114 protein-coding genes and 1 pseudogene (2 of these 115 running past the window's edge) are annotated in these 112,441 nt (G+C 57.5%); 69 read left to right on the top strand and 46 right to left on the bottom strand.

The genetic code is table 11. The annotated features are described in order from the left end of the window. On the top strand, positions 1–151 hold the end of the coding sequence (locus L861_RS25315) for a pyocin-S2/colicin E7-DNase domain-containing protein (protein ID WP_016416172.1). Its footprint begins 392 nt before the window's first position; only the last 151 of its 543 coding nucleotides appear in the window; its start codon lies beyond the left edge, outside the window; it ends in the stop codon at positions 149–151. A 4-nt stretch (positions 152–155) separates the two neighbouring features. Beyond that, positions 156–476 (top strand): bacteriocin immunity protein, encoded by a 321-nt coding sequence (locus tag L861_RS11665; protein WP_016416171.1) that lies wholly within the window; start codon positions 156–158, stop codon positions 474–476. 237 nt (positions 477–713) lie between these two features. On the opposite strand, the gene L861_RS11660 is transcribed toward L861_RS11665, so the two are convergent. After that, positions 714–974, bottom strand: coding sequence for a hypothetical protein (locus tag L861_RS11660; protein ID WP_016416170.1), 261 nt, complete (start codon positions 972–974; stop codon positions 714–716). 396 nt (positions 975–1,370) lie between these two features. Between L861_RS11660 and L861_RS11655 the strand changes: the two genes are divergently transcribed. The 10 genes from L861_RS11655 to L861_RS11610 all read left to right on the top strand — a co-directional run bounded on the left by L861_RS11655 (position 1,371) and on the right by L861_RS11610 (position 13,461). Next, positions 1,371–2,411 carry an ABC transporter substrate-binding protein gene (locus L861_RS11655; protein ID WP_016416169.1) on the top strand — a complete coding sequence of 347 codons (1,041 nt, stop codon included), beginning with the start codon at positions 1,371–1,373 and terminating at the stop codon, positions 2,409–2,411. 112 nt (positions 2,412–2,523) lie between these two features. Beyond that, positions 2,524–3,993: an IMP dehydrogenase gene (gene guaB, locus L861_RS11650; protein ID WP_016416168.1), complete on the top strand. Its 1,470-nt coding sequence runs from the start codon at positions 2,524–2,526 to the stop codon at positions 3,991–3,993. A gap of 206 nt (positions 3,994–4,199) precedes the next feature. Beyond that, positions 4,200–5,777 (top strand): glutamine-hydrolyzing GMP synthase, encoded by a 1,578-nt coding sequence (guaA, locus tag L861_RS11645; RefSeq protein WP_016416167.1) that lies wholly within the window; start codon positions 4,200–4,202, stop codon positions 5,775–5,777. A gap of 516 nt (positions 5,778–6,293) precedes the next feature. After that, complete coding sequence (locus L861_RS24525; protein WP_144063018.1) at positions 6,294–6,785, top strand: lysozyme family protein; 492 nt, start codon at positions 6,294–6,296, stop codon at positions 6,783–6,785. Positions 6,786–6,859: 74 nt separating this feature from the next. Then, positions 6,860–8,037, top strand: a protein-coding gene (locus tag L861_RS24185; protein ID WP_144063017.1) for an IS3 family transposase whose coding sequence is annotated in 2 segments (ribosomal slippage) — positions 6,860–7,153 and positions 7,156–8,037 — 1,176 coding nt in all. Because the reading frame shifts where the segments join, the coding sequence is not laid out codon by codon here. A gap of 9 nt (positions 8,038–8,046) precedes the next feature. Further along, positions 8,047–9,339, top strand: coding sequence for a hypothetical protein (locus L861_RS11630; RefSeq protein ID WP_144063016.1), 1,293 nt, complete (start codon positions 8,047–8,049; stop codon positions 9,337–9,339). A gap of 86 nt (positions 9,340–9,425) precedes the next feature. After that, positions 9,426–9,878: a hypothetical protein gene (locus L861_RS11625; RefSeq protein WP_016416164.1), complete on the top strand. Its 453-nt coding sequence runs from the start codon at positions 9,426–9,428 to the stop codon at positions 9,876–9,878. Between the two features lie 359 nt (positions 9,879–10,237). Then, positions 10,238–10,672, top strand: a complete 435-nt coding sequence (locus L861_RS11620) for a TIGR02391 family protein (RefSeq protein ID WP_016416162.1) — start codon at positions 10,238–10,240, stop codon at positions 10,670–10,672. 271 nt (positions 10,673–10,943) lie between these two features. Then, positions 10,944–13,049, top strand: a complete 2,106-nt coding sequence (locus tag L861_RS11615; protein ID WP_016416161.1) for a GNAT family N-acetyltransferase — start codon at positions 10,944–10,946, stop codon at positions 13,047–13,049. After that, positions 13,042–13,461: an ASCH domain-containing protein gene (locus L861_RS11610; RefSeq protein ID WP_144063015.1), complete on the top strand. Its 420-nt coding sequence runs from the start codon at positions 13,042–13,044 to the stop codon at positions 13,459–13,461. Before L861_RS11615 ends, L861_RS11610 begins: the two co-directional genes overlap by 8 nt. Before the next feature lie 336 nt (positions 13,462–13,797). Here the strand turns inward: L861_RS11610 and L861_RS11605 are convergent, their stop codons facing one another. The 6 genes from L861_RS11605 to L861_RS11585 form a co-directional block, all read right to left on the bottom strand. Next, the gene (locus L861_RS11605) at positions 13,798–15,039 is read right to left on the bottom strand and encodes an NAD(P)/FAD-dependent oxidoreductase (protein ID WP_016416159.1); all 1,242 of its coding nucleotides are present in this window, start codon (positions 15,037–15,039) and stop codon (positions 13,798–13,800) included. A 291-nt stretch (positions 15,040–15,330) separates the two neighbouring features. Further along, positions 15,331–16,593, bottom strand: coding sequence for a type II toxin-antitoxin system HipA family toxin (locus L861_RS11600; protein ID WP_016416158.1), 1,263 nt, complete (start codon positions 16,591–16,593; stop codon positions 15,331–15,333). Beyond that, complete coding sequence (locus L861_RS11595; protein WP_016416157.1) at positions 16,583–16,846, bottom strand: helix-turn-helix transcriptional regulator; 264 nt, start codon at positions 16,844–16,846, stop codon at positions 16,583–16,585. The genes L861_RS11600 and L861_RS11595 overlap by 11 nt, the downstream gene beginning before the upstream one ends. Before the next feature lie 185 nt (positions 16,847–17,031). Next, entirely contained in the window at positions 17,032–17,574 is a 543-nt protein-coding gene (locus tag L861_RS11590) for an HD domain-containing protein (RefSeq protein WP_016416156.1), read from the bottom strand. Between the two features lie 34 nt (positions 17,575–17,608). Beyond that, positions 17,609–17,782: a DUF1289 domain-containing protein gene (locus tag L861_RS24175; RefSeq protein WP_016416155.1), complete on the bottom strand. Its 174-nt coding sequence runs from the start codon at positions 17,780–17,782 to the stop codon at positions 17,609–17,611. Positions 17,783–17,875: 93 nt separating this feature from the next. Then, the gene (locus L861_RS11585; protein WP_016416154.1) at positions 17,876–18,148 is read right to left on the bottom strand and encodes a hypothetical protein; all 273 of its coding nucleotides are present in this window, start codon (positions 18,146–18,148) and stop codon (positions 17,876–17,878) included. A 482-nt stretch (positions 18,149–18,630) separates the two neighbouring features. On the opposite strand from L861_RS11585, the gene L861_RS11580 reads away from it, so the two are divergent. From L861_RS11580 to L861_RS11565, 6 genes are all read left to right on the top strand, one after another. Continuing rightward, on the top strand, positions 18,631–18,777 hold the full coding sequence (locus tag L861_RS11580) for a hypothetical protein (RefSeq protein WP_154658839.1): 147 nt from the start codon (positions 18,631–18,633) through the stop codon (positions 18,775–18,777). Between the two features lie 61 nt (positions 18,778–18,838). Then, positions 18,839–19,681 (top strand): McbB family protein, encoded by an 843-nt coding sequence (locus L861_RS24170; protein WP_081645828.1) that lies wholly within the window; start codon positions 18,839–18,841, stop codon positions 19,679–19,681. Continuing rightward, positions 19,682–20,467 carry a SagB/ThcOx family dehydrogenase gene (locus L861_RS24165; RefSeq protein ID WP_081645827.1) on the top strand — a complete coding sequence of 262 codons (786 nt, stop codon included), beginning with the start codon at positions 19,682–19,684 and terminating at the stop codon, positions 20,465–20,467. It abuts the gene before it with no gap. 2 nt (positions 20,468–20,469) lie between these two features. Next, positions 20,470–21,651 carry a YcaO-like family protein gene (locus tag L861_RS11575; protein ID WP_144063014.1) on the top strand — a complete coding sequence of 394 codons (1,182 nt, stop codon included), beginning with the start codon at positions 20,470–20,472 and terminating at the stop codon, positions 21,649–21,651. 18 nt (positions 21,652–21,669) lie between these two features. After that, positions 21,670–22,401: an ABC transporter permease gene (locus L861_RS11570; RefSeq protein ID WP_144063013.1), complete on the top strand. Its 732-nt coding sequence runs from the start codon at positions 21,670–21,672 to the stop codon at positions 22,399–22,401. Continuing rightward, positions 22,401–23,132, top strand: a complete 732-nt coding sequence (locus tag L861_RS11565) for an AAA family ATPase (protein ID WP_016416149.1) — start codon at positions 22,401–22,403, stop codon at positions 23,130–23,132. The genes L861_RS11570 and L861_RS11565 overlap by 1 nt, the downstream gene beginning before the upstream one ends. 271 nt (positions 23,133–23,403) lie before the next feature. Here L861_RS11565 and L861_RS11560 read toward each other — a convergent pair whose 3' ends face one another. Further along, entirely contained in the window at positions 23,404–24,333 is a 930-nt protein-coding gene (locus L861_RS11560) for an AraC family transcriptional regulator (RefSeq protein ID WP_016416148.1), read from the bottom strand. Between the two features lie 130 nt (positions 24,334–24,463). Next, positions 24,464–25,474 carry an MBL fold metallo-hydrolase gene (locus L861_RS11555; protein WP_081645826.1) on the bottom strand — a complete coding sequence of 337 codons (1,011 nt, stop codon included), beginning with the start codon at positions 25,472–25,474 and terminating at the stop codon, positions 24,464–24,466. A gap of 172 nt (positions 25,475–25,646) precedes the next feature. On the opposite strand from L861_RS11555, the gene L861_RS11545 reads away from it, so the two are divergent. The 8 genes from L861_RS11545 (at position 25,647) to L861_RS11510 (ending at position 34,017) form a co-directional block, all read left to right on the top strand. Beyond that, positions 25,647–26,555, top strand: coding sequence for a LysR family transcriptional regulator (locus L861_RS11545; RefSeq protein WP_016416145.1), 909 nt, complete (start codon positions 25,647–25,649; stop codon positions 26,553–26,555). A gap of 223 nt (positions 26,556–26,778) precedes the next feature. Next, positions 26,779–27,228 (top strand): (2Fe-2S)-binding protein, encoded by a 450-nt coding sequence (locus L861_RS11540; RefSeq protein ID WP_016416144.1) that lies wholly within the window; start codon positions 26,779–26,781, stop codon positions 27,226–27,228. A gap of 59 nt (positions 27,229–27,287) precedes the next feature. After that, a complete protein-coding gene (locus L861_RS11535; protein WP_016416143.1) occupies positions 27,288–29,468 on the top strand; it encodes a xanthine dehydrogenase family protein molybdopterin-binding subunit in 2,181 nt (726 codons plus the stop codon). Positions 29,469–29,531: 63 nt separating this feature from the next. Next, positions 29,532–30,353, top strand: coding sequence for a MipA/OmpV family protein (locus L861_RS11530; protein WP_016416142.1), 822 nt, complete (start codon positions 29,532–29,534; stop codon positions 30,351–30,353). Beyond that, entirely contained in the window at positions 30,353–31,039 is a 687-nt protein-coding gene (locus L861_RS11525) for a response regulator transcription factor (protein ID WP_016416141.1), read from the top strand. Before L861_RS11530 ends, L861_RS11525 begins: the two co-directional genes overlap by 1 nt. Then, a complete protein-coding gene (locus tag L861_RS11520) occupies positions 31,023–32,411 on the top strand; it encodes a sensor histidine kinase (protein ID WP_236617155.1) in 1,389 nt (462 codons plus the stop codon). Before L861_RS11525 ends, L861_RS11520 begins: the two co-directional genes overlap by 17 nt. Next, entirely contained in the window at positions 32,404–32,829 is a 426-nt protein-coding gene (locus L861_RS11515) for a Rid family hydrolase (RefSeq protein WP_016416139.1), read from the top strand. Before L861_RS11520 ends, L861_RS11515 begins: the two co-directional genes overlap by 8 nt. A gap of 33 nt (positions 32,830–32,862) precedes the next feature. Further along, positions 32,863–34,017: an alpha/beta hydrolase gene (locus L861_RS11510; RefSeq protein ID WP_016416138.1), complete on the top strand. Its 1,155-nt coding sequence runs from the start codon at positions 32,863–32,865 to the stop codon at positions 34,015–34,017. Between the two features lie 128 nt (positions 34,018–34,145). Here L861_RS11510 and L861_RS11505 read toward each other — a convergent pair whose 3' ends face one another. Together L861_RS11505 and L861_RS11500 are read right to left on the bottom strand one after the other, a co-directional pair. Next, positions 34,146–34,706, bottom strand: a complete 561-nt coding sequence (locus tag L861_RS11505) for a sugar O-acetyltransferase (RefSeq protein WP_016416137.1) — start codon at positions 34,704–34,706, stop codon at positions 34,146–34,148. A gap of 118 nt (positions 34,707–34,824) precedes the next feature. Then, the gene (locus L861_RS11500; protein WP_016416136.1) at positions 34,825–35,832 is read right to left on the bottom strand and encodes a saccharopine dehydrogenase; all 1,008 of its coding nucleotides are present in this window, start codon (positions 35,830–35,832) and stop codon (positions 34,825–34,827) included. A 95-nt stretch (positions 35,833–35,927) separates the two neighbouring features. Between L861_RS11500 and L861_RS11495 the strand changes: the two genes are divergently transcribed. Both L861_RS11495 and L861_RS11490 read left to right on the top strand, forming a co-directional pair. Continuing rightward, entirely contained in the window at positions 35,928–36,545 is a 618-nt protein-coding gene (locus L861_RS11495) for a TetR/AcrR family transcriptional regulator (protein ID WP_016416135.1), read from the top strand. A gap of 59 nt (positions 36,546–36,604) precedes the next feature. Further along, a pseudogene (locus L861_RS11490) lies at positions 36,605–36,887 on the top strand (GMP synthase (glutamine-hydrolyzing)); the annotation flags it as partial. Positions 36,888–36,953: 66 nt separating this feature from the next. Here L861_RS11490 and L861_RS24160 read toward each other — a convergent pair. Continuing rightward, a protein-coding gene (locus L861_RS24160) for an IS3 family transposase (RefSeq protein ID WP_371827890.1) occupies positions 36,954–38,317 on the bottom strand; the annotation gives its coding sequence in 2 pieces (ribosomal slippage) (positions 36,954–37,861 and positions 37,861–38,317; 1,365 coding nt in all). Positions 38,318–38,457: 140 nt separating this feature from the next. Here L861_RS24160 and L861_RS11475 point away from each other — a divergent pair. From L861_RS11475 to L861_RS23630, 5 genes are all read left to right on the top strand, one after another. Further along, positions 38,458–39,477: an IS110 family RNA-guided transposase gene (locus L861_RS11475; protein WP_016416133.1), complete on the top strand. Its 1,020-nt coding sequence runs from the start codon at positions 38,458–38,460 to the stop codon at positions 39,475–39,477. A 341-nt stretch (positions 39,478–39,818) separates the two neighbouring features. Beyond that, positions 39,819–41,006: a hypothetical protein gene (locus tag L861_RS24520; RefSeq protein ID WP_144063012.1), complete on the top strand. Its 1,188-nt coding sequence runs from the start codon at positions 39,819–39,821 to the stop codon at positions 41,004–41,006. Then, positions 40,993–42,312 (top strand): HD domain-containing protein, encoded by a 1,320-nt coding sequence (locus L861_RS11470; protein WP_144063011.1) that lies wholly within the window; start codon positions 40,993–40,995, stop codon positions 42,310–42,312. The genes L861_RS24520 and L861_RS11470 overlap by 14 nt, the downstream gene beginning before the upstream one ends. After that, on the top strand, positions 42,309–43,577 hold the full coding sequence (locus L861_RS25175; RefSeq protein WP_269078959.1) for a DNA methyltransferase: 1,269 nt from the start codon (positions 42,309–42,311) through the stop codon (positions 43,575–43,577). The genes L861_RS11470 and L861_RS25175 overlap by 4 nt, the downstream gene beginning before the upstream one ends. Positions 43,578–43,583: 6 nt before the next feature. Continuing rightward, on the top strand, positions 43,584–44,933 hold the full coding sequence (locus L861_RS23630) for a dCTP deaminase domain-containing protein (protein ID WP_016416129.1): 1,350 nt from the start codon (positions 43,584–43,586) through the stop codon (positions 44,931–44,933). 703 nt (positions 44,934–45,636) lie between these two features. Here the strand turns inward: L861_RS23630 and L861_RS11450 are convergent. Together L861_RS11450 and L861_RS11445 are read right to left on the bottom strand one after the other, a co-directional pair. After that, positions 45,637–46,755, bottom strand: a complete 1,119-nt coding sequence (locus L861_RS11450) for an HNH endonuclease domain-containing protein (protein WP_016416127.1) — start codon at positions 46,753–46,755, stop codon at positions 45,637–45,639. Then, entirely contained in the window at positions 46,752–47,144 is a 393-nt protein-coding gene (locus L861_RS11445) for an HIT family protein (protein WP_016416126.1), read from the bottom strand. Before L861_RS11445 ends, L861_RS11450 begins: the two co-directional genes overlap by 4 nt. A 549-nt stretch (positions 47,145–47,693) precedes the next feature. Between L861_RS11445 and L861_RS24515 the strand changes: the two genes are divergently transcribed. Then, the gene (locus tag L861_RS24515) at positions 47,694–48,302 is read left to right on the top strand and encodes a hypothetical protein (RefSeq protein ID WP_027948034.1); all 609 of its coding nucleotides are present in this window, start codon (positions 47,694–47,696) and stop codon (positions 48,300–48,302) included. Here L861_RS24515 and L861_RS11440 read toward each other — a convergent pair. The 4 genes from L861_RS11440 to L861_RS11425 form a co-directional block, all read right to left on the bottom strand. Beyond that, a complete protein-coding gene (locus L861_RS11440; protein WP_016416125.1) occupies positions 48,249–49,247 on the bottom strand; it encodes an IS481 family transposase in 999 nt (332 codons plus the stop codon). The genes L861_RS24515 and L861_RS11440 overlap by 54 nt on opposite strands. 639 nt (positions 49,248–49,886) lie before the next feature. Continuing rightward, entirely contained in the window at positions 49,887–50,495 is a 609-nt protein-coding gene (locus L861_RS11435) for a tetratricopeptide repeat protein (protein ID WP_016416124.1), read from the bottom strand. Between the two features lies 1 nt (position 50,496). Further along, complete coding sequence (locus L861_RS24155; protein WP_016416123.1) at positions 50,497–51,318, bottom strand: PAAR domain-containing protein; 822 nt, start codon at positions 51,316–51,318, stop codon at positions 50,497–50,499. Positions 51,319–51,482: 164 nt separating this feature from the next. Then, entirely contained in the window at positions 51,483–52,385 is a 903-nt protein-coding gene (locus L861_RS11425; RefSeq protein ID WP_016416122.1) for a LysR family transcriptional regulator, read from the bottom strand. A gap of 81 nt (positions 52,386–52,466) precedes the next feature. On the opposite strand from L861_RS11425, the gene L861_RS11420 reads away from it, so the two are divergent. Both L861_RS11420 and L861_RS11415 read left to right on the top strand, forming a co-directional pair. After that, the gene (locus tag L861_RS11420; protein ID WP_016416121.1) at positions 52,467–53,393 is read left to right on the top strand and encodes a DMT family transporter; all 927 of its coding nucleotides are present in this window, start codon (positions 52,467–52,469) and stop codon (positions 53,391–53,393) included. An 84-nt stretch (positions 53,394–53,477) separates the two neighbouring features. Further along, entirely contained in the window at positions 53,478–54,419 is a 942-nt protein-coding gene (locus tag L861_RS11415; RefSeq protein ID WP_035568122.1) for a DMT family transporter, read from the top strand. Positions 54,420–54,433: 14 nt separating this feature from the next. On the opposite strand, the gene L861_RS11410 is transcribed toward L861_RS11415, so the two are convergent. Then, positions 54,434–55,345 carry a LysR family transcriptional regulator gene (locus L861_RS11410; protein WP_016416119.1) on the bottom strand — a complete coding sequence of 304 codons (912 nt, stop codon included), beginning with the start codon at positions 55,343–55,345 and terminating at the stop codon, positions 54,434–54,436. A gap of 118 nt (positions 55,346–55,463) precedes the next feature. Between L861_RS11410 and L861_RS11405 the strand changes: the two genes are divergently transcribed. Beyond that, positions 55,464–56,204, top strand: coding sequence for an SDR family oxidoreductase (locus L861_RS11405; protein WP_016416118.1), 741 nt, complete (start codon positions 55,464–55,466; stop codon positions 56,202–56,204). A 98-nt stretch (positions 56,205–56,302) separates the two neighbouring features. Here the strand turns inward: L861_RS11405 and L861_RS11400 are convergent, their stop codons facing one another. Both L861_RS11400 and L861_RS24150 read right to left on the bottom strand, forming a co-directional pair. Beyond that, positions 56,303–56,506 carry a cold-shock protein gene (locus tag L861_RS11400; RefSeq protein WP_016416117.1) on the bottom strand — a complete coding sequence of 68 codons (204 nt, stop codon included), beginning with the start codon at positions 56,504–56,506 and terminating at the stop codon, positions 56,303–56,305. Between the two features lie 190 nt (positions 56,507–56,696). Next, complete coding sequence (locus L861_RS24150) at positions 56,697–56,852, bottom strand: hypothetical protein (RefSeq protein WP_016416116.1); 156 nt, start codon at positions 56,850–56,852, stop codon at positions 56,697–56,699. A 289-nt stretch (positions 56,853–57,141) separates the two neighbouring features. Here L861_RS24150 and L861_RS11395 point away from each other — a divergent pair, with 289 nt between their 5' ends. Next, positions 57,142–58,860 carry a cation:proton antiporter gene (locus L861_RS11395; RefSeq protein ID WP_016416115.1) on the top strand — a complete coding sequence of 573 codons (1,719 nt, stop codon included), beginning with the start codon at positions 57,142–57,144 and terminating at the stop codon, positions 58,858–58,860. Between the two features lie 254 nt (positions 58,861–59,114). After that, positions 59,115–59,894, top strand: a complete 780-nt coding sequence (locus L861_RS11390; RefSeq protein WP_016416113.1) for a DUF899 domain-containing protein — start codon at positions 59,115–59,117, stop codon at positions 59,892–59,894. A 102-nt stretch (positions 59,895–59,996) separates the two neighbouring features. On the opposite strand, the gene L861_RS11385 is transcribed toward L861_RS11390, so the two are convergent. Both L861_RS11385 and L861_RS11380 read right to left on the bottom strand, forming a co-directional pair. After that, complete coding sequence (locus L861_RS11385) at positions 59,997–60,815, bottom strand: metal ABC transporter permease (protein ID WP_016416112.1); 819 nt, start codon at positions 60,813–60,815, stop codon at positions 59,997–59,999. Continuing rightward, on the bottom strand, positions 60,812–61,540 hold the full coding sequence (locus L861_RS11380) for an ATP-binding cassette domain-containing protein (protein ID WP_016416111.1): 729 nt from the start codon (positions 61,538–61,540) through the stop codon (positions 60,812–60,814). Before L861_RS11380 ends, L861_RS11385 begins: the two co-directional genes overlap by 4 nt. A gap of 116 nt (positions 61,541–61,656) precedes the next feature. On the opposite strand from L861_RS11380, the gene L861_RS11375 reads away from it, so the two are divergent. The 5 genes from L861_RS11375 to L861_RS11355 all read left to right on the top strand — a co-directional run bounded on the left by L861_RS11375 (position 61,657) and on the right by L861_RS11355 (position 67,208). Then, on the top strand, positions 61,657–62,634 hold the full coding sequence (locus L861_RS11375; RefSeq protein ID WP_016416110.1) for a zinc ABC transporter substrate-binding protein: 978 nt from the start codon (positions 61,657–61,659) through the stop codon (positions 62,632–62,634). Positions 62,635–62,735: 101 nt separating this feature from the next. After that, a complete protein-coding gene (locus tag L861_RS11370; RefSeq protein WP_016416109.1) occupies positions 62,736–63,947 on the top strand; it encodes a DNA glycosylase AlkZ-like family protein in 1,212 nt (403 codons plus the stop codon). Between the two features lie 369 nt (positions 63,948–64,316). Next, complete coding sequence (locus L861_RS11365; RefSeq protein WP_016416108.1) at positions 64,317–64,895, top strand: hypothetical protein; 579 nt, start codon at positions 64,317–64,319, stop codon at positions 64,893–64,895. 185 nt (positions 64,896–65,080) lie between these two features. Further along, the gene (gene yghU, locus L861_RS11360; RefSeq protein ID WP_016416107.1) at positions 65,081–65,956 is read left to right on the top strand and encodes a glutathione-dependent disulfide-bond oxidoreductase; all 876 of its coding nucleotides are present in this window, start codon (positions 65,081–65,083) and stop codon (positions 65,954–65,956) included. A 250-nt stretch (positions 65,957–66,206) separates the two neighbouring features. After that, on the top strand, positions 66,207–67,208 hold the full coding sequence (locus tag L861_RS11355; protein ID WP_016416106.1) for a virulence RhuM family protein/type II toxin-antitoxin system death-on-curing family toxin: 1,002 nt from the start codon (positions 66,207–66,209) through the stop codon (positions 67,206–67,208). Positions 67,209–67,357: 149 nt separating this feature from the next. Here the strand turns inward: L861_RS11355 and L861_RS11350 are convergent, their stop codons facing one another. The 5 genes from L861_RS11350 to L861_RS11330 all read right to left on the bottom strand — a co-directional run bounded on the left by L861_RS11350 (position 67,358) and on the right by L861_RS11330 (position 72,381). Further along, positions 67,358–68,374, bottom strand: coding sequence for a proline racemase family protein (locus L861_RS11350; protein WP_016416105.1), 1,017 nt, complete (start codon positions 68,372–68,374; stop codon positions 67,358–67,360). 54 nt (positions 68,375–68,428) lie between these two features. Then, on the bottom strand, positions 68,429–69,709 hold the full coding sequence (locus L861_RS11345; protein ID WP_016416104.1) for a TRAP transporter large permease: 1,281 nt from the start codon (positions 69,707–69,709) through the stop codon (positions 68,429–68,431). After that, positions 69,706–70,203: a TRAP transporter small permease gene (locus tag L861_RS11340; RefSeq protein ID WP_016416103.1), complete on the bottom strand. Its 498-nt coding sequence runs from the start codon at positions 70,201–70,203 to the stop codon at positions 69,706–69,708. The genes L861_RS11345 and L861_RS11340 overlap by 4 nt, the downstream gene beginning before the upstream one ends. Positions 70,204–70,262: 59 nt before the next feature. Beyond that, a complete protein-coding gene (locus tag L861_RS11335; RefSeq protein WP_016416102.1) occupies positions 70,263–71,249 on the bottom strand; it encodes a TRAP transporter substrate-binding protein in 987 nt (328 codons plus the stop codon). Between the two features lie 130 nt (positions 71,250–71,379). Further along, positions 71,380–72,381, bottom strand: coding sequence for a GlxA family transcriptional regulator (locus L861_RS11330; protein ID WP_016416101.1), 1,002 nt, complete (start codon positions 72,379–72,381; stop codon positions 71,380–71,382). Between the two features lie 199 nt (positions 72,382–72,580). On the opposite strand from L861_RS11330, the gene L861_RS11325 reads away from it, so the two are divergent. Then, positions 72,581–72,934 carry a GFA family protein gene (locus L861_RS11325; protein ID WP_016416100.1) on the top strand — a complete coding sequence of 118 codons (354 nt, stop codon included), beginning with the start codon at positions 72,581–72,583 and terminating at the stop codon, positions 72,932–72,934. Between the two features lie 31 nt (positions 72,935–72,965). After that, positions 72,966–73,541, top strand: coding sequence for a GNAT family N-acetyltransferase (locus L861_RS11320; RefSeq protein ID WP_016416099.1), 576 nt, complete (start codon positions 72,966–72,968; stop codon positions 73,539–73,541). 79 nt (positions 73,542–73,620) lie between these two features. Here L861_RS11320 and L861_RS11315 read toward each other — a convergent pair whose 3' ends face one another. Then, positions 73,621–73,998 (bottom strand): septal ring lytic transglycosylase RlpA family protein, encoded by a 378-nt coding sequence (locus tag L861_RS11315; RefSeq protein ID WP_016416098.1) that lies wholly within the window; start codon positions 73,996–73,998, stop codon positions 73,621–73,623. 364 nt (positions 73,999–74,362) lie between these two features. On the opposite strand from L861_RS11315, the gene L861_RS11310 reads away from it, so the two are divergent. Together L861_RS11310 and L861_RS11305 are read left to right on the top strand one after the other, a co-directional pair. Next, a complete protein-coding gene (locus tag L861_RS11310; RefSeq protein WP_016416097.1) occupies positions 74,363–74,821 on the top strand; it encodes a GNAT family N-acetyltransferase in 459 nt (152 codons plus the stop codon). A gap of 56 nt (positions 74,822–74,877) precedes the next feature. Continuing rightward, positions 74,878–75,849, top strand: a complete 972-nt coding sequence (locus tag L861_RS11305; RefSeq protein WP_016416096.1) for a DUF2157 domain-containing protein — start codon at positions 74,878–74,880, stop codon at positions 75,847–75,849. Positions 75,850–75,974: 125 nt separating this feature from the next. On the opposite strand, the gene L861_RS11300 is transcribed toward L861_RS11305, so the two are convergent. Together L861_RS11300 and L861_RS11295 are read right to left on the bottom strand one after the other, a co-directional pair. Further along, entirely contained in the window at positions 75,975–76,643 is a 669-nt protein-coding gene (locus L861_RS11300) for a DsbA family protein (RefSeq protein ID WP_016416095.1), read from the bottom strand. 2 nt (positions 76,644–76,645) lie between these two features. After that, entirely contained in the window at positions 76,646–77,548 is a 903-nt protein-coding gene (locus L861_RS11295; RefSeq protein ID WP_016416094.1) for an MBL fold metallo-hydrolase, read from the bottom strand. A gap of 115 nt (positions 77,549–77,663) precedes the next feature. On the opposite strand from L861_RS11295, the gene L861_RS11290 reads away from it, so the two are divergent. Genes L861_RS11290 through L861_RS11280 form a run of 3 tightly spaced genes read left to right on the top strand, consistent with a single transcriptional unit; the run spans position 77,664 to position 80,174 of the window. Beyond that, positions 77,664–78,566: a LysR family transcriptional regulator gene (locus L861_RS11290; RefSeq protein ID WP_016416093.1), complete on the top strand. Its 903-nt coding sequence runs from the start codon at positions 77,664–77,666 to the stop codon at positions 78,564–78,566. Positions 78,567–78,589: 23 nt separating this feature from the next. Next, positions 78,590–79,663, top strand: coding sequence for a DUF4401 domain-containing protein (locus tag L861_RS11285; RefSeq protein ID WP_016416092.1), 1,074 nt, complete (start codon positions 78,590–78,592; stop codon positions 79,661–79,663). Continuing rightward, positions 79,656–80,174, top strand: a complete 519-nt coding sequence (locus tag L861_RS11280; RefSeq protein ID WP_016416091.1) for a GDYXXLXY domain-containing protein — start codon at positions 79,656–79,658, stop codon at positions 80,172–80,174. The genes L861_RS11285 and L861_RS11280 overlap by 8 nt, the downstream gene beginning before the upstream one ends. A gap of 29 nt (positions 80,175–80,203) precedes the next feature. On the opposite strand, the gene L861_RS11275 is transcribed toward L861_RS11280, so the two are convergent. Next, a complete protein-coding gene (locus L861_RS11275; protein ID WP_144063010.1) occupies positions 80,204–80,455 on the bottom strand; it encodes a hypothetical protein in 252 nt (83 codons plus the stop codon). A 305-nt stretch (positions 80,456–80,760) separates the two neighbouring features. Between L861_RS11275 and L861_RS11270 the strand changes: the two genes are divergently transcribed. Then, the gene (locus L861_RS11270; RefSeq protein WP_016416089.1) at positions 80,761–81,153 is read left to right on the top strand and encodes an HIT family protein; all 393 of its coding nucleotides are present in this window, start codon (positions 80,761–80,763) and stop codon (positions 81,151–81,153) included. A gap of 92 nt (positions 81,154–81,245) precedes the next feature. Here L861_RS11270 and L861_RS11265 read toward each other — a convergent pair whose 3' ends face one another. The 5 genes from L861_RS11265 to L861_RS11245 all read right to left on the bottom strand — a co-directional run bounded on the left by L861_RS11265 (position 81,246) and on the right by L861_RS11245 (position 85,392). Beyond that, positions 81,246–81,557: a hypothetical protein gene (locus L861_RS11265; protein WP_016416088.1), complete on the bottom strand. Its 312-nt coding sequence runs from the start codon at positions 81,555–81,557 to the stop codon at positions 81,246–81,248. A 135-nt stretch (positions 81,558–81,692) separates the two neighbouring features. Continuing rightward, complete coding sequence (locus L861_RS11260) at positions 81,693–82,625, bottom strand: sigma-70 family RNA polymerase sigma factor (protein ID WP_016416087.1); 933 nt, start codon at positions 82,623–82,625, stop codon at positions 81,693–81,695. Then, on the bottom strand, positions 82,622–83,092 hold the full coding sequence (locus L861_RS11255; protein ID WP_016416086.1) for a carboxymuconolactone decarboxylase family protein: 471 nt from the start codon (positions 83,090–83,092) through the stop codon (positions 82,622–82,624). Before L861_RS11255 ends, L861_RS11260 begins: the two co-directional genes overlap by 4 nt. Positions 83,093–83,229: 137 nt before the next feature. Further along, positions 83,230–84,279 (bottom strand): aldo/keto reductase, encoded by a 1,050-nt coding sequence (locus L861_RS11250; RefSeq protein ID WP_016416085.1) that lies wholly within the window; start codon positions 84,277–84,279, stop codon positions 83,230–83,232. A gap of 27 nt (positions 84,280–84,306) precedes the next feature. Further along, positions 84,307–85,392 (bottom strand): aldo/keto reductase, encoded by a 1,086-nt coding sequence (locus L861_RS11245; protein WP_016416084.1) that lies wholly within the window; start codon positions 85,390–85,392, stop codon positions 84,307–84,309. Positions 85,393–85,544: 152 nt separating this feature from the next. Between L861_RS11245 and L861_RS11240 the strand changes: the two genes are divergently transcribed. After that, complete coding sequence (locus tag L861_RS11240) at positions 85,545–86,420, top strand: helix-turn-helix transcriptional regulator (protein ID WP_016416083.1); 876 nt, start codon at positions 85,545–85,547, stop codon at positions 86,418–86,420. Positions 86,421–86,443: 23 nt separating this feature from the next. Here L861_RS11240 and L861_RS11235 read toward each other — a convergent pair whose 3' ends face one another. From L861_RS11235 to L861_RS11210, 6 genes are all read right to left on the bottom strand, one after another. Further along, positions 86,444–87,241 carry an IclR family transcriptional regulator gene (locus L861_RS11235; protein WP_016416082.1) on the bottom strand — a complete coding sequence of 266 codons (798 nt, stop codon included), beginning with the start codon at positions 87,239–87,241 and terminating at the stop codon, positions 86,444–86,446. A 229-nt stretch (positions 87,242–87,470) separates the two neighbouring features. Beyond that, positions 87,471–88,763: an NAD(P)/FAD-dependent oxidoreductase gene (locus L861_RS11230; protein WP_016416081.1), complete on the bottom strand. Its 1,293-nt coding sequence runs from the start codon at positions 88,761–88,763 to the stop codon at positions 87,471–87,473. Between the two features lie 18 nt (positions 88,764–88,781). Beyond that, positions 88,782–89,510, bottom strand: coding sequence for an amino acid ABC transporter ATP-binding protein (locus L861_RS11225; RefSeq protein ID WP_016416080.1), 729 nt, complete (start codon positions 89,508–89,510; stop codon positions 88,782–88,784). Beyond that, a complete protein-coding gene (locus L861_RS11220; protein ID WP_016416079.1) occupies positions 89,507–90,172 on the bottom strand; it encodes an amino acid ABC transporter permease in 666 nt (221 codons plus the stop codon). The genes L861_RS11225 and L861_RS11220 overlap by 4 nt, the downstream gene beginning before the upstream one ends. 145 nt (positions 90,173–90,317) lie before the next feature. Next, positions 90,318–91,127, bottom strand: a complete 810-nt coding sequence (locus L861_RS11215) for an ABC transporter substrate-binding protein (protein ID WP_016416078.1) — start codon at positions 91,125–91,127, stop codon at positions 90,318–90,320. Positions 91,128–91,385: 258 nt separating this feature from the next. Further along, the gene (locus L861_RS11210) at positions 91,386–92,492 is read right to left on the bottom strand and encodes a class I SAM-dependent methyltransferase (RefSeq protein WP_016416077.1); all 1,107 of its coding nucleotides are present in this window, start codon (positions 92,490–92,492) and stop codon (positions 91,386–91,388) included. A 237-nt stretch (positions 92,493–92,729) separates the two neighbouring features. Between L861_RS11210 and L861_RS11205 the strand changes: the two genes are divergently transcribed. Beyond that, positions 92,730–93,362, top strand: a complete 633-nt coding sequence (locus L861_RS11205; protein ID WP_016416076.1) for a TetR/AcrR family transcriptional regulator — start codon at positions 92,730–92,732, stop codon at positions 93,360–93,362. 78 nt (positions 93,363–93,440) lie between these two features. Beyond that, positions 93,441–96,164, top strand: coding sequence for an AsmA family protein (locus tag L861_RS11200; protein WP_016416075.1), 2,724 nt, complete (start codon positions 93,441–93,443; stop codon positions 96,162–96,164). A gap of 71 nt (positions 96,165–96,235) precedes the next feature. Here the strand turns inward: L861_RS11200 and L861_RS11195 are convergent, their stop codons facing one another. After that, positions 96,236–96,670, bottom strand: coding sequence for an SRPBCC family protein (locus L861_RS11195; protein ID WP_016416074.1), 435 nt, complete (start codon positions 96,668–96,670; stop codon positions 96,236–96,238). A gap of 29 nt (positions 96,671–96,699) precedes the next feature. On the opposite strand from L861_RS11195, the gene L861_RS11190 reads away from it, so the two are divergent. Beyond that, positions 96,700–98,280 (top strand): NAD(P)H-dependent oxidoreductase, encoded by a 1,581-nt coding sequence (locus L861_RS11190; protein ID WP_236617148.1) that lies wholly within the window; start codon positions 96,700–96,702, stop codon positions 98,278–98,280. Between the two features lie 187 nt (positions 98,281–98,467). Next, positions 98,468–99,649, top strand: coding sequence for a GGDEF domain-containing protein (locus L861_RS23625; protein ID WP_016416072.1), 1,182 nt, complete (start codon positions 98,468–98,470; stop codon positions 99,647–99,649). Between the two features lie 111 nt (positions 99,650–99,760). Here the strand turns inward: L861_RS23625 and L861_RS11180 are convergent, their stop codons facing one another. Next, positions 99,761–100,570, bottom strand: coding sequence for a DUF5602 domain-containing protein (locus L861_RS11180; RefSeq protein WP_016416071.1), 810 nt, complete (start codon positions 100,568–100,570; stop codon positions 99,761–99,763). A 435-nt stretch (positions 100,571–101,005) separates the two neighbouring features. Here L861_RS11180 and L861_RS11175 point away from each other — a divergent pair, with 435 nt between their 5' ends. The 12 genes from L861_RS11175 to L861_RS11120 all read left to right on the top strand — a co-directional run bounded on the left by L861_RS11175 (position 101,006) and on the right by L861_RS11120 (position 111,845). Further along, on the top strand, positions 101,006–101,197 hold the full coding sequence (locus L861_RS11175; protein ID WP_016416069.1) for a tautomerase family protein: 192 nt from the start codon (positions 101,006–101,008) through the stop codon (positions 101,195–101,197). Between the two features lie 11 nt (positions 101,198–101,208). Further along, the gene (locus L861_RS11170) at positions 101,209–101,571 is read left to right on the top strand and encodes a nucleotide pyrophosphohydrolase (RefSeq protein WP_236617146.1); all 363 of its coding nucleotides are present in this window, start codon (positions 101,209–101,211) and stop codon (positions 101,569–101,571) included. Positions 101,572–101,653: 82 nt separating this feature from the next. Beyond that, positions 101,654–101,989, top strand: coding sequence for a helix-turn-helix domain-containing protein (locus L861_RS11165; RefSeq protein ID WP_021029173.1), 336 nt, complete (start codon positions 101,654–101,656; stop codon positions 101,987–101,989). Beyond that, positions 101,982–103,229: a type II toxin-antitoxin system HipA family toxin gene (locus L861_RS11160; RefSeq protein ID WP_016416066.1), complete on the top strand. Its 1,248-nt coding sequence runs from the start codon at positions 101,982–101,984 to the stop codon at positions 103,227–103,229. The genes L861_RS11165 and L861_RS11160 overlap by 8 nt, the downstream gene beginning before the upstream one ends. 65 nt (positions 103,230–103,294) lie before the next feature. Next, on the top strand, positions 103,295–104,179 hold the full coding sequence (locus L861_RS11155; protein ID WP_016416065.1) for a helix-turn-helix transcriptional regulator: 885 nt from the start codon (positions 103,295–103,297) through the stop codon (positions 104,177–104,179). A 96-nt stretch (positions 104,180–104,275) separates the two neighbouring features. Then, the gene (locus L861_RS11150) at positions 104,276–104,953 is read left to right on the top strand and encodes a 2Fe-2S iron-sulfur cluster-binding protein (RefSeq protein ID WP_016416064.1); all 678 of its coding nucleotides are present in this window, start codon (positions 104,276–104,278) and stop codon (positions 104,951–104,953) included. A gap of 2 nt (positions 104,954–104,955) precedes the next feature. Next, positions 104,956–105,942 (top strand): FAD binding domain-containing protein, encoded by a 987-nt coding sequence (locus L861_RS11145; RefSeq protein ID WP_016416063.1) that lies wholly within the window; start codon positions 104,956–104,958, stop codon positions 105,940–105,942. An 8-nt stretch (positions 105,943–105,950) separates the two neighbouring features. Then, a complete protein-coding gene (locus tag L861_RS11140) occupies positions 105,951–108,248 on the top strand; it encodes a xanthine dehydrogenase family protein molybdopterin-binding subunit (RefSeq protein WP_016416062.1) in 2,298 nt (765 codons plus the stop codon). Between the two features lie 92 nt (positions 108,249–108,340). Further along, positions 108,341–109,501: an aminotransferase class V-fold PLP-dependent enzyme gene (locus tag L861_RS11135; protein WP_016416061.1), complete on the top strand. Its 1,161-nt coding sequence runs from the start codon at positions 108,341–108,343 to the stop codon at positions 109,499–109,501. A gap of 92 nt (positions 109,502–109,593) precedes the next feature. Then, entirely contained in the window at positions 109,594–110,058 is a 465-nt protein-coding gene (locus tag L861_RS11130; RefSeq protein ID WP_201766423.1) for an RrF2 family transcriptional regulator, read from the top strand. A gap of 136 nt (positions 110,059–110,194) precedes the next feature. Continuing rightward, a complete protein-coding gene (locus L861_RS11125; protein ID WP_016416059.1) occupies positions 110,195–111,397 on the top strand; it encodes an MFS transporter in 1,203 nt (400 codons plus the stop codon). Positions 111,398–111,413: 16 nt separating this feature from the next. Further along, on the top strand, positions 111,414–111,845 hold the full coding sequence (locus tag L861_RS11120; protein ID WP_016416058.1) for a RidA family protein: 432 nt from the start codon (positions 111,414–111,416) through the stop codon (positions 111,843–111,845). Positions 111,846–111,861: 16 nt separating this feature from the next. Here the strand turns inward: L861_RS11120 and L861_RS11115 are convergent, their stop codons facing one another. Then, positions 111,862–112,441, bottom strand: partial view of a WD40/YVTN/BNR-like repeat-containing protein gene (locus L861_RS11115; protein WP_144063009.1) — the 3' portion only. The gene runs 458 nt beyond the window's last position; the window shows 580 of its 1,038 coding nt (coding positions 459–1,038); its start codon lies beyond the right edge, outside the window — the gene reads right to left on this strand; the stop codon is at positions 111,862–111,864.

Below are 112,441 nucleotides of genomic sequence, written 5' to 3'. Positions count from 1 at the left end.
AAATCAGCGAAAAGACGGAGTTTACGTGGTTGTAAATGAGGTCCTTGAGCTGATTTTTAACGCCGTATGGGCGAGCGCAGACAGTTTTCTGGCAATGCCTATGGTCATGACGCCACGGCAGCATGTCATCATTCACAGGACCAGAAGATAGTACTATGAATAAAAACCCAAACCTCCCACTCAAGTTCAACTTTGAAGACTATACGGAAGCTGAGTTCAGGGTGTTCATGCAGGAAATGTTTGATGCGATAACGGGAAAGGTAGGAGGAACGGAGGATGAACAAGAGCGGTACCTTGATAAACTGATAGATCATTTCTCGCTGGTTACCGAGCATGAACGCGGTATGGATGTGATTTTTTACCCAGAGCCACCTATTCCAGAAGGTGCTGATATTTCGCAGATGATTGAGCATATCATTGAGGAGGTCAAACGCTGGCGAGCCGAAAAGGGCTTGCCCGGCTTTAAGGCGGAATGACTGGCCACAATTCCCAGTTTTCCCGCTCCAACACCTTCAGGCGAGTAAGTTCCCCTATTGCCAGTCCAACTCGCGTGAGTATTTTTTCGATGTGATCATTACTCCACCCTCTCAAGAAATGGAGTCTCCGGGAATCCCGGGGCGGTTCAAAGGCTACGTTGCGTAGGGTGTGTCATTCCTGGAGACCGTCTCATTAGCCCCAGCCAAGGCCAGGGCAGGGTACCTGGCTTGTCTCTGCTACAGCCATCGAACGGCAATGCCGGTATTGCCCAGCCACACCAGCGATGAGTCTGGCCAGCCCACCAGGTCGGCATGCTCCGCCGGCTGGTCGGCTAACTCAGGATGGGCAACGATGTAAGCTTGAAGAGACGACCACTTCTCGACGCCATGAAAGGCGATAACGCCCCCTTCATCGCGGGTGTAAATGGCCAGTAGCAGGGCGAATTCGGCCCTGTGGCATGAGAGACGAGTGGCGAGTGCAGTCCGGTAAACATGCATGGCGAGACTCCTAGTAACGCATGCTGGCATGAAATAAGCGCCTGTCATGGTAGGCGCTGCGCGCCTAGAGTCATTCGATCCGCCAAGATCGGCCACGGGATTTACCGTGACTTGAGAATTGTAGCATGAGCAAAGGGGAAAGTGCCGACCATATGCTCCCGCACCTCCGGGAGGCAGATACCCCCGTGCTTACGCCCGAGCCTCCCGTGACCGACCCGCTGGCGACGCGGGCCTTGGCTGGATCAGGCAAGTGGAACCGGGGACTCCCATTCCCGCGCGGATTGCCGATAGACTGCGGGGAAGATGAGCGTTCGGCACGTTCGCTGATTTCCGTGAAGCGTTCTGGAAGGAAGTGGGCAAGATCACGTCTGTAAACACCCTCTAGGAGAACACGCCATGATATCTCGGCGCTTCCACGCATTCGCGCTTGCCGCACTGATGCTGGTGCCAGCATCGGGTTGGACTGCGACGCCGCTGGTGGTCGAGGCGGCGCTCGACAAGGACGTGGTCGCGCCACTGCTGGAGGCCTTCGAGCAAGCGTATCCCGATATCGCCCTGGATTTTCGCGATCGTTCCACCCTGCAAGTCGACGAGCGTGTTGCCGAGGCCGATCCGGCGCCGGACGTGGTGATCAGCTCGGCCATGCCGTGGCAGATGGCGCGCGTCAACGAAGGCTATGCGCGACGATTGGATTCGGCCGAGGCACGTGACTGGCCAGAGTGGGCCAAATGGCGCAACGAAGTGTTCGGCTTCACCTTCGAGCCGATCGTCATGGCCTATCGTCTCGACCTGTCGCGTCACATGATGCCGCCATCCACCCATGCCGACCTGCATACCTTGCTGACCGAGCAGTTGGAGCTGCTGCGCGGCCGGGTGACGACCTACTCTCCCTCGCGCAGCGGCGTGGGCTACACCCTGTTCCAGCAGGACGCCCGCTACACCACGCGCTTCTGGGACCTAGTGGCCGCGATGGGCAACGCCGACGCCGTACTGGAAGCCAACACCCGCGCCATGCTCGAAGGCATCAGCGAAGGGCGCTACTGGCTGGGCTACAACCTGCTCGGTTCCTACGCCATGGTGTGGGCCCAGGAGCATCCCGAAGTGATCGTCCAGGTGCCCCAGGACTACTCGCTGGTGATGATGCGCATGGCCTTCATCCATCGCGATGCACCACACCCTGGCGCGGCTCGGGCGTTCCTCGACTTTCTGCTCAGCCGCGACGGCCAGCGGGTGATCGCGGGGGAAACGCCACTGTTCAGCGTGCGCCCCGACGTGATCGGCCCCTACACTGCGCAACGCCTGCGCGACCAGGTTGGCGATCGCCTCTATCCCATCCCGCTCAATGCCTCGCTGCTGGCCTTCGTCGACCCGCAACGCCGCGATGCCTTCATGGCGCGGTGGGCGCGTGAATTCGATAGGGCGAAAAGCGTCGAGTAGGGCTTGCTTGCCGTGCATGAGCACATTGCCGCATCGAACCTATAGCCGTTATAATGGTCGATTAACTTCACTCCACGCCCCGTCCTCCATCAGTTCAATGGGTGTTGCCGATATGTTACGTATGGCGCAAGAAGCTCTTACGTTCGATGACGTATTACTCGTTCCCGGCTATTCCGACGTTCTACCCAAGGATGTCAGCCTCAAGTCCCGCCTGACCCGCAATCTCGAACTCAACATCCCGCTCGTTTCCTCCGCCATGGATACCGTCACCGAAGCCCGGCTAGCCATCGCCATGGCCCAGGAAGGCGGCATCGGCATCATCCACAAGAACATGACCATTGCCGGCCAGGCGGCCGAGGTGCGCAAGGTCAAGAAACACGAGAGCGTGATCGTCAAGGACCCGGTGACCGTCGGGCCCAAGGCCAAGCTGCAGGACCTGCTGACCATGGCCGACGAATACGGCTATTCCGGGTTCCCGGTGGTCGAAGGCGAGACCCTGGTCGGCATCGTCACCGGCCGTGACATGCGCTTCCAGCCTGACCACAGCGACAGCGTCGAAGCGATCATGACGCCGCGCGAGAAGCTGGTCACCGTGCCGGTCGGCACTTCGCTCGACGTGATCAAGGCCAAGCTGCAGGAAAACCGCATCGAGAAGATCCTGATCGTCGACGACGCCTTCCGCCTGCAGGGCCTGGTCACGGTACGCGACATCGAGAAGGCCAAGACCTATCCCAACGCCGCTAAGGACAGCGACGGTCGCCTGCTGGTTGGTGCCGCCGTGGGTACTGGTCCCGAGACGCCCGAGCGCGTCGCGGCGCTGGTCGAGGCCGGGGTCGACGCCATCGTGGTCGATACCGCCCATGGCCACTCCAAGGGCGTGATCGAGCGTGTGGCCTGGGTCAAGGAACACTTCCCCGACGTGCAGGTGATCGGCGGCAACATCGCCACCGCCGAAGCCGCCCGGGCGCTGGCCGAAGCTGGCGCTGACGGCGTCAAGGTCGGTATCGGCCCCGGCTCCATCTGCACCACCCGCGTGGTGGCCGGTGTCGGCGTACCGCAGATCACCGCGGTAGCCAACGTTGCCGAAGCGCTCAAGGAATATGACATTCCGCTGATCGCCGACGGCGGCGTGCGCTTCTCCGGCGACCTGGCCAAGGCCATTGCCGCCGGCGCCAGCTGCGTGATGATCGGCGGCCTGCTGGCCGGCACCGAAGAGGCGCCGGGCGAAGTCGAGCTCTACCAGGGCCGTACCTACAAGGCCTATCGCGGCATGGGCTCGATGGGCGCCATGGCCCAGAGCCAGGGCTCCGCCGACCGCTATTTCCAAGACAAGAGCGAAGGCGCCGAGAAGCTGGTACCGGAAGGCATCGAAGGCCGTGTGCCCTACAAGGGCGTGATGAGCGCCATCGTCCACCAGTTGATAGGTGGCCTGCGTGCCTCGATGGGCTACACCGGCTGCCGCAGCATCCAGGAGATGCGCACCAAGCCGGAATTCGTGCAGATCACCGGCGCCGGCTTCGCCGAATCGCACGTGCATGATGTGCAGATTACGAAAGAAGCTCCTAACTATCGTGCCGGCTAAGACCCGCGCGAGAGGGTAGAGATAAGAAGTAGGAAGTAAGAAGTAGGAAGTAAGAGTGGAGAAAGACGAAGCGCCTTCTCCCTTCCTTCTTTTCTCTTCTATCTTCCGTCTTCCTACTTCCATCTCCCCTCTATCATCCGTTTTCGTACCGACAGCTCGTGACACCTCTCACAGCTGCTTGCATTGCAACCGCCGGTGGCCCCTTCATGACCGATATTCACGCCCATAAGATCCTGATCCTCGACTTCGGCTCCCAGTACACCCAGCTCATCGCGCGCCGCGTGCGCGAGATCGGTGTCTACTCCGAGATCCGTGCCTTCGATATCACCGAGGAGGAGATCCGCGAGTACAACCCCAACGGTATCATCCTTGCCGGTGGGCCGGAGTCCGTCACCGAACTGGATTCACCGCGCGCGCCGCAGTGCGTGTTCGAAATGGGCCTGCCGGTGCTGGGTATCTGCTATGGCATGCAGACCATGGCCGAGCAGCTCGGCGGCGCGGTGGAAGGCTCCAAGAAGCGCGAATTCGGCTACGCCCAGGTGCGCATCGACGCCGAGACCGCGCTGTTCAAGGACATCAAGGACCACGTCGACCATGAGACCGACAAGGCGCTGCTCGACGTGTGGATGAGCCACGGCGACAAGGTCGCCCGGGTGCCCGACACCTTTAGCGTGATCGCCTCCACACCGAGTTGCCCGATCGCCGCCATGGCTTGGGAAGAGAAGCAGTTCTACGGCGTACAGTTCCACCCCGAAGTCACCCACACCCTGCAAGGTCAGCGTATTCTCGAGCACTTCGTGCTGGAGATCTGCCAGGCCGAACGGCTGTGGACACCGGCGCAGATCATCGAAGACCAGATCGCCCGCGTGCGCGACCAGGTTGGCGACCGCCACGTGCTGCTCGGCCTTTCCGGCGGTGTCGACTCCTCGGTGGTCGCAGCGCTGCTGCACAAGGCTATCGGCGACCAGCTTACCTGCGTGTTCGTCGACAACGGCTTGCTGCGCAAGGACGAAGGCGAGCAGGTGATGGAAACCTTCGCCCGCCACATGGGCGTCAAGGTGATCCGCGTCGACGCCGAAGACCAGTTCCTGTCGCGCCTGGAAGGCGTGAGCGACCCCGAGGACAAGCGCAAGATCATCGGCAACACCTTCATCGACGTGTTCGACGACGAGGCCAGCAAGATCGAAGGCGTCGACTTCCTGGCCCAGGGCACCATCTATCCCGACGTGATCGAATCCGCCGCCAGCAAGACCGGCAAGGCCCACGTGATCAAATCGCACCACAATGTCGGCGGCCTGCCCGAGACCATGAAGCTCAAGCTGGTCGAACCGCTGCGCGAACTGTTCAAGGACGAAGTGCGCAAGCTCGGCCTCGAACTCGGCCTGCCTTACGACATGGTCTACCGCCACCCCTTCCCGGGGCCGGGCCTCGGCGTGCGCATCCTCGGCGAAGTGAAGAAGGAATATGCCGACATCCTGCGCGATGCCGACGCCATCTTCATCGAAGAACTGCACAAGGCCGACTGGTACCACAAGACCAGCCAAGCCTTCGCGGTATTCCTGCCGGTGAAATCGGTCGGTGTGGTCGGCGACGGCCGCCGCTACGAATGGGTCATTGCCCTGCGCGCCGTGGAAACCATCGACTTCATGACCGCCCGCTGGGCGCACCTGCCGTACGAACTGCTGGAAACCGTCTCCAACCGCATCATCAACGAGCTGGAAGGCGTCTCTCGCGTGACGTATGACGTCAGCAGCAAGCCGCCCGCGACGATCGAGTGGGAGTGAGGCACGCCTAGGCGGAACGCCTGACACGGCTAAGCTGACCGAGATCAAGGGCTTACCAAAAGGTAGGCCCTTTTTCTTTGCAATTCGTAACAGGGTTTTGTTTACTCGGGTTAAGGTCGCCGAGGCGACCGCCGATAGAAAAGGTAGTACAACGCAGACAAGGACTGTCGCAGGGAAACGATGTCATCCCCGGGCGGTAGCGTGCGTTGACAAATAAAACAACTTATATCGATAACGCCACCTTCGGAATTAGCCTAGAAAGATCTTAGTGCAGAGTTCTGCTTCCGATCCAATAATGCCCCGCTCTTACATCGACGATTGTTGGAGGCAGCGTTAGCTCGCGACAAGCGGAGGCGGCATTGGTTTGATGGAGGCTGCCTTGTATCGGTGGGCAGCAAAGTAGCAGACGAAGGGCAGAAATCGATCTAGAGCGGACATGGTGGCAAAGGCAGCAGGCGCGTTCATCCAATATCGGAGCGTGTGACCTAATACTTGTTAGCCACACAAAAGGAGCTTATGAGCATAGATTGGAATGTAATAGCGACAGGTTTGTTGGCCCCTGTTGCTGTCTTAATTGTAAAAACAATCCTCGATTTCAAATTGGCTCCACTGTTTGTAAAGTATTTTTGGCGAATACCTGTGCGTGGAATGTTCAGGTCCAAACCAATAAATATCTCAGGTAAGTGGGAGCAAATATGGGAGTCTGCTGGTAGTTCGGGGTTTTCTGAATCTAGTGATCGCCGCAGTCACCCTGTGATTCGTCAATTTGGTAATTATTGCTATACTGAATTTCAGTCGAAATCGAAAACTTATGTAGTGTTTGGAAAAATCGTAAACGATTACTTGGTAGGCGACTGGTATGACAAAAATGATTCAAATGGGTATTTTGGTGCATTTCAGTTGCAAATCACCGATTCAAGCTCAATGAATGGCCGATGGATCGGGCATTCTAAAACAAAGCATGAAGTTAAAGGTGATGAGTGGAAGTGGAATAAAATTCATGGCTAACAAGCGACATCAATCGCTCCTGGACTTCCCCCACTTCAGTGGACACGCATCGCTAACCGCTATGGAGGTGAACGATGCCGGCAATGAATACGGGGAAGAAGACTCAAAAGTATTCGGTTGAATTCAAGGTCAAAGCTGTCCAGTGGAGCCATCAGTCCCACCGAAGTGTCAAAGGCGTAGCCGAAGCGCTGGATATTCACCCCTTCATGCTGTCACGCTGGCGCAAGGAATACCGGGAAGGGAAATTTGCCATGAGCAAGCCGAAGGCGCCGCCAGACGCCAAGAAGCAACTGAAAGAACAGGATGAGATCAACCGTCTCAAGCGCCGAGTCGCTGAGCTGGAAGAGGAGAATGACATCTTAAAAAAGTGGCAACGTTTCCAGGCGGAAGCACGCAGGAAGCCTTCCGGTTCGTCTGGAAACACCGGGAACGATACTCCGTAAAGGCGCTGTGCCGTCATTTGAAGGTCTCTCGGTCAGGCTACTATGCGTGGTTGCATCGCAAGCCTAGTCAGCGAGCAGTGCAAAATGCAGAGCTGTTGGGCCACATTCACCGAATCTACACCGCTAGCCATCATCGCTACGGTAGCCCCAAGGTTTACCAGGCACTCCGTCGCGAAGGGATAGTGGCCAGCGAAAATCGGATCGCGAGGCTGATGCGGGAATGGGGCATGAAAGCTCGTGTGAGTCGCGTGTATCGCCGTTTGCTCAAACGCCGGGAGGAGTTGAAGGCTCTCCCCAATCACCGCTTGGTGGAAGCGAAGCCGGTCGGCATCGATCAGCAGTGGAGCAGTGATGTCACCTATATCAGGCTGGGGCGACGCTGGGTGTATCTAGCGGTAGTGTTGGATCTGTACTCGCGCCGGGTGATTGGCTGGCAACTGGCGGAACGCTTGGATGGTGATTTATCCCGGGGAGCGCTGAGACAGGCATTCACTTCGCGGCAACCGGCACCAGGACTACTGCTTCACACGGATCGAGGTGTTGAATATCGCGCACGAAAAACCCAAGCGTTGCTACAACGCCACCAAGTACGCCACAGCATGAACCGCCCAGGCCAATGTACCGACAATGCCGAGGTTGAGTCCTTCTTCAAGACATTGAAGGGCGAACTGTTACACGCCACCAGCTTTGTGACCATCCGCCAATTGCTAAAACATATAAGGAATTACATCGATAGATTCTACAACACCCAGAGGCTACACAGTGGCCTTGGTTATCAGACTCCGCGAGAGTTTGAGGCCGTCATGTGAGAATAGAGCGTGTCCATTTTTTTGGGGGAGCATCATCCCTACGGTCGCCGGGCAATTGATGAGCCACCAATTCAGATGAAAGCTTTATTTATAGGTGCGGGGGCGACGTATGACTGCGGAATGCCTCTTGTTTGGGAGTTAACTGCTGAAATAAGGCGCTGGTTAACTCCCGAAAAACTTGTTTTATTTAATGAAAATTGGAAGTCCCAAGGTGGCGGATGGGATCACGATGTCGTCTCATGCCTTGTATCTCTATTAGAAAATAAGAATTTACATTATGAGAACATCATAGGGGCGATAGAGGTAGAGTGCTCTAGAGAACGAGATCAAAGTAAAAGACAGAGCTACCATGCGGCGCTTGGCTTTGTACTTCAAACTGTATATGGTCTTCTAATGGAGCGCCAGGTCAAAAACACGCGTTATGCGTTGGCAGCATTGGACGATTTTTCCTCAATCAAAGGAATGGCTGAAAATAACAAGCCGCTTTGGGTTTTTTCCCTAAATCATGATTGCATAACTGAAATGTTGGCACTCAAATTCGGCATACCATTAAAGTCAGGCTTTAATGAAGAAGTTAGCATTCCTATGAAAACTGCCAACGGCTCAATACATAGTTTCCTCTTTGAACGGTTAAGCCGTAAATCCATTGAAGAGAATCAATATGATTTCTTTGGGCACGGTGAATTTGGAATTAATCTCATTAAGCTGCATGGTTCTTTAGATATATTTGGTCAAAATGACGAGCTTAGCTATTTGAAGATAAAGGCCGTTGAGAATGATCCAGAATCTCTATCTTCCCAGATTCAGCTTCTAAATCAAATCAATCAAGATATTGCAGTTCGTGATGGTGTTGTATGTACGAATGAAAATATTTACGAGGATGAAGACGGAGAAATTCAGTTCCTACGGAAAAGCCTATTGTCAGGGACTCATAAGTTCACCAAAAAACTGAGCCAGATAGCACCATCTGAATTTCTTTCCCTTTTCAAAGGTAACTTAAATTATGCCCGTGAACTTATTTGTGTTGGGTATAGCTTTGGAGACAAGCATATAGACGATCAGATAGCTGATTGGCTTTCCTTCTCAGCCACACGAAAACTGACTATTATTAATCCAGGCATCAATGTCTGTCCTGAGGGAATGAAGCATCTGTCTGGGCAGGTGGAATGCAAGCCAGTTGGTACTGCTGATTACTTTACACAGCTAAGTGATAAAAAACCTACAGTGCTTAAGGGTATGTTACGAAAAGCTAGATCTTTAGCTCGTGAAAAAATCAAACGAGAGTTAACGGGAAATGGCTAACAATCGCATGTTGCCGGAATGGTTTTACGCTGCGCTCTAAACCAGCCGCAAATGCTGGCGTTATGTGGGGAATGGGAGCTAAGTGAATGGCTTATGCCGATCATGTGCCGAGAGAAGTTTGGAATGAAAGGTATGAGTGGCTGCGCCAAGTGGAGGAAGAGTGCCAGCACCCATTGGCCTCGTATCTTCTGAGCTCACAAGGTACTTTTATCGCATATGATATTGAAGCAGCTTTTTGTGCTGGTGCTTGGGTTTCTGTAATTGTTTTGGCACACGCGGCCATAGACGCAACAATGCGAGATACGGAAGTTTTGGATTATCGTTCTAACTCGAAAGCCATATTCAATGATAATCCTGATTTGGAGTGGCTTAGGAAGACCAGAAATGCACTGGTGCATGTTTCTGAGGGTGGTCAGTCCAAGTTCCTGCCGGAAGGTGAAATGGACAATGTCGCCGAGTATCACGATTTGTTAAAAGAAGCATCAGAGAAATCAATTCGGCTGTTGTTTAAGGCTATTTATGCAAATCCAGGTACATGACAAAGTGTACCAACTCGCTACGGCCTTCGGCCTTCTCCGGACTCGCTCGCCGTTATGCACGACGTTAGGGCTCAAGACATGAGGTTGTTCTAGTGATCGGATAGTACTTGAAAGTAAATCGAGTGTTACGAGAGATAAGGAAGAAGTCTTTCGACGCAGCAGCCGCTCATAAAGCAGATGATACTGGTGCTGCCAAAGTAATCAATGGGGTACCTGAAAATGGATTACGCTAACCTTCGCCGCCTGTGGGAAGAGCACTACGACCCAACCGGGCTTGATATCTCGGGCGCCATATCGGGTTCGGTGATCCACATGATTACGACGAGATCCTTAATCGTGACCTTCCGCAAATAGAGAATATGGCGGAGCAGCACCTGCTGGAGAGCCAAGAGCAACCGGACTATCTCGGCTTCGAAAATTTGCTGTACCCAGTAATATTCGAGCATGCCTATCAGCAATATCGAGTGGGTCACCTGCGCGATGCCGCACTCAATGCCTTTACTGCCGTTTTTGACCTAATTAGAGCGAGAACCGGATTGGACATGGATGGTGCCAAACTGGTCGGCCAGGTGTTCTCGGTTAAAAAACCTCGGCTGATCTTGAGCGAGATTGAGGCAGGATCTGGCAGAAACGATCAGGCCGGATTTTTGCATATATATCAAGGTGCATATATAGGGATACGCAACCCAAAAGCACATAGCTTGCAGCACGATTTAACGGATGAGAAGGCAGCACAGTATCTCATCTTTGCTTCGCTGCTGACGCGCCGCGCTGCCGAGGCACATGAGCCTTAACAATGCCAAATCAGGTGCTGTATTGATGGCTTTTATAATAACCATCGCCTTCACAGTGGCCTTGGTTACCGGAGCCCGATAGAATTCGAATAAATTAGCTGATGGTGCGTTTCCATTTCTTTGGGGGAACACCAGCGCTGAATACCTTGACCTGACCATGAGCGACTTTCTCAAAGTCTGAAGAGTAGTTGTCTATTAATGACACGGTAAAACTATGTGTTTAAGTAGTAAAAGTTGAAGTTATTTTTAGTGATCCTTTTTAGGAGGGGGCATGGATTATGTTATTTTGAAACAGTATGATCAAGTTTGTAGTTATGTTGGTGAGGTTTCATCGATTGCAGATAAAAATAAGAATTCCTTTGGTTTTTTATCCGCCTCAGTATATGAGCAAATGGCGTCAAAAGGACGGCTATGGGTTGCAGTTAATAAGGAAAAAGATCTTAAGGGGTATTTGATATTTGGTGGCACTATGCCAACCCTTAAGGTTTTTCAAATTTACGTATGTGACTCTGTTAAGGGGTGTGGAGTCGGTAGGCTTTTAATTAATTATTTAAAAGAATATGCCACGAAAAATCACTATCATACAATTTCAGCTAGGGTGGCGTCTGACTTGCCTGCAAATACCTTCTGGGAAAAAGTAGGGTTTGCTATACACAGGCAGGTCAAAGGGGGTGAAGCAACAAAGCGTACGATTAATATAAGAGGGTGCTCACTTGAGTCTAACGACTTATTGGGGGGTCTCGTTGATGATCCTTCAAGCTTGACACCGAGTCGACCTATTCTGATTCGCCCCGTTTATGCCTTGGATTTAAATCTACTGCTTGATATTGTTAAGCAAAGACAAGGTCATGAGAAGGTAACCAGGATCATGAAGGTTGGTTTCCAAGGTGGATTCTCAATTTGTATTACTCCTGAGTTCAAGAGAGAGTTGGAGAGACAGTCTGCTAATTTTCCCACAGATCCTGTGCTTAAGCTTGCTGAAGCATTTCCAGAGTTAAAAGCTGAGGGAGACATTCCGAGTACGGCAGATTCGTTAAGGGAGATTGTATTTCCACATCGATCGCCAAATAGGAAGGCCGCGGAAAATGATGAGTCTGATCTGATTCACTTGGCGTATTGTGTTTTATCTGGAGTTGGTGGATTTGTTACGCGCGAAAAAGCCTTGTTAAGGGCATGCGACGCCCTTAAAGATAAATTTAACTTAGCCGTTATCTCTCCTGATGAGCTAATTTTTGATGATGGTGACACGTTAGATGTTTCTAGCCCCATGAATTCTGATTTTAGCTTATCAGCTTCTATTGATACGCCGGAAGTAAGAAGTTTTTTACAGGAGTTTTCAGCTCCAGAAGTTGTTTTTGATAGGCTCTTTTCGACCTCGCCGGTTGAGGATGGTGGGACAGTTTATGAGGCTAGGCTAGATGGTAATTTATTTGGAGTGTATTTTTTCCAAAAGCCAATAAAATCAACAAAAAGAACAATGGCTTTCTTGTATGTTGACGAGTCGTCTCCCAAAGCCATGGCGGCCATAGATCACTTTCTTGAAACGGCGCTTAGATATAAAAGTGGGTTTTCTTATCGGCTGGATTTGTATATTGGCCAGGGACAAGTGCTTACTGAGGAAACTTTGCTGAGGAAAGGTTTTTTCAAGGCAGAAGGCTGTTTTTGCAAAATAATTTGCAGCCTTTTTTTGTGTTCTAACAACTGGGGTGGATTCGCAAGAGAAATTAAATCGCTTTGTGGGTTTTCTATCTCAAATAAATTCCCCTCTAAAAAGGAGCTTTCGCATACGGGGGTTTACTTTACTGACTCTACTGGCCAGATCAAGGTTTTATCATGGTTTGATTTTGAGACAATGATTTCACCAAGATTTATATTGAGTTATGAGAGAGAGTGTGTTCTTGTCCCTATTCGTGAAAACTACGCTAATGGCTTGATAGGGAATGTTACAAGCCAGCTTTCCCTTCTGCCAAGCCATGATAAAATTCTCTTGCTTGAAAAGGCATATTTCCGGTCTAGCAGTAAATCCTCTCTTTTCAAAAAGGGAAGAGTCGTTGCTTTTTACATTTCGGGATATAAGAGTATTCAAGAAATAATCGGTTTTGCGCGCATAACGTATTCTGATGTGGTGACTATTGATGAGGCAGTTGTAAAAGTTGATAGGCAGGGAGTTTTGTCTTACGAAGAGTTGGTTGCACAGACAGATAGGTCTGGCAAGCTTCATGTCTTCACATTTGATAACTTTTTAGAATTTGACCGCAGAATTCCCTTCAGGCAGGCTAAACAATTAGGAGTGATCAGCAATGCAAATCTTGCTTCTCCAGAGAAAATAGGTATAGCCAAGCTGAAGATTCTAATTGAGGCGGCGTTCGATGAGTGATGCAATTATTTCTATTAAGCCTAGGCATGTTGATAATATTTTATCTGGGGCTAAAACGGTTGAGCTTAGAACAAGAAGCATAACTTTGCCGGCTGGGTCTAGGTTATGGGTTTATGTGACTCTTCCTGTTGGAAAAGTTATGCTTTCGGCGGAGATTATGTTTACTGATTCATTGCCTCCAAATGAAGTGTGGACCAAGTATGGAAAAGAGATATGCATATCAAAAGAGGAGTTTGACGAGTATACAAAAGGCCGAAGCGCTGTTTCAGCTATAGGCTTGAAGAATGTGCAGCCATTAAGTAAAGATATTTGCTTAAATACTATGAGGGAGTATGAGAAAAACTTCCAGCCGCCGCAGTTCTTTTCAAAACTTTGTCCTGAAAGAGCCCTGTACTCGGCTTTTTACGCTTAGGTTACATATGCAGTAATGGTATTCGCCTGGCACACGCCACTGTGTTTGCACCCTTGCACCACACGACGACCTCAAGCCCTCTTCAAGTCGAGCACATCCAGTACTTCCTGCAGCTGCAGTGCCGGCTTGCCCCGCTCCAGTCGACGATAAAGCGATTTCCGGTGCTGGCGAGACTGGCCAGGTCGACCTGCCATAGCCCTTGCTCGGCCCGCAGCTGACGCACCGGCTTGCCGAAGTCTTCGCTGTGACGAAGGGTGGTTGCCAAGGGGGTTGGGAGTTGTGAATTTTCATGAAGCGGGCGCCTCAAGGGCGCCCGCTTTCGTACTGACCTCACATTCAGAAACGATCGACGCGGAACGGAGCCATATCCACTGAGGGCTCTTCGCCATCCATCATCTGGGCGAGCAGTTCGCCGGTGGCCGGGCCCAGGGTAAAGCCCTGATGGCCATGGCCGAAGGCGAGCCACAGCCCTTCCTTGTCGGGAGCCGGGCCGATCACCGGCTTCATGTCGGGTAGGCAGGGGCGGGCGCCTTTCCAGGGCTGGCTGTCGCGACGCTTGCCCAGCGGGAACAGCTTGCGTGCCACCTTCTCGGCGGCGGCCAGCTGCTTGTACTGGGGCGGCGAGTCCAGGTCGGCTAGCTCGGCGCCGGTGGTCAGGCGAATCCCGGCGCGCATCGGTTCGAGCAGGAAGCCCTTTTCGGCGTCCATCACCCAGTGGTTGAGCTTGGCCCCCTCTTCGGCGGAGTAGTGCATGTGGTAGCCGCGCTTCACGAACAGCGGCACTTTCATGCCCAGCCTCGCCAGCAGCTCTCCGGCCCAGGGGCCCATCGCCACCACTACCTGCTCTGCTTCCAGGGCTCCCTCGCTGGTCTTGACTCGCCAGCCGCCTTCGACCTGGAGCACCTCCTCGACGCTTGCCTGCATCACGCGGCCACCCTGTTCGGCAAAGCTGCGGGCATAGGCCTGCACCAGGCCGCCCGGGTCCGAGACCATCCAGGGCTGCGTCCAGTGGATCGCCCCGATCAGCCCCTTGCCCAGGTGCGGCTCCTTGGCGTAGAGCGCCTCGGCATCCAGTACCTCATACGTAACCCCGAAGCGCTCGTGGTTCTCCTGGGCCTCTTTCTGGCGCTCCTCGAACTCCTTGCGGGTGCGGTAAAGCTCCAGCCAGCCGCCCTTGCGCACCAGCGCCTCGGCGCCAGCGGCCTCGATCATCGGCGCGTGGGCATCCTGGCAGCGCATGATCAGCGATGCCCACTCGCGAACGATGCGCTCGTAGCGCTTTCCGCTCGAGTTCAGCCAGTAGTCCAGCAGCGGGCCCGCCGCGCTCATCATGCCGGTGGGGCGGTAGCGGATGTCCACCTCGCGGTTGGGCAGCACACGCAGCAGGGTGCCGATATCACGGGGGAAGGCGTAGGGACGCACCGCCTCGCGCTGGATGATGCCGGCATTGCCGAAGGAGGTCTCGAGCCCCGGCTCGCGGCGGTCCACCAGCGTGACGTCATGACCGCGACGCACCAGATGCCAGGCCACGGATACGCCGACCATGCCGGCACCAAGAACGATGATATTGCGGGCCATGAAGATCTCCCTGCCGATGGATACAGAAAGCTCCGCCGGGGGCAGAGCCTGTCATTGCGCGGAGTTTATCAGGACTTCACAGAAAATCGGCCACCTGCTGATAATTAAGATCAAGACTCTATATTTCTATCAGGAAGTGGAATATTTGCCCGCCATCATGGGATTTGATGGAATTTTCATTCGTGACTGGCTCTTGGGCCTACTCGCGGCATTACCGGATAGTGTAGGTGTTGCACTGATGGCCGCCATGGTCTGGTCACGGACGGTGTGGTGGATCCATGCGTTGGTGGGTCAACTACCCCCAACTGCCCACCGCACCGTCAGTTTCCGGCAATTGCTCATCAGTCGCTGCTGTAATCTCTCCAGCAGCGTTTGCTCAGTGCCTTGATGGGCCTCGGCGCCCAAGGTGGCGAGGGTGGCGAGGGTGCTGTCGGTGGCCGCCGGCATTTGCTCGGTGAGTTCGAGCCCCTGGCGAAGGAAGTAGCGTGGCTGGAACCGCATCGCCCTGGCCAAGGATTCAAGGTGCGAACGCTCGATATTGCCAGGGCGGTCCTCCTCGGCGACCCGAAACGCGAAGCGGCGCGAGAACCCGCTGTAGAGCGTCGTGCTCATCAGGTCGTAGAACGGCGCCAACCGGGGCCCCTCGTCGGTATAGAGGATGGCGAGGTTCTTGGCGTGGCTGTCATTGTTGCCGATCAGTAGATTGAAGAAGAACCAGCCGATCAGGCGCTGCAAGTCCTTGGCCGGCGTGCCGACCTGCTGCAGGAGTTCGCGGCAGCGAGCCAGGCCAGGACCACCGTCGCTTTCGTACTTGATCAGCGAAGGTGTACCAGCAAGCTGGCAGAAGTCGAGCTGGTGCAAGCGTCGCAGCCCGCCCTGTTCGTCGGGCACGCGGTCGTAGCGGCGCACTAGGCAAGCGCGTGTTTCGGGCTGGTAGCTGGCCCCGGCGACCTCGAGCCCGAGTTCGGCGGCCAGTTGCATGCAGAAGGTCTCGTTGATGGCCGAGCCCCATACGCCTCTCAGGCCTTGGATGTCCGGCTTGAGGATATGGCTGGAAGGTGCCGACCCTTCCGGTATGGCGGGACTCCCGTCTTCCAGCACCATCAGTAGTAGCTTGTCCTGAGCGCCGGCCAGTGAGATGCGGGCTTCCTCACTCTGTTGCGAGAGCAGGGGGCCTCGTTCCCGATGTCGCAGGTGTTCCTCCAGCGCCTCCCAACTGATGGGGCGATAGTGCGGCGGAGCCGGTGACTCGCCCGGTGGCAGCAGGGTGAAGCTACTGGCCGTGTCTCCGCCGATGGCCTTCAGCAGCCCGAAAACGGTGGTGGTGTGATGGCAAAGCTCCAGATGGTGGCGCAGATCGCCTTCCGGCAGCAGATTCTCGAAGTAGGCCAGCACCTCATCACCAACGTGAACCTGCTGCGAGAGGGGTAGGGAGGGCGAGAGGTGGCGCTCCTGCCACGCAGGGTCATACTCGAAGCGCAGCGGTTGAGCGTCATGCAGCCGGCCAACATATTTGTCGCCCTGATAAACCTCCAGGGTTTCGTCACTCGCCATGACGCTTGCTACCCTTGCGCCGCACGACAACTTCGAGCCCCATCAGGTCCAGCACGTCCAACACCTTTTGCAGCTGCAAGGTCGGCTTGCCTCGTTCCAGGTCGACAATAAAGCGATTCCCGGTGCCGGCCAGCCCGGCCAGATCGATCTGCAATAGTCCCTGCTCGGCGCGCAGTTGGCGCACCAGCCTGCCGAGGTCTTCGCTGTGGCGAATGGTGGTGGCCTGAGGAGCAGGGGAGTCGTTGGTAGGCATGGGAACCTGCGCGTGATTACCGTTCGGTAATTCTAGGCACGGATCTGCTGATCCGCAATTAGATAGTTACCGATCGGTAATTATTACGGTGATCAAGGCTCGATTTGCAGAAGAAATTACCGATCGGTAACTTTTTCACGGTCACTCTTGCGCGGTAGCGATGGGGCTCGAGTGGCTACCGCTGATTATCGCGCAACGCCGCGAATCTTCGCCTCGCCTTCAATCAATACGCTCCAGGCTTTGCGCCTCAGCGCCTGATCACCACCTGCCATCCTTTCCAGAAGTTGGCGCTTCTCGGCCAGGTAGACGCGGGCGAAGCCAGGATCTCGCGCGACGATGCTGCCGGTATTGTCGATCAGGTCGGCGTACTTGATGGTCTGAGCCTCTGGGGAAATCTCAGCCAGCCTGTCACGCTCCAACGCCTTGCGGTGAGCGCGGTTGCCGATTTCCGGATCGGTGAATTGATCCGTCAGCTCCTGGACCAGAATAGCGACCCGCTGGCCGAAGCACTCCTCGATGTCCATCGCCGTCACGCCGGTATCCTCGAGCACGTCATGCAGGAGGGCGGCGGCGATCATCTCCGCTGTCGCCGTCTCGACTGTCGACACGATCTCCGCGACGGCCATCGGATGCCGCCAGTAAGGCTCGCCGGTGTACTTGCGCCGCTGCCCAACGGCTTGATGTGCGGCCCTGCTGAACAGCGCAGCCCGTTCGGTTATGTCGTCCATTCAGGTCACTCTCTCCGCTCAACATTCACCTGCATCAGTCACGCGGGATTTTCTTCAAGCGCTCATCGGCGCGCTTCACCGTTTTCATTTTCTCCGGCCGCTTCATCTTCCACTGGCGTATCTCTTCCACCGTGCGGCCGCAGCCTGTGCACAGGCCTCCTTTTAGCTGGCAAACCGAGACACATGGGCTTTCAATCTTCTTGGCCATTCAATGCCTCGTTGGCTTGGTACGTAGTCGGCGCTTCCAGTCGCCGCCGTGCTCCCGCTGGCACGCTTCTTCGCTGTCGAAATCGAGATGCCGCTAGACGTCGCCGACATCGAGGCCGGCCTCGGCTAAGGCTTCGGCGGTCAGGTCGGCGATGCTTCGTTTGGCATCGCCCTTGAGTGCATTCGCCAGGTTGGGGTGGGTATCGAACACCCAGGTCACCACCAGGCTCTCGGGAAAGCGCTGGTAATCGACCTCGTGTGTCAGCCAGCAAAAGCCGGGCAGGTGGGGCTTGGCTTGCTCGCAGGCGTGGGTCAGCGAAGCGGTCAATCGTCGCTCCATCTTGCCGCGTTCTCGCTTGGCAATCATTGCGTCTCCTAAACGTTTAGCCTGCCATGGGGAACTATCCGCGCACCTCCAAACCGGACAACCTTCAGTGACGTTGACAGTGTCGACATCGGCAGATCAGCACGGTCAGGTAGAGCCAGCCTTCACCAGTCGCCAGGTAGGTGATGTCGCCGACCCATTTCTGGTTCGGCGCCATAGGGCTCCTCGTCTCAGTGTACTGTCTTAACCGGGTGTCCACTGCTGTTGGGCAAGATCAGCCAGACGAATATTACATCAAGCAGGTATAGCTAGTGTATGACAAGCCATGTAATCCTTTTCCTACACGACCGAAGAAATATTACACATCAATGTAAGTATTTTCTGAATTAGCTATGTATTGTATTGACGGGCTCTTTTCACCATGACACTTTTTCCTTCCCATAATAAGTATGGGTAAATAACCGTTTGATAATTGGAGGTTGTAATGGAAAACGTAACGTTTGGCGAAATGCTGGTGAAATTCGATGATGAATTCGGATCAGATTCTAACCCCATGGCGACCGGTGGCTCTGGTGGTGCTGGTGGCTGCGGCGGTAGTGGCGGCTGTGGTGGTGGGGGTGGTTGCTCCGGTGGGAGCGGCGCCCATATCACTGATGACGATAAGTAACTGAGTCGCCACTCAGCACTCCTTGGTCACCCAAGGAGTGCTTCTAGTACAAAAAGGGAAATGGAATGCCTTTAGTAATAGAAGGGTTTGATCTGCTCTACAAGGGCCAGTCAACTATACTTATCTCGAACAAAGGAATAACCAAAATTAACTCTGCAAAGATGGTCTCTTTCCTTGACAGCATCAGGGCGGAAGGGGATATTGAAGAGTCTGAGTTTAACTGCAGAGCCAAAGCCTATGGTATAGAAAGTCAGTCAGCAAAAGATTTCATCGGACATTCTATAGGATTGAAAGAGGCTAAAGACTACTATTTTGAGAAAACTATAATTATATCTCAAAGTGAGAGTCAGGTTCTTCGATCAGCAATTGATGACGAGCTGAAGCAGGATGTTGAGTGGCGCACACATAGCGATGACTTAAGTGGCTTTGGTCCGCGCTCATTTTTCTTTATTTCAGGGCTTCCTTATGATTACAGGAGGATAAAGAGCACGTTCTTTAATCTTGCTGAATGCTATCCGTCGAGTGCGATTTGTGTCGGTTATTTAGAAAAAAAAGAGTATGTCATTAGTTCTCCACATATCCCTGAGCTCGGAAATCCATGCCATTTTTGCGAAATTGAAAGAACACTAAATCATGAGAAAGGTGTCCCTAGTAAAAATGACTGGTCAAAACTGCTAACTTTTTGCAGGGAATATGAACTTGAGGCGCCTACACTAAACCTCTCACTTATGGAGAAAGCATACATATCAGGAGCTATCTCAAGAAAAATAAACCTTCACACACACACCTTTAAAACTTATAGGTATCAAGATAGCTGTTTACCACAATGTAGAACAGATCTCACGAATGGTACATATAGAGAAGAAGTAATTCCTCATTGGTATCTCTGCGATTGTATTGGTGCGTAAATGTCAAATCCTCCGGCAGATTATTACTTTAAAATGATGGATCCTTTAGTGTTTGAGGAGGTTGAGAACTTTCACAGAAAAGGGAACTTTGTGTTCCACGGGAGTGTGGACGATATTTCGTACCTTCATGACCTAAGCGACTCTTCGTTGGGGAAACTAACAGGAAACGAGCTATCTGTAACACAAGGGTTGTCAGACTTTTCAGAATTCCGGCCATGCGAATACTTAAAGGAAGAGCACCCTTTATTTCGGGAAGAATCCACGGACTCTTTTAGCGACAAAGGAGTATCCTTTGATGCAGTAACCAAGCTTGTTTCACCATTAATGTGCAAAGGAGAAAGTTTTAAGCGTGGCTACCCAAGCGGCGGGGCGCTTTATCCAATCGAAACTTTTATCTGCTCTCTAAGCGAAAAAAACAACTGGCCAAATGGAAAAAGAATTCTTCACTTACTGCCCCGTAGCGGAGAATTTGAACTTCTTCATGAAGTTGATTCTCTTGGTATGGTAAGTGCACTCGCCCCAAAGAATCACGACCTAGGGTCGCCATCATTTGCGGTAGTCTATGTTTCTTATCTCCCAAAAACTCTTTTTAAGTACAGGTATAGAGGATATCGGCTAGCACTTATGGAAACAGGATCTATGTATATGCTCCTCACTCTTCAAGCCCAATACTTAGGACTGGGGAGTCGAGTTTGGTCTGCATATACCGATGACAAAGTATGCAAAATGTTGCGCCTTAACCCATCACTTTCACACCCCTTTGCCGTACAGTTTTTTGGATATTGATTATGAAAAGCTATCCATGGAAAGGTCTTGTCTCTTCGCAATATCTTGACCCGCAGCCTAACATATCTCTCCAGCTGCCTTTAGTTATGGAAGTTTGTGATGATAGAAATGTAATTGGTTCAGGAGCAGGTTTTTCTACGCAATGCATTAAGTCTTCTGTAGGAGAGTACCTCGAAAGGAGGCACTTTTCATGTGATGTGGTGCCCAAAAAAAAGAGCACGTTGGAAAAAGCGTTGGGAAGCTATAGGGGAGGGGAGTTTCAGTACGCTTTCAGCCAGATGAAATCAAGCCAAGATATTTGTGAGAAAACACATGAATTTGGTCTTGTTGAAGCCATAGACATTAAAGACTTTTCACCATGCATGGTGCCAGGAATATCAATCTCTATGTATGGGCATAACTTTGTTGGCGATAATAATTTCATGCCTCTGCGGGACACATGTGCCAATAGTTTCCACTGGTACGCCGAAGATGCCATACATGGAAGTATAAGAGAGGCGCTGGAAAGACAGTTTTTGATCAAGTTTTGGCTTACAGCGACTTGCAACAGAAAGTTGTGTCATAAAGAGGCATTAGGTGAAATTAAAAACAAGAATGCAAAACAGTTTTTTGAACTTATGCTGCGAAAAGGTTACGTTGAAGTGCTGGATATCACTGATACATCTTTTCCGGGTGCGTGTGTAATAGTGGTATTCGGTGCTCCCGAGGCGACTATTCAGTATTGCACAGGGATGTCATATGATGAAAATGTAGGGAGAGCTATCGAGAAATCCGTACTAGAGCTTTGGCAGTCATATCGTTTCTTAAGTGTGTACGAATCTATATTTAATGACATTAGCGTAATCAATGACCCTTACCAAATACATTTTGTTAATTCTAATGAATTTGGAACATTTGAAAAGATGATCGATGTGGTTGAGCTAAATACTGCCTCTAAAGACATTGAGATGCTAAACTCGGAAGAGCTTATCGACTTGCTGAGTGGAAAGGGGATAAGCACCTATATATACGTTAAACGAACTGTCGTTGGTGATAAACACGGTTATTTTTCAAAGCTGATATCTCCCAACATGTTCATGCATATGAATACGTCAAGAAATATTAATTTTAAGAATGTTTACTCAAGCGCTTTTGAAAATAAAATTATCCAAGAAAGAATCAATGAAATGGTTCCTTTTCCTTAACTAAGATCAGGTAAAGTCATGATGAATTCAGTAATGTCACTGTTTAGGATTTGCGGTATCTTTATAAAAGAGCAGTTCAAAGAACCTATTCAGGTTTTCTGGATCATGTTGTCACCATGCTTGCTATTCTATTTTCATGCATATGGCAATGGTCTTCTTGAAATGAATTATCTTGAAGTGTCCTCTTGGTACTATTCATATGTGGCAGCTAGTGTTGCCTTGTTTGGATTTTCTTTTTATATCGTTGGAAGAAGGGAGAGCGGTTTTATACGATCCTTTGTCTATACGAGAAAAGCGAAACTTTTATTTCTAGGCGCTCAGTTTGTTTCTTACCTGCTGGTTGCGCTCGTATATTTTTCTGCATTTTATCTTGCCACAGCAAGCTTGTTTGATGGGTATAATCTCGATGAGTATTTTTTTCTCCTTATAAGATTTTCTCTATGTTTTTTATTTTTTTGCAGTTTTGGCATTGCTCTGTCTCTCTTACCGCTTAATTTCCAGAATGCAAATACGATAATTTCAATATCCCTCTTTAGCATGATTGGGCTAGCCTTTACTGGGCACCTTTCGGGTTCTGAGTATTTGCAGATAGCAAACCATGCGAACCCGTTTCAATATGCTGTCGAAATAATGCGATCAAAAACATCTGCATTTTCTCAATATTCACTCTATGTCATTCCATTATACATGGCTTCAAATGTCATGGGAGTAATGATGTTTCGGGTTAATCCTGTATGGAGCAGGTACTAATGAGCAAGCAAGATGCAGCCAAGAAACTAATTGTTGATGACCTTGACTATGTTATAAGCGACAAGGTTATTTATTCAAAGGCCTCGATGGAAGTAAATGAAGGAGAGATCCGGGGGGTTCTGGGTCCAAACGGGGCGGGCAAGACGACATTCTTTGATATTATTTGCAGTTTGAGGAATGCTGACAGAGGCATTATTAAAAATGATTTTCTAAACCAAGTCTATTTGTCTCAGACGATTATGACACCTCCTGTCCTACGTATGGGCGATATTAGCCGTCTTGCATTATCGTTTATCTCTCCCAAGAGGCCTTCAAAGCAAGTTTTCTTGGATCGGCTTAATTCTTGGGCACCTGAGGTTTCGAATAGGTTCTCTGAAATTTGGTCTAAGAAGTCTGCCATATGTAGCTATGGTGAGAAGAGATGGTTTTTCACCTTGACACTACTCGCCTCTGAAAGCGATCTCATTATTCTGGATGAGCCTACAGCAGGAGTGGATCCAGAGTTTAGACATTATATTTGGAAATGCCTTTCAGCTGCAGCTAAAGAGGGTAGGGCAATACTTGTATCATCACACAATGTTAACGAAGTTGCAGATAACTGTGATGTTTTTTATATGATATATGGTCATCGATTTAATATTTTTAACTCTAGTGAAGAATTCATGAGTTGTCATGAAGCTGACTCGCTCGATAGAGCCTTTATCAACGCAGCAACAATGACCTCGAATTGACTCATTTCAGTGGCATTTGAACTTTGAAGAGGATGTGTCCGCCATGCTTTAGTCTGATCTTACTCAGCATTGGGTCATTCATGGGGGCGTCGCTGGCCTGCCATTCCGGCAATAGCGCCTTGGCCCCGGGCGATTCGGCCAGGCGAGCCGTGAGGATGTGGTTGGCGTCCGGCTGGTCGCCTGCCTCGCTGGCCGTGGCGAAAGTGGCTTCCGCTCCCGTGCAGCAGGCGAGGGCTTCCTCCGTGGCTCCCTCTAGGTGTCGACACCGGAGCTATAAGTCCGCGCCCCCAAACCGGACAACCTTCAGTGACGTTGACAGTTGTTGCCGGGCGCGCAGAGCGTCGCGTTTCGGCGGCATCTGGAACAGGCGACCGTAGTCGCGCGTGAACTGCGATACGCTCTCGTAGCCCACTTCGAAGGCAGCATTGCTCGCCGAGAAACCTTCGTCGAGCATTAGGCGGCGTGCTTCGACCAGACGCAGCCGCTTGTGGTATTGCCCCGGTGTCAGCGAGGTCATGTGCTTGAAGTGCTTGTGAAACGAGGTGAGGCTCATGCCGGCTTCTGCCGCCAGTCGCTCCACGGGCACGCGTGAGCGGTACTCGGCTCTGAGGATCGCAATGGCGGCAGCGAGGCGACCCGAGTGACTGTCCGGGTCCGCCAGTGTCCGCAAGGTGGCACCGTGAGGTCCCGACAGGAGCCAATAGTGCAGCTCCCGCATGATGCCCGGGCTCAGCAGCGGCGCCGCTTCGGGGCGGTCCAGCAGGAGCATCAGCCGTGAGGCACAATCGAGCAGCGCGGCTTCGGTGTCCATGGCGAATAACGTCAGCATCTCAGAGGGGCGCGGCGGGCGATGGCTACCGAGGTGGGCGGTGAGTTCGCGCAAGATCGCCAACTCCAGTTCGACCGCGATCGCCAGATAGGGCTCGCTCCGGCTCGCTTGCACGACCCGCCCGACGACCGGCATGTCGGCACTTACGAGGACGGACTGGCCGGTAGAGAAAACCCGCTCCTCCCTTCCCACGTTCAAGCGCTTTGCACCCTGCAGCACCAGGCATACCAGTGGCTTATAAACCGAATGCAGGTCGCCGGAAGGTGCCTCGAGGCACATCATGCGTAACCCCGGCACCGGCGTCAGCGCCATGCCGCGGCTATTGGCGTGGCGGCGGGTATAAGCCAGGACAGCCTGCTTGAGCGAATCCATAGGCATTTCTCCTGCGGCGGCTCCCGTTTAAAAGCGATCGCTCTAGCCTGCGGCACGAGCGGCATCGCCAGAGAACACGATTATAGTGCACGCCTTGATGTCGTCATTGCGTGGCCACTATCGCAGCGGATCAGAACTGCCAGTTGGCCGGGACCCACGCATAGCCGGTGTCCGTCTTGAGCATTCGACCAAGGCCCGGGAAGGGAAAGTGGAAGCCGAGAACGGGGAGCCGGTCTGCCGCCGCCATATCGAAGATGCGGCGGCGGGAGGCAAGCGCCGTGTCCTTGTCACGATCCGGCCCGGGCAGCCATGAGTGATCGATATTGACGATGGGGTGATAGGCAAGATCGGCCGTCAGCAGTAGCTGATCGTTCCCGGAATGGACAAGGAAGTTCGCCATGCCAGGGGTGTGGCCCAATGCCGGAAGCGTGGTCAATCCGGGGACGATTTCTGCGCCGGCTTCGTACAGTTCGATCCCGTTAGTGACCGGCTCGACGCTCCGCTTGATGGCTGCGGCGAAATGGCGACGGAAATCCTCAGGTACCGGCATGTAGGAAAGGTCCGGGTCGTTACGTATGAAGAAGTCCCAATCGGCACGAGGTGCAAAGACGGTCGCCCGCGGAAATGCCTTGCCACCGTTGGCCATTCGAAGGTTGCCGACATGATCCGGGTGCGTGTGCGAGACCACCACCACGTCGATGTCCTCTGGCCGTAAACCGATGGCGGCCAGGTTGTCGAAGATGCGACCGCCTTGCGGCCCCATGGTCTGCCCGGCTCCTGCTTCGAGGAGGATTCGCCTGCCATTCGTCTCGATAAGGAGCGTGTTGAGATTCAGCGTCAGGTGGTCGGTCGGCAGGAAGGCTTGCCTCAGAACCTCCTCCAGTTCTGCCTCTGGTGCATTGCTGGCGTAGACCCGCGGAGGGCCGCCGATCAGCCCGTCGCTCAACACGGTGGCAGAGATATCGCCGATGCTTAAGCGGTAATAGCCGACATTTCCCCCCGCATTGCCACCCTGGGCCATGGACGGCGTGGAGGAAGCCGCCTGCGCAAGGGCCATGCCGCCGGTCGGCAAGATCAGTCCCGCCGCTGCCGACACCGCAGTCAGCATGATCTGCCTACGATTCAATGTGATTCCGCTCATAGTTGCCACCCCGTCCGAATACCTGATTGAAGGAGCCGTATTGGTTTTCCGCATCGGCCAAGGCCGCGATTATTCGGAACCGAAGCCTTGCGACGTGGTTTTCAGGATGACGCAGATCGGGTGCGCGGATAAGCTAATGAAAACGGATCAGCTTGTTAAGTAGGGCTTTGCAATGCGACCACTACGCCTTGACAGCTTGGAGATCTTTGAGGACGTCGTGCGCTGCGGTGGCTTTAGAGCCGCTGCGCTTGGTAGGGGCGTGTCATCGTCAGCCATCAGTCAATCGATCAGCGTGCTCGAGGAAGCCCTGGGCATTCGGCTGTTGAACCGAACGACGCGCAGCGTCGCACCGACGGAAGCGGGCGAGCGGCTTCTCGAGCGGCTTGGGCCCGCCCTTCACGACATCAGAACGGCGATCGACGATCTCAACCAGCTTCGCGAGCGCCCCTCTGGCACCGTGCGGATCAATGCGCCGGGGCCGGCTGCCGACCACGTGCTGTGCCCCCTGACCTTTGAATTCATGAAGAGTTACCCCGACGTCAACGTCGAGATCGTCAGTGATGCTGCGATCATCGATATCGTGGAGCAGGGGTTCGATGCTGGTGTGCGTTTCGGCAATCAACTCGCCCAGGATATGATCGCTATGCCCCTGGGCCCTGCCTTGCGATATGCCATCGTGGCCTCGCCCGATTATCTCCTCAAGCGCGGTCGCCCCGAGTCACCGCGTGATCTCTTGCAGCATGACTGTATTCGCCGCCGTTTCCCCGGCGGCACCATGGAGACGTGGACATTCGAGAAGGACGGCAACGAAGTGGAAATCACCCCGAAAGGCCGGTTGACGCTGAGTTCAGCGCATCACGAGCTTCAGGCCGCGATGGCGGGATCGGGAATCGCGCATCTGTTCGAGGATTATGTCCGCGACGACCTCGAACAGGGCAGAGTCGTTGAATTGCTCAGCGACTGGAAGAAGAAGCTGCCGAGTTGGTATCTGTATTATCCGAGCCGGCGGCATACCAGCGCGGCCATGCGGGCCTTCCTCGAATACATCCGCCATCGTGAATGGCGTCCTGTCAGCAACTAATGCTCGACAGCCTATTGGGTAGCGCGCTGCGGCACATGTCCCTGGCTTTTTCCTGGTTTTCCTCATCAGAGTTCGTGTCATGGCAGCGATGAAATAAATCGATCCGACAGGATCCGGCAAGTTTTGCGCAGGGATTGGCAAGCTCTCTCCCGGCCGAATGGTTAAAAGTAGTTGGCGAGGCGCAAGCGCCATGAACCAGAAGCCAGGCTGAGGAGAAGCCTTTATGACAGCTTTCACACTCAATGGGCGTGAGGTCGAGGTCACCGCCGAGCCGTCTACGCCGCTGCTCTGGGTGATCCGGGAGCAACTGAAACTCACCGGCACCAAGTTCGGTTGCGGCGTCGCCCAGTGCGGTGCGTGCACGCTGCATGTCGATGGCGAGCCGGTGCGTGCCTGTGTCTTCCCGTTATCGGGCGCCGAAGGCAGGTCCGTCACGACCATCGAGGGGTTGTCCGAGGATGGCTCGCATCCCGTCCAGCAGGCCTGGGTGGAGCTGGACGTACCGCAGTGCGGCTACTGCCAGAGCGGGCAGATCATGAGCGCGGCCGCACTGCTGGCGCGAAATCCGAGCCCCTCCGATGCGGAGATCGATGAGGCGATGCACGGCAATCTGTGCCGCTGCGGCACCTATATGCGCATCCGGGCGGCCATACACCGTGCCTCCGAGGCCTGACGAGATCCGCCTCCCATCGATCCATTTCCTTCACGCTTACCCCAAGGCGCAGGTAGAAAATGAAACCACAAGATTTCACCCTTACCCGTCGCTCCTTCCTGGCAGGCGCTGTCGCGGCCGGCGTCGCCCTCGTCGTTCCCCTTCGGCTGCCCGCAGCATGGGCACGGCAGAGCGAGGCGGCGGGTCTCTCGCAAGCCTACATTCGCATCGACACGAATGGCCAGGTGACCTTCCTGCTGCCCACCAGCGAAATGGGCCAGGGCTCCCACACCGGCCAGGCCCAGATCCTCGCCGAGGAACTGGGCGCCGACTGGTCGAGCATCGTGGTGGGGATGCCGACTCAGCCGACATCCGACTACAGGATTCCCTTCATCGGCCAGATGCGCTCCGTGGGTTCGTTCGGCATCCGTTTCTGGCACGACCCGTTGCGCCGCGCTGCCGCCCAGGCACGGGAGATGCTGACGCAGGCGGCGGCCGAGCGACTCGGGGTGGCGCCAGCGGCCTTGCATGCCGAGAACGGCTTCATCGTCCATTCCGGCAGCGGCCGGAGGATACCCTTCGGCGAGCTGGTGAAAGACGCCATGGCGCTGCCGGTGCCGGAGGAACCGACCCTGCGTCCCGATGGCGAACGAACGCTGACCGGGCATGCGATTCCGCGCCTCGATGCGTCGGCGAAGGTGACGGGGAGGGCGGTCTACTCAGTGGACGTCGAGCGCGAAGGCATGCTGTATGGCGCCGCCCGACTCGCCCCGGTCTTTTCCGCCGACGTCGAATCGTTCGACGAGGGCAGTGTCGCCGGCATGCCGGGCGTGGTCGCGGTGGTGCGTGTGCCGCGCGGCGCGGTCGTGGTGGCGGAATCCTGGTGGCAGGCCAGGCAGGCCGCCGACGCGCTCGACATTACCTTCACCCGAACACTGGCGGACACGCTTTCCACGGACGAGATAAATGAAAGGTTCCGCGAAGGCCTGGACCGGCCCGATGTTCCCGTCTCCACCTTGCGCGGCGATGCAGAGGCGACGCTCGCAAGCGAGGGCCGGGTTGTCGAGGCCGAGTACTCGGTGCCGCTACTCGCCCATGCGTGCATGGAGCCGATCAACTGCACCGCCGAGGCCACCGAAGAGCGAACCGAGCTGTGGATCGGCACGCAGGGCCAGGACGTCGTCCGCATGACGCTCGAGAACGCGTTGCAGCTGCCGGCCGAGCAGCTCTTCATCAATACCACCTATCTAGGGGGAGGCTTCGGCCGCAAGACGCATGGCGAGATCGCCCTGCAGGCGGTGCTCGCCAGCCGTGCCGTCGGCGGCCGGCCGACCAAGGTGCTCTGGACGCGCGAGAACGACGTTCAGCAGGGCCAGTACCGCCAGACGATGATGTGCCGCTTCCGGGCGGCCCTGGACGAGGCCGGCAACATCACCGGCATGCGCATCCGAGTCGCCGGGCCGCAGATGGGCCTTGAATACGGCATCGATCCGGAGCAGCGGGCGCAGGAAACGGGCAACCTGGCGAACTTCGACCCGTTCTCGCTGGGCGGGCTGTCGGACATGCACTATGTCATTCCTAACTTCGTCGTGGAGCACGCCGTGGTCGATCTGCCGATCCCGCTTTGCCCCTGGCGTTCGATCGCCCACTCCTTCAACGGCTTCTTCTTCGAAAGCTTCATGGATGAATGCGCGGCGGCGGCAGGTCGCGATCCGCTGGAGTTTCGCCGAAGCCATTGCGCCGGGCAGGAAAGGATGCTCGCCGTCCTCGATCGGGTCGCCGAGATGTCGCGATGGAGCGAGCCGGCTCCCGAAGGCATTGCCCGCGGCCTGGCGGTGGTCGAGAGCTACGGCTCCTACGTCGCCCAAGTGGTCGAGGCTCGCGTCGACGACGAGGGCATCGATGTGCAGCGGGTCCATGCGGCCATCGACTGCGGGCGCGCGATCAATCCGGCCCAGGTGGAGGCGCAACTCCAGGGCGCCGTCATCGATGCGCTCGGCATGGCACTGAGACAGAAGGTCACGATCCGTGACGGCCGCGCTGAGCAGTCGAACTTCCATGACTATCCACTGCTGCGCATCGGGGAGGCGCCATCGGTGGCGGTGAGTATCGTCGAGATCGGCTCTCCGCTAGGCGGTGTCGGCGAGCCGGGCATTCCCCCGCTCGCGCCTGCGCTGGCCAACGCGCTGTTCGCCACCACGCGGCAACGGATCCGCTACCTACCGCTGACTGATCACATCCGATCGAGAAGTATTGCGTAAGTTTTCAGTAAGTGAGTGGCTGCGACAGTGAACACTCCTTCCACCCAACGTGAGGAGTTCCCCATGCCGCTATCGCATCCGTCTGCCTCGACCTCCCCGGGTTTCGCCCTGCGTATGGTCGCCATTTCCATGACGGCCTCTGGGCTCTGCGTGTCTTCCACGGCCATGGCCCAAGAGCCGACCGATACCGGGTCGTCAACGACCTGGGGGCTGGGGCTCGGCGTCGTGAGCGAGCAGGAGCCTTACACCGATATCGATCGGGAAAACACGCCAATACCGTTGCTTCAGGTCGAGAACCGATACATTCATGTCTTCGGCCCGCAAATCGAATTCAAACTGCCGAGTCTCGATATCAGTGACTCTCAACAACTTAATTTCGGTATCGTCGGCAAGTACGACGGCAGCGGCTACGAGGAGGACGACGCCCCGATCCTCGACGGCATGAGCGAGCGTAAGGGCGGCTTCTGGGCGGGTGCCAAGGTTGAGTGGAGCAGCAGTTTTGTTGATGTCAGCGCCGAATGGCTTGCCGACGTGTCGAGCAACAGCGATGGGCAACGTTTCAACCTCGATCTGGAGAGAACCTGGCATTTCGGCGAGCATATGCTGATCACCCCGCGCGTGGGAGCGAGCTGGCAGGACGAGAAGACCACCGACTACTATTTCGGCGTTCGCGACAGCGAGGCTCGTATTGACCGTCCCGCCTATGCAGGGGAGTCCGCTATCAACATCGAGGCGGGGGTGCGTGGCGTCTATCGATTCAATAAGCACCATTCCGTGCTCATGGGTGTCGAAGTCGCGAGCCTGGCGGAGGAGATCAAAGACAGCCCGCTGGTGGATCGCTCGACCGACAATAGTGTGTTTCTTGGATATCTCTACCGCTTCTGATGAGCCGAATACTCTTGGTCGAAGACCATGACCGGCTAGCCCGGTTGATGTGCAAAGGGTTGGTGGCCGCCGGCATCGCCGTCGATGTGACCGATCGCATCGACAGCGCATGGGCGGCGGTCCAGCAGATGCCCTACCAGGCTTTGATTCTCGATCGGGGGTTGCCGGACGGGGATGGCCTCATCTTGCTGCAGAAGTTGCGTAACGCCGGTCTTGGCGTGCCTTGCCTTGTACTGACGGCACGCGATGCGCTGCATGACCGGGTACAGGGACTCGAAGCCGGCGCCGACGACTACTTGCCTAAGCCGTTCGCCATGGACGAGATGGTGGCACGTGTCCGGGCATTGCTGCGCCGCCCCGTGGAGTTCCATCCGCTCGATCCCAGTCACGGCGACCTCACCCTGCGCCCCGAAGCCGGTGTTCTGTGCAGCGGCGACGAAAGCGTCACCCTCGCCCCGGCGGAGCTGCACATCATGCAGCTGCTCTTGCACAAGCCTAAAGAGGTCGTGCGTCGCAGCGCGCTGGAAGCGGCGGCCTGGGGGCTGAGCGAGGCGGTCACACCGAACGCCCTGGATGTGGCCCTGCACCGCATACGTCGCAAGCTGCTCGCTATCGGTTCGCGCCAGCGCATCGTCAACGTCAGGGGCCTAGGGTATACGCTTCGTGAAAATGATGTCGCTGAATAGCCTGAGACTGAAGGTGTTGATGGCCTATGTGGCTGGGATGGTGCTCAGCATCACGCTGCTCGTGATTGCTGCGGTGGTGGTGGTTCAGAGCAACGTACTGGCGCGGATGGACTTGGCTGATGCCGCAGAGGGGCTGGCGGATGATGTCGAATTCGACAGTAACGGTAGACCCGTTGGCTTCGACTCGCGCCGCCTGGACGATCTCGCCTGGCTGTTCGAAGGCCCGCAGCGCGAAACGGCGTATTGGATTCTGGATGACACCGGGAACGTGGCGGTTTTCTCGGGTACGGAAGAGGAGTTCTGGCCGGCCGGCGGCGACCTTCTTTGGTTGGGGCGCGGTAACTTCACCTTCGAGCACGAGGGAAACACCTTTTATGGCGTCACGGAACCCCTCGAGCATGCCGGGCGAACGTGGTACCTGCAGTTCGCGGCCAGCGCCAGGTTCGTGGATCTCCTCCATCGCGCTGCCTTTCCGCTCGTGGTCACCGGTGTGGCGATATTCGGCAGTGTCCTGTTCGTCGCCTTCGGCTTGTGTGCCTACATCACCTTACGCTACACCCTCAAGCCGCTGCGAGATGTGTCGGAGTCCGCAGCGGCCATCTCGCCGCGCTCCATTAACGCCCGGCTGAAAACAGAAGCGGTTCCCACGGAAATTGCCCCTCTCGTGGATAGCTTCAATCGGGCCCTGGAGCGTCTCGAACGAGGCTATCGCGTACAGCAGGAGTTCCTTGGCAATGCGGCCCACGAGCTGAAGACACCGCTGACGCTGATCCGTGCGCAGATCGAATTGACAGAGGGTGGCAAGAATGACCGCGGCGCGCTATTGAGCGACGTCGAATACATGACCCGCCAGGTGCAGCAGCTACTGCACCTGGCGGAAGTAAGCGAGACGCACAACTACCACTTCGCCGTCGTCCCGATGCAAGAGGTTGCTCTCGAGGTCGTTTCCTACCTGGAGCGCATGGCGGAAGCTGCCGATGTGCGCTTGGCAGTACGGGCTGTCGGAGACGTGAAGTGGAAAGCGGACCGCGCGGCCTGTTTCACCTTGCTGAAGAATTTGCTGGAGAACGCCATCCAGCATGCACCCGCGAAGACAGCGGTCAGTGTGGAGATCCAGGGCGAAACGGTAACCGTGCGGGACAGGGGCCACGGCGTCGAGGTAGAACAACTTCCTCTATTGTCTGAGCGATTCTGGCGTTCTGCGCATCGTCGAGACCACGGGGCAGGGTTGGGGTTATCGATTTGCCAAGAGATTGCTTCAGCGCACGGCTGGCGCCTCACGGCCGAGCGGGCAGAGCCAGGCTTACGGTTCCGACTATCAATGGGGAGGGGAAGCCTCCCGCTAGACTCGCAAGGAGGCAGTGATGCATGAAGTAAGACGCGAGCCCCTGAATCCGTCCGACCTGCCCGATACCCTGGTCGATGGCCACAGCCAAGCCGTGCTGGTGCAAGGGGAATGCCGGGTACTGATTTCCAGTCAGGCCGGGGTCGATGCCGAAGGCCACCTGGCTGGTCCCGATCTGGCCGAGCAGACCGAGGCGGCACTGGACAATATCGAACGGTTGCTGTCGAGCCTTGGTGGCGATCTCTTGCGGGTGGTGATGCTGAGAATCTACCTAGCCGAGTTCGCACGCTACGATCAGCAAGTGGTGATTCAGGCACTGAAGAATCGCTTCCCCATCGCTCCGCCAGCGGCCACTTGGTTGATTGTGTACGGCCTTGCCGAACCGGAATGGCTGATCGCTATCGAGGCTGAGGCGGTGCTGCCTGAATTCGTATCAGACAGCTAAATGAGCGCAACAATACATTGATGGAGAGTTCTCATGCTTCCCCGCCTTGGCGTTCTGCTTTCCGCACTTGTCTTTCTGGTATCCTGCACCGTGCCGCCGGATTCCCCGCTTTTTCAGTCCTCGGACAACCTACCTCCCTATAATCAGGACAGTTTCGATCAATATGTGCGCGACACCCGTGCATGGATTGCCGATAATCGCGCCTTCATTAGCGACGACCGCAACCTTGAAATACAGCTCAACATGCCGTTTGAACTTCGCCCTGATAAACCGGCGAAACGTGGCATCCTATTCGTTCACGGACTCGGATCAAGCCCGTGGTATTTCATGGATATCGCCACCGCCATGGCGAATGACGGCTGGCTTGTCCGCTCCATTCTTCTGCCTGGTCACGGCACCCGTCCCGCCGATCTGATGCTGCCCGATAATGAGGATTGGGAAAAAACCATCGCCCATCACGCCAATCTGCTAGCAAACGAGGTCGATGAACTATGGCTTGGCGGTTTCTCGACCGGCGGCAACCTGGTCACCTCCCATGCGCTTAGGGACGAAAATGTCGCCGGGCTGCTGCTGTTTTCCCCCGGCTTTTATCCCAATAACGACTATCTGTTTCTCGCCCCGGCCATTTCTTATTTGTGGGACTGGGTCGATATCGATGACGAGGACAATATCGTCACTTACCAGTCTCTTCCTACGCGCGGGGCCGCCCTTTATTATCGCTCGGTCAGTACCGTACAAAAACATCTCGAAACCGCCCGCTTTGACAAACCCGTCCTGATCACCATGAGCCAGCATGACAGCGTCCTTGACCCCAACGCGACGCTCAATGCCTTTCAAACTCGCTTCCCCAATCAAAAATCGCGCTTCGTCTGGTACGGCGACACTCCGCAAAACCTTGACGATCCGCGCGTCACCGCCCTTGCCAGCAACTTGCCCGATCGGCGCATCAGTACCTTTTCCCACATGAATGTGCTGTTTGCGCCCGAAAACGCCTATTACGGTGAAGCGGGCCGCTACATCATGTTTGAAAACGGCCAGGACGGCATCCCCCTCCCCGACGATCCCGAAACCCTGTGGTTCGGGGCTTGGGGCCAGATTGCGGCGGAAAAATACCATGCCCGACTGACCTGGAATCCCTATTTCCTCGAACTCCTCGACAATATCCGCGAGGTGACAGGCGACAGTTGACCGCCATGCCTGGCCAGCCCTCTATTGTCGAATCGCCGTCTATCAGCCACTCTTGGATGTTTAATGTAAGCGTATTATTTTTGTTATATAGTTAAACTGGCTGCGCACAAGTGCAATGTGAGAAATGTTTATATTTCAATCTGTTTAATTATTCTGGCTGGATTGCCGCCTACCACAACATTATCCGGTACATCGTTGGTAACTACCGCACCTGACGCAATGACAACATTGTCCCCGACTGTGACGCCAGGGTTTATGATGGCACCGCCACCAATCCATACATTGTTTCCAAAAGCAATGGGTTTGGCGTATTCTTTACCAGAATTACGTTCAGTTGGATTCAGTGGATGTGTTGCCGTATAGATTTGAACGCCAGGGGCAAGCATACAATTATCGCCAAAGCGCACCTCGCAAACATCTAGTATGGTACAGTCGAAATTCGCAAAAAAGTTTTCACCAACGTGTATGTTGTAACCATAATCCACTCGTATATTTGGCTCCATGTATATATTTTCTCCAGTAGAGCCGAGTAATTCCTTTAAGGCTTTGAGCCGTTGTTCGCCTTCAGTTTCTAATGTTTGATTATATATTCTAACTTTTCGTCTCGCTTCATCGCGTTCCTTTAATAATAATGGGTCCGCAGGATTGTATAGCTCCCCAGCTAACATCTTTTCTTTTTCTGTTTTCATCAGTGGGCCTCCTTGCTAAATCCATGTATTAAATGATAGCGATTCGCTTATTGCAACGAACCTGTCACGACCGCACTAGAGTGACGCCCGCAATGCGGGCGAACGGGCTCCTCAAACGTCAAAGCACCTCCAGCTTCAGTACCTTCCCGCCCATCTGCTCGAGGCGGGTGAAATAGGCGGTGGGTTCGAGTAACTGGTACGGGAAGTAGAGTCCGGGAGGGGTTGCCGGGTTGCCATCGACGCCAGTGAGCCGTTCGAGCACCATGGCGACCCCAAACCCCGTCAGCGGCATTTGCCCTTCGGGATGGACAACGGCGTGGCGGGTGCGAAGCGGTCGGCCAGCGTGATCCTCCCCGGCGAGCTCGATGATGATCTCGGTTGACATTGGCTCGCCGCGACGGCGGGTAGAACTCACCCCAATGGCCAGGTTGAACTCAACGTTCGGCGCGCCGGTCACGGTTGCCAGGCCGACGACATCATGCGGCGAGAGGGCGGAAGCCTCCACCATGGTGCCGTCAGCGGCACGGAACTCAGCCTTAGCATCGTCGCCAGTGCGCCAGAACCAAGCGCCATCGCGACGAGCCAGCACAGCAGGAATGGCCTGCGTCTGGCGCTCCAGATCGGCGAAAGCGGCCGGGCCGCCTTCGTCCTGCTCGTCGAGGAGGGCGCCGATGCGAATGTCGTCGATGCGGCTGAACTCTCTGGCGAACTCGAGCGCGGGAATCGTCGTGGCGCCCACCAGCCATTCGGTACCGAGAACGACCGGTGCGGCATCCGGCTTGTGCATGTACGCCGCGACGTCGGGGCCGACCTCGTGGATCGCTGGTGAAATACTGATGTACGGTACGCCGCGCGCCTGGGCGAAACGCAGCGCGGCAATCGTGGTGTCCGTGAAAAAGATCGCGACGGCGCTGACCGGACGTTCACCGAGTCCGAGGTCGGCAGCGGCCAGGTCGATACTTGCGGCCTCCGCATTGCCGATCTCGGCTGCGGCTTCGTCGGCCTTGGCGAGGTCGCGACCGCCGATCAGTAGCGGCACATCGGGATGAGCGGCACGCAGAAATCGTGCCGCCCAGCGGCCAACGATGCCGGAACCGCCAATGAGCAGAATGGGATCCTGTGACATTGCCAATCCTCCTTTTCTCATGCTAGAAACCTACCATTAGTAGGTTGTTTGCACGCTAACCTACCTTTGGTAGGTTTTGCAACAGGAAGGATGGAATGACGAGCAATACGAAACGTGCGGGCCGGGAAGCGACCTCGCGCAGGCTTTCCAAGGCAGAGCGGCGGCGTCAACTGCTCGACACGGCAATTCTGATCGTGCGGGATGAAGGGGCGGATCGGCTGACCCTGGGGCATCTGGCCACGCGCGCTGGCGTCTCCAAACCGGTCGCCTACGATCACTTCGGTACGCGATCAAAACTACTGATCGAACTCTACAAGTCGATCGATATCGAGCAGGCGAACGCGCTCCGGAACGCGTTGACCACCGGCGAGCGGAGCCTTGAAGAAACCGTTGAGGTGCTCGCGGCCACCTACATCCATTGTTATGCCGATACGAGCGGTGAATGGCATGCGGTGAGCGCTGCGCTGGCGGGTAGCGAGGAAAAGGAAGCGGTGTACCAGGAACTGCTCGACGGCTACGTGCAGTTGTTCGCAACCGTGTTGAAGCCGCACAGTACCTTGTCGCCAGTCGAGCTGGAACGGCGCTGCATTGGCCTGATTGGCGCGGGTGAAGCGCTCTCGGCCGCAATGGTGCGCGGCAACTGCAGCGAGGCTGAAGCTGCCGAGGCGTTCGCCTCGCTGATCCAAGGGGGACTGCAAGGGCATTCACGATGACGTGGTTGTCTCGATATAGCGCTTGGAGGTAATCCGCGTCGACGCCGGAGAACTGTTCCAACGTGATCGAATCCGCCGCCGCCAAGGCCATCAAGGCCCACGTGATCAAGTCGCACCACAACGTCGGCGGCCTGCCCGAGACCATGAAGCTCAAGCTGGTTGAACCGCTGCGCGAACTGTACAAGGCCGACTGGTACCACAAGACCAGCCAAGCCCTCGTCGTGTTCCTGCCGTATGAACTGCTGGAAACCGTCTCCAACCGCATCATCAGCGAGCTGGAAGGCGTATCCTGCGACCTACGACGTCAGCAGCAAGCCGCCCGCGACGACCGAGTGGGAGTGATGTGGTTTCGATGTGCCTCATAAGCCCGCCTAGGTGAAGTGACCCCCAATAGTTGGACGGGTTGATTCAGGTAGTGGCGGTCCCCAAGGCCTGGATCCTGTATTCCACAGGGCTCAGGCCTTTTAGGTTGGCCTTGATGCGGTCATGGTTGTAATAGCGTATGTAGGCCCGGAGTTCCCTGATGAACCTCTCTACACCAGTAAATTTCTGGCCATGGAAGAACTCACTCTTCAAGAGGCCGAAGAAGTTCTCGATGACGGCATTGTCCAGGCAGTTCCCGCTACGAGACATGCTGACCTCGGCTCCTCTAGCGGTCAACGCCGCGTGATAGGCAGGCATCTGATACTGCCAGCCCTGATCAGAATGAAGAACCAGCCCTTCGGCATCTTTGACCTGCTGCAAGGCTTTACCCAGCATGGCCATGACCATCGGCAGCCGAGGGGTACGGGCAATAGAGAATGCCACGATTTCTCGGTTATAGAGGTCCATGACCGGTGACAGGAAGACCTTTTCCCCTCGAATGTTGAACTCTGTAATATCTGTTACCCACTTCTGATGCGGACGGTCTGCTCGGAAATGGCGCTGTAGACGGTTGGCGGCGAGACCACCTTCGTCACCTCGGAAGGACCGGTAACGCTTGGGTCGCACTGTTGATTTTAGTCCTGCCTGTATCATCAACTTCTGGACGGTCTTGTGATTGAGATGACAGCCTTCCCTCCGAAGGGCCAGCGTCATGCGGCGATAGCCGTAGCGCCCCTTGTGGGCATGGAAGATACGATGGATAAGCTGTCTTTCGGACACATAAGCATCTGGGCGCTGAAGCACTTTTCGCCAGTAGTAATAGACGCTACGCGCAAGGCCAGCTGCACGCAGCAAGTAAGCAAGCGCATGGCTTTGCCTTAGCTCATTGATGATCAACGTTTTTTCTCTTCGGTTGATCGTTTTGACTGAGCCAAGGCTTTCAGCTTTTTTAGATAGGCGTTCTCTGCTCGCAGATAGGCCAACTCCTCCGCCATTTCTTCTGGCGACATCTGGTCAGGTGCCTTGGTACCAGAGGATGGCGGTTTCTTCTTTTTCACACGAGGTCTCCCACGGCGGTCAGACAAGCCGTCAACCCCATGAGAGGCATACTGGCGCCGCCATTCTCTAATGGTAGTACGCGCTGGGATGTTGAAGTAAGCACTGGCCTCACGAAGAGAGCCGCCTTCTTCGAGAAAACGCACGACTTTCAGCTTGAAGGCCAGATCATAGACCTGGGGGCGTGTACGGCGAGCCAATCCTGCCTCACCATGTTGGCGATAGACCTCTACCCATGACCTGACAACACCTCTATCCAGCCCGAACTGTATCGCTGTGCGTCTGCTTCCTCCCGCCGGACTCTCGTGGTGCAGGACCACTTGTAACTTGAACTCACTGGAATACCTCGCCATGCAAAACCCCCTACAGTTGGAGCGGTGTCCAACTTTCGGGGGTCAGTTCATAGGTGCGGGCTTTAATGAGATGGTCAGCCTGACCTCGAAGCCCAGCAGGCTATGCTTGCTGGGCTTCTTCTTTTGCAGAGGACCACGCCATGACCACTCCCGCCATCATCGGTATTGATCTGGGCAAGCGGACCTTCCATCTTCATGCTCAGAACCGTCACGGCAAGCCCTTGTTACGCAAAGCCCTATCCCGACAGAAACTGCTGCCACACTTGGCTCAGCAGCCAGCCTGCCTCGTCGTGATGGAGTCCTGCGCCGGGTGTCATTACTGGGCCCGCCAGATCCAGGCGCTTGGGCATGACGTGCGGTTGGTTCCCCCGCAATACGTCAAGCCTTTCGTCAAGACCAACAAGAACGATTTCGTCGATGCCGAGGCCATCTGCGAAGCGGCATCACGCCCCACCATGCGCTTCGCAGTCATCAAGAGCGAGGATCAACAGCTCCTCTCGGCGTTACACCGCTCTCGCCAGGGCTTGGTCGCTGAACGCACGGCGGTCATGAATCGCCTCCACGGTTTCCTGCTCGAATTTGGTGTGGCACTGCCGGTTGGCCATGCGGCGATTCGTCGTCTCGATACTTACCTGGAGCATTTGCCGACGGCGTTCGTGGCGCTCGTGCGGCGCCTCCAGGCGCATTACCACACGCTGTGTGATGAGATCGCCGCCTTGGAGGAGGAGGTCGAGCAGCTCACACGTCGTGATGATGCCGCTCGGCGGCTGATGACGATTCCGGGTATTGGCCCGATTACAGCCAGTGCGATCGTTGGGACGGCAGGCGATGCCTCGCACTATCGCTCGGGTCGCGAGTTTGCCGCATCATTGGGGTTGGTACCCCGGCAGTACGCCACGGGAGGAAAGCCGCGCCTGTTGGGGATCAGCAAGCGAGGTGATGGCCACCTGAGACGGCTACTGGTGCAGGGCGCCCGCGCGGTGATGCAGCGGCAGAACCAGCGCAACGATCGATTAGGTGATTGGCTCAGGGAGCTGGGCTGTCGGCGGCATTCGAACGTCGTGGCCTGCGCCCTGGCCAACAAGATGGCCAGAATCGCCTGGGCGATCCTGGCCAAGGGTGGTGAGTTCCGTCCATCACCGGGCGCGACGCTCGCCTGAGAGATTGACCCAGCCTACGGGGTTTGCGGCGTAGGATCACGATGACGACAAACGGCTCACCACCTGTCCGAGAACCTGATCGCAAAAATAGCATCGCGATGCTGAGGCTTTTTTGAGGTCGAACAGGTGCGGCTTCTCATCGAGGGCCGGGCGCCAGTGATGTGTGCCCATCAAGAGCCCGGATACATTGGCGCAAGCCCACTTTGTCAGTGTCGAAGATCCACGTTGCGAAAGCCAGGCTGACCATACATTTTGTGACGAGCGCACCATATGGTTGGTATATTTGGTCTATGGCTTGTGTCGGTAGGTATTTCCTTCAGCGAGGATGGGAAGAGGACGTTATGAAGTATGATGTAGCGATAATCGGAGGGGGGCTGGCTGGAATCGTTTCAGCGTTAAAACTAAAGGAGTTTGGTTACTCCCCTCTGGTTATTGATGCATCACTGCCACAAGCTGAAGGCAGTATTGGTGGATTTGTTAAGTTTTCAGGAGCGAAGTTTTCGCTCCCCCCCGCTGGACTTGGCCTTCTTGATGTGGCTGGGAGTGAAAAAGAGCTTTATACAGCAATAAGTGAGGTGGAAACTTTTTTTGAGTTGGATCTGTCATCTTCATTTGAGTCGCATGATGTAAATAAAGAGATGGATAGCTTGAGAAAGTACCAATCTGTGGTTCTTGAGAAAGAAGAAATTAATACTTTGGTTAACCATTTGGATGGGATGCTGAAGTCAAAAAATATACCAGTTGTACAGGGCGAATGTGTCGAGATAAAGAATGATCGTGAACTATTTGATGTAAAAATAAGATCAGATGATGGAGATGTTGTGGAGTCGGCAAAAACTATCTTCTTTGCCGGCGGTAGGCGTAATAATTCACTGATTAAATCTTTGGGAGTTAAGGCCACGAAGGGAAAAGGGATTGATGTAGGAGTAAGGGTTGAGTTCTTCAGTTTAGAAGATTTAAAGAAGTTGAGAAGCCTGGGACCGGATGCCAAGATTATCAAGGATAGATGTCGAACCTTTTGTTTGAATTCGCCAGGTGAAGTTTATTATTATGATTATAATGGGGTTTCTATACCTGGTGGAGTTGTGGCTAGTTGTAATGTAGAAAGAGCAAATTTCGGGATATTATTGCGCTTGGATGCAAAGGCAGAGGTTTTAAATAGAATTGTTTCGTATTATCATGATATACAACCTTGTTTGATTGAAAATGGAGTGACTGTTGAGAGCGGTTTTTTGGGACGAGCTGAACCTTTGCTTAAGGAATTATATGGGAAAAGTAGCGTTTCAAAGCTAAAGGATTTTGCAGATTTTTTAATGTCAAAAGGGCTTGTTGACTGGAGTAAGCCACATATCATTCACATGCCTCTCATTGATTGGCATTGGGACACTTTTTCAGTGAAGGGGAGCTTTAAAACCTCCATATCTGATGTATATTGTTTGGGTGATGTATCTGGGCATGCTCGAGGGCTACTGCAAGCAGCCGTTTCAGGTGTACTGGCATCAAGGGAGTTTAAAAATGGACGCTCGTAAAATGAGGTTTTATGACCCCTTGTATGGTGTGGTTGAGCTTACTGAGTTTGAGTATTCGTTGATTTTTTTGCCAGAAGTTCAGAGGCTTCGCTATGTAAGGATGTGTAATATAAATTCCTTGTTAATAACTGGCGCATCTGAAATATCGAGATTTGAGCATGTCCTTGGTGTGATGTGTTTGGCTAAAGAATGGGTGAAAAGTCAAGCAGAGAATGTTTCCAGCGTATGGGGTAAGCCTATGGTTGCAGCAGCAGTTTTGCACGATATGCAGACTGGGCCATTTGGACATTCCTTTCAGTATGTTGTAGAAGACAATGAAATTGATGAAGCATTCAAACATGAAGATTTGATGTATGGTGAAAAATTGAATTTTCACCAGATGGTTGATGCAAATGTCTCCTTTTCAGGAAAGCCTTTCGGAGCTGGCGATAAACTTAAAAATATATGGACTGATGTGACTTCATTGATAAAAGGAGAGGGGGAGTATGGGCCGCTTATTTCAGGAACAATCGATTTAGATAACATAGATAATGTAGTCCGCCTTGCCTACCATGTAGGAATAGCCAGCAAGCGAGACGCGACAATAGCACTGTCTCTCGCTAAGAATATTTCGTGCCATGAAGGCATGGTTTCAATAACAGCTGATCATGTAGATAAAATATCTCAATGGCAAATAATTCGAAAGAACCTTTACAGGTTTCTTTTGTTGGATTGGGCTGAGTTTTCTGCTAAAGCCATGTTAACTAAGGCCATTGAAATTGCTGTTGAGAGAAATCTTATTGAGTCAAGTAATTGGAAAATGACAGATGATGAATTTCTGGAACATCTTATAGAAAGCTCTGTTGGTGAAAATCAAGAGATTGGACAACTCGTCAAAAATCTACGAACTGGGGATCTTTACACCCCGCTTTTTTTAGCTTTAACTGAAGATATAGGAGATTATCCACGTCTTTCTAGTGCACCTGTGAAGAATGAAATTGAAGCAAGAATAAAGTCTGTGTTTAAAGGAAGGTTAGGTGTTTCTAATGGTTTTGTTGTTCATTTCATAAAAGATAAAGGTAAGACAGAGCGATCAATAAAAGTTTACCTAAGAGATAAGGGTGAGTGTCAAATAATAGGTCAAGATAGTTGCCAATTGCTTATTGGTGTTTTTTCAAGCTTGCCTATTAAAAATAACGTGTCTGAGCACGCTTGTTATGAGCTTATCAAGGAAGTTCTTGGTGAGTTTGTTTCTGGAGAAATAAAAAAAATAAATGATCCGTTGTTTCCAGATCAGGTCTCTGAAACGCAATTGGAGCTACTGTGAAAAAGTCAACAATTGCTAGTCAATTAAAACTTATTGATTGGGACTTTTCTGTAGCTCAAAAAGGAGTAACGACGCTACCTCATTGGTATCCTGGTACTTTTACAAGCCAAGTTCCATCAGCATTAATTCAGAGTCTGACTAGACACGGTGATGTTATTTTTGACCCTTTTTCAGGGGTGGGGACTACTGCTGCGGAAGCAATACGACTAGGGCGCAGAGTTTGGGTTACTGATTTGAATCCCATCGGTGCTTTAAGTAGCTATGTTTTTTGTGGACTATTAGCTTTGAAAGCATGTTCAGAGAAAGATTTTGAAGCTTTCTTTAAGAATGTTGTTGACTTTATCGATGAGTCAAGTCAGTCAATCTTTTGTAAGGATGAGGCTATCGATGAGCATGCTTTAGATATGCAACAATATTTAGATGGCATGCTTTCCCCTAGTTCAAGACGGTTTGAAGAGGTGGTGGTAAAAAGGCCACAGCTTAATAATGAGGCACTGGAGAGTTGGATTCATAAGAGTTCGCTACTTGAACTTGATGAGTTTTTAAAGAAGGCTTTAACTTTGCAAAGTCCCTTCGCAAGGCTGTTTTTTCACTATATGATCTCATCAAACATCAGAAGTATGTCATCTCAGGTGAAAAGCTGGGGGCATATTGCGGACAATGTAAAACCAAAGGCTTTCACTTATAAGCATGTAAGATCATATTTTAAAAAATGGGTTGTTAGGTTCTTGGGTTCTCTTAGGAAAACCGAGGTTAGAGCTAATAATAACTTGTTTGACGGGATGGTGTTGAGAGTGGATGTCTATGATTGGTCGTCTAGCGATGATCTCTTGTCTTACTATGACATTCCTGTTTCCGCGATAATTACCTCTCCGCCTTATGGGGATGCTATAGACTATTTGTACTCACAGAAACTTTCTTTCTATTCCCTAGGTTATACCGAAGAGGAAATAAAGATACTTGTTTCGCGAGAAATTGGAGCTCGGAGAAAGCGGTTCAACAAAGATTCTCGAAGAGTGTGGGCTGAAGAGCTGGCTTCTGCAGTTGAGAGGCAAGCTAAATTTATAGAGACTGGCTTTATAGCGGCAATATTGCCGCATAAAAATCACGGCCGTGAAATTGGTTTAAACCTTATGCGAGAGCAGCTTGAACTAAGTGGTTGGTCAGCTTTTTTTGAAGTTGATCGATCAATAAGTCAAAAGCGAACTCGGCAATCATGGACGTCTATAAAACAAGAAACAATAAGTATTTTCTATAAGGGGTGATCGCATATGCCTATCTTTATCTTTATTGTGGGCGTGAGGGGGGCCGGGAAGACCACCTTGATTGAATCGATTAAAGAGAATAGTCAAGAAATAAGAATCTTGAGGCCTACAACTACTAGGTCCCGCCGCAACCCCCAAGATGCTGAATATGACTTTGTCGACTCAATGGATGATGAAGAAAATTATCTTTGGGTTATAAATGTAGGGAGGGAAAAGTATGGTGTTCATAAAAGGGAAGTAAATGGCCTGAATGAAAGTGATCTCTGCATATGTCCTTTTGACCCGGGAAGCTATCATGTTTTAAAGGATTTTAGAGGGAAAAATCCCGGAAGGGTAGTAACCGTTGGTTTAGATACGATAGATAATATTGATAAACAGAAAGAACGAGTCTCCTTCAATAATCATAGAGTTATGGGGGCGGGGGATTTTATCGCCCAATTAGATATCGTTAAGCGGTGTGATGTGGTTCTCAGTGGAGAGGTTCAGAGTGTTTTTAGTGGGGTTGTGGCTATTATTGATTGTTTGATTGGTAAAGGAGGGGTGTTAATAAGGAGGCAGATAGAACCTTTGTTAAAATGTAACTCTTTGTTGAAAGGTTCAACTTCCAGTTCTTCTATCGCAAGCTATGACTTAAGGCTTGGTGATGATGTATGGTGCCAAGGGAAATATATCAGTCTTTCAAAAAATGAGCCAACTTTAAAAATCCCTCCATACTCATATGCCATTGTTTCAGCCATGGAGCAAGCAAATCTTCCAAGCTTTGTATCGGCTAGATTTGATTTGAAAAATTCTTTGTTCTTCAATGGGGTGATACTGTCTAACGGTCCGCAAGTTGACCCAGGTTATCGTGGGGCTTTGTTTTGCATGCTTTACAATGGTAGCGATCAACCGGTCGGGGTGACAAGGGGTAAACACTTTTCGACTATAGAGTTTCATACGACATGTGGTTTGAGTGATGGCTATGATGGAAAGTATCAAAATAAAACCAGCCTTAGTGATTTCATACCGGAGTCTGCTGCTGTATCAGAGGGTGGAAGAATATTAGAGAGAACTCAAGAGAAAATAGGCGATGTAAAAAAAGAATGGGGGAGATATAAAAATGGAATGGCTGTCTTGGTTCCGATATTCTTTACAGCCCTTTTCTTTTTTGTCCAGCACGTTACGGATAGTGTTCGAGAGGCTAGTAGTATCGTAGAAAAAAGAAGTGAAAACTTAGATAAGAGGCTGGAGAGGCTGATTAGGCTTGAGGTAATGTTAGACGAGGAAAATGTTGCTCGGGAAAAATCTATGCCTGAAGAAATCGGTGAAGATGAGATGAGAAGTGTAGATGAAATTTCTCAAATGCAAGATGATTAAGCATATCCTTATGCTGTGTTTATGGGATTTATCTTCTCACTGCAAGTGTGCTAATTATGGCTGACATATAGACACTATATGGAGTTTAAGGGATAAGAAATGTCAGGGTTTTCGGGATACTTATCTTCGGCGCGGCCATCGGGGCCGTGCTTCGGCTTCTGCTGGTTGTGAAAGATGCTGTCGAGAGCCAAAGACGCAAGAAATTTCACCGGCAAATATCTATAGCAATTGTCAATAAAGTCTCACATATATGCAGCACATTGCTGAGAAAGGGAGCAGGATAGGAAGGAGGAGCTATTTAGCCTTCGAGTACTACTTTTCGGAGCGTAATCAGGTGACAATTCAAAGCTATCAAAATCCTTTAAAAAGGTCCGCCAGTTGCTAGATCAACATGATGAGCATGAACCTTATGCTGTGTTGCCCGAGAATATCAGCTTGCAACTATCTGGGTTTGTGAAGGAAGATGGTAGCCGTAAGGCAGAAGTGGCTCAGCTTGCGTCGTCACTAGGCAGTTTTTATGCAAGCAACCAGAGGGAATTGTCCGAGCTCGTTACTTGGGGATTGCTGTTCGGTATCCTCGGGGCTGCTATCGGAGTGATATCTTGGGTACTCTAAGTTTGCTCAGTGTGTACAGTGACAATATCACCTGATACTTACCCCCAGTCCGGATCTTGCAAGACACAAGATAATAAAGGATAGACTATCATTTTCCATGGAAATCGGAGAAGCCAATCTGCCTGGCTAGGGAGATCAGTGGGCCCAAGGTGTGACGATAGGCACTATCCAGCTTGGAGCTGTCGAGTAGGTCCTGGCGGGAAAGCCGGAGGTCACTGACATAAGGCTCAATGGCCTTGTTCCAGGCGCTGTCACTCAGATTGCGACGGCCTACTTTTAAAGCGTGATACTGCGCATCGATGAATCTGTCCACATGCTTTTCTAGGGGCAGACGGCTTCCCTTGGATGAGTTGATACTGCTGGACACGGGGATCAGGTTCCACAGTTGATCGTGGCAGACGAAAGACCATGGGATGAAGTGGTCAAGTGCAAAGTCATTCGGCTCTATCGGGGTGTCCGTGTAGATGCATCGTTGCGCAGATTGCACCATCACGGCCTGCCAGAATCGGGTCTGCTGGGTCAGAGCTGACCGAGTAAGTGGTGGTGTGATTTTCTTGATAATGGCTGGAGTGCTTGGGTTGCGGTCCTGCAGATAGCCGATCCAGTGGTGTTTTACCCAGCCGTTGATGATGGCAATTTCCCGCAGCAGGTAGTCTTTCCAGGTGGGATGCACCTCGATGGCACGTTCAGCTTCCACAAAACGATAGATCGGGGGCTCCTGGGTGGAGAACCGGCTGTTGGCAAGTTCCCTGATCCGTTTGTCCTTCTGGCTATCCTGGAGTCCCTTGAGCTCATCCAGAAAGAAGGGTGACAGCAACCGGTAAGGCACGAAACGCAGCATGCTGTCGGCCCTTATCGCCTCGTACTGATCTGCAATCGCCCGTCTGAGCCGCTTGTGGGTATCGGGGTTGGTCAGTGCTTGCTCTTCCAGGTCGAAGACAAGGCAATCGAGTATCTTGCCGGTCTGATCCTGAACACCAAACGAGAGCCGAAAGAAGTTGTGCGGGTACCAGCCGAGGGCCAGCATCTCCGTGGCCAGCTCCCGAAGCTCGATGACGAGATCGTGAACGCTGCTCCTTTGCCTTTCCATCAGGATATTGAGCAGGGCCTGGAAGAAAACCAGCTTGTAGGAATTGGTCGTATTGTTGAAGAGCTGGTTGAAGGCGTGGATATCGACCTTGTCGCAAGAAGGGGGCTGTATCGTCATGACCAATAATCTGCCTTTTCGGGGAAGATCCAGCGAACGCCGCCGCGAGGGTCCATTTGGTCGCCGTGACAGCGTGGAATGACGTGTATGTGCAGGTGCGGCACGGTCTGGCCTCCTGCCACCCCCTGGTTGATGCCGATATTGTAGCCATCCGGTCGGTGGCTTTCGTTGAGTAGCTTCTGAGCTGCGAGCACCGCAGGGAAAAGCGCCGCCTGCTCGTCAGCGGTGAGTTCAGCAATCGTCGCGACATGTCGATAGGGAATCACCAAGGTATGCCCCGGCGACACTGGAAAGCCATCCTGATACAAAAGGAAATGTGGGTGCCTGGCAATGACTCTGGTGCTTTCCGGATGGCAGAAGGGGCATTCAGCGCTGGTGGCGCATTCCATGCAAGGGCTCCTGTCGATGATGGGACTGGTGATGATCACTAGAGTATCACTGTCACATCAGCGGTGTGAGGCTCCGGTATAAGCAGGCCAGTAACCCATACCTGCATGACCTAATCGCGCTTGTTTCACCGGTGTCTTCTGATGAATAGGAGAATACTGACATGGTGCTGTCCTCGACGCAGTCTTACTGGCTTAGCCATCTATTTCGCACATTTCTTCGGCGGCTGCACTTGAGCGAGTATGCCTAGGAGCAGGTGCTAGACTTGGTCGCGCTACTGTCCCGGCAATGAAAAAGATCTTACTGCTCTGCGTTTGACCTGAGCAGTATAGTTTGCGAATACTTACTAACAACTTATGTGAACTTGATGATAGGTCAGTAGAGTATGCACTGAAACAGTAGGGCTAGACTTTAACATGAAGGATGATAGAATAATAAATTCTGCTTTTTCTAGAGTTTGGTCCCGGCACGAATAGACTCATTTTGCCTTTCTGTTTGTGGGATTGTCGCTGGGTTATTGCCTGAAAAGAAGAAGAGTAGGGAGGAGGGTGTTGGAAATTCTTGCTAGCAAGCAGGTAGATATCTATATATCGATTGCGACAAGTTTGCTTGGAGCAGTCTTTGGTATCATTTTGGAGCGGGTTGTCAAAGGTTCTGGTGAGACTATGCCGGTTGCTGGCGGAATCTCTTCTGTTAGCGTATCTATGCAACAGGTAGTCAAAGTTTCAGTAGGATCAAAAAATAGAACTAATGATCAGCTTGTCTTTTTCTTGGCCAGTTTGTTTCTTCTTTCAGCTGGAGTGGCTTATTTATTCTTCCGCGAAGAAGTGCTTGCTGCAGCCCTGCTTTTAGTCCTCTTTGTTTTTGGGGCCTGGGCTGGTCTGGTTGTGCATTCACTCTACAGAGGGACCTTCCAAGGCTGGAGGTGGTGCGTTTACCTACTCGTTATGTTCCTCTTCGCGTTGGCAGCAGTGCGAGTGGTAGGGCTTGCAAAGGTTCCGATGTATGCTCCGCGGGATTTTAAATATATTCAAGATATAGTTAACTATTCAGGAATTCTATCGCTCAAAAAAACGGATATTGATTTCATGTGGTTTGGGTTTCACCTACTCGGAGTAATTGTCGGGTCCCGGGTGATTGATTACCCGTTTGTGAAATAACTCTGGCCGCTTGGTTTGCCAGTCTTTCATCGCGGCGATAGGCGGCTGGTGATGCAGTGCCTTCTGCGGGATGTGGTGATTGTACAGCCAACAGTAGCGCTTCAGGGTCTGCTCCAAGTCTTCTCCTGACGCATACCGCCGTGTCGTCAGGACATTGCTGATACGACCATTGAAGCGCTCGACCATGCCGTTGGTCTGTGGCCGTCCCGGTTTGATCAGACGATGCTGGATGCCGTGCTGCTGGCACTCCTGATCGAAGGGATGGTGGCCACTGGGCGTCCGCTCCCCCGCCCGAGTGAAGCGGTCGGTGAAGGACTTGCCGTTGTCGGTCAGCACCTTCTGGACCTTGAACGGCGCCTTCTCGACTACATGCTTCATGAACGATCGGGCGTCCTGAGCCGACTGACTGCTCCGCACCTCGAGATAAACCCAGCGTGTCGCCCGGTCGATGGCCACGTACAGATAGCGTTTCTGCCGCTCATCGGGCATCTGCGGCAGGTACTTGATATCGATGTGCACGAAGCCTGGCTCATAGTCTCGAAACGGCTTGTGCTTGGGTGCCTCGCCGTCCTCAGTATCTCGTCTGGCCAATTCAGCCAGCGTCGGCACCTCGCGTCGCTTGAGCATCCGATGCAAGGCGGAACGCGACAGTTGGGGGGCGAGGAACTCACGGGCCACCACCAACAGATCATCCAGGCCCAGACGCAGGAACTCCCGCGCTGCGATCAGCACGGCTTCCTGCTCAGTGGTCAGCGTCGCCAGTAACTTGTGTCGCGTGTGAGAACGGTCGTGAACATCGTCTCGGTACCGCCAGCGGCGAATGGTCGAGTCGGAGACGCCGTACTGGCGAGCCAGCTCACTATCGCTGATACTGGCAGGCGCCGCCTGGATTTCGGCGCGGATCTTGGGGGTGGTCGTCGCCTGCTTATGCAATTTGATGTCCATATCCGTGCTCCCGAATGACCTGATGAAGAAGCTCCTTGGCTGCCAGCAAAGGATAGCTTCTATAGTTCAGTCGATCATCCGGAACCCCACAAGTAATCCTTTTTTTTGCAGCTGGCTGGCGTGCATGTTTTTCTATGCTCACCTATTCGATAATAGGGATTTGTCTCAGTAGTAGAAGCTTTAATGAACAAATAGGTGGTCGTATTAGCTCGGCTTACAGCCAGCCGTGGAGAAATTGCCTATTTTTGTTTGGGTTTATGGTGGCGTCTAACTATCTGGTAAGTGGCCAATTTTTTGTGTGGTTTGCGTACGAGATGCCGAGCCAATTCAACAACCTCATTCAGGTTATTTTACATGGTCGCCGTACTTGGTAAGTAGAATGATTACAAAAGCTCGCTTCGACTGCTTCGGGGCGACTCACTACTAGTGAGTGTGTTCAAGCCGAGTAGTCGCAATCCCCCCTAAATGCAACATCAAAACGTAACCCTTGACTGAACCCAAGAGAGGAATTTTTTCTTCCGGCCGCTTCGTTTATCAAATCTCGTCCCCACCAGCTCCCTTTCGCTACTCAGCCGCTAGTCGATACTGATGCAGTGGATCTGCTGGCTGCATCGCACTCTTGTCGGCAGCCAAGTACCGCTACCGCATCAACACTTGGTCCACATAGCTTCCATCTTGAAGGCTCTCGATTGTCATCCCGGCCATCTCAGCTTCCAGTTCACCCTTGGCCTTTTCCTGCTTGATATAATTCTCGACCAGTTCTGGGGCATTGTGGCTATCAGCTAGAATAGCCGCACTCATCCAGTTGGCAGGAATTTGGCTGTCTTCCTTGTGCTGCTCGGCGTAACTTTCCTCTACCCTTGAGTAGCACTCCTTCCCGCTGTTATCTCCTTTCACTTCTTCTATCAGCATGCAGCGAAAAAGCGGTATCGAATCATTGCTCGGTGCGATGCGGTAAGCGTTTTCTACATCGCGTAGCGCTAGTTCATATTCCTGTCGGTAGACGGTGATCTGAGCTCGGGCGAGTAGCGCGGCATGGTTGTTTGGGTCTGCTTCCAGCGACTGTTCAATCAGATCCATCGCCTTGGACAGCCTTTCTCTATTTCCTTCCGCTATATCCAAGGAGACTTCTTCGTTGGCCTGCCTTTGAAGTTCGACAGACTCATCATGAAGGTCATTGCCCCCGCTTTCTTGGCAGGCAGCTATGAGAAAGGTAATTGGCAGAATAAGAAGGAGTTTCTTCATCATGTTATTGCGCTACGACTTGGATAGAAATCGTCTTGCTAGTGCTGGGCGGTATTGGTGAGACAGACTCCGAACGGGTCTGATAAATAAAAGTGCCTTGGAGGTGAAGGGAAAGCGTCCGGGCAGGCTCTGGCTTGGGTAGGCGAAGGGTGGCGTGACCTATCGGGGTGTATCTCGGATCGCTTAGCCAGGCATTGGTACCGCTATTCTCCAGAACGGCGGTTTCAAGAAGCTGGTTGCCATCCTTCAGCTCGGCATGCATGTCAAAAACGGCGGAGCCTGAGCCGGGGACTTGGGTTGAGGGAGCCCAGCCGTGAGATGATATATGGAGAGTGTGTCCTCTGATGACGATATGGTTCCGAAAAGAATAGCCGCCAATCATTTCAACTCCCTCGACTTGAAGATAGGCAGGCTGTTTTATGATGATTTCGGTTTCTTCGGCCACATATCGGTATACGGTTTCTGCATTGTTTTCGGCAAGCGCAGCCACAGAGGTGTCATTCACGTGCCTGAGTGCACTGCCAGCGGCAATACTTGCTTGAGGGGCAGTTGCCCGTGTGCCGGTGGTGGGCAAGCCGGTTATCGTAGAAGACGCCGCTGCAACATAGCCGCCACATGAGGTGGTGCTGCCATGGATGGCGGCGGGAGCACCGTCAACCAAATACCCGCTCGCACCGGAGGTAATGGCAGCTCCACAAGAACTCTTGTCGCCTACCCTGGCAATCAGGGTGCCATCGACCGTGGCGGGGGAGGCGCCGGAGATAATGCTATGCGGCCCTCCTTTACAACTGCAAACAACGTTATCGCCTACCTTGGCAAGATCCATCTGACGCTCCTTATCCACAAGGGGAGTAGATTAGCACCCACACGTGCTGTCGTACTACTTGTGGAAAACTCCCTTCTCTGTGGCATCGCGGTCAGCTGGTGTGCGACGAGGGGCGACAAGAAGTACCAACATAACCGGTTGGAGGTCTGGGACCCTCGTCTCGTCTATGCGATAGCCCGCAGATCGGGCGTGATCAGAGCAGCGAACGCCTTGGCTGTGTCGCTTCCATCATCGGCCAGATAGATGTGGGTCCGGCCCAGTGCCGGTAGCCCCCAATGCTCCGGGACTTCGACGAGATCGCGGTCGGCAAGCGAGCCGGGTAGGGCCGCCACCGCGAGGTCCGCGCGCAGGGCTGCGACCTGGCCCATCGAGGTGTCGCTGGAATAGGCGACCCGGTAGGACCGCCCAATTCCTTCCAATGCACTGAGGGCAGCATCGCGCCAGGCACAGCCGATCTCGGCCACGGCAAGCGGCAGCGGGTCTTGCTCCACGGCACGGCCGCCGTCTCGCATTAACCAGCGGAGCTCTTCGGAGAAGAGATCCCGCGCCGGCACCAGCGGTGAGCTTGCCTCGTTGAACAGGGCGAGATTGGCACCGCCCTCCACGAAGAGACGTTGCACCGTTTCACTGGAATCGAGCCGGACGTCCACGCGAATCCGCGGATGCGTTTCAGCCAGCCGCCGGAGCAGCCCCGGTACCAGCGAGACACCAAGATCATGCGGAGCGGCGAGACGCAAGCTCCCGGACAACGGTGAGCCGTGGAACACCGCCATCGCCTCGTCGCTGATCCCGACCAGACGCCGAGCGAAGCCGAGCAGGACTTCTCCCTGGTCGGTTAGGCGGACGCGGCGCGAATCGCGATGCAGCAGCCGGACGCCGAGCTGTTCTTCCAACTTGCCGACTTGAAGGCTGACCGCCGATGGCGAGCGGTTCACGCGCGCGGCGGCGCGCCGGAAACTCCCCGTTTCGCAGATCGCAACGAAGGTACGGGCGGCGTCCAGGTTGAGCGTCCGGTTGGCGGGATGCGAATCGTCGCTTGTCTGGTTGGTTGAGATTTTCTGATTCATTGAGTGAGAACATATCGTTTTTCTCAACGTTTCTCAAAGCCTAGGCTCTTTCGGAAACGCTGACAAATAAAAGGAGTGGCAATGTCACCGTTACCGAAAGAGCGTGTTCTCGGTCTTGCCTGGGCCGCGGCCGCCATCGCTATCTGGTCCGGGTCGCTGGTCATGTTGCGGCTTGGCGTGACGACGAACCTGAATGCCTACGACCTGACCGCGCTTCGCGTCGGTGTCGCCGCGTTGGTCCTGGCGCCTGTCATCTGCCGGAATGGCTTTGCCTTGAGGCGATTGGGCGTGGGAGGAGTCCTAGCCATGGTGGTCGGGTTCGGGGCGCCGTATATCCTGCTCATCTCGCTCGGCCTGGGAACCGCGCCGGCATCGGCAGCCGGCTCCCTCAATCCCGGGGTGATGGCGGTCGTCTCCGTGCTGCTGGGCTGGAGGCTCTTCGGTGACAGGATCGATCCTGCCCGGATCGTCGGGGTCGTGGCGATCCTTGTCGGTGCGTCTTTCTTCGCGGGAGTGCTGGGGGCAGAGACGGCGTCGGTCGGCCATCTGATTTTGGTTTTCACCGGAGTGATGTGGGCGGGGTACGCGCTGGTCGTCCGCCGGGCTGGCATCGCGGCCCTGCACGCGACCGCCATCGTCGCCGTGGGCTCCGCCATTCTCTATCTGCCGGTCTACATTGCGGCCCTGCCCAAGCAACTGCCCGTTGCCCCGGTGCCCGACATCGTGGCGCAGGCGCTATTCCAGGGCGTGTTCGTCAGTGTCGTCGCGGTTTTCGCCTTCAACCGCTCCAGGGAATTGCTTGGGCCGGTGGTGGGTGCGACTCTCCCGGCCCTGATTCCGTTGGTGACCCTGGGCCTCGGTGTGGTTGTACTGGATGAGGCGGCAGGCGCTCGAGACCTCGCCTCGGCGACGCTGATCGGTGTGGGCGTCGCACTGACCCTGGCTGGCCACGCGCCTGGCCGTTGGCCCGGGATGACCCGCTTCAGAAAAGTCTTTCGTAATGCCTGATGCGTAGCCTATTTTCTACACTTCGGCATTCAAGGCTATAGTCCTAACGGCTTCGCATTCACGAGAAAACAACAAGGCGATTCCATGAGCACAACCGACACCCCAATGAAGGCGCGTCTGCGATCCGATGTTGAGATCGGTATGCTGCTCATGGCCTTCGCCATGTTGCTCATTCCGGGGATCGATGCCATCGCGAAACTGCTATCGGCCACCGTCTCCCCGGCCCAGATCGCTTGGGGGCGGTTCGTCTTCCAGACCCTGCTCCTGCTGCCGGTCATCCTCTTGACAGGTCGGCCCGTGCGCAGTGCACGGCTCGGTGTCCACGCCTGTCGCGGAGCGCTCATCGCGACCGCCATTGTCCTGCTGTTCTGGGCTCTGCGATATCTGCCCATCGCCAACGCCATTGCCATCTTTTTCGTCGAACCGCTGATCCTGACACTATTTTCCGCTTTGTTCCTGCGCGAATCGGTAGGCGCACGGCGGCTGGTCGCGGTGGCGGTCGGTTTGGTCGGGGCGATGATCGTCATCCGGCCGAGTTGGGAGGCATTCGGCTGGGCCGCCGTTCTACCGCTGGGCACGGCGATCTGCTTCGCTGGCTACCTCACGCTAACGCGACATGCCGCGGGGAACGAGGACGTGCTGACCATTCAGCTCTGGGCCGGCATATTCGCTGCCCTGGTGCTCTCGGCGGTGCTGATCGTGGGTGGCGTGACTGGCGTCGAGGTGATCGCGCCGGCCTGGCCCACCGCCTGGGAACTGGGCATGCTCGGTGCGTTGGGGTTGATCGCGACGGTGGGCCACGTCCTGATCGCCCTGGCGTTCCGCCATGCGTCAGCGAGCATTCTCGCCCCCTTCCAGTATCTGGAGATCTTCAGCGCCACCGTGCTCGGCTTCGTGCTGTTCGGCGACTTCCCCGATGCCGTCACCTGGCTCGGCACATCGATCATCGTCGCCTCGGGGCTCTACGTCTTCCTTCGCGAGCGGCGGCTGGCGCGCGCCTCCGTACGGGGGATCGAAGCGCCTTGATTGGATGAGTCGCATCATCTCTCCCGCATCCCGAACTTCTCCGCGTAAATCTCGCTGACCCAGTCGACGAACACCCGCACGCGCGGCGACAGATGTCGCCGATGAGGGTAGAGCGCTGAAACGGTCATGTCGGGGCTTGGCCATTCGCTCAGGACCTCGATGAGTCGTCCTTCGCGTAGGTCGACCTCGACATGGTAGTGAGGCACCTGGATCAGGCCGCAGCCACGCAGGGCGCTCACCGCGTAGTTTCCCGCATCGTTGACCGACATCCAGCCGCCCACCGGAAATTCCTGCACCTTGCCATCGATGACGAATGAGAAGGTGTCATCGATGGCTTTGCCAGCGGAGAAGAATTTCACCGCGTGGTGATTGACCAGATCGTCCGGCTGTTGGGGCAAGCCTGCATGGGCCAGGTAGTCGGGGCTGGCGCAGATGACCTGCGGTATCGCGGCCAGCCAGCGAGCGATCAGCGAGGAGTCGCCCGGGCTCCCAGTGCGGATTACGCAATCGACGCCTTCACTCACCAGATCGACTAGCCGTTCGCCACTACCGAGAGCCAGCTCAATGCCGGGGTAGCGACGGCGAAAGTCATCAATGCGCGGCAGCACGATGTGACTGGCGTGAACGCTGGGCATATCGACCCGCAGCAGGCCCCGCGGACTGGCGGCCGCGGGTCGTAGCGAGGCTTCCGCCGCTTCCAGGTCACTGAGTACGTGAACGCAACGCTCGTAGAAGGCTTGGCCGTCCAGCGTTGGGCGTACCTGGCGTGTGGTGCGTTCGAGCAGCCGGATGCCGAGCCGCGTCTCGAGTTGCTGGATGGCATGGGTGGCGGTGGCACGTGGGATGTTCAGCCCGTTCGCCGCACGGGTGAAACTGCGGGTTTCCACGATACGGGCGAATAAGGTCAGCGCGTCGAGTCGGTCCATGATCAGGATTGTTTATTTATCTTGAATAGAGATGTCAGTTTAACCGCATTTATCTCTTCAGGCTGAACGACAAGAATGCACTCCTGTAAGCCATTCAATACGTGAACAGGAGTTACCCATGGACAACGCGACACAGCGCACCGCCATCGTCACCGGGGCTTCGCGTGGCATCGGCCGGGCCATCGCCTTGCGGCTGGCCGCGGACGGCCTGGCCGTTACCGTCAATTACGCGGGCAACACCGCCAAGGCGGAGGAGACGGTCGCGGCCATCGAAGCCAACGGCGGCAAGGCGGTCGCCGTTCAGGGCGATGTCGCCAATCCGCAGGATGTCGAACGCCTTTTTCAGGCGACGCAGGAGGCCTTCGGTCGTATCGATGTGGTGGTCCACAATGCCGGGATCATGCCGATGGCGACCATCGGCAGCGACAATCTGGAGGCCTTCGACAAGGTCATCGCCACCAACTTGCGCGGAGCCTACCTGGTGCTGGCTCAGGCTGCACGGCACTTGGGCGAGGGTGGGCGCATCATCGCCCTGTCCTCCAGTGTGCTCGCCAAGTCATTCCCCGCCTATGGCCCGTACATCGCCAGCAAGGCCGGCGTCGAGGGGCTGGTGCACGTGCTCGCCAACGAGATGCGCGGGCGCCAGATCACCGTCAATGCGGTCGCCCCCGGCCCGGTGGCCACGGAACTCTTCTTCCACGGCAAGACGGATGAGCGGGTTGCGGAGATCGCGGCGATGTCTCCGCTGGAGCGTATTGGTCAGCCCGAGGAGATCGCCTCGGCGGTGGCATTCCTGGCTGGCCCCGACGGCGCCTGGGTGAACTCGCAGGTCATCCGCGTCAACGGTGGGTTTGCGTGAACCGATTTCGCCCGCCAACCCCAAAACGCAACAGGGCCCGCCTAAGCGGGCCCTGATGTCGAACCGGGGAGGTTCGAGAACTCGTTAAACCGTCAGGTTCAGGCGAGTTTGATATTCGAAGCCTGAAGGCCTTTTTTGCCCTGGGTCACGTCGAAAGAGACGGTTTGACCTTCCTGCAGGGACTTGAAGCCTTCCGATTGAATCTCGGAGAAGTGGGCAAAGAGATCATCGCCACCATCGGTAGGAGTAATGAAACCAAAACCTTTGGAGTCGTTGAACCACTTCACTGTACCAGTTGCCATGTTGAATCCTATCGCGCAATCGCGCCTTGCAATGTTCCTGGTGTTACCCAGATGTGTAGCGGGTAGAACAAGGATAAATTACAGGCTGCCGAAAGAATCCGAATGCTACTGAAACTATGCCGCTTGCTTACCAGCTGGACCCACGATGTCATGATTTGGCACCGTGGGTCAAAGGCTTTATTTTTTATTTTTAGGGACGGCGCACGGCCCTTACCTTGCCGCTGCCTCCGCCGCCGCAGAAGAACCGATCGCCGCCGTCGGATTCGAGCCCCGACACACCCATTCCGGGCGGCATTTCGAGACGTTGCAGAATCTCTCCCGTTTGAGGATCGATTCGTTGGTTCATGTCACTGTCCTGGTTGCTTGGTTAGTGATTCCATCCTAGCTACCCGGAAATGCGCCGGGGAGTAACAACGTTGTCGTGAATCCCGGCACGGGCGGGGTCCGTGATCAATGAATCCATCGCAATCCCGCCGCATTTGTGACTCCCACCGTTCGGACATGTGACACTAAATATATCTCATGACCACAATCTACTAGAACGGCATCGCCATCATTCATCGCGTCGATGGATTGCATGTCGGGCCCGGCGACGCTAGGCTGCGCGCCCTTTACCTCCAGAGAGAGCATCGACCATGGAGCATGCCGGCTTCGACCTGGCGATGATCGGCTTGATGGCGCTGATCTGCCAATGGCTTGCCTGGCAGTTGAAGCTGCCGGCGATCCTGATGCTGCTGGTGGCCGGCATCGCCGCGGGGCCGGTCGCCGGGCTGCTCGACCCCGATGCGCTGTTCGGCGAGCTGCTGTTCCCGCTGGTCTCCTTGGCGGTGGCGGTGATCCTCTTCGAGGGTAGCCTGACCCTGAGCTTCCGCGAGCTCGGCGGCCATGGCCGCACGGTACGCCGCCTGGTGACCTGGGGGGCACTGATCACCGGTGTCACCGCCACCCTAGCGGCGCATGCTCTGCTGGGTCTGTCGTGGGAGATGGCCAGCGTGCTGGGGGCGCTGCTGGTGGTCACCGGCCCCACGGTGATCCTGCCGATGCTGCAGACACTGCGCGCCCGGGAGCACCTCACTCAGATCCTGCGCTGGGAGGGCATCCTGATCGACCCGGTGGGCGCCATCGGGGCAGTGCTGGTCTACGAGTTCGTGGCCCTGGGCTCGGGGAGCGATGCCGCCACCCAGACCCTGCTGCTGTTCGGCGAGACCGCGCTGATCGGCTTCGGACTGGGCATCGCCGGCGGCTACCTGTGGGGCCAAGTGCTGCGCCGCTACTGGCTGCCCCGCCAGTTGCACAGCTTCGGCACCCTGATGATGATGCTGGCCCTGTTCTCGCTGTCCAACCTGCTGTTCCACGAGTCGGGGCTGCTGACCGTGACGGTGATGGGCGCCTGGCTGGCCAACATGCGGGGGGTGCCGACCCGGCCGATCATCGAGTTCAAGGAAACCCTGTCGGTGCTGCTGATCTCGGGCCTGTTCATCCTGCTCGCCGCGCGGCTGACGGTGGAGCAACTGGCACTGCTGGGCTGGCCGGCCTGGGCCTTCCTTGTCGTGCTGGTGGGGGTCGCCCGCCCGCTGGCGGTATGGCTGTGTACCCTGGGCAGCCGGCTGGAGCTGCGCGAGAAGGCGCTGCTGGCCTTCATCTCGCCGCGGGGCATCGTCGCGGCGGCCACCCAGAGCCTGCTGTCGCGGCCCCTGGCCCGCTGGCTGGGGGTACAGCGTCCCTCCCCCGACGGCGTGCTGATCATCGGCGCCAACCAGGTGGCGCGCGCGGTGGGCAGCCAGCTGCAGGCGGCCGGGGTCAGCGTGGTGCTGACCGACAGCAGCTGGGATGCCATCCAGCTTGCCCAGCGGGCGGGACTGACCACCTACTACGGCGACCCGCTCTCGGAGCACGCCGCCCAGCACCTGGAGCTCAGCGGCATCGGCTACCTGCTGCCGCTCTCCCCCTATCGCGAGCTCAACGCCCTGGCGGCGCTGCACTTCGAGCACCTGCTGGGCCGCGACCGGGTGTTCCGGCTGGCGATCGATGAGGGTAGCCGCGCCAACCGTCCCCATGCCCAGGCCCTGGACCACCTGCCGCTGCTGTTCGGTCGCGAGGTGACCTTCGCCAGGCTGTCGCGGCTGGTGGAGGAAGGCGGCGAGGTATGCCGCGAGCACTGCGGCGAGAAGTTTCGCATGGAACCCCTGCGCCAGGCCCACAACGGCCATTGGCTGCCCATGCTGTGCATCGGACCCTCGGGGCGGTTGCGCCTGGCCACCGCCGAGGGCGGCCTGACCCCGCGGCGGGGAGATACCCTGGTCAGCCTGATCTTCGCCGACTCCCCTGCGCGCCAGGCCCCGCCGGCAAGCTGAGCCTTTCCCCGACCCGGAACGGAATCGCCCCGGCTGCCATGCAGCCGGGGCGAGCGCTCTATGCATTGCGCAAACATACGGTGGAACCGGTCTTCGGGATCATCAAGCACGTGATGGGGCTCGGGCAGTTCTCACGTGAGTCCATCGAAATCCCGCCACACTTGTTACTCCCACCGTTCGACCATTCAGCACTATATATCTCATGACCACGAAGGAGATATCGAGAACGGAACGAACCAAGGGAGGACGAGACCATGACCACACACAAGACCGGCACACGTGACGAGTGGCTGGCCGAGCGGCTTGAGCTACTCAAGGCTGAGAAGGATCTCACGCGGCGCAGTGACGAGCTGGCGCGGCGGCGCCAGGAGCTGCCGTGGGTGCGTATCGACAAGAAATACCAGTTCGAGACCGATGAAGGGAGCGCCTCGTTGGCGGATCTCTTCCAAGGGCGCTCGCAGCTTCTTATTTACCATTTCATGTTCGGGCCCGACTATGCGGCAGGCTGTCCTTCTTGCTCATCGATCGCCGATGGCTTCAACGGCATTGCCGTCCACCTGGCCAATCATGACGTGATGCTATGGGCGGTGTCGCGGGCGCCGCTTGAGAAGTTACAGGCCTACAAGCAACGACTGGGCTGGACCTTTCCCTGGGCGTCCTCGCATGGCAGCGACTTCAACGGCGACTTCAATGTGTGGTTCTCCGAGCAGCAGCAGCGTGAAGGGGGCATCGAATACAACTACCAGCGCGAGCCGGAGGTGATTGAGTGGCGCGCGGGCCAGGAAGGCAGTGAAGGAGCGGAGGACCAGTTCGCCGCCATGTGTGGAACCGACTCGGCCACGTTCCAGCGTGACAGGCCGGGCATGAGCGCGTTCGTGCTCGAAGATGGCGTTATCTACCACACCTATTCCACCTATGCGCGCGGACTGGACGGCCTGTGGGGCATGTACCAGTGGCTTGACCGTGCCCCCAGGGGGCGTAACGAGACGGCGGGCGTGTGGTGGCGCCGTCATGATGAGTACGAGGGGGGCTGAGTTCATGTCGTTGCGGTCGCTCGCAGTGAGTGGAACGGGGCAGAGAATGGTCACCGATGACGGTCTGGATACGTTCGGAGCGGACCGCAATCGCAGAGCCACCTACCGCGGTGGCTCGGCACGCCACGCCTTGCGCCTTGCGTTGCCGGCAAGGCTGGCTAGCGCAAACAGGATAGCCGCAAGGCTGACGATGGTGGGACCCGTGGGAGTATCCAGCCAGTAGGCCGCTTGCAGCCCGCCGGTGGCGGCGGTTGCCCCGATCGCGGCAGCGAGCAGTGCCATGGCTTCCGGTGTACGGCTGAAGGGTCGCGCCGCGGCGGCGGGAATGATCAGCAGGGCGGCGATCAGTAGCACGCCCACGACCTTTAGCGCCACGGCGACGACCACGGCGAGCGACAAGGTAAGGATCAGTTGTTCGCGTTTCGGGTCAATGCCGCTGGCATGGGCGAGGTCGGTATTGAGGGTGGCGGTCAGCAGGTTCGACCAGCGCCACCCCATCAGCCCCAGGACGAGGGCGGTCCCTGTCCAGATGACGGCGAGGTCGGCCTTGCCAACGGCCAGGATATCGCCGAACAGGTAGGCCATCAGGTCGATGCGCACGCCGGACACGAAGGAAACCGCGACCAGGCCGAAGGCAAGTGCCGAATGGGCCATCACGCCCAGCAGGGTATCCATGGCATAGCCCTTGCCGCTCAGCAACGAGACGATCGTGGCCATGGCCAGCGAAATGACCAGTACGCCGGCGAATATCGAGGTCGACAGGACTAGCGAGAGAGCAACGCCGAGAATGGCGGCATGGGCGGTGGCATCACCGAAGTAAGCCATACGCCGCCACACCACGAAGCAACCCAGCGGTGCGGCGGCCAGGGCAACGCCGATCCCGGCCAGGGCGGCACGAACCAGGAAGTCGTCGAGTATCACGAAAGAGACTCCGATGAAACAGGGAGAGGGGCATGGTGATGGCGGTACAGGGCGAGCGCGTCCTGGATATCGTGACCGAACATGGCCAAGTACGCCGGCGAGGTAGCCACCCGCTCCGGCGTGCCTTCGCAGCAGATAGAACGGTTCAGGCAGACGACACGATCCGACGCCCGCATCACGACATGCAGCTCGTGACTGACCATCAGCACACCACAGCCGAGTTCGCGGCGCACCTGTTCGATCTGGCGATAGAATTCGGCAATGCCGCGCTGATCGAGCCCCTGGGTCGCCTCGTCGAGAATCAACAGGTCGGGGGATTCCAGCAGGGCTCGGGCCAGCAGGATGCGTTGGAACTGACCGCCCGACAGTTCGCTCATCTGGCGACTTCCAAGGCCTGCGACACCCGCACGATCGAGCGCCTGGTCAACCCGGTGCGATGGGCGCCGTCGGGGCAGGCTCATGAATCGGGCCACGGTCATTGGCAGTGTGGCATCGAGATGCAGACGCTGGGGAACATAGCCGATAGTCAGCCCCGGGGACGCATCGATACGCCCGCGTGTCGGCGCTAGGGAACCGATGATACTCCTCAGCAGTGTGGTTTTCCCCGAGCCGTTGGGACCGACGATGGTGACGATTTCGCCCCGCTCGAGCGTCAGATGGATGTCTTCCAGAACGAGGTGGCCGCCGAGGGCGATATCCAGATGTTCAATCGCCAATAGTGTCATGGTGCCTATCCGATAGTGTCCGATCTTTCAGCGCTGGGCTTGACTCATTGGGATGTTATATCATAACAATATTGAATCCAATATCTCTGAATGATCAGCCTTTTCTGGAGGACTCCATGTCAAAGCGTTCCAGCCAGTTCCTCATGGCCCTATTGGTAACGCCAGCTGTCGCTGCCGCCGATGTGCCATCCGTTGCCGTGGACATTCCACCGGTCCATTCGCTGGTCGACCGGGTGATGGGGGAACTGGGATCGCCTGACTTGGTGATTCAGCCGGGGGCTTCACCGCATGGATATTCCATGCGTCCCTCGGAAGCGGCCGATCTCGATCGTGCCGAGGTGGTCTTCTGGGTCAGCGACGGCTTGACCCCTTGGTTGGCGCACTCCCTGGAAAACCTGGCCGGCGATGCCGTCAGCGTGGAATTGATGGAAGTACCTGGCACGCTGCAGCTCGAGTATCGGGAGGGAGCGACATTCGAGGCTCATGATCATGGACATGGACATGACGATCACGCCCATGATGACCACGACCATGGGCATGAGAACACCGATGATCATGGTCATGCCCACCACGGCCAGGATCCGCATGGCTGGCTCGATCCGGCGAACGCTCAGCTATGGCTCGATGCCATTGCCGAGTCGCTTGCCAACGTCGATCCGGAGAACGCAGCTACCTATCGGGAGAATGCACGCCTCGGCAAGGCCGATCTCGAGGCATTGATGGATGAGCTGGAGGCGCAGCTCGCGGACGCCCACGATAACCGTTTCATCGTGTTCCACGATGCCTACCAGTATTTCGAGAACCGCTTTGGCCTCTCGGCCGCCGGTGCGATCTCATTGGGTGATGCGTCACAACCTAGCCCGGCACGTATCGACGAGCTACGGAATATGGTTGATGAACTGGACATCGACTGTGTGTTCAGTGAGCCTCAGTTCAACCCCGAGCTCGTGAAAAGCGTATTCGGTGATACCGGCGTCGATACCTCCATCGTGATCGATCCGCTGGGAGTCGACTTGCCGCTCGGGAACGAACTCTACCCGCAGTTGTTGCGTCAGCTGGCGGATGGGGTGACAAGCTGTGGGGGAGCTCACTGATGATCGCCTGGTCGTGATGTGGGGGTATGAGCCCTACCGGGCTTCGGGCAAACTGGAGCGGTTCACCTAAGATGTGGTATGCCTCGGGACAAGGATTGCCGATGACCGCCCAACAACGCTTCACTCTGACGCGTGCTGACGCCCGCCGTTTGCTGGTGCGATACCATTTCCAGCAGGCGCCGCTGGCGACCATTGTCCGTCGTCTGGGGACCATTCAGTTCGATCCTCTGGCGCCGGTCGGTACCAACCCGGATCTGGTCCTACAGGCCCGAGTGCCCGGATACCGGCGGGGCGACTGGCTGCATGCGGCCTATCGTCAGCGGCTGCTGGTCGATGGCTGGGACAAGCAGGCCAGCCTGATCCAGCCCGAGGAGTGGTGGGCCCAAGTGCCGTTCCATCGCTGGTTCACCCGGCGCTGGCGGAATCATGGCGTGGACGTCGATTCCCCGGAAGCCCATGCCCTGATCGACCAGGTCGAACGCCATGGCCCTGCTACCAGTCTCGAGCTTGGCGACCAACGGGCCGATCCCGCATTGCGCGGCAGTTGGTACGGTCCCAAGCGTTCGCGTCATCTGCTCAAGGCGTTATGGGACGCCGGACGCTTGATGACTCACCACCGAGTGGGCGGTCGCCATGCCTACGACTTGCCCGAACGTGTGCTGCCCCAGGGCACGAGCGTGCCGGACGCCACGCAAGACGATGCCCTGCAACGGCTGGTGATTCGCCGCGTGCAGGCCGCCGGATTGCTGCGTCCCACTGCCGATGCCGCCGTCTGGTTGCTGCCCTGCCCGCGCGCCGAGCGTGATCGCATCGCCGCCCGGGCCATCGCCCAAGGAGCGTTGATCGAACTCGATGTGGAAGGCACGGGCTACTGGACCACGCCCGCGGCACTCTCGGCCTTGGAGGAGGGCCACGACCCGGCCGGTTCCAAGGCTCTGGGGATACGTTTTGTCGCTCCACTGGATCCGCTGATGTGGGACCGTGGTGGCGTCGCCCGGCTCTTCGGCTTCGATTACGTCTGGGAGGTGTACAAGCCCGAGGCCCAACGTCGTTGGGGGTACTATGTGTTGCCGGTGCTATGGGGCGAGCGTTTGATTGCTCGCTTCGACGCCAAGTGCCAGCAGGGCACCTTGACTCTTCTGGCTTGGCACTGGGAACCCGATATCCTTCCGGCCAGGCTTCCCGAGGGCCTGCCCGAGGCCCTCCAGCAGGCCGCCCGTGATTTTCTCGATTACCTCGGGGCCACTCGTATCGTCCTTCCTCGGGGCCTTGGTCGTGAGGCACGACGCGCATGGCAGAGGGCGGTCAAATGAACCGGTGAGGGATGGGCTCGCTGCCGAAGCAACCTGTAAGGAATTCTTACAAGTTCGCCGGAAGCGCATCGCGGTACCGGTTCGTTCGTGGGCCATGGCGACCTCATTGGTGCCCATCTCCGGCCCGAGGATATAGTCCGTGACCTCGCGGATGGCATAGGCCTGCATCTTGTCACCCCACCTGATGGATTATCTCAACCTATAGCTAACATCGGTTTCCTATGGAGCTTGTCGCCGTTCTCGGCTTGACTAATAAAACAGCGAGTGTCGCTACGTGTGTAGCGTTGGTATGTATTGGGCCGGCAACAGGGAGGGAAATGGAGCCAGGGAGGTGACAACAGACGGTCCTGGGGATGGGAGGGGCGAGAGATGAAAACACGCATTCCTTGGCGGGGAGCCATTGGCTTGGCCGCTGGTAGCATGGTTATGGTGCTGGCAGGTCCCGCGGTCGCTGAAGGTGAGGGTATGACTGACGCGGAAATGCTGGAGGACGCGCTGAGCGCCACCTGGCCGGGCATGGTCGAGAACGCCACTGTGGTCGATTGGGAGGGCAACGTACTACAGGAGGGTAGCAACGGATTCACGTGTATGCCCTCACCTCCGGATCTGGCGGGCGCCGCCCCGATGTGCCTGGACGAGGTGTGGCTCGGCTGGGCCAAGGCCTGGCAGAACAAGGAACCCTACACGGCCGATAGAGTGGGTATCGCCTACATGCTCCAGGGCGACGAGGGCGCCAGCAACATCGATCCCTACGCCATGGAGGCCACCGAGGACAACCAGTGGGTCGTGGAAGGGCCCCACATGATGATTATCGCACCACCTGAGATGCTGGAGGCGTTCCCCACCGATCCTGATAACGGCGGGCCCTACGTCATGTGGAAAGGTACCGACTACCAGCATCTGATGGTACCGGTCGGCTCCCGGCCCGAGGGTATCGCCATGGAGTAGGAGGGAGCGGAAGGCACAGGGTAAGGTTACAAGCCGCGAGGCGCCTGCCGGTTTCCGGTGGGCGCCTTTGCGTCTTGCTAGCTTCTTAAACATTAACAGGCTATCTTTCTCCTATTCGTTGACGTCTACTCCTTCATATCAGGAAGGCAGTGGATGCCAAGTCATCATTCGAATCAGGAGATACCATGAGCCAGGATAGCGACTACACTCCCCCAAAAGTCTGGACCTGGGACAAGGCGAACGGTGGTGAATTTGCCAGCATCAACCGGCCTATTGCCGGGCCGACTCACGACAAGGCGCTGCCGGTCGGCAAGCACCCGTTCCAGCTCTACTCCCTGGCCACGCCCAACGGCGTGAAGGTCACGGTGATGCTCGAGGAACTGCTGGCGCTGGGCTATCGCGATGCCGAATATGACGCTTGGCTGATTCGGATCGGCGACGGAGATCAGTTCGGCAGCGGCTTCGTCGAGATCAACCCTAACTCCAAGATTCCGGCGCTGGTGGATCACAGCACCCCGACACCCACGCGGGTGTTCGAGTCCGGCTCGATCCTGCTCTACCTCGCGGAGAAGTTCGGGGAATTCCTGCCCAGCAACCCGGCCAAACGCACCGAGGCGCTGAACTGGCTGTTCTGGCAGATGGGCAGCGCGCCCTTCCTGGGTGGTGGCTTCGGGCACTTCTACGCCTACGCGCCAACCAAGATCGAATATGCCATCGACCGCTATGCGATGGAGGCCAAGCGTCAACTCGACGTGCTCGACCGGCGACTGGCCGAAACCCGCTACCTGGGCGGTGACGAGTACAGTATTGCCGATATTGCCAACTGGCCCTGGTATGGCCAATTGGCGCTGGGCCGGCTCTACGACGCAGGGGAATTCCTCCAGGTGCACACCTACGAACATGTGCAGCGTTGGGCCACAGAGATCGACGCACGCCCAGCAGTAAAGAGAGGACGCATGGTCAACCGCACCTTCGGTGATCCGGAGATGCAACTGCACGAGCGTCATGACGCCAGCGACTTCGAATACAAGACCCAGGACAAGGTAGAAGCCAACGTGTGAGTGGTTAGCACTATCCCCTCCCACCTGCTGTCGTACACTGACGCCACTCCGGTTGCTCCGGGGTGGCGTTTTTGTTTCCACCGAGTCACGCGTCGATCGGCCACTTGAAAGCGTTGCCGGTGCGTTTGTCGGGTTTAGAGGAACAAGCTCAATTCGTAGGTACTATTGAAGCCTTGTAGAGTGAGGTCGAATTGAAACATCCCCTGATGCAGAAAGCCTTCATCGGCGGAATGACCATCGAGGCGAAGACATGAGCACGGACAACCCAACCCCGATCATCATCTACGGGGACGCTGACACCTTGGTGGAAGTGCGCCTGGATACGGGGCGGGATACGGTGTGGTTGAGCCAGCGGCAGATGGCGGAGGTATTTGATACCTCTTCAGACAATATCGGCTTGCACCTGAAAAACATCTATCGCGACGGTGAATTGACTGAAGCGACAACTACCGAGGATTCCTCGGTGGTTCGTCAGGAAGGTAGACGACAGGTCAGGCGGCGCGTCAAGCATTACAACCTCGATGCCATCATTTCCGTCGGGTACCGGGTGAATTCCGGCCGTGCGGTTCAGTTCCGCCAATGGGCCACTCGCATCCTGCGCGAGCATCTGACCCAGGGCTGGACCTTGAGTCAGCAGCGGTTCGAGGCCAACGCCCGTGAGCTGGAAGCGGCCATGACGCTGGTGCGCAAGGCGGCGCAAAGCCCCGAACTGGATACCACCAGCGGTCGTGGCCTGGTGGATATCCTGGCCCGCTATGCCCAGACCTTCTTGTTGTTGCAGCGCTATGATGAGGGGTTGCTTGCCGAGCCAGCGGCCCAAACAGGCGGCCGATTGCCTTCCGTGGATGAGGCGCGGGCGGCACTGGCTCAGTTGAAGACCGATCTGATGGCCAGGGGCGAAGCCACCGACCTGTTTGCTCGGGACCGCAGCGATGGGTTGGCTTCACTGCTGGGTAACCTGGATCAGTCCGTGTTCGGCGAACCGGCTTACCCCAGTGTGGAGTCGAAGGCGGCCCATCTGCTGTACTTCGTCATCAAGAATCACCCCTTTGCCGATGGCAACAAGCGCAGCGCCGCTTATCTGTTCGTGGACTTTCTGCATCGCAATGGCCGCTTGTTGAACCAGGAGGGTGAGCCAGTGATCAACGATGTCGGCCTGGCCGCCTTGACGTTGCTGGTTGCCGAGTCCGCCCCGGCCAACAAAGAGACAATGATTCGCCTAATCATGAACATGCTGGCTGACCATGAATGACACACGACGCCAACGACGTCGAGCACACGGTCGAGGATAAGGTCGAAGCCAACGTGTGAGTGGTTAGCACTATCCCCTCCCACCTGCTGTCGTACACTGACGCCACTCCGGTTGCTCCGGGGTGGCGTTTTTGTTTCTGGCCTGTCCTGTTAACGAATCACGAACCCACGCCCCACCGGGTCTCTCTCATCGATCAGCCACTTGGCGTAGCCGATCAGTTCGGCGGTGCCTTGCACGCTGGGGCGGATAGCTTTGTAGCCGCCGATTTCCGTTTCGCCGAGGATCTCGCCGGTGAAGCGTCCGCTGCCGAGCAGGCCTTCGGAGTAGATGGGGCGGCCGACTTCCAGTTCATTGCGAGCGTGGAACATGGCCATCATCGCACTGGTGCCGGTGCCACCGGGGGAGCGGTCGAGCTTGCCGTCGGAGAACACGTGCACGTTGCGGTAGAGAGAATCGGGCTGTGTGCCTTCGTGCCAGAAGGTCACGAAGTTCAGGCCGTTGATGTGCGAATGGACCGGGTGGAGGACCTCCATGCGCTTGTTGAGTTCCGCCTTCACGACCTGGCCAGCGTGAGAGAAGTAGCTGCCGTTATCGGGGCCGATGGGCTGCTTGTCGGATGGTACGCGGATGATGGCGAAGAAGTTACCGCCGAATACCAGGTCAGCCTTGAGTGTGCCGAGGCCGGGCACCTCGACCGGGATGTCCTGCTCCATCACAAAAGCGGGCACGTTCTCGAATCGGGTCCAGCGCACCTTGTCGGCATCGGCCTTGACCTCAGAGATCACGGTGCCGGCGGTGGTCTCGAAGCGGATGCGAGTCAGTCCATTGTCCTGAGGGGGTGGTGCCAGGCGGTGGGCGACCATGGCCATGGAGAGGGCGATGGTGCCGTGGCCGCACATGTCGACGAAGCGCTCGCCATCGATCCACAGCATACCGGCATCGTGCTCGGCGTCGGAGGGCGGCGTGAGGAACACGCCGAACATATGCTTATGGCCGCGAGGTTCGCGCATCAGGCTGGTGCGCACGTGGTCGTGGTGCTCCTGAAGGTAGCGTCGCTTGTCCAGGATATCGCCACCATGCGGATAGGGAATGCCACCGTGGATGATGCAGGTCGGCTCGCCTTCGGTGTGGGTGTAGATGACATCGAGGAATTGTTGGTTGTTCATGAAAAGTTCCTGTGGGCTATGGCGGTGGTTGTGCAAGGTTGTGGTCGGTGCTGGCTACAGGCCGAGCCAGCGCGGCACGCTCATGACGATGCCTTCGGGCCAGACGATCACCGCCATCAGCACGAGAAGCATCACGGCGATGAAGGGCAGGTTGGCGTAGGTAATGCGAATGACGTCGACGCGGGAGATCACGCTGGTGATGAATAGCGCCGCGCCTACCGGCGGTGTCTGCTGGCCGATGCCCCAGCACAGGATCACCACCATGGCGAACTGCAGCGGATCGATGCCCAGCAACTGCACGCTGGGCAGGAACAACGGCACTACGATGAACATCATGGCGATGCCGTCGAGGAAGGTGCCGGCGACGATCAATACCAGGCTGAGGATCAGCAGGAAGCCGATAGGGCCCATGTCGAGTGCGGCGATCGGGCCCAGTACCAATTGGCCCAGGCTCTGGTAAGTGAAGGTGTAACCCAGTGTGTGGGCGGCGGCGGTCACGAACATCACCGCTCCGGTCAGCACGGCGCTTTCCACCAGGGCGCGATACAGCGCGCGCACCGACAGCGAACGGTACAGCAGCATGCCGGCGACGATGCCGTAGGCCACAGCGACCGCCGAGGCTTCGGTGGGCGTGAAAATACCACCGAGAATGCCGCCCAGGATGACCACCGGCATCATCAAGGCTGGCAGTGCGCTCAAGAAGGTTCGGCCGAGCTCGCCCAGCGAGAAGGATGCCTCGATGGGGTACTGGCGCTTCACCGAGATCCACCACGCCATCAGGATCAGTCCAGCAGCCGTCAGCACACCGGCGATCAAGCCGGCGGCGAACAGCGCGCCAGTGGAGAGACCCATATAGGCGCTCAGCAGCACCATGGGGACGCTGGGCGGAATGATGATGCCAATGGTCGACGACGAGGCGGTCACTGCAGCGGTAAAGGGCGACGAGTAACCGCGCTTGACCATCTGTGGGATCATCACCCCGCCTACGGCAGCGGTGTCGGACATCGAGGTGCCACTCATGCCGGCGAAGAACATCGAGGTGAGAATGTTGACCGCCGCCAGGCCGCCACGGATGGCGCCGACCAGAGAACGCGCCAGGTCGATCAGTCGTGTCGAGATGCCACTGTGGTTCATGATCTGGCCGGCCAGGATGAACAGCGGCACCGCCAGCAGGGGGAAAGACTCGGTGCCCCGATAGAGGCGCTGCGCTAATATCAGCATGTCGACGCCGGAGAAGGCCAACACACAGATCGAAACCAGCGTGAGGGCGAAAGCAATCGGCATGGCCAGGCCGATCAGTGTCAGCAGGGCCAGCAGGATGACTAACAGGATCATGAGGACGTCTCCTCCAGCGAGGCCTGCTGGGCGGCGTCATAGGGCGGTACCTTGGCTTTGACAGCGACGACGCACTGGCGCACCAACTCCAGCAGCATGCCGGCCCCGGAGATCGGCACGGCAACGTAGAACAGCCACTGGGGCGCGCCCAGCATCAGGGTGGTGCGATGCGAGAAGGTGAGTGTTTGTTCCAGCCCCCATACCACCATCACCACGCACACCACGCCGATCAGGGCCTGGTTGACGAAGAACAGCAGCCACTGGCCGCGACGCGGCAGCAGCGCAGCGACCACGTCGATGCGTAGGTGTGCTCCCTGGCGCAGGGCGAGGTAGCCGCAGAAAAAGGTGACATAAACCAGCAACCCGATCAGCACTTCCGAGCTCCACGAGAGCGAGGCGTTCAACACGTAGCGCGCGACCACGGCGGCCAATGCCAGCAGGGTGATGGCAGACAACAGCAGTGCCGCGACCGCTTCGAAAAAACGATCAAGCATGGTGATGCTCCCGGAGGGGGACGGGCCGGATTGGCCCGCCGGTAGTGTTAAAGCGTGGTTCAGGAATGGTTGGCGATATGCTGCACCAACTCGTGGGCCTCTTCCGACATGTCCTCGGTGAATGATTCCCAGAGTGGCTTCGAGGCGTCGATAAAGGCGTCGGTGTCTACCTCGTTGACCTGCATGCCATTCTCCTTAACCAACTCGATGACACGTTGGTCAGCCTGCTCGCCGAACGCCACGGTAGCCTCGAACGCCTTGTCGCCACCTTCGAGCAGGGCTTGTTGCACCTCTTTAGGCAGTTCCTGGAAGCGGTCTTCGTTCATCAGCAGGAAGCCAACGGTGTAGACGTGCCCCGAGAGTGAGAGGTAGTCCTGTACTTCGTAGAAGCGGCTGGCCTCGACCTCGACCAGCGGGTTCTCCTGGCCGTCAAATACGCCCGTCTGTAGCGCCGAATAGAGCTCGGGATAGGGTAGGGGCGAGGCGTTGGCGCCATAGGCGTTGAACATCTCGACGCGCTGGCGGCTGCCCGGTGTGCGGATGCGTAGGCCGCTCAAATCATCGGGCGTCTCGATGGCGCGGCTGTCGTTGGTGATATGGCGAAACCCGCCCTCGTAGAAGCCGATCACCCGATAGCCTTGCTCCTGTAGGCGTTGCTTCAGGGCATCGCCGATCTCACCGTTCAGTACGCTATCGACATGCTCCCGGTCGCGGAACAGATAGGGCAGCGAGAGAATCCCCATGTCCTCGTCGATGGTGGTGATCGGGGTTTCGATGGTGGCGATATCCAGCGTGCGGGTGTCCAGGGATTCGATGTTGCTGATCTGGTCGCCCAGCGAGCCGGAGTGGAACAGGTTGATCTTGGCGCTGTCCCCGATGGTTTCGGCCACGTGCTTCGAGAGGGCGTTGAGCCCCGCCATCTGGATGCCTTGTTGACTGCCGATGGTGGCGGCCTTGAGCTTGATGTCAGCGGCGGTGGCGGTAGCGGTCAGCCCGATCCCCAGGGCCAGGGCGGAGAACAGTCGCATGGGCAGAGAAGACTTCATTGTGACGCTCCAGAGGTTGTTGTTGACGGGAGTCGTGTCACGGACCTGTATGATCACGTGCCCCTAGCGTAGGGCCGTGCCGGTATACGATATAGAACATTCAAGACAATTATTTGAACATTCCGGACGTTCAGGCGGTCTCTGCGAGGGATGTGCGAGGTGGGTGTCCCAGACGGCGCGATTGGCTGGGGCTGCACTGGTAGTGGGCTGTGAAGTCCCGCGAGAGGTGCGCGGCATCGGCGAAGCCGCAGTCGGCGGCTATCTCGGCAATCGAGTTGTCGGTGTGGTGTAACAGCCACTCGGCGTAGCGCAGACGCATGGTCTTGAAGTAGCGCATGGGCGTGGTGCCCATCTCCTGCTGGAACAAGCGGTCCAGTTGGCGCGGGCTGAGATTGATGCGCTCCGCCAGGCCTTGGGTGTCTAGCCGGGTATTCAGCGATTGCTCCATGGTCAGCACGGCAACACGCACGCGTTCGTCGCGGATCTCGTGGATGGCCTCGAAGAAGTGAGTCTGCGGCGAGTTGGAAGTGCGCATGCCGTTGAGGATCATGTGACGAATGGCTTGTTGTGCCTTTTCCGGACCGCACTCCCGCCGGATCAGGTGCAGTGCCATGTCGGTGGCCCCCGACGAACCAGCGCAGGTGATGACGCGGGCCGATTGCAGGAACAGCCGATCGGGTGTGGCATCGATGCGCGGGAACTGCTGCCGGAAGTCGTTGATCACGTTCCAGTGCACGCAGACACGCTGCCCCTTGAGCAATCCCGCCCGGGCAATGGCGAAGGTGCCGGTGCAGACCCCAACCAGCTTCACCCCCTGCTTGTAGGCGTCCTTGAGATAGTGGCTGAGCGCCTTGTCTTCATGGGGGTCGAGATAATTGTTGCCGCCGCATACCGCGATATGGGTGAAATGGCTCGGATCGCGGTAGGGCGTCTGGGGGTGCACTTCCAACCCGCAACTCGAGGTGACCGGCCCCGGCCCCATGATCTGCCAACTGCAGTGGATCTGCCGGCTGCGGCCGCCCTTGTCGGCGGCCAGGCGCAGTGAATCGATGAAACCAGCAAACGCGTTCAGCGTGAACAGTGGTTGCAGAATGAAGCCGACGCGCAGTGGTGGAGTGTGGGGCTGGGGCATGAGCGTGGTCCTCGTCATGACGATGCTGTGATACTCAAGCATCATAGTATGGCGCAAGGCGGCACAAAGCTTTGATGACGACTAAGATATTGATCCAGATAAGCCCCAATCATGCCACTCAACAGAACGTTCCTGCCGATATGGCTCACTGAGGCATGGCTGAGCTTCGGCATTAGACAGCACAGCAAGGAGATTCGTCATGCTCAAGGGGAGTTGTCATTGCGGTCAAACGGCGTTTTCAGTTGATGCCAATGAAAGTGACATAACCGAGGTGAAAGAGTGCAATTGCTCGCACTGTCAGAGGAAAGGTTATCTCCTATGGTTCGTCCCTCGGAACTTGCTAGACATCGCCTCTGGAGAGTCTGAACTCGCCACCTATACATTCAACAAACACGTCATCCAACACAAATTCTGTTCTAAATGTGGCTGTGCGCCCTTTGCTGTCGGAAAAGCCCCAAGTGGCGACGAGATGGCGGCCATTAACGTTCGCTGTCTTGAGGATATCGATCTCGAAAGTCTCAAAAGAACTCCAGTCAATGGCAAAGAGTTTTGACTGAACGATACAGAAAGCGACGAGCGCCGCGGTGCCTGCCATCGATATCGGTAAGTGCATGGAGAGGTATGTGTTGCATATTAATAAGGATGTGACGCTCGAGCTATTGAGTCTGAACCACAGGGATGAGCTGTTCGCACTGGTTGACGCGAACCGGGAGTACCTGCGTGCCTGGCTGCCTTGGCTTGATGGCAACACATCTCCAGCAGATACGGAGAAATTCATAAAGGCGGCAACCTTGCAATATGAGGCTGGCATGGGGCCTCAGTATGCGATTTTCCATCGCTCAGACTTGTGTGGTGTCTGTGGGTTTCACGAGATGGATCACAACAACAGAGTCGGAAGTATCGGCTATTGGATTGGTCAAGAATATTCTGGAAAGGGAATCATGACCCAGTCCGTAAAAACTCTCATCGAGGTGGGCTTTACGCAGTACAAACTTAACAGAATCGAAATACGCTGTGCTGTCGAGAACCACAAGAGTAGGGCGATACCTGAACGGCTTGGTTTTCAACTCGAAGGAGTGTTGAGGCAGAAAGAGAACCTCTACGGGGAGTTTGTGGACCTCGCCTTGTACTCGCTATTGGCAGCTCCCATGAGTGCCTAAGCCCAATGTGGTGATCTCCCAAGGACGAGCTGGGCGTAGCACCGCCTAACGAGGAGCCGTCAGATGTCCGTTAATGGGCTCAATTCACCTGAGTGATCATCACCGGTGCAACGCCCCGGTTGAGCATGCCAAGCTTGCGGGCCGCGCGCTTGGATAGATCGATGATGCGCCCCTGTACGAAGGGGCCGCGGTCGTTGATCAGCACTTCCACTTCCTGGCCGGTGTCCGGGCGGGTGACTAGCACTTTGGTGCCGAGGGGCAGGCTCGGGTGGGCGGCAGTTAGGGCTTGCTGGTCGAAGGGTTCACCGCTGGCAGTGGGGGCGCCCTGGAGGCTGTCGCTGTAATAGGAGGCGATGCCCTGCTGGGTCTCGTCGGTCGTGTCGTGTGCCTGTGCATTGCCGGTGGTCAGCAGGCCCGTCAGGCAGCAAGCAAGGAGCAATCGGGATAGGTTTCCCATGGGATTACCTCATGGTTCTCGTGTAATGGGTTTGCGTCCATCGAAGCGATGCCATAAGGCAGGGGAATGGTAACCGTGTTGGCCGTCGCCGGCAACCCGACGCGAAGATCGGGGCTGTTGGCGACTATTTGAAGACGTTCGTGTAACAAAGAGTACAGCCATCAGCGCTCATCGACCGACGCTCATCGATGGAATAGTCTGTGCGCGTCGTCGCCATCTTTCCGCTGGGCCAATACCGGCCCTGTCGGGGACGAGCTGGTCGAATTCACAGAACGGCTGCTGGCCGCACGCGGGAGAGTGGGAACGGACTGAGGCCGCGCCATGCGCCATAGGGCAGCGTATACACCAAGGACGATCTAGAAAAATGCAGCTACGCATCATGGAAGAAAGAGATCTGGAACCGTGCGCCCAGTTATTTGCACAGGTGTTTTCTGCCGATCCATGGAATGAACCCTGGGATACCGGGCAAGCCCTGAAGCGCTTGGCACACTTTCACGCCTCGAGTGGATTCCTGGGCGTGATGGCGCAACGCCAGGAAGTGGTCGGCTTTGCGCTGGGCAATCTGGAACCCTTCTGTATGGGCACATTGTTCTACCTTAGGGAAATGTGCATCGCGACAACGCAGCAGTCGCGGGGTGTGGGGAAGCAGCTTTACCATGCCCTGCAGCAGGAACTGGAATCGTGTCACGTCAGGGCGGTATATCTTGCCACCGATCGTGGCATTCCGGCGGCCAGCTTCTACCAGGGGCTCGGCTTTCGTTGCAGCGACAATATGGCGTTCTATGCCAAGCGTCTTGCTGCACCGCCATCGACTACCGATTAGCGGCAGGGCCATGGTGCACGAACGATAAGCTAACGAAAACTACGCAAGGGAATGGCATGACTTCGATCCGTCGTCAGTTGGTCGCATTGATCGAACGGAGGGCGATACCGCGCGAGCAGATCGAACGGGCCGTCCGGCTTTCCGGGCTCTATCCGTCTGGCCGGGCCTGGTGCGTATTTCTAGACCGATTGTTGCTATGGTTGGGCTGCCTGGCACTGGCGTGCTCGATGCTGTTTTTCATCGCCTACAACTGGTCCGATATGGGACGCTGGCTACGCTTCGGGCTGGTGGAAGCGGTGTTGGTGCTGGCTGTCGCCATTTACTGGATAGCCGACGGGCGCGGGGTAGTGGCCCAGGCAGCATTGACGACGGCTGCGCTACTGCTGGGCGTGCTGCTGGCGCTGTTCGGCCAGGTCTACCAGACCGGCGCCGATCCCTGGCAGCTGTTCTTCTACTGGGCCTTGTTGATGTTGCCCTGGGTGCTGGTCGCTCGTTTCGCTGCGCTCTGGGTGCTTTGGTTGGGGCTGCTCAACCTTGCCATCCTGCTCTACTATCGAACCTGGGGTGGTGCCTTCAGTGTCCTGTTCGGGAGCGAAGCCTCCGCGCTGTGGGGGCTGTTCCTGCTCAATACCGCGGCGCTGGCTCTCTGGGAGTTGGGCGCGCGGCACTGGCGTTGGCTGATGGTCGACTGGGCCCGGCGCTTGGTGGCGCTGGGCAGCGGCATTCCCATTACCTTGCTGTTGATGATGGTTATCGTCGATGAGGGTGAGACATCCTCGCTGGCGTTGTTGGTGTACCCGCTGTGGCTGGCGCTGATCTACGGGTTTTATCGCTACTGGATGCCCGAGTTGTTCATGCTGGCGGGGGGCTGCCTCTCGGCGATCGTGATAACGGTCGTTTTCCTTGCCAGGCATCTGCTCTGGCAAGCTGAGGCAGCCGGTTTCCTGTTCCTGTCCCTGGCGGTATTGGGCTTGGGCGCCGCGGCTATCTTCTGGCTCAAGCGGCTCCACGCGGAGATGCACTCATGAGTCGCCCCTCGATGCGTCCGAGAGAAGCCTAGGAGCCTGTCGGGTTTGACCGATCGTCGCGAGAAGCACGGATTTCGAGACAAGTTTATCGATCTGATGAGGCGAATAGCGGGCTATTTAACGAATCAGATCGAATGAAATTGGCCGAAAGGCCGGGGTTCGCAGCAGGTCAGCGTTAAGTCCGACAGGCTCCTCGACCAAGCCGACGGCTGACCGAGATAGCCCATGATGTCCACGACCTCGTAGCGACCCTGGCGTTCGAGTACTAGTGTCGGAAACCCTGCGCCATTCACGCGGGCCAGCAACTCCCGGCTGGCACGGATATGGGCCCAGGTCGGCTCGCCCTGCTGTGTGCCATAGACTGCGTCGAAGGTGGGGCCGTCGAGTCCGATATCCAGCGCCAAGGTGTGCAGCACCGTTGGGTCGGAGATGCGGCGCCCTTCGACATAGTGGGCTGTCTGCATTCGTGCCAACAGATCCAGCCCGCGGCCGTCGATCTCGTCGGCTGCCAGCATGGCGGTGATCGGTGGTTCGGAGTCGAATACCGCGCTTGCGTCACACAGTAGGTCGTCGCGATAGGCTTCTCCGAACGGTTGGCCGCTGAGCTGCGCAATTCGCCGGTCGTGCTGTTCCACCATTTGACGCAGCTGCGGCGTCACGGGGCGGCGGTTGGTGCCGGCCATCATGCCGCCGGCATGAAACACTACCGGCAGCGACTCGTGCGCCGCCTGGATCAGCGGTGCGACGGCATAGCACCAGCCGCACAATGGGTCGAGGATATAGTGCAGGGTCATCGCTACCACTCCATCTCACCCGTGTTGACCTTGGCGCCGATCTCCAGTGCGATGCCCAGGCCCGCTTGCGGGTAGGCGTCCTGCATCGCCTCGATCAACGCCGCGCTGTCATCGGCCTTGGCCAGTTCCGTCTCGAAACGCTGCAGATAATCCTGGGTGTAGGCCAACAGCGAAGCATCCTGCGGCTGGTCGGGCAGGGAATGGCCCGGTACCACGGTGGCCGGATTCAGTGCGGCGATGTCGTCCAGTTTCTCCACCCAGGCTGCGCGCTCCGCTGCTGTCTGGGCGTCGGCGGTCCATGCATGCAGTCCAGCGTACACGTTCACGCCGCCGGCCACTGTCTCGATGGATGGGATCCACACGTAGCTCCGGTGCGGCAGGCTGTCGTCCAGGCCGCGAATTTCCAGTGTCTGGCCTTCCAACGTGATGGTGCTGCCGGATAGCACCTCGGGCAGTGGCACCTTCTGCGGTGCATTGGCGCCCAGACGCGGGCCCCAGACCTGCAATTTTGTCGGCAGGGTGGCCTCGATCTTCTCCACCGTCGGTTCGGTGGCTACTACCTCTGCGTCGGGGAAAAACTGCTTGAGGACGTCGATGCCGAAGTAGAAATCGGGGTCGGCCTGGCTGATGTAGATCGTTTTCAGGTTTTTCCCACTGTCCAGCACCATGGCTGCGATGCGCAGTGCATCGGCACGGGTAAAGCCGGTATCCAGCAGCACGGCGTCGCTCTCGCCGGTCACCAGTACGGAATTGACGTGGAAGCTTCCTGCATCGGCATTGTAGACCTGCAGCGTCAGCGGTGCTGCCGAGGCCTCGTTGGTTTGCGTGTCGGCGTTGGCGGACGTGAAGCCCAATGACGCCATGGAGAGGGTGAGCCAGCGGATCGGGGAGAGGGAGTTTTTCATCGCACTTATATTCCTGAAAGGTAAATGAACAGGTGTTGTGCGCATGATATTGGTTCGGAATGGTTGGATATACGCTATTCTTATCGACAATTTGTCAATCAAATCGAGCAAATAGATGGACCGTTTTACCGCCATGCAGGTGTTCGTTGCGGTGACCGAGCGCGGCAGTGTGACTGCGGCGGCCGAAGCGCTGGACATGTCGCGGGCGATGGCCAGCCGCTATCTTGAAAGCCTGGAGCGCTGGTTGGGGGCGCGGCTGCTGCACCGCACGACACGTCGCATAGCGTTGACCGATGCTGGCCACGAGGCCCTGTCGCGTTGCCGCCAAATGCTGGATCTTGCGGATGAGGTGCAACTTGCGGCCGGGGCTCGCGGTATCGAGCCCAAAGGCCGGCTGCGCATCGCCACCAGCCAGTCGTTTGCCCAGGCCTGGCTCGCGGAGGCGGTGGCGGAATTTCTCGAAGGTCATCCACAGGCGCAAGTCGAGTTGCTGGTGCTGGAGCGAGCCGTCAACCTGGTGGAGGAGCGGGTGGACCTGGCGGTGCGTATCACCAATCAGCTTGATGAGTCGCTGGTGGCGCGACGGCTGTGTTCCTGTCGTTCGGTACTGTGTCTGTCTCCTGGCTATGCGAAGCGGTACGGCGTGCCGCAAACGCCAGAGGTGCTAGCCGAGCACACCCATGTGAGCCGTAGCGAGATCCGCCTGTGGAGGAAGGGCCGCAGCGTGACCGTGCCGGTGGCAGGGAGGCTTTCCAGCAACGAGGCTGGCGTGGTGCGTGCGGCTGCGCTGGCCGGCGCCGGCATTGCGCTGCTGCCGAGCTATTTCGTTGCCGACGACCTACGCAAGGGCCGGTTGATGCCTGTGTTGTCAACCTGGGAGCCAGAGCCGCTGGGCATTCACGCGGTGTACCTGTCGCGCCGCTACCAGCCGTTGCTGCTACGGACGATGATCGACTTTCTGGCTGAACGTCTCGGCGGCGATGTCGCGCCCTGGGATCGCGATATCGATACTGGTTAGGTCACTGATACGGAGACATCTTCATGAGCCGCTCCACGACACCCCTCAGAGAACGACTTGGCCAGGCCGGCATTGCCGTGACAGGTAATGACGAAGTCCCGGTTCTGGAAACGCCCTGGTTCGTGCGAGCACTGCAAGCGTTGTCGGGCTGGCTGGCTGCCGTATTCCTGTTGGGATTCATTGCCCTGGGAGTGGCGTTCGTCGTCGAGAGCAACATTGCCTCCATCGCGCTAGGGGGCGCGATGATCGCCACTGCCTATGCAGCATTGCGGATGACACCCAGCGACTTCGTAGAACACCTGGCACTGGCCATCAGTCTAGCGGGTCAACTGCTGGTGGCTTGGGCAATAGGCTCTGCCTTGGGTGGTCTATCCACTGGTTTATGGTGGACATTGCTGGGATTGCAGGCGGTATTGGCGATGATGATGCCTAGCCCCACACATCGAACGTTCTCCGCCTTTGCCGCCAGTCTGGCGCTTCACATGGCCTTGGCTGAAAGCGGGGTGCCCTTTATCGCCAATGGTTTGGTGCTGCTGATCGCGACCTGGATCTGGCTGAACGAATTTCGCTGGCTACTTCGCATACGGCACATGCAGGCACTGGGGTACGGCCTGCTATTGGGTTTGCTGGCCATTCAGTCCGCGGGGGCTTTCGGCCAGCCGTTGCTGGGATGGTGGAGCGATCCAGACATCGAGGCGCTTACCTGGATAGGCCCTTGGGTGGGAGAAGGCTTGGCCACGTTGGCGTTATTGCTGTTGCTCTGGCATGTATTCCAGCATCGCGAGTGGGATGTCGATCCGGTGAAGCAGATAGTGGCTTATATCGCCGTGGCAGTATTGGTGCTGGCCTCATTCCAGGCATATGGTTTGACCCACGGGGCCGTGGTGATTGCATTGGGATTCGCCATCGGCAATCGCCTGGTGATGGGGCTCGGGGTGATATTGCTGTTGCTGTCGATTGCCAGCTACTACTACCTGCTCGACGCCACTTTGCTATTCAAGGCTCTGATGCTGTTTGCCATCGGTGTGTTGTTGTTGGCGGTTCGCTGGGGGCTGAGGCACTGGTGGCGGACCGAAGAGGGGGCGGGCAATGAATAAGACCGTCGTGGCCGCTGCCACGCTGTTGATCCTGGTCGTGGTCAACTGGGCCATTTGGGGCAAGGAACGGCACCTGGCCGAGGGCGAGGTGGTGTACTTGGAGCTGGCGCCGGTGGATCCGCGCTCGCTGATGCAGGGCGACTACATGGCGCTGAACTTCGAGATTGGCAACCGGATCCAGCAGGCGTTGCGCGAGCGCGATTCCGACAACGATGCGGCGGATGCCGCCAACGGTCATGCCGTCGTGAGCCTGGACGAGCAGCGTGTGGTGCACTTCGAGCGGCTGGGCTCCAAGGATGAGGAACTGAGGGACGGTGAAATGCCGCTTCGTTATCGACTACGCAACGGCCAGATCAAGTTTGCCACCGACGCCTTCTTTTTCCAGGAAGGCCATGCCGAGCGCTATGAGGCAGCGCGCTATGGCCGCTTCCGTGTCAACGAGCAGGGCGAGCCCTTGTTGGTCGCTCTGTATGACAACGAACTCAAGCGCCTGGGAGAGGTGGAGCGCTGATGGTGGCTTGCCTCTCACACAAGACCCACTCAAGGCCGTTCGTCCAGCCCCTGGGTGATCAGGTCATCGGCCAAGGCACGCGAGGCGAGGGAAAATTCAACGCGTGCGGCGGCCAACTCACTCAGGTCTCTCGATGCGTTGTCACGCTCCATGCGATCCAGCCGCACCTTGGCGCGCGCCAGGCGCTTGAGCAGTGCATTGCCGAGACAAGAACAGGTAGGGGGGACTTCAGGCATCGGGTAGGGTTGATCCACCAGCTCATCAGGCAGCCTGCTTGTCATATCCAGGACGTCCATCTCACGATCTCCACAACGACACATGACACACATTCCGCACCACAGTCACCGCTTCTGGTTTAGATATCGGTCAGTTGGGCCAGAACTGAAGCCCCGTGGAATCCTCTGCTGGTGATCGTTGAGATCGCAATGCCCTGTTTGCGGCTGATAATGGGCGAGTGGTAATTACAGTTTCGTCTCTCCTTATCAATAGAATCCCTTTGCATGGGAGTCAATGGTGTCGGGAGAGGGCAAGACTGTTTCGGCGTCCTGTGGCATCTTGGTGGCTTTTTGAATGGAGGCATCCGAGCATGGCAAGCATCTTTACCCGCATCATCCAGAAAGAGCTCCCGGGTCACTTCGTCTGGGAAGACGAACAGTGCGTGGCCATCATGACCCTAAACCCCATGAAACCCGGCCATGTGCTGGTGATCCCGCGCCAGGAGATCGATCATTGGGATGATCTACCGCTCGAGCTTTCCGCTCACCTGATGGTGGTGTCGCAGAAGCTGGCCAAGGCGCTCAAGCAGGCGTTTCCCTGCACACGGGTGGGAATGCTGGTCGTCGGCCTTGAGGTGCCGCATGTGCATATCCACTTGGTGCCGCTCGACAGGATGCAGGATATCCGGATGGAAGGCTTGGCCCAGGCGGAGGCCGAGGAGCTGGCCGCGGCCGCTGCCAAGATTCGCGAAGCGTTGGCTTGATCCGAGCTTTGCTTGAAGTGTCGTTAAAGGCGCATGGCTAGCGAGGTGTCACATCGACACCTCGTCAGCCAAATTACGCCGTGTCTTGTCCCTTAACGCTGGTGCTCGCCCGCGAAAAGCTCCGCCTTGGCGTCACGCATGACATCTTCACAGGCGGCATGGTGGGCGAGCTGGGTGAGCAGGCCATGGGTCACTTCGAAGCCTTTTCCCAGGCAGGTATCGATATCCTGGCGGCTCACGTGGGGAGAGACATCGCAGTCGATCTTGAGCGTCCTGCCGCCGCCATCCAGCCTGTCGGCGAACTTCCGGATACGCCAAGCGATTCGCTCTTTCCAACTGGCCGATTCTCTTGCGCTTTCGTTTACGCTAAACGTGCACTGCCATTCAGGTTTGTAGACCTTCATGAGAACCTCCCGTGCGGGCTTGGAAAGAGTGATCTGTCGTGTTTTCTACTCCATATTCGCTGGTGTTACAGGGGCATCATACATCCTTTCGGCAACCGGACCAGTAGTTGTTTGTCGTGGCTGGCGTCCGCTCCGTCAACGAACGACCTGCCTGGCCACCGGTGCGGGCAGCATTGCTTCGAGGTGGCGGAGCTTGTCCGGGTTGCGAACGACGAAGATCGCTTGGATACGACCATCGCACACCTCGATGGCCGTGGTCTGCAGGGAGCCGTCGCGCTCGACCGAAAGAATACCGGGCAGGCCGTCGATCCTGACTTGACGGGTCCAGATTGGCTTGGGCGCGAAGCCCTTGCGCACAAGGCCGGCGAAGAAGCGGCTGATATTGCGCGCGCCTTCGATCACGCGTAGTGCTGCGCGCTTGCGGCCACCGCCATCGCTGTGCAGTCTTGCGGCGTCCATCAGCAAGGCTTGCAGGTTGGCTGCATCGCCGCTGCGGCTGGCTTCGAAGAAGGCCTCGGTCAGGCGTACGCCCTCCTCTTGGTCGAGGTTGAACCGGGGCCGGGAAGTCACCACATGGCTACGGGCACGGCTGGCGAGTTGCCGGCAGGCGGCTTCCGTGCGACCGAGTGTTGTGGCAACGTCTTCGAATTCCATCTCGAAGATATCGTGGAGGATGAATGCGGCACGCTCCAGAGGCGACAGACGTTCAAGCGCCACCATCAGGGCCGTGGAGACGTCCTGCTCGATGTGCTGGGGCGGGAGCGTCGTGGCTGACCATTCCTCCACCAGCGGCTCCGGCAACCAGGGGCCGACATAGACTTCCCGTTGCGTGCGGGCCTGCTTGAGCCGGTCGAGACAAAGGCGTGTCACGATGCGGGAGAGATAAGCACGCGGGTCGTCCACGTTATCCCGGTTCTGGTTGTGCCAACGCAGGTAGCTGTCTTGTACCGCATCCTCGGCCTCGGCGACCGAGCCGAGCATGCGGTAGGCCAGGCGCATCAGGTGCGCCCGGTGATTCTCGAAGTCGTGTGAAGGTTCCGGCTCCCATGTTGCTCGAGCGTCGGTCATGAAACGGCCTCGCGCTGTGGTGCTGTGTCGACGTGGTGAATGGTGCGAAAGCCGACGTTGATTCGGTTCCAGATATTGATGGCACCGATCGACAGGGTGAGTTTGACCAGTTCTTCCTCGCTGAAGTAGCGGCGTGCGTATTCATACACATCGTCGGGTGCCTGGGTATCGGCCACGAGCGTCAGCGTCTCGGTCCAAGCCAGGGCGGCACGCTCCCGTTCAGTGTAGAGTGGCGATTCCCTCCATGCCGAGAGTAGGTAGAGGCGTTCTTCGCTTTCCCCGGCGGCACGGGCATCGCGGGTGTGCATGCGCAGGCAGAATGCGCAGTTGTTGATCTGTGAGGCGCGTGTCTTGACCAGCTCCAGCAGGCTCGGCTCCAAGCCTGAGTCACTAACGTACTGCTCCAGATTCAGCATGGCCTGCATGGCATCCGGTGCGGCGGCAAAAGCGTTCATTCGCGGGGTCATCGATAGGTCTCCGTTGCTGAGTGTACGCAATGAAGACGAATTGGCGGTGGCGTTTGTGACATGCCGCGGCTGCATGAACGAAAACACCCCATTCAGCCGTGAGCCGAATGGGGTGTGGTGGCAGGAATATCAGACCATTAACGCTTGCGCGATTGGGCCAACTGCTTGCGGCGGTATTCCCCCTGGCGCTCGAACATCCAGCCCGGATATTCGGGCGGCAGGGCGCTGACGGCTTCGAGTTCGGTGAGCTCGGCATCGCTGAGTTCGACCTGTGTCGCGGCGATATTGTCGTCGAGCTGATCGACCCGCTTGGCGCCAACGATCACGCTGGTTACAGCTGGCTGGTGCAGCAGCCAGGCCAGCGCAATCTGCGCCACGGATACTTGGTGTACATCAGCGATCCGCCGCATCACGTCGATGCAGTCGTAGGCGCGTCCCATTTCCACCGGAGGGAAGTCGAAGGTGGTGCGGCGGCTGCCTTTCTCAGCCTGGGTCTCGCGTCCGTACTTGCCGCTTAGCAGGCCTCCGGCAAGGGGGCTCCATACCATCAGCCCGAGGTGCTCGCTTTGTAGCATGGGGATGATCTCGCGTTCGAGATCGCGGCCGGCGAGTGTGTAGTAGGCCTGCAACGATTCGAAACGTGCCAGGCCGTGACGCTCGGCGATTCCCAATGCCTTCATGATTTGCCAGGCGGCCCAATTGGAGACGCCGACATAGCGCACGTGACCTTGCTGTACCAGGTTGTCGAGTGCCCGTAGGGTTTCCTCGATCGGGGTCGCCGGATCGAAGCCATGGATCTGGTACAGGTCGATATGGTCGAGCTGCAGGCGTTTCAGGCTCGCCTTGACCCCGTTCATGATGTGATAGCGAGAGTTGCCTCGCGTGTTGGCACTCTGGCTGCCGGTTTCGCCGAACACCTTGGTGGCCACCACGATATCGTCGCGTGGCACTTGGAGGTTCTTCAGCGCCTGGCCGGTGATGCTTTCCGACAGCCCTTCGGAATACACATCGGCGGTGTCGATGAAGTTGATGCCGGCGTCGAGCGCACGGCCGATCAGCCGCTCGGCATCGCTTTGCTGCAGGTCGCCGATCTGGCTCCACAGCTCGCCCTCGCCGCCGAAGGTCATGGTGCCCAGGCAAAGCTCGGAGACGAACAGGCCGGTATTGCCGAATTTGCGATATTGCATGAATGCACTCCTGTTGCTGCTTGATGGTTATCTAACCCAGCGAGACGCGATCGTGGCGCCGCCGGTGATGATGTCGTTGACGAATTCGCCGGTAATGAAGTCGTGAGGGAAGCCCAGCTCGATTTGGCTGATCTCGTTCAGCCGTGTCAGTTGCTCGTCGCTGAGGCTGAAGTCGAGAGCACCCAAGTTGTCCTGAAGCTGTTCCACCCGGCGTGCTCCCAGAATCGTGCTGGTTACGCCCGGCCGAGTCAGCGTCCAGTTGAGCGCCACCTGAGCCGGTGAGCGGTCGACTTCTTCGGCGATGGCTCTTACCTCATCGGCGATGGATAGCTGCCTTTCATTGGGCAGTAATACACGTTGCTGATTATTGAAGACATCGAGCTCTCCGGCCTCGTTCGCCCGTTGCTGGCGTTCGATGTCGGCACGACTATACTTGCCGGTCAGTAAGCCGCCAGCCAGAGGAGACCAAGGCGTCACGCCCAGCCCCAGTTCCGTCGCCATCGGCACCAGGTCACGTTCGATATCGCGCATGGCGAGGCTGTACTCGACCTGCAGACCGATGAACCGCGACCAACCCCTGAGTTCGGCCAGGGTATTGGCTTCCGAGACTTTCCAGGCCGGAAAGTCCGACGCGCCGATATACAGCACCTTGCCCTGCCGCACCAAGTCGTCCAGGGCACGCATCACCTCGTCGACTGGGGTGCGATATTCCCAGGCATGGACCCAATAAAGGTCGATGTAGTCGGTGCCCAACCGCTTGAGGGAAGCCTCTACGGATTGCACCATGTTCTTGCGCTGGTTGCCGCCGGCATTGGGGTCGCCGCAGCGGGTGTTGAGCGTATACTTGGTGGCAAGCACGAAGCGATCCCGGTCGCCCGCGATGCAGCGGCCGACAATTTTCTCGCTGCTGCCGTTAGTGTAGAAATTGGCCGTGTCGATGAAATTGCCGCCTTTTTCGGCATAGGCGCGAAAGATCGCCTCGGACGTTGCTTCGTCAGCACCCCAGCCCCAGTCGGAACCGAATGTCATGGTGCCCAGGCACAATGGAGAAACGCGCAGGCCCGAGCGTCCGAGCAGTCGGTAGGAATCCAGTGTCGTGATAGGTTGACTCATACGTACTGTCATCTCCGTCAATGGTTGCCGGTACCGCAGACCGCGTTAGAACATCGGTCGCGGCTTGTGATGACGAAGATACGTTGGCCGGAGCTGAGGAATAAGGAATGCGGCATACTGGTATCCGCACTTCCCCCCAAAGGAAAAGCACAGTGCTTAGTAACGACCGTCGTAGCGAGATCGCTACCTTCCTGAGAATTCGGCGTGCTCGGCTGCAACCCGAGCAGATCGGTTTGCCGCGTGGTGCGCGGCGTCGGACACCTGGCTTGCGGCGCGAAGAAGTCGCCGAGTTGGCCGGTATCAGCACGGAGTGGTACGCCTGGCTGGAGCAAACACGAGACGTGCATCCGTCGATGGATACCTTGCAGCGCATCGCGCTCGCCCTGAAGCTCGAGCCGGCCGAGCAGCAACATCTGCTGACCCTTGGCGGCTATGGTTCGGAGGGCGGAATCAATGGCTCGGCACGCAAGGCGGTGGTGAGCCCCCAGCTTCAGCGGCTGATGGATCAGCTCGAGTTCTGCCCGGCGTGGATCATGGGCGCGCGTTCGGACATCCTGGCCTGGAACCGGGCCGCGACCGTCATCCATGGCAACCTCCTTGGCATGCAGGGAATCGAGAGGAACGGTATCCATCAGCTGTTCTTGAACCCGCGCATACGTCAGCGGCTCGTGAGCTGGGAGTCGCATGCCCGAGACTGTGTCGCCAAGTTGCGTCTGACCTACGCGAACTATATCGATGACCCCTGGTTCAACGAGCTGATCGGATTACTGCTCGAACAGAGCCCAGAGTTTGCCGAATGGTGGGAGGAGCACAACGTACAGCTTCCCCAGGATGGGGTGAAGGCTTACGAGTATCCTGAAGTGGGGCGGCTGACATTCGACTACTCCCTCCTCCAGATCGCCGGTGGCAATGGTATCCCCCTGCACTTGATTACCTACGTACCCTCGAGCGAGACGGAAACGCAGCAGAAAATGGAAACTCTGCTGAGCTATCCCGACCACTCGCTGGGTTCACGGAAGATCAGGTAGCCATTTGTGCCATGCAGCGGCAGTTAATTGCGAGTCCTTGCTGCCTTGGTGATGGCGTGAGCACACTCGATCAAAGGTGGGGATAGCTGTTCGAGCGCGGCTTCCAGGGTCCAGCGGCTGCTGGGCGTAGTGATATGCACCGCAGCCACCGGCTCGCCAGCAGCGTTCAGTACCGGCGCGGCAATGTTCAGATCACCCAGATAATACTCGGCATTGTTCCACGCCACGCCCTGGCGCTTGCACTTCTGGATTAGCGCCAGTAACTCGTCGACATCAGTGAGGGTGGCGGGAGTGTAGGCAATGCGCTCCGAGGCATCGAGGTAGCGGCGGATTTTCGTCTCATCCATGGCTGAAAGAAAGGCCCGCCCCGAGGCGGTGCAGTACATGGGTACGCGGCTGCCGATAGGCATATGGATGGGGATATAGCGTCGACTGGTAAAGCGCGCCACATACACCATGTCCAATCCGCTAGGCTCAGTGAGTGATACCGTTTCCAGGCAGTGGTTACTGAGGTCGGAAAGATAGGGGTTGGCGCAGTCCACCAGCAGGTCGGCTTCCAGATACTGGCAGGCTAACGTCATGATCTCGATGCCGATGCGGTATTTGCGTGTGGCGGTGTCCTTCACCAGATAGCCCAACTGCTCCAGGGTATGGGTGATCCGCTGAACGGAGCCCATGCTCATCCCGGAAAGCCGGCAGATTTCCGACAAGCTCAGCTGACTGTGCTGCGCTCCGAACAGCCGCAGGATCGCGAATGACTTTTCAATCGATTGGTTGAACAGCGCGGAACGCGTGTCCCGATCACTTGGCTGCTTCGACACTCATCTTCTCCCATGGAGCACATTCTTTTTCCGGTCACCCTAGTGTCCTGAATCAGAAGTTAGCTGTTGAATTCTGTCGGCACCTGACTCCGTCATACGGCGTTGCCACTCCTCGCCATAGCGCTGCTATGCCTCGTCGCGGCGCCTTGTCTGACGAAGCCAGTCACTCGCCATTTCTTCAACGAACTTCAAATCCAGGACACTAGCATGTGGGTGGCAAGGTTTTTTCTCAACGATCCAGCCAGTCCTTGAACCGGAAGTAGTTGACCGCTGTGCCGACATAGAGTCGCTGAAGACCATGGAAGGGTATTGGGCGAATAGGCGTGATCGGGAAGGGTAGGGTTTCTTCCAGGCGGTTTTGCCCCAGCGACTCACCGATCAGTTTCCCCAGATGCGTGCCCATGCCCACTCCCCGTCCGTTATAGCCCAATGCCACCGTCAGTCCCTCCGCCGGTTGATGCACATGAGGCAGCATATCGCGGGTCAAGGCGACTCGTCCCGCCCACTGATGCGTCACCTCCACTCCCATTAGTGCTGGATAGAGCTTGGTCATTGCGCGCCGCAGGTGGCTGAAATCCTGGTCGCCCCGCGGGTCGTGAAAAGGCCCTCGTCCCCCTATCAGGAACCGTCCCGATGCATCCCGTCGAAAATAAAGCAGCAGCTTGCGTGCGTCCGATGCCACTTCGCCGCCGGGCAGGATATCCTTTCCCTCCTCTTCGGTGAGCGGTCGGGTAGCGATCTGATAGCTGTTGGCTGCGATAACGCTTCTTTCCAGCCCTTCCTGTAAATCGGTCGTGTAGCCGTTGGTGCACAGTAGCACCTGATCGCACACGAGCCGGCCCCCGGTTGCCACCTCTACCTGCCATTTTCCTGCACTCTGACGGATTGCCGTGACCGATGAGCGTTCATGAAGCGTGGCGCCGGCAGCCTCGGCTGCATTGGCCAGCCCACGTACATAGGCCAGCGGATTGAGACCTCCTGCTCGCGGGTCTAGCCAGCCGCCTACGTATGCTTCGCTGCCCAGCCGCTTCGTGCACTCTGCACGGTCCAGCCAGCGCACTGGCACTCCCTGGTCTTCCCACTGTTTCGCCCGTGCTTCGACCACCCTGAGACTCGCTGCATTGAAGGCCGGCTGTATCCAGCCTTTCTGGTGAGCGTCACAGTCGATGTTGTGCCGGCGTATCAGCTCGAAGACCACATCGGCATTGCGTCCGCTGATGTCGATCATGCGCTGGCCGTGTTCCTTGCCGTAGCGAGAGAGCAATTCATCTGGATCGTACTTGAGGCCGGGAATGACCTGGCCGCCGTTGCGCCCCGAGGCCCCCCAACCGATCTCGTGCGCCTCGACCAGCACGGTCGAGATACCTCGTTCGGCCAGTGACAGCGTGGCTGCCAGGCCGGTGAAACCGCCACCAATCACAACGACCCCGGTGCTAACGCTCTCTTGCAGGGCTGGGTGTGACCGGGATGGTGGGGCGGTGTCTGCCCACAGCGAGGGGGGCAGGGATGTCACGTCGTTCATGGTCACCGCTCCTTGCGATCAATGATTCAAGACGCGCCGCAGGAAATCCTGGGTGCGTTCGTGCTGGGGAGCGCTGAGCAGTGACTGGGCATTGCCCTGCTCGACGATCTTGCCGCCGTATAAGAAGCAGACGCGATCGGCGACCTCCTTGGCGAAACTCATCTCGTGGGTCACCACCACCATGGTCATGCCCTCGGCGGCGAGATCGCGCATCACCGTAAGGACATCGCCGACCAACTCGGGGTCTAGCGCCGACGTCGGTTCATCGAACAGGATGGCGTCGGGGCGCATGGCCAGGGCTCGGGCGATCGCCACGCGCTGCTGCTGGCCACCGGAGAGCTGGGAGGGATAGGCCTCGACCTTGTCGCCGAGCCCAACTTTTTCCAGCAGTTCAATGGCTCGCTGACGTGCCTGGGCGCGGGGTTCGTGTTTGACGAACACCGGGCCTTCCATGACGTTCTCGACCACGGAGCGGTGCGGGAAAAGGTTGAAGCGCTGGAAGACCATGCCCACACGGGTACGGAGATCGTTAATATCCTTGCTGTGGGTATCTACCCGCCGGCTGTTTATCGAAATCTCGCCCTGGTCGTAGCTCTCCAGGCCGTTGATGCAGCGCAGGACCGTGGATTTCCCCGAGCCCGACGGGCCGATCAGGCACACGACTTCGCCAGCCTTGACCTCCAGGCTGACGCCCTTGAGGACTTCCACCTCGCCGAAGCTCTTATGGATATTGTCGATGGTGATCATTTACCGGCTCCCTTGACCCCTTTACCGAAATAGCGCTCAAGACGGTTTACGCCGAAGATCAGCGGCAGGCTCAGGGCCAGGTACATCAGCGCCAGCATGGTGTAGACCGTGGTGTTCTGGAAGGTGGACGCCGCGATCAGTTGGCCGGCGCGGGTCATCTCCGCCACGGTGATGGTCGAGGCCAGTGATGAGTCCTTGAGGATCATCACCGAGGTGTTGCCATAGGGTGGCAAGGTGATGCGGAAGGCTTGGGGCAACACGACGCGACGCATGATCAGCCGGCTCTTCATGCCGATGGATTTTGCGGCCTCGATCTGCCCGGCGTCGATGGCTTCGATGCCGGCGCGGAAATTCTCCGCCTGATAGGCGCTATAGGCGATACCCAGGCCGATAACACCGGCTTGGAAGGCGCTCAGTTGAATGCCAAGCTCGGGAATCACGAAGTAGATGTAGAACAGTTGCACGATGATCGGCAGGCCGCGAATGACGTTCACGATGGTGCCGGCGGTCACCGCAAATGCCTTGACCGGTGATAGCTTCATCAGTGCCAGGATGAGCCCCAGCACCGTGCTGAGCAGCAGGGAGCCGATGGTGATCTGAACGGTGATCACGGCTCCCTTGAGCAGAATCGGGAAGAACGCCGAAATGTCTGCGAAATCCATAGGGGGTCCTTGTTATTGTCAGGGGGCGCGACACAACGTGCACGAATCCCCGGCATGTCTCTGGGGAGATGCCTCAGCCAGACGATTACTTTGGTGATGTCCGTGACGATGGCACCGGCACGATAGGCCGGTGCCTGGTGCGGTATTACTGCAGACCCCACTTCGAGAAGATGGCGTCCACCGTGCCGTCGCCCTTGAGCTTGGCCAATGAGGTGTTGACCCGCTCTAGCAGTTCGGTGTTGTCCTGCGCGACGGCAAGACCGATATGACCGACCATTTCCTGCTGGTAGTTCTCGGCGAGTTTGAGGTCGGGGAATTTCCCCTGGCTGAGTTGATAGTTGATGATGGGGGCATCGCCCACGCCGGCAATGATCCGGCCTAGCGAGATATCGCGCATCATGTCAGCCAGGGTGTCGTAGTTGCGGACTTCCGGAAAGATACCCTTGGCATTGAGCTGCTCGACATAGGTGGTGCCGACCTGGGCGCCAATCACTTCACCTGACAAGTCCTCGAGGGTGTTGATGTTCCCCTCGTAGTCGTCCCGAATGACCACGCCTTCCCCATACGGGAAGACATTGTCGCTGAATGACACCACTTCGGCGCGTTCGGGGGTCTTCAACATGGCTGCGGATATGATGTCGATCTTACCGGAGGTGAGAGAGGGGATCAGGGCGTTGAACTGTGATTCCTGCACCTGGACGTCGTAGCCCATGTCATCGCCAAGGGCATGGATCAGGTCGACCATCGCGCCAGTGATTTCGTTGTTCTGGATATCCAGGAAAGTGAAGGGAATGCCGCTGGGCGTTCCTCCTGCCTTGAGCGTTTCCGCGGCCATGGCCGTTGAGGTGCCGGTCAATGCCAGCACCAAACCTAGTAGCCCGGCGGCGAGGCCATGCTTGAATATCGGCAGGGTGCGATGTTTCGTGGTTCGGCGAAAAAAAGTCGGAAGCATCATGGATGTCACCTGATAGTTGTTGGGATTGTTGGGGCCATACACAGCGAGGCTGCCAACATTGAGACTAGGTAAGGGCAGTTTTATCGTCAAGCATTAAAATTTATCGAATATCGATAAAATGATACTTGTTCTCGCAAGCGCTAGGCGGTGCGCTTGTTTGTTGGCAGACCCTATCCTTTCCTCCATATTCCGATGCACCCAAAACAAAGCCTGCCGGATCGGCAGGCTTTGTTCGTGATGGTGGTCTAACGCTAAAGGTCACCGGGGTCGGCACACATACCAATAGTTCTGGAAGTCGTGGTCGAGTTCGTGAACCTCGATATCGCCGAACCCTGCTGTCTGGAAGTATTCCAGGGCTTTCTCCCTTCCCCACATCGCGCCGAGCCCTTCGCCGCCACTCGCCAGCGACACCGTCATGCAGTGCATGCACGAGAGGGTGTAGAGCAGAGGGCCGATCGGGTGGTCACAGTCCTCGTGATGGTGACTCGAGCCCTTGATGTCCTGGGCCAGGTAGATGCCGTCGTCGGCCAGGGCGCGGCGAATGCCGCGCAGCAGGGCGGCGGGGGCGGCTTGGTCGTGAACGGCGTCGAAGGTGGTGATGAAGTCGAACGCCGCTGGCTCCGCGTTACTGTCGAAGTCGGTGAGATCACGGATCTCGAAGGCCACGTTGGTGTTGCCGAGCTCGTGGGCCTCCTTGCGGGCGAGGGCAATCGCCTCTTCGGAAATGTCGTAACCGGTGAAGTGGCTGTTGGGATATAGCGCTGCCAACTTGTTGATGGCCTTTCCCCGTCCGCAGCCGGCGTCCAGTACGCGGATGCCCTGCTCGAGGCGTTGCTTGAGTCCTGGCACCAGCGGCAGGATATGTTCTTCCAGTGCCGGTATCACCGACTGGCCACTGTCCTCGGCCATGATCTCGTGGAAGCGACCGAAGCGCTCGTAAGGCACTCCGCCACCGTGCCGGAAACAGTGCACGATGTCGTCCTCTACCGCTCCCAGCAACGGAATGTACTGCGCGAACACCGCCACGTTGTCCGTTGGCGAGCTACGGCTAAGGCAGGCTGCATGCTCCGGTGGCAAGTAATAGGTGCCGGTCGCAGAGTCATGCTCGACGATGTTTCCCACTGTCATCGCGCCTAGCCATTCGCGCACATAGCGTTCGTTAAGGCCCGCGCTATCCGCAATTTCCTGGCTCGTGGCCGGGCCCATCGCGGCCAGTGAGTCGAACAGGCCGGTACGATGGCCGATCGAGGTCATCAGGGTGAGTGCCCCTGAGTTAAGGATGTCGACGAGTCGCTCGGCAAAAGCTTCGGCTCGCTTGTCGTCGAAGGCGGTCACGCTATGGGCCGCATCGGTTACTGCAGACATGGTGGTTCCCCCTTTTTTCTATCCACCGGTGGGCTTGCACCGGGACTGGGAATAAGCATGGCCGTCTGCCCGATTGCCGGCTAGTGAACTCGTGGTCTGGTTCTCGCGAGAGGGTTTGCTTCAACTACAATCAAGCACATACGAAGAGGTTTCTCACCGACACGAAGGTTCCGGCAAGACTTGGTTCCGGCGAACTGTACCTTCGGTACAGTGGGCTCGGTAGGTACGGGGGTAGTCATGGCAATGGGCAGGGGCGAAGCGACCCGCGAGCGGATCCTGGCCATCACGGAGGCAGCGGTGCTGGCCAAGGGGTTTGGTGCCACCTCGATCGAGGAGGTCATCGCCGAAGCCGGAATTACCAAAAGCGGTTTCTTCTACCATTTCCGCGACAAGAACGAGCTGGCGCGTGCATTGCTGCAGCGATACATGGAACGCGACGATGTGCTGCTCGACGAGGTCTTCGCTCGTGGCCGGGAGCTTGCCGCCGATCCCCTGAACGGGTTTCTGGTTGGCCTGAAGTTGCTGGCGGAAACCATGGCGGACCTGCCGGGCGGGCATCCGGGATGCCTCGTCGCGACCTATTGCTATCAGGAACGCCTGTTCGACCGCGGCGTGCGTGAGCTGAATCAGCATATCGTTTTCCATTGGCGTACCCGCTTTCGCACGCTTCTGGAAGAAATCGTCGACCATACCGCAATGCAGGAACCGGTCGATCTCGATGCCCTTGCCGACATGGTGTCCACCGTCATCGAAGGTGGGCTGGTTTTGGGGCGGGCCACTGGCGATCCGGATATTCTTCCCACGCAAATCATGCTGCTGCGCGACTATATCAGGCTGCTGTTCGAACCGGCGCCTCTGGCGGTGCATTAAGCCGGTGTGCGACATTGGACTGACACCGTATCCCTGTCCATGGTTAAAGGACTGGTTCCCCCGTGGGGATAGGATGGGATGAAAGTGGTTAGGCTAGTGGGCGTGGCACTTGGGGGCGTGCTGCTGTTGGTGGTGGTGGCGGCTCTGCTCCTGGAATCTCCCTGGATGCGTGACTGGCTGGAAGAACAGGCCAGTCAGCAAGTGGGTGGTCGCGAGGTCGGGATAGGCGATCTGGAGATCGGCTGGGGCTGGCCGCTGGCAGTGCGGCTGAATGACGTGCGTGTCGCCAATGCGTCATGGGCCCGCAACGAGGATATGGCACGTCTGGATGCGTTGGCCATTGACTTGGACGTTGGGCGATTGATCAGGGGCGAGGTGGAGTTGGAGCTCGTGCGCGTCGAGCGGCTAGTGCTTCATCTGGCACGACGAGAGGACGGCACCTTCAACTGGCCTCGCCAGAGTCGTACAAAGACACCTGAACCGGGTAAGGGTGGACAGCCCGTCTGGCCCAAGGCGTTTGCCGTCGAGCAGGGCCAGTTGACCTACCACGACGCCGCGCAGGATATCGAGATCGACGTCGCTTTCGAAACCCCGGGCGACACGAGCGATGAGCTACGTCTTGACGTGCGCGGCGAGGGGCGCTTGCAAGATGATCCCCTGGCATTCCAAGCATTGGCGCACTATCAGCGAGCAGAGAATCATGTCGCTCTCGAAGAGCTGGAAGGAGAGATCGGTGGTAGCCGTCTGAACGGTTCGCTGGCGGCGGATCTCGGCCGAGATGTGCCTTACATCGAAGCGCGACTGGAAGCCGATGCACTGGACCTGAACCGCTGGGGAGTGCTGGACGAGACCGAGGGCGATCGAACGAAGGACGAAGCCACCATACGAAGCGGGAGCGGTGACGAAGCGGAGAACGCCTCGACTCTCAGGGCGGCCTGGGACCAGCGCTGGGCTGAGACTCTCGAGGGGCTGAAAGCGTTCGAGGGGCAAGTGGACCTTTCCATTGCCCGCCTGAGCTATGCCGATCAGACCCTGCACGATCTAGCCGTCAAGGGACAGCTCGAGAATGGTCGCGTCAGCGTGGAGCGTCTGCATGCCCTTCAGGAACGTGCCGATGGACAGCAAGGTGGGTTGACCGTCCAGGGCTGGATCGAGGTGCAGGAGCAGCGATTGGTCGCCGACGTGGAGGCACAGTTCGACCGGGTCGATCTGACTGCGGCACTTGCGCCGTTGGGCCTCGGGGAGTTGGGCATGCTCAATGGTCGGCTCAACACGCAGGTGGTCGATGGTGGGCTGGTGTTCGACGACACCGCGTTCGACTATCAGGGGCCGCGGTGGGGGGTGGCGCTTTCCTTGCGTGCCAATTCCCGTGAGATCCAAGGTGTGGACAAACCTGGGGTCCATATGGTCGGCGATGGCACTTATCAGGAAACGCCATTTTCGTTCGATTTGGTGGTGGGCCCTCTGCTCGATCTGACCAGTGACGAGCCCTATCCGATATCCGGTGAACTGAGCACCGGCGACACCCAGCTGCAACTGGACGGCAGCATCGTTCAACCACTCGAGCTCGCTTCGGTGGAAGGCGATTTCCAGATCGAAGGTCCCACCCTGTCGGATATCTCCGATCTGACTGGCATCAACTTGCCCGAGGTACCTCCCTATCAGGTTCGCAGCCACCTACGATTCAGTGACGACATGCTGCATCTGAATGGCATGCAGGGTGGCTTCGGTGACAGCGATGTGGCTGGCGACGCACGCTTGCGCCTGGACGAGCGACCACAGCTGTGGGCCACGTTGACTTCGGACACGCTCGATGCCGCAGATCTGTTGCCGATGCTGGGTATCGCACCGGAAACCGGAGGGGGAGAGACGGCGTCTCCCGAACAGGAGCAATGGGCCGAACAGGACAGGCGCCGCCAACGGCTTTTTCCCGACCGCCGCTGGGATGTGAAGGGGCTGCGTGGTACCGACATCGTGCTCGACTACCGTGCGAAGAACGTCCAAGCCAAGCATGTGCCCTTCAACGATGTCTCCCTTGAGCTGGAGCTACAGCAGGGTGTGATGACCATAAAGCCGTTGCAGGTGGGGCTTGGCGGTGGCCAAGTCAGCGGCTCATGGGTTATCGATGCACGTCAGGAAGCCCTGGAGGGCAATCTACAGTTGGCACTCGAGCGGGTGAACCTCAAGGCTCTGTTGCGTGAGGCCAACTTGCCCCAGGTGGCCAGGGATACCCTTGGGGTCGTCGGCGGACGTGGCGATTTCGATTACCGCGGCCGCTCGATGGATGAGGTCATGGCAGGGCTCAACGGCACGCTGGAATTGGCCATGTCCCAAGGCTGGCTGGACATCATCGCGGCGGAGCTGCTGCCCTTGAACGTGGCCAATGCCTTGGTCGCGGCCCTCACCGGCGAGGAACAGGTGGCATTGGAATGCAGCTATGTCCGCCTCGTTGCCGAAACCGGCTTGGCCGACTTGGAGCGGTTCTTCATGGCGACCGAGATTGCGAACTTCACTGGCGGTGGCGCGATCGACTTGGATACCGAGAGGCTGCAGCTGGTTTTCGAGGGGCATAACAAGAACGTGACCCTGTTCACTGGCAATTCTCCCGTGGAACTGGATGGGTCGATGCGCAACCCGCGAGTGAATGTAGTCACCAGTGAGCTGGTGGCACGTGGTTTGGCCTCTCTGGTCGGTGCCTTGGTCGCACCGCCCACGGCGATCCTGCCCTGGGTCGACCCGGGTGGGGGCGAAAATGTCGGCATGGGGTGTGAACGGGCCATGAGGGAGTTCAAGGATGATTGATCGCCCTTTCTTTACTTTCATGCTGGCTTCCTTGGCCCACTTCCGTCCAGCGTTGTGCTGTTACCGCGATGCTAGGGTGGCCCGGTTCGCTGCGCTTTCAACTGCGCCTCCACCTTGTCGATGATATCCCGACTCAGTTTGCGCAGCAGGGGCTTCGCGGCCTGGTGGACGGCCTTCTCCATTGGGTGATTATTGAGGCTGTATTCCAGTGTCAGGTGAATGTGGGTGCCACCTTCGATCGGTGTCAGGCGGTAGCTGCCGTGATTCGGTACACCGGTGACGGAGCGCCAGGCGAATCGCTCGGAGGGCGTGAACTCGGTGATCTCCACATCAAAGCTCAAGGGCACCCCGGCCACGCGGACCCGCCAGCGGTAGCGGCTGTCGTCGAGGCGAACTATGGTGTCTATGGCATCGCTGTAGTCGGCGAACGTTTCCACCCGGTCGATGAGGGCAAATACCTCTTGTGGGCTGGCCGCGATCTCGGCCTCATGTTCGACGACAGGCATGGACTTCTCAACTCCCGAAAGCAGACTCGATGACAACGTTCAGGAAGAACGACTCTTTGGCCGGCGATGTGGAATCGACTCGGCAGCCGATGAAGGTGTTGGTCATCCTCGGGCATCCGCGCATCGATAGCTTGTGTGGTGCATTGGCGGATGCCTTTTGCGAGGGTGCCCGCGCGGCAGGCGTGCAACTGCGCCGTTTGGACCTTTCGACACTGGACTTTGATCCGTCTGTGCAGACCCCATCGCCCAACCAACAGCCCCTTGAGGAAGACCTGCGCATGGCGCGGGAGAGCATCCTCTGGGCGGATCATCTGGTATTCGTCTATCCCACTTGGTGGGGAACGGTTCCCGCGCTTCTCAAGGGATTCTTGGACCGCATCATGACGCCGGAGTTTGCCTTCAGGACCTGTGAGGGTGGTATCGGTTATCAGGGGCTGCTGAACGGTCGGTCGGCGCAACTCATCACCACCATGGATACACCACCGCTGATTTACCGGCTGCTCTATCGCGAACCGGGCCGTAATGCGATGGCGCGGGCGACCTTGGGATTCTGCGGCATTCACCCGGTGCGCGCGCTGGCTTTCGGTTCGGTCAAGGATGCCACCGCGCGACAGCGGCAGGCCTGGCTGGCCCGTGCCAACCGGCAGGGGAGGCGGCTGGAACAGGGCCGGATCACCCCCGTGGAGCGGCTGAAGCACAAGGCCGGGGCCTGGCTCCGCGGCCTGCGGCTGCAGTTCTACCCCATGACCTGGATAGCCTATGCGACCGGCGGCCTTGCTGCTTCCCCGAGCAGCGGGGTATTTGGCAATCCCGTGTTCTGGATCGGTTATCTTTGCCTGTTCCTGCTGGAAGTCGCTACCGTGCTGATCAACGAAGTGGTCGATCTGCGTACCGATCGCCACAACCGTTTCTTCAGTACCTTCACAGGGGGATCACGGGTACTCGTGGAGGGGCTGCTGAGCCTGCGTGAGGTCAAGGCTGGGATCGTTGCCGCGTTGCTGGGCTTCCTGGCCAGCTCGGTGTGGCTACTGAGCGTGGCATCGTCTGCCCCGGCTACTGTGATCGCCGTATTGGGGATGCTGGCAATCCTGGCCATCGGCTATACAGCCCCACCGCTAATGCTCAGCTATCGTAGCCTGGGCGAGCTGGACGTCGCGGTCACGCACAGCATTGGCGTATTGCTGTGTGGCTATGTGTTTCTGGGTGGTATCTGGAACGATCCACTGCCGTGGTTGTTGAGCTTGCCGCTGCTGCTGGCGATCCTCCCTTCCATCACCCTTTCCGGTATCCCGGATCTAGAGGCCGATGCCATGGCCGCCAAGCGCACCCTGGCCGTGCGCCTGGGGCGGACGGGTGCCCTGTGGGTTGCGCTGGTCTTCACGCTGCTTTCTGCCGTTGTCGCCGTGGCCTGGCAGTCCATGGGGCTGGCGGCCGGCGCCTTTGGTGGCATTGCCCTCGCAGTCATTCCACATGGTGCCTTGCTATCGTGGCTGCTGTACCGGCACATTCGGTTAGACCACCCACCCGGGCGAATCGACGGCCTGATGGCTGCTTCGCTTGGCTATGTGCTGTGGTTCGGGCTCGTTCCACTGTTTCAATTGGCAGGGTGAAAAGTAGGCGGCTATCGCCGGCAGGGGATGGTATCGGCGGGCTAATTGTTGCAAAATGTTACTTTTGTGGCTTAAATTGTAACAGCGAGTCATGGAGACGGCTGCTGATAACGACAAAAAGGGGGATGGAAGCTGCACGGGCTGCCCCCGACCACCGTGCCCAATCTTTGGACGCGGAGCTGTGGGTATGAAGGGGGCGCTGACCACAAAAGCGGGCATCACTGAAGAGCCTGGTACGGCAATATCGCATGCCGGGTTCTGGCAGCGGCTATCGCGCGACTTTCTGACCTCTGGCGGGCGCACCACCGAGGATCAGCCAGATTATCTGCGGATCACCCTGCTGAATCTGCTGGAAGCTGCGGCTTTTGTCTTTTGGGGGCTGTTCCTTTCTCTCAATCTACTGGGAATGGTGGAAAGCTCCATCGGACGCATAGTAATCGATGCGACTGGTGTTGTGGTCGCTGTCGGTATACTTGTCAGTTTGCGCCTGGGTGCCCCAGTGACAGTGGTTGCACATATCGCGAATGCGTCGCTGTTTGTTTTTCTGCTGGCGTTGGTCGTCATCCGGTCCAACAATCCGTTAGCGATGACGTTTCCGCTCATCTACCCCGCCATGGTCTTCCTGCTGCTCGATGATGTGCGCCGAGGTAGCATAGGGACACTATTGATGATCGTTGGCATCAACGTGGCCATCTTCTCTGGATATGGCCCGGAGTTGCATGATCGGGCCATGGCAATCGATGGTGCGCTGACGGTCAGTTTCGGAATGTGCTTCCAGGCTGCCGTGATGGCGTTGTATGTCTATCATCGCAAGCGGGTGATGGCACGACTGCGCGCCGTGAGTGTGCAACTCTCGGACCTGGCTTGCCATGATCCGCTCACCGCGTTGTATAACCGCCGCACCTTCATTGAGGTGCTCGAGCGAGAGCTGTCACGACGCGATCGCAATGGGCGTAAACTCGCGTTCTTGCTGTTCGATATCGATCGCTTCAAGGCCTACAACGACCACTTCGGCCATCCCAAGGGTGACGCCCTTCTCAAGCGTATTGCCGAAGCCGCCCAGGCAGTATTCAGCCGGCGTGAGGACATCGTGTTCCGGCTCGGTGGCGAGGAATTCGGCGTGGTGTTCCGAACCGACGATGAGGAGCAGGCTGCTGTCATGGCCGACCAGTTACTGGCTGCCGTTGAGGCGCTGGGCGAGCCGGCACCTGCGGGGCCGCACGATTTCATCACCGTTTCCGCAGGGCTCAACCTGTTGGAGAGCGGGAGCAATGTCATCTCCGCGAACTATGTCTACAGCCGGGCGGACGAAGCGCTCTACCAGGCGAAGGAATCCGGCCGCGCGCACTGGGTTCATGCCGTGGGATGAATTTCTCTCTCAACGTTGGCGAAACATCCAATAGTTCCTACCTTCTGGACTGGGACGCTGGGCGAGCAGTGGACGGTCGTGTCCCTCTCATTTTCCAACCCGGTATCGCCGCTAATGCTGAGCGGTTCGCGGTTCGGCGTTGAAGTGACGCAGCCCGAGGAGTTCGATCCGGTATTCATCGCTCAAGGGGTCGAACCCAACGCGGTATTGGGTCGGATAGTAGCCGGACAGGCTGTATCTGGCAGGCGTATTCACCGGCATGGTGACATCGGGCCGCGAACGCAGGAAGTCCAGCGAGACCATCGGCTCCAGGAAAATGAGCCGCCCGGCATGATAGCCATAGATGAAGGCGTGTGTGAACGGCTGGCCATGGAACTCGTGGCCGGCGAGGTCGATGCCATGGACACCCATGCTCTCGACTGCCGACTCGGGAGGTACTATGTAACCCGCCGGTACCAGCGAGGCATCCGGGGGCGCGAGCTGTTGTTCCCGGTCAGGTCCCAGGAAGGTGACGGCCTGCCGTTCGGCATCGCTGATGAGATAGAAGTGCATGTCGAAGTGGGGGACCGAATAGACGCCGTCAGGTATATGCCCGGCGGGGTTCCAGTCCAGGAGAACATGGTCGTACCCCGTCGGTGAGACACCCTCCGGTAGAGGCAAGAGGTATAACCATACTTGCTGGTCGGGTTGTGGCGCCGGTAGACCTTCCAGAGCGCCTCCCGTCAGGGCAACGGCGATGGAGATCGGTATCCCGCTTGAGTCTTGCGTAACGACTACTCGAGCCAGGCCGTTGCCGACGGCGACCGGCTCACCGTTCAAGATGACCCCCTCCGATGCCTGCATGGAACTCGTGGTCAGTGCCAGCAGCAGCGTTGTCGCCAGGCCCAGAGGGCGGAAACCGCCAATACCAAAACATTGCATGGCTGCAATCCTCTTGATAAGACGCCGCACCGCCATGCGCTGACGGTGCGGCAGCGCGTTAACAATGGGTACAACATGCCACCTGCCATGACCGTCTCGGTACGGGGGAAGAAACGCGTGGGGAAAGAGGCCTGTGGGCCGCCGTCGGAGGCGTCCGGCTTGGTCAATTCATTATAGCTCCCAGTTTACTTTTCCGAGACGCGAACCCTCGCCGAGCAGGAGATCATGGCTGCCCTTCCCGCGCTTCAGGCGTTGGGCTTGTTCGAAGTACTAGAGGTTCGCAACGAAGGATTGCGCGCCTTGGTGGAATCGAGTGAAGTGTGATGAGAAGGATAGGTACTATTGGAGCCGTGGCAGAATGTGGTTCCAGTCGAGTGTGAACCAGGTCTGCGTCAGCGGACCCTTTGCTACTAAGTTCAGGGAGAGTGAAAGATCATGCCCATCGTCACCATTCAGCAGTTTCCCCGCCCGCTGGAGCAGAAGCGGGAACTGGCGCGACGCATTACCGAGGCCTTCGTCGAGGTTTACGGAACTAAGGAAGAGGCGGTGCAGGTGTTCTTCAGTGAGATCGATGGCGAGGGCTGGGCCAAGGGCGGTGTCATGGGCTGCGACAAGACGGACAAATGACGGAGGTCAGCGTGGAAGCACCCAACTCGTCCGATCGCCTGGCACTAATCCGGGAGCGTCTGCAGGGCTTCGCTCGTGCTCGTGACTGGGGGCAGTTCCACTCGCCCAAGAATCTGGTGATGGCCCTTACCGGTGAAGTAGGGGAGCTGACGGAGCATTTCCAATGGCTAACCGAGCAGGAATCCCAAGGGCTCTCGGGCACGGACCTCGATGATATTCGTGAAGAGATCGCCGACGTGCAGATCTACCTGCTGATGCTCAGCGAAAAGCTCGGTGTCGATCTGTTGCAGGCGGTCGAGGACAAGATCGACAAGAACGAGCGGCGCTACCCGGCGGAACGGGTACGCGGAAGCCGCCGGAAGTACCTTCCGTAAGTCGCAAGGGAGAAACTGAGATGGGATATAATGTTATCTTTGTGCTACTTTAAATTGTCTAACGATTCACGAAGATAACATTATGCCGACTCCTCATACACCTCCTGCCGCTGTAAGGCGTGTACTACGCAAGTTGGGAGCTGACATTCACGATGCACGCAGGCGCCGGCAACTCACCATGGCGGTGGTTGCCGAGCGGGCGTTTACCTCTCGTTCCACCCTACAACGTGTCGAAAAGGGTGATCCGGCAGTCAGTATGGGTATCTATGCCGCAGTATTGCAGGCTCTTGGCTTGCTCGATGGATTAGGGAAAATGGCCGATATTGCCAATGACACCATAGGCCAGCAGCTCGCGTCCTCCGAGTTGCCGGAGCGCGTGAGGCCGCGTCGCTCTACCAGGAAGCGTTCTGATGGGTGATGTAGAAGTCCATATCGATCTGGATGGACAGGTTCGACTTGTAGGACTCCTGCGACGCCATGCCTCGCGGCGTGCGGAAACAGTCACTTTTGAGTACGACGATACTTGGCTGACCGACGAATACAGATTTTCCATCGAGCCGGCGTTGGTCTTGACTCAAGGGCCCTTCCCTCCTTTGGCGGGACAAGACATTTTCGGTTCGATAGGAGATTCGGCACCGGATACTTGGGGGCGTCGCCTCATGCAGCGTGCCGAGCGTCGAGCAGCTGGACGGGAAGGTCGCCATGTTCGCTCCTTGTCTGAGCTGGATTATTTGCTTGGTGTGTCTGACGAGACTCGCCTTGGTGCCTTACGTTTCCGCTGGGTGGGGGAAACGACCTTCCAGGCACCTGTCCAGGAAGGGGTTCCTCCTCTAATGGCGCTTGGTAGGCTATTGCAGATCACCGAACGTGTTCTGCGGGATGAAGAAACCGACGAGGACATGCTGTTGATCTTCGCGCCGGGGTCTTCTTTGGGTGGCGCTAGGCCCAAAGCCTCTGTCATCGACCAACATGGCCACTTGTCCATCGCCAAGTTTCCGAAGGAAACCGACGAGTACAGCATTGAAACTTGGGAGGAAGTGGCGCTGCGTCTAGCCAAGAGGGCTGGGATCGAGACACCTCATCATGAGTTGATCCACGTAGCCGACAAGCCAGTGTTGTTGTCACGGCGTTTCGACCGGGAAGACACGATTCGTATCCCTTTCCTGTCTGCCATGTCGATGATGGGGTTAAAGGATGGCGAGCGTGGTAGCTACCCTGAAATTGTCGATTCCCTGACGCGCCACGGCGCCCAAGCCAAGCGAGATGCCGAGCAGTTATACCGGCGCATGGTTTTCAATGTTCTGATTTCCAATGTTGATGATCATCTGCGCAACCATGGTTTCCTGTGGCATGGGGATGGCGGTTGGACATTGTCTCCTGCTTATGATCTGAACCCAACGCCAGCGGATCTCAAGGCCCGCATTCTCACGACGAGTATCGATCTGGATGATGCTACTTGTTCATTGGAACTGGTGGAGAGTGCGGCAGAATACTTCGGTTTGGGACTTCGCCGCGCTAGGGAGATTATTCGGGAGGTGGCCGAGGTTACGGCAACATGGCGGGCTGTGGCACGGAAAACAGGGGCTAGAGAGGCTGAAATCCATCGAATGGCAAGTGCCTTCGAGCATGAGGACTTGGCTAGGGCAAACTGTTTGTGAGCGATAGGGTCTGAGGGGCTGAACTACGCTTACCCACTCAGCCGAGGTGACAGGGAGGTTCTCCAATGCCGATTCGACCGCTTTGGGGCGAAGGCAAGGTGCGCGCACGGGACCCGCATTCCGAGGTGCTGCATAGAGGATCATGGGCGGATTCGAGCATTACGCTCGACCATCGGCGCTGGGGGTGTGGCGAGGCGGAATTGCGTTGGACGGCGCCACGCCATGTCATCGTTCTGACGGAAAAGGGGCGAACGTCTCGCACGCACGTTCGGGCCGAGGGTTCGGGTGTTTATGACGGCGAGGACCGCCCCGGGGCACTGACCTTCGTGCCCGCCGGCGCGGAACGCTGGGGCGCGTATCGCGAGGCCGATCTCATCTATTGCGCCCTGTGGATCGACCCTGCCGTGCAGATTCCCGGATGCGAGCGGTTGTCGCAATTGCCCACCATGGTGAACGGCCGCGATACGGTCATTGCCACGCTGCTGTCTTCCCTGTGCGCGGAAGTGGCAGCCGGTGTCAGGCCGGACTCCGCCTATATCGAGCATCTGGTCGCGCTCGCTGCCATGCGAATGGTGTCATTCGATACCAATCCGAAGCCGGTCTCGCGCCATGCGCCCCTCAATCGACGATTGCTGGAACGCGTGAACGAGTTCATTGAGGCGCATATGGATGCCGATATTTCGCTCACCGACCTGGCAGCTCTCGCCAATATGCCGGTCGACACCTTCGCGCGCCGCTTCAAGGCGGCAATGGGGCGGGCACCGTATGCCCATGTCATCGAACGGCGTATCGCCCGTGCCGAAACGCTACTGGCCACCACCGATACGCCAATCGGCCACCTGGCGTTGGCACTTGGCTTCTCGAGCCAGAGCCATTTCACTTCAGCATTCCGGCGCCTCAAGGGCATGACACCGAAAGCCTACCGCTCACAATTCTTTCCCGAATCCTGATAGTTCTCCCGGTTTCTTGAAAGAACCCGGTTGGATTCGCTCCTAGGCTAGCCAAAAGCGAACCACGTGCTGTTTTGGTAAGCCAAGGACGATCCGATGACCGATCAAGACGACAAGACCGGGCCGACGCGCCGAACCGTTCTCAAGACGGGGGTGGCTGCCGGCTTCCTATTCGTGACGGGATTGCCGCTGCGGGAAGGGCAGACGCCCGTAGCGTCGGCTGCTGCGGATGCTGCCGTGGGGGGCACTGCGGCCCCAGTCGATAGCGTTCCCACCGTTTTGCGCATCAATTCACGCGAGTTCAGCGTTGCTCTCGACCCACGAACGACGTTGCTCGATGCATTGCGCGATCACCTCGACCTGACGGGCTCGAAAAAAGGCTGCGATCACGGCCAATGCGGAGCCTGTACCGTGCTGGTGAACGGGCGGCGGATCAACGCCTGCTTGACCCTGGCCATCATGCACGAGGGTGACGAGATCACCACCATCGAAGGGCTTGCCAAGGGCGATGACTTGCATCCGATGCAGGCCGCCTTCGTGGCACGCGACGGCTTCCAGTGCGGCTATTGCACGCCGGGACAGATCTGCTCGGCGGTGGGAATGCTGGGGGAGGTCGACGCCGGTTGGTCGAGTCATGTGAGTGCCGACGTTTCCTCCAAAGCGGTTGCGCTGACTGACGACGAAATCCGCGAGCGCATGAGCGGCAACATCTGCCGTTGTGCTGCCTATCCCAACATCGTGGCGGCGATCCGCGATGCATCCGAGGAGGTGTGAGCATGCAACCGTTCAGTTATGAGCGTGCCGAGGAGGTACGGCGGGCAGTGGCCGCCGTGGCCGTCAATCCCCAGGCCAGGTTCATCAGTGGCGGCACCAACCTGCTCGACCTCATGAAGCTCGGCATCGAGCGGCCGACAGATGTGATCGATATCAGCCGTTTGCCGCTCGACCGGATCGAGGCAGCGGAGGAGGGTGGGCTACGTATCGGCGCCCAGGTGCGCAACAGCGATCTCGCCGCCGATCCGCGGGTGCGGGCGCGCTACCCGGTCCTGGCACAGGCACTGCTTGCCGGTGCTTCCGGTCAGATCCGCAACAAGGCCTCGACCGCCGGCAACCTGCTGCAGCGTACGCGCTGTTATTACTTCTACGACCGCAACATGCCCTGCAACAAGCGGGAGCCCGGTTCCGGTTGCGCCGCGCTCGAAGGCCTCAACCGCATGCATGCCGTGCTGGGCGGCAGCGACGCCTGCATTGCCGTTCACCCTTCCGATATGGCGGTCGCCATGACGGCACTCGGGGCGCGTGTCGAGACGTTATCGCCTTCCGGTGACACACGCACGATTCCGATCACCGAACTCCATCGCCTGCCGGGCGCCGAGCCCCATGTCGAGACGACACTCGAGCACGGCGAAATGATCATGGCGGTCACCTTGCCGCCCCCGCCCGCAGGCCGACAGATCTACCGCAAGGTGCGCGATCGTGCTTCCTATGCCTTTGCGCTGGTGTCGGTGGCGGCGATCGTCGCGGTGAGTAACGGTCAGGTCCGCAGCGCCCGGATTGCCTTGGGCGGTGTGGCGCCGAAGCCGTGGCGGGCGGTGAATGCGGAGCTGGCGCTGGCCGGTGCCCCGGCGACCGAGCGCACCTATACGCAAGCCGCCGACGCTGCACTCGCCGGGGCGCGAGGCTATGGCGGCAACGACTTCAAGATCCCGTTGGCCAGGCGAACGCTGCGCTACACGCTTGCCGCTGCTGGCGAACTCGTGTGAGGTAACCCATGGCAGACAGCATGACTCAGCCCTCGCGGAACCGTGCTTCCACTGGCGATGACAGGCCGATAGGCCAACCGATCGACCGTGTCGATGGCCCGCTCAAGGTCGCCGGGCGTGCCACCTATGCCTACGAGCAGACGCTGGGTGGCACACCGGCTTACGGCTATATTCGCGGTGCCGCCATCGCCAGGGGGCGTATCGCCGCGATCGACACCTCGGCGGCGGAGCGGGCGCCGGGGGTGTTGTTCGTCATGACGCACCGCAATGCGCCAGCCCAGACGGCGTTTGGCCCCTCGGTGACTCCCACCGTACCGGAGGCCTTTACGCGGGCCCGCCCCATGCTCGCCAACGACCGCGTGCGTTACTACGACGAGCCGGTGGCGCTCGTGGTCGCCGAAACGTTCGAGGCGGCGCGTGCCGCGGCGGATTTGATCGAGGTTCGCTACGCACGGGAATCGGGTGTTTTCGACCTGCACACGCATCTCGATGATGCCTATGCGCCGATACGCACCAATGCCGGCTTCGAGACCGACAGTGCCGTTGGCGATTTCATGGGCGCCTTCTCCCGTGCTGCGGTCAAGGTCGATGCGACCTACCGCACACCCTATGAACACCACAATCCCATGGAACCCCACGCGACGCTTGCTGTGTGGTCCGGCGACGAGGTCACGATCCATACCTCCGCCCAGACCTTGGCGAACTACCAGGCGGGGCTGGCCAATACCCTGGGTATGCCACCCGAGCGTGTGCGAATCGTGAGTCCGTTCATCGGCGGCGGCTTCGGTTCTAAGTTGATCGTGCATGCCGATACGGTGCTGGCAGCGCTGGCGGCACGTGTCTTGGCGCGCCCGGTCAAGATCGCGCTGACCCGGCAGCAGATGTTTGCCAATGCCGGCTATCGTGCGGAGATGATCCAGCAGGTACGCCTCGGCGCGGACCCGGACGGGCGGCTCATCGCGATGGGACATGATGTCCATTCCGCGACCTCCCGCTTCGAGGAGTTCTGCGAACAGACAGCGGTCTTTGCCCGCTCGCTGTATGCCGCGCCGAATCGTCTTACCCGTCATCGTCTCGTCGGCGTCGACCTCAATCGCGGCGAGTGGATGCGTTCCCCCGGCGAGGCGCCCGGCATGCTGGCCTTCGAATGCGCCATGGACGAACTCGCTGAGCGCCTCGGTCTCGACCCGATCGAACTGCGGATTCGCAATGAGCCGAGCGAGGATCCGGAGCGTGGTGTCCCGTTCTCGACGCGCAACCTCGTCGACTGCATGCGAGAAGGGGCACGTCGCTTCGGCTGGGAGCGGCGCAATCCCCAGCCGGGGTGTATCCGTGAAGGGCGCCAATTGATCGGCTACGGCATGGCGGCGGCGATCCGGCCGAACTACATCGGTGCCACGACAGCGCGAGTCGCCATCGATGCCGATGGGCAGGTGACAGCCCAGCTCGACATGACCGATATCGGCACCGGCACCTATACGATCCTGACCCAGATCGCGGCGGAAAGCCTCGGCGTGCCTCTCTCGGCCGTTACGGTGGAGCTCGGTGACAGCCGCTTTCCACGTACCTCCGGTTCGGGCGGTTCGTGGGGCGCGGCGAGTACCGGCTCTGCGATCCATCGCGCCTGCGCCGCCCTCAAGACACGAATCCTGGAAGCGGCGCGATCGAACGAGAGCTCGCCGCTGTATGGCATGGATCTGGCCGAGGCGAGTTTCGTCGGCGGTGAAGTCCTGGTCGGTGAACGTTCGGAAAACTTGGCCGATCTCATTCGCAGGATCGCTCCCGAAGGGATCGACGCCGAAGGCACGGTGGCATCCGTCCGGGAAACCGAGAGCTACGCGGCCTATTCCCAGCACTCCTACGGTGCGCATTTCGCCGAGGTAGCGGTCGATTGCGACACGGGTGAAATCCGTATGCGGCGCATGCTGGCCGTGATCGGCGCCGGCCGCATCCTCAACGCCAAGACCGCTCGATCGCAGATTCTCGGCGGCATGACCTGGGGCATTGGTGCGGCGCTGATGGAGGAGAGCGTTCTCGACTCGCGCCATGGACATTTCGTCAATCACGACCTGGCCGAATACCATGTTCCCGTCAATGGCGACGTGCAGGACATGCAGGCGGTCTTCCTCGAGGAACACGACGACAAGGCCAATCCACTGGGCGCCAAGGGGCTTGGCGAGCTCGGTGTCTGCGGTGCCGGTGCGGCGATTGCCAATGCCGTCTACAACGCCACCGGCGTTCGCGTACGCGAATTTCCGGTCACGTTGGATAAGTTGTTGCCCGAGCTGCCGATGGTCGCGATCTGACGATTCTCGTGACGCAGGAGAAGGGCTGACTGAACTACGCTTAAATACTCGTGCGACGTCAGCCGCCACCATCTCTCTCCTGGTCAATTTCCATGAACCCGCATATCCCTGAGCCGTTCCCTCCCCAGCGCGACCTGTTCGATCTTCCACAAGAGGTCGCCTATCTCAACTGCGCCAACATGTCGCCACAACTGCATTCCGTCACCAAGGCCGGTATCGAAGCCGTTCAGCGCATGAAAGCACCTTGGAAGATCAGCCCGGCGGACTGGTTTACCGATGCGGAAGCGCTTAGAGCGCTTGCAGCACGGCTCATGGGGGCCGATACCGACGGCGTCGCGCTCATTCCCGCGGCGAGTTATGGCATCGCTGTTGCCGCGTTGAACGTCCCGCTCAAGAAAGGGCAGAACATCGTGCTGCTGGACGGGCAGTTTCCCTCCAACCACTACGCCTGGCGGGAGCGGGCGATGATGAGCGGTGCGGAGATGCGTATCGTGTTCAAAGAGCCGCTGGATGCATGGACCGAGGCAGTGCTGGAAGCCATCGATGACGATACCGCCATAGTGACCGTGCCCAATTGTCACTGGACCGATGGAGCACTCATTGATCTCGTACGCGTGGGGGAGCGTGCCCGCAGTGTCGGCGCCTTCCTGGTCGTCGATGCCAGCCAGTCATTAGGTGCCTACCCCATCGACGTTGCCGCCGTCCAACCGGACTTCCTGGTTTCGGTCGGCTACAAGTGGCAGCTTGGCCCATACGGCTTGGGCTATCTCTACGCCGCCCCACGGTGGCGCGAGACCGGTCGGCCACTGGAGGCTTCCTGGCTGGCACGTTCAGGGGCCGAGGATTTCGCCTCGCTGGTCAACTATGTGGATGACTACCGACCCGGGGCGCGGCGCTTCGACATGGGGGAATACCCGCAATTCGTACTCGCGCCGATGGCCTTCGCCGGGCTTTCGCAGCTGCTCGATTGGGGCGTCGGGCGCGTCCAGGCGACGCTGACTGGCCTCACGGGGCAAATCGCCAAGGAAGCCACGGCGATGGGGTGTGAGCTGCTACCGGCCGATCACCGCGTCGGCCACATAATCGGTGTGCGATTGCCGGGTGACGGCATTCCCGAGGCGCTTCCCAAGCGGCTGGCGGAGGAACAGGTATTCGTCAGCGTGCGCGGCGATTCCCTGCGCATCTCGCCGCACGTCTACAACGACGCCAGAGATATCGAGCGGTTGTTGGCGATATTGCAAGCGTTCGTTTGAGTGGCCTGTGTTAACGGGGAGTTGACAGTTCGTTTTGCCGATATTTATTATCTGGATATCATTTATCTAGATTAAGGTTGGCGCCGATGCGCATGAGTGAAGGTGTCGAGTGGGGATTGCATTGCTGTGTCACCCTGGCATGGCTGGAGGCGGGCACGCCCGTGCCCACGGCCAGGTTGGCTGCGCAGTACGAATTGCCGCCCCCCTACCTGAGCAAGTGTCTTCAAGCGTTGGTGAGGGGAGGTATTCTGGTCTCGAGTGCGGGAAAGAAAGGCGGGGTCAGGCTTGCTCGTCCCCCCACGGAGATCTCACTGCTCGATGTCGTACTAGCCATCGAAGGCAGCGACTATGCTTTTCGTTGCAATGAGATACGCCAACGCGGCATGGGGTCGAGTGCTCCAGCATCCGACTTTCTTCAACCCTGCGCGATAGCGGCTGCCATGCACGAAGCGGAAAGGGGGTGGCGCAAGGAACTGGCCAAGACCAGTCTGGCGGATCTGGCATCGTCGGCACCTCGTAAGGCAGTGGACAGCACTCGGCACTTCTTCGCTTCATAGGTCTAGTTGCTCCATTAGAATCTTTGCCGATTCGTAGAAGCTGGGCGGTGCCCGATGCCAACGAATCGTGGCTTTCAGCAGTAGGAATCATGCATTCATAATCTGGATAAAAAATATCTATATAAAGGGAGGAAACATGGAGACGGCAACATCCACGCCAGACAAGTCATTCGCTAGCGCCTGGTTCGCCGTGGTGGCAGTCGCGACAGGGATATTCTCGCTGGTGACTACCGAGATTCTGCCTATCGGCCTGTTGACGTCGATCAGTGTCTCGCTAGGCGTCAGCGACGGCATGACGGGCTTGGCGGTCACCATGCCAGGCGCGGTAGCGGCGGTGTCAGCCCCTTTGGTCACCATGGCGGCCGGGACGATGAATCGCCGCCATCTTCTCTGCCTGTTGATGACGTTACTGCTGGTGGCCAATGTGGTGTCGGCGTTGGCCACCAGCTTCGTGATGCTGCTGGCTGCCCGCGTGCTAGTGGGTGTGTGCATCGGCGGGTTCTGGGCGGTTGCGGCTGGGCTGGGTGTGAGGCTGGTCGATGAACGATTCGTCGGCCGGGCGACGGCTATCATCTTCGGCGGCGTCGCTGTCGCCTCGGTGGTCGGGGTACCGGCTGGCACCTTGGTGGGCGACCTGTTCTCCTGGCGGGTGGCACTGGCAGCTCTCGCGGCGCTCAACGCGACCGTGTTCGTGGCGCTGGTGTGTTTCCTTCCTCCCCTACCGGCGAATCAGAGGATCACATTGAGCTCCTTGTTCCTCCCGTTCAGGATCGCGGGCGTGCGCGTTGCGTTGCTCGCCACACTGCTGGTCGTGGCCGGGCATTTCACCGCCTTCACCTTCGTGCGTCCATTCCTGGAGCAAGTGACGAACAATGTCGGCAACACCATGGGAGCTCTGTTGTTGCTGTTCGGTGTATGCGGGGTGGTGGGCAACTTTCTAGCCGGTTCCTGGGCGTCACGCTCGTCGAACCGTACCTTGCTGGCCATCGTCGCCGTCATGGCGCTGACGATGCTTGGCATGCCCCTGATCGGTGTGTCCTTGAGTGGGGCGGCAGTCATGCTTGCCTTGTGGGGGCTCGCCTACGGTGGTCTGGCCGTCACACTGCAAACCCACATCCTTCAGACGGCACCTCACACCACGGAAGCTGCTACAGCACTTTTCGTCGCCATCTTCAATCTGTCCATCGCACTTGGTTCCCTGCTAGGCGGTCGCACGGTCGATGTCCTGACGTCATCCGGGGTGATGACTCTGGGTGGGTGCCTGGCGCTTTCCATGCTTGTCATGCCCTGGCTCTTGCGGGCCAAGCAAGAGCACTTTCTCAACCACTTTTATCGCTAATCGCAAGGAGTGAAGCATGAATACGCACACTCAAGATCGCTCGTCACTAATGACGCTAATGAATCCCGCTGGTCTGTACGATCCGGCCCCGAATGGCTATTCGCATGTTGCATCGATTGCCCCCAACGCTCGCCTCGTGTTCATCGCTGGGCAAGGAGGTGAAAACGAGGCGGGAGAACTGTCGCCGGACTTTCGGGTTCAGGTTCAACAAGCATTTCAGAACCTGTTGACGGCGCTACACGTAGCTGGGGCCAGGGCACAGGATGTGGTCAAGCTGAGCGTGCTGGTGGTCGATCACAGCGAGGAGAAACTGCATGTCTTCGGCGAAGAGCTGGGAGCCGCACTGGGAGAGGGAATGAAGCCGACCTGCACCCTGATCCCCGTACCCAGGCTAGCGCTCGATGGCATGCTGTTCGAAGTCGAAGCGGTGGCCGTACTGCCGGAGTAACGGTACTTATGCTGGGTCACGGAATCTCCCGCTGATAGAGCGAATATCCCGAGACCCGCCAACGCGTGCCGGTGCGGGTATCGTAATAGCCGCCTTGTGCGCTGCGGCCCTCGTCTTCGACCTGCCAACTCGTACCGCCGTCGTAGCTGACGGCGGTCACGTTGTTGCCCAGCAGGCTGGACTCATCGATACCATCAAACAGCAGACCCTCACTTGGTGTCAGGTACAGCGCATAGCCTTTCAGCTCGGGTGGAAATTCATGTAGCCGCTGCAACGTGCTTCCATTCCAGCACCATACGACGCTCGGCCGAGGGGCGTTGCGTGCCTCCGAGGGGAGCGAGAAGTAGGGGGTTCCCTGGGTGCTCAACACGTAGACAGTGCCTTCGGTATTGGCGGCGATATCCATCACAGTATGGCCGGGGATCGTGAAGGCCTGCTGGGAGGTGTCCTCCCCCCAAGGCAGCGCATGGATCCGGCTTGCATCGGCAGCGTGGTCGTAAAAGGCCATGCGTAGCACGTTGTCTTCCCCTAGCGCCACAAGATCGAACTGCTCGCGGGGATCCTCGGGATTGTGGGCACCCTCGGGTACCGGCAAC

This window comes from Litchfieldella anticariensis FP35 = DSM 16096 (genome assembly GCF_000409775.1).
Lineage (GTDB): Bacteria > Pseudomonadota > Gammaproteobacteria > Pseudomonadales > Halomonadaceae > Litchfieldella > Litchfieldella anticariensis.
This window is presented reverse-complemented; position numbering and strand designations above follow the sequence as displayed.

Bases quoted from the DNA above. Each gene is read 5' to 3' on its own strand.
- L861_RS11665 (WP_016416171.1), top strand. From the start codon at position 156: ATGAATAAAAACCCAAACCTCCCACTCAAGTTCAACTTTGAAGACTAT.
- L861_RS11660 (WP_016416170.1), bottom strand. From the start codon at position 974: ATGCATGTTTACCGGACTGCACTCGCCACTCGTCTCTCATGCCACAGG.
- L861_RS11655 (WP_016416169.1), top strand. From the start codon at position 1,371: ATGATATCTCGGCGCTTCCACGCATTCGCGCTTGCCGCACTGATGCTG.
- guaB (WP_016416168.1), top strand. From the start codon at position 2,524: ATGTTACGTATGGCGCAAGAAGCTCTTACGTTCGATGACGTATTACTC.
- guaA (WP_016416167.1), top strand. From the start codon at position 4,200: ATGACCGATATTCACGCCCATAAGATCCTGATCCTCGACTTCGGCTCC.
- L861_RS24525 (WP_144063018.1), top strand. From the start codon at position 6,294: ATGAGCATAGATTGGAATGTAATAGCGACAGGTTTGTTGGCCCCTGTT.
- L861_RS11625 (WP_016416164.1), top strand. From the start codon at position 9,426: ATGGCTTATGCCGATCATGTGCCGAGAGAAGTTTGGAATGAAAGGTAT.
- L861_RS11620 (WP_016416162.1), top strand. From the start codon at position 10,238: ATGGCGGAGCAGCACCTGCTGGAGAGCCAAGAGCAACCGGACTATCTC.
- L861_RS11615 (WP_016416161.1), top strand. From the start codon at position 10,944: ATGGATTATGTTATTTTGAAACAGTATGATCAAGTTTGTAGTTATGTT.
- L861_RS11610 (WP_144063015.1), top strand. From the start codon at position 13,042: ATGAGTGATGCAATTATTTCTATTAAGCCTAGGCATGTTGATAATATT.
- L861_RS11605 (WP_016416159.1), bottom strand. From the start codon at position 15,039: ATGGCCCGCAATATCATCGTTCTTGGTGCCGGCATGGTCGGCGTATCC.
- L861_RS11600 (WP_016416158.1), bottom strand. From the start codon at position 16,593: ATGGCGAGTGACGAAACCCTGGAGGTTTATCAGGGCGACAAATATGTT.
- L861_RS11595 (WP_016416157.1), bottom strand. From the start codon at position 16,846: ATGCCTACCAACGACTCCCCTGCTCCTCAGGCCACCACCATTCGCCAC.
- L861_RS11590 (WP_016416156.1), bottom strand. From the start codon at position 17,574: ATGGACGACATAACCGAACGGGCTGCGCTGTTCAGCAGGGCCGCACAT.
- L861_RS24175 (WP_016416155.1), bottom strand. From the start codon at position 17,782: ATGGCCAAGAAGATTGAAAGCCCATGTGTCTCGGTTTGCCAGCTAAAA.
- L861_RS11585 (WP_016416154.1), bottom strand. From the start codon at position 18,148: ATGATTGCCAAGCGAGAACGCGGCAAGATGGAGCGACGATTGACCGCT.
- L861_RS11580 (WP_154658839.1), top strand. From the start codon at position 18,631: ATGATGAATTCGGATCAGATTCTAACCCCATGGCGACCGGTGGCTCTG.
- L861_RS24170 (WP_081645828.1), top strand. From the start codon at position 18,839: ATGCCTTTAGTAATAGAAGGGTTTGATCTGCTCTACAAGGGCCAGTCA.
- L861_RS24165 (WP_081645827.1), top strand. From the start codon at position 19,682: ATGTCAAATCCTCCGGCAGATTATTACTTTAAAATGATGGATCCTTTA.
- L861_RS11575 (WP_144063014.1), top strand. From the start codon at position 20,470: ATGAAAAGCTATCCATGGAAAGGTCTTGTCTCTTCGCAATATCTTGAC.
- L861_RS11570 (WP_144063013.1), top strand. From the start codon at position 21,670: ATGATGAATTCAGTAATGTCACTGTTTAGGATTTGCGGTATCTTTATA.
- L861_RS11565 (WP_016416149.1), top strand. From the start codon at position 22,401: ATGAGCAAGCAAGATGCAGCCAAGAAACTAATTGTTGATGACCTTGAC.
- L861_RS11560 (WP_016416148.1), bottom strand. From the start codon at position 24,333: ATGGATTCGCTCAAGCAGGCTGTCCTGGCTTATACCCGCCGCCACGCC.
- L861_RS11555 (WP_081645826.1), bottom strand. From the start codon at position 25,474: ATGAGCGGAATCACATTGAATCGTAGGCAGATCATGCTGACTGCGGTG.
- L861_RS11545 (WP_016416145.1), top strand. From the start codon at position 25,647: ATGCGACCACTACGCCTTGACAGCTTGGAGATCTTTGAGGACGTCGTG.
- L861_RS11540 (WP_016416144.1), top strand. From the start codon at position 26,779: ATGACAGCTTTCACACTCAATGGGCGTGAGGTCGAGGTCACCGCCGAG.
- L861_RS11535 (WP_016416143.1), top strand. From the start codon at position 27,288: ATGAAACCACAAGATTTCACCCTTACCCGTCGCTCCTTCCTGGCAGGC.
- L861_RS11530 (WP_016416142.1), top strand. From the start codon at position 29,532: ATGCCGCTATCGCATCCGTCTGCCTCGACCTCCCCGGGTTTCGCCCTG.
- L861_RS11525 (WP_016416141.1), top strand. From the start codon at position 30,353: ATGAGCCGAATACTCTTGGTCGAAGACCATGACCGGCTAGCCCGGTTG.
- L861_RS11520 (WP_236617155.1), top strand. From the start codon at position 31,023: ATGATGTCGCTGAATAGCCTGAGACTGAAGGTGTTGATGGCCTATGTG.
- L861_RS11515 (WP_016416139.1), top strand. From the start codon at position 32,404: ATGCATGAAGTAAGACGCGAGCCCCTGAATCCGTCCGACCTGCCCGAT.
- L861_RS11510 (WP_016416138.1), top strand. From the start codon at position 32,863: ATGCTTCCCCGCCTTGGCGTTCTGCTTTCCGCACTTGTCTTTCTGGTA.
- L861_RS11505 (WP_016416137.1), bottom strand. From the start codon at position 34,706: ATGAAAACAGAAAAAGAAAAGATGTTAGCTGGGGAGCTATACAATCCT.
- L861_RS11500 (WP_016416136.1), bottom strand. From the start codon at position 35,832: ATGTCACAGGATCCCATTCTGCTCATTGGCGGTTCCGGCATCGTTGGC.
- L861_RS11495 (WP_016416135.1), top strand. From the start codon at position 35,928: ATGACGAGCAATACGAAACGTGCGGGCCGGGAAGCGACCTCGCGCAGG.
- L861_RS11475 (WP_016416133.1), top strand. From the start codon at position 38,458: ATGACCACTCCCGCCATCATCGGTATTGATCTGGGCAAGCGGACCTTC.
- L861_RS24520 (WP_144063012.1), top strand. From the start codon at position 39,819: ATGAAGTATGATGTAGCGATAATCGGAGGGGGGCTGGCTGGAATCGTT.
- L861_RS11470 (WP_144063011.1), top strand. From the start codon at position 40,993: ATGGACGCTCGTAAAATGAGGTTTTATGACCCCTTGTATGGTGTGGTT.
- L861_RS23630 (WP_016416129.1), top strand. From the start codon at position 43,584: ATGCCTATCTTTATCTTTATTGTGGGCGTGAGGGGGGCCGGGAAGACC.
- L861_RS11450 (WP_016416127.1), bottom strand. From the start codon at position 46,755: ATGACGATACAGCCCCCTTCTTGCGACAAGGTCGATATCCACGCCTTC.
- L861_RS11445 (WP_016416126.1), bottom strand. From the start codon at position 47,144: ATGGAATGCGCCACCAGCGCTGAATGCCCCTTCTGCCATCCGGAAAGC.
- L861_RS11440 (WP_016416125.1), bottom strand. From the start codon at position 49,247: ATGGACATCAAATTGCATAAGCAGGCGACGACCACCCCCAAGATCCGC.
- L861_RS11435 (WP_016416124.1), bottom strand. From the start codon at position 50,495: ATGATGAAGAAACTCCTTCTTATTCTGCCAATTACCTTTCTCATAGCT.
- L861_RS24155 (WP_016416123.1), bottom strand. From the start codon at position 51,318: ATGGATCTTGCCAAGGTAGGCGATAACGTTGTTTGCAGTTGTAAAGGA.
- L861_RS11425 (WP_016416122.1), bottom strand. From the start codon at position 52,385: ATGAATCAGAAAATCTCAACCAACCAGACAAGCGACGATTCGCATCCC.
- L861_RS11420 (WP_016416121.1), top strand. From the start codon at position 52,467: ATGTCACCGTTACCGAAAGAGCGTGTTCTCGGTCTTGCCTGGGCCGCG.
- L861_RS11415 (WP_035568122.1), top strand. From the start codon at position 53,478: ATGAGCACAACCGACACCCCAATGAAGGCGCGTCTGCGATCCGATGTT.
- L861_RS11410 (WP_016416119.1), bottom strand. From the start codon at position 55,345: ATGGACCGACTCGACGCGCTGACCTTATTCGCCCGTATCGTGGAAACC.
- L861_RS11405 (WP_016416118.1), top strand. From the start codon at position 55,464: ATGGACAACGCGACACAGCGCACCGCCATCGTCACCGGGGCTTCGCGT.
- L861_RS11400 (WP_016416117.1), bottom strand. From the start codon at position 56,506: ATGGCAACTGGTACAGTGAAGTGGTTCAACGACTCCAAAGGTTTTGGT.
- L861_RS24150 (WP_016416116.1), bottom strand. From the start codon at position 56,852: ATGAACCAACGAATCGATCCTCAAACGGGAGAGATTCTGCAACGTCTC.
- L861_RS11395 (WP_016416115.1), top strand. From the start codon at position 57,142: ATGGAGCATGCCGGCTTCGACCTGGCGATGATCGGCTTGATGGCGCTG.
- L861_RS11390 (WP_016416113.1), top strand. From the start codon at position 59,115: ATGACCACACACAAGACCGGCACACGTGACGAGTGGCTGGCCGAGCGG.
- L861_RS11380 (WP_016416111.1), bottom strand. From the start codon at position 61,540: ATGACACTATTGGCGATTGAACATCTGGATATCGCCCTCGGCGGCCAC.
- L861_RS11375 (WP_016416110.1), top strand. From the start codon at position 61,657: ATGTCAAAGCGTTCCAGCCAGTTCCTCATGGCCCTATTGGTAACGCCA.
- L861_RS11370 (WP_016416109.1), top strand. From the start codon at position 62,736: ATGACCGCCCAACAACGCTTCACTCTGACGCGTGCTGACGCCCGCCGT.
- L861_RS11365 (WP_016416108.1), top strand. From the start codon at position 64,317: ATGAAAACACGCATTCCTTGGCGGGGAGCCATTGGCTTGGCCGCTGGT.
- yghU (WP_016416107.1), top strand. From the start codon at position 65,081: ATGAGCCAGGATAGCGACTACACTCCCCCAAAAGTCTGGACCTGGGAC.
- L861_RS11355 (WP_016416106.1), top strand. From the start codon at position 66,207: ATGAGCACGGACAACCCAACCCCGATCATCATCTACGGGGACGCTGAC.
- L861_RS11350 (WP_016416105.1), bottom strand. From the start codon at position 68,374: ATGAACAACCAACAATTCCTCGATGTCATCTACACCCACACCGAAGGC.
- L861_RS11345 (WP_016416104.1), bottom strand. From the start codon at position 69,709: ATGATCCTGTTAGTCATCCTGCTGGCCCTGCTGACACTGATCGGCCTG.
- L861_RS11340 (WP_016416103.1), bottom strand. From the start codon at position 70,203: ATGCTTGATCGTTTTTTCGAAGCGGTCGCGGCACTGCTGTTGTCTGCC.
- L861_RS11335 (WP_016416102.1), bottom strand. From the start codon at position 71,249: ATGAAGTCTTCTCTGCCCATGCGACTGTTCTCCGCCCTGGCCCTGGGG.
- L861_RS11330 (WP_016416101.1), bottom strand. From the start codon at position 72,381: ATGCCCCAGCCCCACACTCCACCACTGCGCGTCGGCTTCATTCTGCAA.
- L861_RS11325 (WP_016416100.1), top strand. From the start codon at position 72,581: ATGCTCAAGGGGAGTTGTCATTGCGGTCAAACGGCGTTTTCAGTTGAT.
- L861_RS11315 (WP_016416098.1), bottom strand. From the start codon at position 73,998: ATGGGAAACCTATCCCGATTGCTCCTTGCTTGCTGCCTGACGGGCCTG.
- L861_RS11310 (WP_016416097.1), top strand. From the start codon at position 74,363: ATGCAGCTACGCATCATGGAAGAAAGAGATCTGGAACCGTGCGCCCAG.
- L861_RS11305 (WP_016416096.1), top strand. From the start codon at position 74,878: ATGACTTCGATCCGTCGTCAGTTGGTCGCATTGATCGAACGGAGGGCG.
- L861_RS11300 (WP_016416095.1), bottom strand. From the start codon at position 76,643: ATGACCCTGCACTATATCCTCGACCCATTGTGCGGCTGGTGCTATGCC.
- L861_RS11295 (WP_016416094.1), bottom strand. From the start codon at position 77,548: ATGAAAAACTCCCTCTCCCCGATCCGCTGGCTCACCCTCTCCATGGCG.
- L861_RS11290 (WP_016416093.1), top strand. From the start codon at position 77,664: ATGGACCGTTTTACCGCCATGCAGGTGTTCGTTGCGGTGACCGAGCGC.
- L861_RS11285 (WP_016416092.1), top strand. From the start codon at position 78,590: ATGAGCCGCTCCACGACACCCCTCAGAGAACGACTTGGCCAGGCCGGC.
- L861_RS11280 (WP_016416091.1), top strand. From the start codon at position 79,656: ATGAATAAGACCGTCGTGGCCGCTGCCACGCTGTTGATCCTGGTCGTG.
- L861_RS11275 (WP_144063010.1), bottom strand. From the start codon at position 80,455: ATGACAAGCAGGCTGCCTGATGAGCTGGTGGATCAACCCTACCCGATG.
- L861_RS11270 (WP_016416089.1), top strand. From the start codon at position 80,761: ATGGCAAGCATCTTTACCCGCATCATCCAGAAAGAGCTCCCGGGTCAC.
- L861_RS11265 (WP_016416088.1), bottom strand. From the start codon at position 81,557: ATGAAGGTCTACAAACCTGAATGGCAGTGCACGTTTAGCGTAAACGAA.
- L861_RS11260 (WP_016416087.1), bottom strand. From the start codon at position 82,625: ATGACCGACGCTCGAGCAACATGGGAGCCGGAACCTTCACACGACTTC.
- L861_RS11255 (WP_016416086.1), bottom strand. From the start codon at position 83,092: ATGACCCCGCGAATGAACGCTTTTGCCGCCGCACCGGATGCCATGCAG.
- L861_RS11250 (WP_016416085.1), bottom strand. From the start codon at position 84,279: ATGCAATATCGCAAATTCGGCAATACCGGCCTGTTCGTCTCCGAGCTT.
- L861_RS11245 (WP_016416084.1), bottom strand. From the start codon at position 85,392: ATGAGTCAACCTATCACGACACTGGATTCCTACCGACTGCTCGGACGC.
- L861_RS11230 (WP_016416081.1), bottom strand. From the start codon at position 88,763: ATGAACGACGTGACATCCCTGCCCCCCTCGCTGTGGGCAGACACCGCC.
- L861_RS11225 (WP_016416080.1), bottom strand. From the start codon at position 89,510: ATGATCACCATCGACAATATCCATAAGAGCTTCGGCGAGGTGGAAGTC.
- L861_RS11220 (WP_016416079.1), bottom strand. From the start codon at position 90,172: ATGGATTTCGCAGACATTTCGGCGTTCTTCCCGATTCTGCTCAAGGGA.
- L861_RS11215 (WP_016416078.1), bottom strand. From the start codon at position 91,127: ATGATGCTTCCGACTTTTTTTCGCCGAACCACGAAACATCGCACCCTG.
- L861_RS11210 (WP_016416077.1), bottom strand. From the start codon at position 92,492: ATGTCTGCAGTAACCGATGCGGCCCATAGCGTGACCGCCTTCGACGAC.
- L861_RS11205 (WP_016416076.1), top strand. From the start codon at position 92,730: ATGGCAATGGGCAGGGGCGAAGCGACCCGCGAGCGGATCCTGGCCATC.
- L861_RS11200 (WP_016416075.1), top strand. From the start codon at position 93,441: ATGAAAGTGGTTAGGCTAGTGGGCGTGGCACTTGGGGGCGTGCTGCTG.
- L861_RS11195 (WP_016416074.1), bottom strand. From the start codon at position 96,670: ATGCCTGTCGTCGAACATGAGGCCGAGATCGCGGCCAGCCCACAAGAG.
- L861_RS11190 (WP_236617148.1), top strand. From the start codon at position 96,700: ATGACAACGTTCAGGAAGAACGACTCTTTGGCCGGCGATGTGGAATCG.
- L861_RS23625 (WP_016416072.1), top strand. From the start codon at position 98,468: ATGAAGGGGGCGCTGACCACAAAAGCGGGCATCACTGAAGAGCCTGGT.
- L861_RS11180 (WP_016416071.1), bottom strand. From the start codon at position 100,570: ATGCAATGTTTTGGTATTGGCGGTTTCCGCCCTCTGGGCCTGGCGACA.
- L861_RS11175 (WP_016416069.1), top strand. From the start codon at position 101,006: ATGCCCATCGTCACCATTCAGCAGTTTCCCCGCCCGCTGGAGCAGAAG.
- L861_RS11165 (WP_021029173.1), top strand. From the start codon at position 101,654: ATGCCGACTCCTCATACACCTCCTGCCGCTGTAAGGCGTGTACTACGC.
- L861_RS11160 (WP_016416066.1), top strand. From the start codon at position 101,982: ATGGGTGATGTAGAAGTCCATATCGATCTGGATGGACAGGTTCGACTT.
- L861_RS11155 (WP_016416065.1), top strand. From the start codon at position 103,295: ATGCCGATTCGACCGCTTTGGGGCGAAGGCAAGGTGCGCGCACGGGAC.
- L861_RS11150 (WP_016416064.1), top strand. From the start codon at position 104,276: ATGACCGATCAAGACGACAAGACCGGGCCGACGCGCCGAACCGTTCTC.
- L861_RS11145 (WP_016416063.1), top strand. From the start codon at position 104,956: ATGCAACCGTTCAGTTATGAGCGTGCCGAGGAGGTACGGCGGGCAGTG.
- L861_RS11140 (WP_016416062.1), top strand. From the start codon at position 105,951: ATGGCAGACAGCATGACTCAGCCCTCGCGGAACCGTGCTTCCACTGGC.
- L861_RS11135 (WP_016416061.1), top strand. From the start codon at position 108,341: ATGAACCCGCATATCCCTGAGCCGTTCCCTCCCCAGCGCGACCTGTTC.
- L861_RS11130 (WP_201766423.1), top strand. From the start codon at position 109,594: ATGAGTGAAGGTGTCGAGTGGGGATTGCATTGCTGTGTCACCCTGGCA.
- L861_RS11125 (WP_016416059.1), top strand. From the start codon at position 110,195: ATGGAGACGGCAACATCCACGCCAGACAAGTCATTCGCTAGCGCCTGG.
- L861_RS11120 (WP_016416058.1), top strand. From the start codon at position 111,414: ATGAATACGCACACTCAAGATCGCTCGTCACTAATGACGCTAATGAAT.